The sequence below is a fragment of the Salinispira sp. genome, assembly GCF_059431795.1.
In genome coordinates, this window is the sequence record NZ_JBXWXS010000031.1 from 173,015 (window position 1) to 275,788 (window position 102,774).

Below are 102,774 nucleotides of genomic sequence, written 5' to 3' on the forward strand. Positions count from 1 at the left end.
ACAGCAGATTCTTGAATCTGCAATGAATCTCAGCTCAGGCGAATCATCTTCCATCCTTCTCAGAAATGAGAAGGATGGAAGTTTGCATTTTGAGGTGGCATTGGGGCCCAAAGGTTCAGAGGTAATGGATTTCACCCTGAAATCCGGTGAAGGTATTGCCGGTTGGGTAACCCAGAACAACCGGAGTCTGATCGTCAATGATGTGGATGAAGACCGCAGGTTTTACGCCCAGATTTCCCGACAGATCGGGTACAAAACCCGAAGCATTCTTGCCGTCCCCATGCGGGTATGGAATCATTGTATAGGCGTTATTGAGATAATTAACAAGACCAATGGAGGGCACTTCAGCGATGGGGACCGCCAATGGCTTGAGATATTTGCCAACCAGGCGGCGCTGGCTGTGATCAACTCACAGGCCAGGGTTAAGGACAGAATGCGCATTCAGGAGCTGGAAGGGCTTCGGGAAGGGGAGTCGGCACGGTATCAAACCCTTCTGTATCAATCTGACGCCATGAAAAATCTCATGGCGATGATTGACCGCATTGCCACAAGCGACGCATCAGTTCTTATACACGGCGAATCCGGGGTTGGAAAGGAATTGGCGGCGGAACAGATACATGCCCGAAGTCCCAGGTCCGAAGGGCCCCTGGTACGGATTAACTGCCCGTCCATACCCGAGCAGCTTCTTGAAAGCGAGCTATTCGGTCATGTGAAAGGCGCTTTTACCGATGCATTCCAAGACCGTCAGGGAAAAATTGAAGCTGCCCGGGGCGGTACGCTGTTTCTGGATGAAATAGCTGATATTTCTCCACAGGTTCAGGCAAAGCTGCTGAGGGTGCTTGAGTCGGGAAGCTATGAACCTCTGGGCTCAAATCAGGTTAAGAAAGCTGATATCCGGATTCTTGCCGCAAGCAACAAGGAATTGGAGAAAGAAGTACAGGAAGGACGATTCAGGGAGGATTTGTTTTACCGGCTGAATGTGATCCCCCTCTATATTCTACCCCTGAGAAGGCGAAAAGAAGATATTCCCATGCTTGCCGACCATTTTCTGGACAGGTTTAACAGGGAGTTGAACAAGTCCATACAGGGCTTCAGTGCCGAAGCCCATGAGCAGCTGATGAACTATGCATGGCCGGGAAATATCCGGGAACTTCATAATGCGGTTGAACGGGCAGCTGTGCTCTGCACGGATAGACAAATATCGCCTGAGCATCTGCATTTGGCGGGAGACAGCTTTACCGGTGAACTGTATTTGGGAAAGAGCTTGAAAGACTCGCTGAATTTATTTAAAAAGCATCTCATACGCTCAACGCTTCTGGAAAGCAATTGGAACCAGACGTTGGCGGCGCAACGACTTGAAATACAACGAACGTATCTCTCCCGGCTCATTAAGGAGCTGGGTATTGAAAGGAGCTGACTTACATGGCTGAATCAAAAAAACGCGCACAGGATATTCTGGCGGATTTCTTACGGAGTCACAGGGTTGCACTCACTATTCTCACTACACTGATTATCGTGGGCATTATTGCATTGGTTGTTGGAATTGAAGTTCATCGAAATACTCTGGACCGGGAAGCGGAGCGTCTGTTTGAACTTGAACAGATATTTACCGATTGGAGCGATGAACGGGAAGAGGACTCAAAGGATGCAGGTGAGGTGCTTACCCGAATTGCAGAGTTTGACTTTCGAAGTAATTCCTACGCCCATGTACGCAAACAGATGATCTTGGGTGACATTTATTCGGCAGTAGAGGATTATGAAGCCGCCGCTGAGCAGTATCTTGGGGCTTCCGATGCCCAGGGGTATCTGGCTGCAACGGCTCTTCTCAAGGCCGGCCTAATGCTTGAGAATTCCGGGAATACTGAACGGGCAAGAGAAGTTTTGAGCCGTCTTGTGGATGAGCATGACAGTCCGGAAGAACCCCGGGTACTGTTCACCCTGGGCAGACTCAGTGAACAGGCTGGAGAGCAAGCTCAAGCGCTGGTATATTATGATCGACTCATAGATGAGTACGCATCCAGCGGTTGGACAAACTTTGCTCACAACCGTATAATTGACATAAATATCGCGAATCAGACTGACAACTGAGCCGGCTGAACAGTATGTGCTGAATATGTGCCGGTTCGGCTGCAAGGGGGAACTCCATGGGCTCTGCCGGTACTTTTAAATCTAAATTTCTTGCCAGCAGGAACTTTGCCTTTTTTTTGGCATTTATTATTGTGTCCGTTTTTTTGCTATTATCACCAGATTTCTTTTTCTTTAGAAATCTTCAACTCCGTGTTCTGGACTTTCATTTCTCCATCCGCCATAACCGTGTTGCCCGCCAGGAACAGGCCGGAGTAACCATCCAGCAGGCCAATCTTAATATTCATCCCGATATTCTCATATTGGGAATCGATAACAGAAGCCTTGCAGATTTCGGTGCATGGCCGTTTCCTAGGTACAGACACGCCGATCTATTAAATACCTTCTCACGGATCAAAGACGACAGCAGCCGGGAAAACTCTGTTTTTCTCGATATTTTCTTTATCGAACCTTCCAGCGATGCGGTGGACGATGCACAACTTGAAGCAGGCATGGAAGAAAACGGCCGGGTTTTCCTTCAAACGGTACTTACTGGCAGTGAACCCCCTTCAAGTCTTTCCGAGGAATACCGTGAGCGACACCGCCTTCTATTTGAAGAGCATGGGGAAATAACGCAGGTGGAGGGAGATTGGGTTAACATGCCCTTGTTTCTGGGAATGGAACCGCCGCTGAAACCTTTGGGTGAGAATCTCCAGGGCTATGGTCATGCCAACTATATTGACGATGAAGATGACCGTTTCCGCCGGCAACCCATGATTGCACGAAACACCGAGCGCATTCGTACTGTCCGGCTTCAGGACTTTTTAGACAACCATCGTCAGATTCTCTCCCAGACAGAAGCCTGGGGCCATCCTTTTGCTCGAATAGGATGGTACGATAAGGATGGAACCCATTTCAGCCAGCAGCTGAATAATTCCGATGGCGACCTGATACTTTCCGAGGAGCAGTTGAATCAACTGGCCGAAAGAGTACGCTCACAGAGTCCGCCCAGAGAAATAGATCTGGATGACGACGGTGAGTCAGATGCCCAGGAATTTGATATCGGCATTTATATTGATCATTTTATCCCATCAATAACCCTCGCTCTTGCAGCAAACTATCTGAATATTCCTCTGGAGGATATCCGGGTGAATCTCGGGGAAGAGGTGATTCTTACCAATCCCAGGGTGTACAATCCGGATAATCGCAGCCTGGAACCATACTCTATACAGACTTCACTTGCAGAGTACGATGAAGAAACACAGGAAGAAACTGTTCCCGCCCGATTTCGGGAAATGGAGGAGATTCGTATTCCCATCGATACTGAAGCTCAAATGCTGGTGAACTTCATGGGGGAACGCTCAAGTTCGGAACCCGGCGGTCAGCAAACGTTTCCGGTGCGGCCATATTCCGCCTATGCCCGACGTGCCACAGGGCCTATTTATGATACCTGGCCGCGGACGCTGGCACTTGATAATAAAATTATTATGGCGGGAGCTTTCAGCTCCGGACTTGCAGATGATGAAAAAACCACCGGTGTAGGGCTTATGTATGGTATCGAGCTTCATGCGAATGCCTTGAACACCATCCTGATGGATAAGTTTATAACTCCGCTGAGTTTCTGGCCTCAATTGGCTCTTCTGTCCGCGTTGGTATTGCTGGTAGCCGTTCTAACAGGACGGGTAAACACATTTTTTGCCCTGGCACTCACGCTCATTCTCATTGTGGGGCTGTTTATCTTCGGTCAGTATATGTTCGAGTCAAACGAAATCCTGGTGCAGACAGTGCATCCGTCATTTGCCATGGTATTCAGCTTCCTTTCGGTGGTTATTTACCGGGGGCTCACCGAAGAACGGGAGAAACGAAGAGTACAGGGGATGTTCGGACAATATGTCAGCCCTGAAGTGGTGGATGAGATTATGAGCAGCGGTGAACCTCCCGAACTGGGGGGGGTGGATAAGGAACTGACGGTTTTCTTCTCCGATATTCGGGGCTTTACCACATTAAGTGAAAAAATGCAGCCCCAGGAGCTTGTCAATCATTTAAACATCTACCTGACGGCGATGACCGACACCATCATGGAATATAAAGGCACCCTGGATAAATACGTGGGCGATGAAATTATGGGGTTCTGGGGTGCACCTGTGGCCCAGAAAAACCATGCAATTCTTGCATGTCAATCTGCAGTCAAGCAGATGCAGAAACTGCGTGAACTGAACGAACAGTGGCCGCTTGACCGCCGCATAGATATCGGAATGGGTATTAACTCCGGAATCATGACAGTGGGTAATATGGGCAGCAGGGGGCGCATGAACTACACCCTCATGGGAGACAACGTGAACCTGGGCGCCCGCCTGGAAGGGATAAACAAGCAGTATTTCGGTCAGGAATGGACGGAAAACGGTCAAAAGTACACCGGCAGCGGAAGCAAGATAATTATTAGCGAATACACCTACGGTCTGGTAAAAGACAAAGTGATTGCCAGAGAATTGGATAATATTCGAGTTAAAGGTAAAAATAAGCCGGTTGTTATTTATGAGCTCATCGATATTTCAATCGGTCTTGAACCATTTATCGAGAAGGATGACCTAACCTGATGACCCGAAAGGCAACATCAGAAAACTCCAGGGTACCAGCGAGGCCAAAGAAACACATGAAGCTTTTCTCGGCAGCAATTGCCTTCATTCTCCTGATGAGCAGCTGTGGTATACCGCAGCTGCTTCAGCCTCCGGTGAAACCGGAACTTGATTTACTGAATAAGATTTTCAGTATCGATCTTCCCTCTGGGGATGCGGAACTGACCAACGGTTTGGTTATTTTATATCGTATTGGATCCTATGCCGATACCGGTGATTATGCCGTTTTCTATGAATCCCTTGAATCCAGGTTTACTAACGGGAATGCAGCTTATGAGCTTCTGCTGGATAACGGTTATCATGCAATGTCCTTCCAAGATGAAGTGAAGGCAAGAAACCCCATACCCACTATAGATTTCAATGACTTTCCCTCTATATTTTCCTCAGAGAGACTTGAAGCGGGCATACGCAGCAATATCGATTTGGACGAAGGCATTCTTTTGGAATTTCCTTTTACCACGGACTCAGATGATAACGTATTGCTCAGACTATCAGGAAGCGGTGATTTTGAAGAGCACATACTTCTTAGATCTGTTTCAGAAAATTCCGTAAGGGGGTTTTTTCCGGCGAATTCAACGCAGTACCGTGAAGGGGATGAGGATCTCAAACACCTTTCTTCAGGGGAAATCATTGACTATCAAAACTTGTATGTAAGTATAGCTGTATTTAGCTACCGTGCTACTTTTGGGGATCCGGTACAGTATTCAATTCCCGACATGAGTCTGGAGGATGAACTGATCCGATTGAGCAGCTGAGTCTGATGTGTCAATCCGGTTACCGAACCCATAAAGAATGCTTTCGGCATCGTATAAAAACAAAACATAAAATAACAATAATATATTCCGGTAAAATTAAACGGGGTATTATAGGGCGGCACCTGTATGCAAATATATTTTCTGTATGGATTAAGCATTTTACTTATATCTCTGTTGGTTACCATGTATGCGTTTTTTCGTTACAAACCCAGAGGGACGGTCAGAATTCTGTTCACATTTATGATCAGTTTGTTCGGTGCCGCCCTGGGACTGTTAATCCAGAGCCTCATTCGAATTGATCAGCGAAGCGTAAACTTTTTAATACAGTTCGTATCCTCAGGGATTTTCTCCGTGATCTTTGTACGCTTTTTTTATTACCTTCGTTCCAGACCCGATAACGACTGAAACAAACCACAAACGCAGCGTTAAGTCACATCAGTCCATGCGTTGGCTTGTTGGTTTGAATATAATACTTCGCATAATATATATTCGGTCTACTTTAACTGTGATACTATGACGCTATATAGCATCTATGCTGCGAAAACTATGTTCTTTCCCCCCTTCCGTTGAAACGGTGAATGCTTTACAATAAGCGTATCTTTTCTCGTGAGGTGTGTTGCAGGTGAAGAATCTTGTGCCAGAAGATGAAAAAAGTCTTGATACAGGGAGATCATTTTCCCACGTCTATAATATCATTCGCAGCCTTCGCGGACCCAATGGCTGCCCCTGGGATAAAGAGCAAACTGCGTTAACTTTACGGAATGCTCTGGTTGAAGAAGCCTATGAAAGCATAGAGGCGATTAATAATCAGGATAGAGAACATATGCGTGAAGAATTGGGCGACGTTCTTCTGGTTACCCTGCTTATATCCTATATTGAAGAACAATCGGGGGCATTCAGTGTACAGGATGTGATATCCGGTCTTTCTGAAAAGCTTATCCGCCGACATCCCCACGTGTTCGGTGAGGAAAATCTTCAATCCTCCGAGGAAGTGTTAATTCAATGGGATAAGATCAAAGCTCTGAATGAGGGTCGGGGTGTCCCCTCCTCTATTTTAGACTCTGTTCCAAAACATTTGCCCAATATGGACCGTTCGTTTAAGCTCCAAAAAAAAGCTGCAAAATATGGCTTTGACTGGCAGGATCACCGAGGTGTTCTGGAAAAAATCCGGGAAGAACTGGATGAAGTCGAAGATGTCCTCACCCGCCTGGAAGAGCATGATGAGAACAGCGACGCCGCTTCGCTCCAACAGGAGTTAGAATATGAATTAGGCGATGTACTGTTTGCGGTGATAAATCTTGCCCGGAAAACCGGAGTGCATCCTAATGAAGCGCTATCGCGCACAAACAGTAAATTTTATCGTCGGTTCAGCTATATTGAAGAAAAAATGTTAGAAGTCGGTCTGGAGATGAAACCGCAAAATCTCGATCAAATGGAGCGCTTCTGGATAGAAGCAAAACATCTGGAGCAGAGACAACAGACCGTATAGCAGGGTTACTCCGGGCCGGGCCTTATTAAAGCTGGGATGAATCAGTGTATTTGTGTAATTAATACGTGTAGCGGTGATGACTCACAGACATGAGCAGGCCCATTCCCAACAACGCAGTCCAAAGACTGGAGCCGCCATAGGATAAAAACAGCAGGGGAATTCCTGTTATGGGCATTAATCCGATTGCCATTCCCACATTTACAATAAAGTGAAAAAACAACATAGCGATCACGCCAACGGCAATAAATGCGCCGAATCTGTCTTTTGCCTGATGAGCAATAATCAATCCCCTCACTATAATGCCGCCGTACAGCCCTGAGATAAGTACGCCACCGAGAAACCCCCACTCCTCCGAAAGGATTGAGAAGATAAAATCGGTACTCTGCTGGGGAAGATACTGATAATGGCTTTGGGTTCCCTGAAGAAATCCCATCCCGGAAAATCCACCTGATCCAACGGCTGTGAGACTCTGGATGATATTCCAGCCCGCACCACGGGGATCCACATACGGATCCAGAAAAACAATCAGACGCATCATCTGATGATCTCTGAGAAACCATCTGGCGCCCGGTGCAAGAAAAAATGAAATAAGAAGGATTGCGAAGCTCAGGGCAATAAAAAAGAAATATTCTTTTTTCAGCATAAACAATCCAATGAGGGCAATAATTAAACTGAGCAGCAAACCTCCGCTGATGAGGCCAAAGTAGAGGGGCTCATTGAAAATGGCGAAAAATTCAATATTACCCTCGTAGATCATTTGTTCCCATTCGGGGAGCACGGTAAAGATCCCGGTAAACATTATGATTGCAAGAATGGATACAAGATACAGAGGTCGGGCCCCGGCAGCGTAAAGCATAAAAAGAGCAATCGGCATGTATACCATGGCCGTGCCGAAATCGGGCTGTAAGAGGACGAGAATCATTGGTGGGATAATAATCAAAAAGGCCACCCCAAACACCCTGAGACCCCCGATATCGCGCTCTCCCGCCCGATCCAGATAATATGCTAAAAGAAGAATAATCCCCAGCTTCATAAATTCAGACGGCTGTATTCCGAAAGGTCCGATACCTAACCAGCTTCTGGCACCGTTGACAATCGCACCCCGGAAGAGCGTGAAGCCCAAAAGGAAAAAGAAAAAACCATAAAATATTGGAGAGAAATCCCGAAACATATCGTATTTTATGAGGGATATGCCGATCATCATCGTTACTCCAATAACCGCCCATATTATTTGCCTCATATACTCGTTACTGGTCAATTGACCCTCCGAGTTAATCCCCGATGAGTATATAAAAAGTATACCCACAATAATCAATGACAGGGTTGCTGTGCTCAGTAAATAATCAATATTAATAGAAGAACGCCGATGTATCATCCGGTATTATCCTGTGTATTTTCTTCAGTGCTTTCTTCGCTGGATGACGGAGCGTCGTCCACTGCGGACTGTCCGGTACTCCCCGATTCTGAGTTTATATCCGCTAAGGGTGCGGTTTCCGTTGTCTGACGGGGGTTCAGAATTTGTTCCAGCTCGGGGATTCCCAAATACCACAGCGGTTGAAGATCCCGAACTGTGTCTTCAAAATTCATATTATTCATAATTCCATGAATAATGATGTTGGCTGCCTTGGGCCCCCACCAGTCCCATTCGTTAGCCGCATCTATCCAGACCACCACCACATACTGTTGTTCCGATTCCTCTGCATCTGCGGGAGCATAGGAAATAAACCAGGAATGCTTTTTTTCTTCAAAGCCTGTTTGTGCAGTACCGGTTTTGCCGGCGATTTGGGTTGAATCGCTGGTAATAACCCAACGGGCCGTACCGTCGGTTACAACCATTTCCATACCCTTCCGGACCTCCTGAAATACACCAGGATCTACCCCGATATCCCGAAGGATCCGCGGTTCAAACGTATCTATCAGCTCAAGGCTGGACTGATCCCTCACTTCCTTGAGAACATGAGGTTGATACACCAAACCGTCATTCACAATCGCCGCGGTAAGATTGGCCATTTGAAGGGGCGTCACCGTGAGATATCCCTGGCCGATGGATAAATTCACCGTATCACCGCCGACCCAGGGAGAATTGAAGTTCAGCTCTTTCCATTCCGGGGTGGGCAGAAGTCCTCTTACTTCATTAGGAAGATCTATTCCGCTGTAATCCCCGAGACCGAAGCGCAGAGAGTAATCAAGAATGCCTTCGACCTCCAGGTGATCCTTTCCAATTGTGTAATAGTATACGTTACACGATTCAGCCAAAGCTTCATACATATTCACGTATCCATGGCCATCCAGATCATGGCAATGGAATGTTCTATCACCCACAACTACATAGCCCGGGCAATATATTTCTTCCTGGGGATCAAACGCCTGTTCCTGAAGCATGGCCACACTCATTAGGGTTTTGAAGGTTGATGCCGGACTTCCTGCGGCCTGTATGGTACGGTTAATCAGGGGAGCCCGGGGATCTGAGTTCAACCGCTGAATATCAGAATCGGCTCCGGCGGAATAAAAAATATTGGGATCATAATCGGGATAGCTGTGCATGGCCAGTATTTCCCCGTTTGCAGGATTCATTACAACTGCTCCGCCGATCCGAGGTCCAATTGCGTCCTCAACTAGCCGTTGAATATGCCGATCCAGGGTGAGAACCAGGGAGTTCCCCAGCTCGGGGGGAACATCTTCAAGATCCTGAACCTGTCGTCCACGTGCATCGACCCGTCCGTATCGTATGCCCTCCTCTCCACGGAGAAGATCATCGTATTGTTTTTCCACGCCGGTTTTTCCGATTTCTCTGGCACCGGCATATCCCTGGTTGTACAGAATTTGTAATTCTTCAGACGTTATTTCTCCAGTAAATCCAAGCACATGAGCCATAAGATCACGCTGGGTATAATATCTGGTAGGCCTGGATTCCCAACTGATACCTGGGTACTGATCTATTCGCTCCGCAATTCCGGAAATCTGGTGGAAGCTGGCGCCGCTCCAGATTTCGTAGCGGGTGAAGTTATCATTTCTGCTGCTTGGGATTTTACTCCAGAGAAGTGTTTCGTCGGTATTCAATGCATTGGCAAGACGACCGATTAGTTCTTGCAATCCGTCACCGGGAACCTCTGACAGATCAAGGAGGATGGCAAAGGTATCGATATTTGTAACCAGAGGCTGATCAAAATTCCGGTCGTATACTTCACCTCTGCGGGTGGGAATAATTTGGCGGCGACGGGATACTTCGTCCGCCTGGGCTTTATAAATATAATTATCAACAATTTGGAGCGAGAAAAGCCTCACAATATAGAGACCGAATACTGCAAGCATGAGTGAAGAAATAATAATGAGCTTTTTTTGATCAATACCGCTATTTCGGGAGCCTGTTCTCAATCCTGATACCCTCCTCTAAGACGTCTGGGAAGAATTTTATCCAGAGCTTTCAGAAGTGCAAAGAAAATAGGCGTAAGCAGAAGTGTATACAGGAGGGAAATGAAAAAACGTTGAGTGAAGATTACCTGCTGAACTGATTGGAAACCGAAAATGCCGGCAAGTAGAAAACTGAGAAAAGCCTGGAGAAAAATAGATACTGCAAGCATCAACACGGGAGTGAATATTGCATCGATATATACCTTCCCCCTGCTCACGCCAGCAAGATACCCGATAAGCGTGAAGCTGAAACTGTAAAAACCAAGTGGTGCAGCTCCAAGAACATCGGCAGTAAGACCGACAAAAAGTCCGATCAGTACACCGTGAACACCATTGCGGCTGTTTCCATAATACACCAGGGCCACAAGACTGAGTTGTGGAAGGGCTCCCTGTATGGCTAGAACCTGAGCCGGGCCACTGTTCAGATAAAGGAACAGAAGAGGAATAATGTAGGGTATGAGAATCCAGAGCATCAGTCTGCCGCCTTTGGAGATGTTACGTGAATAATAAACACATGCTCAAGCCGGGAATACTGAATATACGGAACAATGTCGAGTTCAAGGGATGTGGAGTAGGATTTTGCATTGATTGATGCGATGGTGCCTACCCGGATATTTGCAGGATATACCGAATTGAGTCCGGAGGTGATTACCTCATCCCCAACACTGATCTGATTCCGGGATTCCCTGTCCACATATTCCATGAGCAGGCTGTCCTCCTCGCTCCCCAGTCCCCGCAAAAGCCCTTCATACCGGGTGCGGCTCAGCCTTGCAGACACATAGCTCTCAGGGTCAACAAGAGGTCTTACAAGAGAAGAATATCTGCTTGCTTCAATCACTTTTCCCACAAGCCCCTGTTTTCCGTTCTGGAAACCTACAACCGGCATACCCGCCTGGATCCCGTGTGCGCTTCCTTTGTTGACCAACAGGCTGGTAAAGGAAATTCCAGGATCTTTTCCGATTATTTCCGCAGGACTGTGAACGTATTCACTGCTTCTGGCGTACGAGAGAGCTGAGCGCAACTGCTCGTTTTCAGCTTCCAGCGCTTCCATACTCTGAAAAATCTGTCTACTTTTCTCCAGTTCAGAAAGCAGATTATTATATTCAGCACGTAAATCTCTCAGTTCAGATATAGAGTTCACTGTGCGGCTGATAATTTTTCCGCTCCCGGTGAAAATTCTTTCCACTGTGGAGGTAATACCCAGACCGATCCTTTGGGGAATTGAGGTAAACCGGGTACTCTGAAGACTCAGTGCTACAAGAGAGGTAATAAGTATTACAGCAAGAATTATACTTTCCCGATGTCTGGTACTGAGCTCTCGAAAATCCACGTTAACCTTCCAGCCTTACATGAGGATTAAGGATATGCTCACACATTGATAGAATTGTAATTACTCTTCTCTCTCTGGGATTGCTGCGTCACTTCAAAATACATTCCAGCACCGATTGCTACACAATTCAGCGGCTGCTCGGCCTTGAAAGCCGGAACGCCGGTTTCATTTGAAATGAGAGTATCCAGACCTTTGAGAAGACTTCCACCACCGGTCATCACGATTCCCCGTTCAACAATATCAGCAGCCAGCTCCGGAGGGGTTTCGCCGAGGGTTTTTTTAATCTCTTCAATTATCGCATTTATGGGTTCCTGAAGAGCTTCCCGCACTTCCACGGAGTCGATTTCCAGTCGCCGAGGCAAGCCGGTGATTGCGTCAGTACCCTTTATTTCCATTTTTTCTATAGATTTATCAGGTGTGGCATTCCCGATATTAACTTTCAATTCCTCTGCTGTACGCTCGCCGATAATCAGGTTATGGGTCTGTCGTACATATTTAATAATGCTTTCGTCGAATTCATCCCCTCCCAGGCGGATTGCGTTGGTGACCACCATTCCGTTGAGGGAAATTACCGAAATTTCGCTGGTTCCGCCGCCGATATCAACAACCATATGTCCCGCAGGCTCATGAATGGGTATATTGGCTCCAATGGCCGCTGCCAGGGATTCCTCGATCACCTCAACTTCTCGGGCGCCGGCTTTCAAAGCGGATTCCTCAACGGCTCGCTTTTCCACTTCAGTGATACAGCTTGGAACGCCGATAACCATTCGGGGTTTTACAAAAAGTCGTCTGGGTAACACCTTGGCAATAAAATAGCGAATCATTTTTTCGGTAGTCTCAAGATCGGCAATGACTCCGTCCCGGAGGGGTCTGATTGCGATTATATCACCGGGAGTCTTCCACAACATCCGCTTTGCTTCCTCTCCCACTGCCACTACTTTTTTGGTTCCCCGTTCCACAGCAACAACAGATGGTTCATTGGCTACAATTCCCTTTCCCCGGATATAGACAAGGGTATTGCATGTACCAAGATCAATTCCTATATCATTGCTGAAACCGTTAAAAATCCCCATATTTCCCTCCCGGAAAGTTCAATTATCTTGAGCAACTTTCAAAAGTGAATTTTGAAAGCTACAGGATAACGGGTCGAAATCATAATACTCTTATGAGAAAGGAATTATGATTTCTAAAGGTCTTGGCAATTTCGAAAATCGCTGATTTTTGAAATTGCCTCATCGTATCATAAAAATGGTTTTAAGAGAACGGATAATTCAGAAACACAGCCCTGGGTTCGAATTCGTTGATGTTTCATCGAACTCCATCAATCTAGGACTGAAGACGTTCCAGAGCAGGTCTGAATGTCCTGTCCTGGTTATAAGCCTCCCGCCACTGAGCCCGGGCCTTGACCATATCACCTGCCTGGAAATAGATCTCACCCAGATAAAAGTATGCTTGTGCAGATTGACTATTCCGTTCTACTATTTCTTCAAATATTTCCTGGGCCTTTTCAAATTCATTACTTCTGAAGAGCACCCTCCCTCTTCCCAGGGATGCTTCCTGACGTAAAAAGCTGTCCTCACTCCGGCGTAAAGCTTCCTCATAGTATGAGAGAGCTTCAGTGTTATTCCCCTGTTCTTCATGAGCCTCGGCAATGGTCAGAAACAAAACTGCACGGGGAGTTTTTTCGATTGCCCGTTGAATATAGGATATTCCGGCTTCAATATCACCATAATCAAGGTGTATAACACCCAGGTATTCCAGAATATCATCGGCAGTAAAGCCCGAGTCTTCAGCCATTGTAAGATATTTTTCAGAAAGATCGTAATAATACGGACCTTTATGAAAATATGCTTTTCCGAGAATATACCATATTGTCTGTTGAAAACCTGCAGGGGGATCATAAAGCAGTTTCCGCAGCGAATGAATTGAACTGTTGAGATGCCCTTCACGCTCATCCTGGTTTACCAGAGTCAGGGCATAATAGAAGTGAGCAATACCGTTATAAAGTAGATCTCGAGAATTCAACGGGGAATTTAAAAGTTCAGCACCGGTGAGCTCTGCAACCCGTTCATAGTTTTGGGCATCCCATTCGGTCTGAATCCGGTCATTTTCCGTATCAGGTAGCACTGCTTCCGAATTCCGTAATAAAAAAAACAGGATAACGGATGCCAGACCTGCCAACAATAGAACCGGAATAATGGCCCTCTGAAGTTTGATTTTTCGTGTCTGTGAAAAGCCTCGTGATCTGGGATGCATATATTTCTGGATTTTACGGATTGAGATATGTAATGTCAATGAAAAGATGCGGACCGGTAAGCCGGGTTCTGTTTACGAATGCCATCTGTCTTGAGCTCATACGAGCTTCCAGCAACCTACCCGCAGACTGCAAAGGATAACCCTGCAGTTAATCTGCTGCTTGGTCTTGCCCGGGGCAAGGTTTACCATGCCTTCAGCCTTACGGCGGAAGCGGTGAGCTCTTACCTCACCATTTCACCCTTACCCTCCGCCCGTTACCGGACCGGAAGGCGGTATCTTTCTGTTGCACTTTCTGTAGACGGACAAACCGTCTCCCGGTAATTAGCCGGTACCCCGTAACCGGGCCCGGACTTTCCTCCCGGTTTCTGAGTTTCCGGGCGGCATTCCGGTCCGCATTATAATCTATTTTTTGTGCGCGAAGAGTTATTCTTCATCAAGATCATCATTCAGATCTTCTTCTTCCTCTTCCACATCTTCCAGGCTCTGCTCTGCTATTCCATCACCTTCTATATGATCTTCTTCCACATCGTCGTCGTCGAAGTCATCGTCATCTTCCTCGATGTCTTCTTTGTCATCCTTGTCATCTTCATCTTCATCTTCATCTTCATCAATTTCGGCGTCGCTATCCTGATCTTCAAAATCATCACTAAAATCATCGTCGAACTCTTCACCGTCATCGAACAGCGCAGTATTATCATCGAAATCCAGAATATCTTCACCTTCCGGTGCCTCAGGCTGATGATAGAGAATCATAGAGCAATAAGGGCAGAACAGAACATCCTTTTCAGCCTTAACATCGTTTACAAACTGTGCGGGCAGAATCATGTTACAACCGGTACATACAGAACGCCGCAGGGGTACTATCCCCTTCCCGCCCTTGGATCGGATGATACGTTTGAATTTAAACACCATCTCCTCATCCATTCCCGGAGTAATCTCATCTTCCTGCTTGTTGAGAGTCTCAAGAAGCTTTTGTCTCTTTTCACTCTCGTCTTTAATCTTTTCCTGCTCCGAGGTGAGTTCTTTTTCCTGTTCCTGTATGAGGCTTTCTTCACGCTCTATACTCTGCTGAAGTTCTTCCAGGTATTTCTGTTCACGCTGAAGATCCTTGCGGAAATTCTGCTCCCGCTCTGAAGCTTCGCGAATTTCCTTTACAAGTGCTTCGTATTCCCGTTGGGTATTAATATTGACGATCTGCTCTTCATATTTTTCCCGTTCCCGTTCAGCATCGGTCATCTTGATCCGTAAATCCTGTACCTTGGCCCGGCCCGATTCAAGACGTTCATTTTTTTCCACGAACGATTTTTTCAGCCGGTTAACCAGCTCTGTTTTGGTATTAAGTGCCTTGGGAATATTCTTCAGTTCATTCTCTATGGAGTATTTCTCCGCCAGAACATCCTGAAGTTCCTGAAGTTTGTTCAATATTTCCTGAATCATGTGTAGCCTCTACCTCGTTAATTATACCGCAATTCCGGTTCTGATTTTTTCAAAAAGGTACCTGTATGAATACCCGTAATCTTCTGTTAATTATCCAAATAATCTTTAAGTCGTCTGCTTCTCTTGGGGTGCCGGAGACGTCTAAGCGCCTTCGCTTCTATTTGCCGGATTCGTTCCCTTGTGACGTTGAAATAGAGACCAACTTCTTCGAGGGTCAGACTGTAGCCATCCTCGAGTCCGAATCGCATTTTTAAAACTTCCTGCTCCCGCTCGGGAAGGGTCTCAAGGACATCTCCCAATTGTTCCTGAAGAAGAGTGAAGGCGGTTTGATGTGCAGGATTCTCTACATCTTTATCTTCTATAAAATCGCCAAGGAGGCTATCTTCTTCTTCACCGATGGGGGTTTCGAGAGAAATTGGTTCCCGGGCAACATTTTTTACAGACTTAACTCTGCTTACCGTCCAGCCGAGACGCTCTGCTATTTCCTCATCACTGGGCTCTCTGCCCAGTACCTGCATCAATTGTCTGGATTCACGGACGACTTTATTGATCTGCTCAATCATGTGTACAGGGACACGGATCGTTCTTGCCTGATCGGAAATGCTTCGGGTGATCGCCTGACGGATCCACCACGTAGCATAGGTTGAAAATTTGTATCCCTTTCTGTACTCAAATTTCTCCACAGCCTTAATCAGACCGATGTTTCCTTCCTGTACCAGATCGAAAAAATGCAGGCCCCGATTGGTGTACTTCTTTGCAATGCTTACCACGAGCCGCAGATTTGCCTTGATGAGTCTATCCTTGGCATTCTGCATCATAATTTTTCCGCGCTCGATTTCTCCCGCCATATCAAGAATCTGCTCTATGGGATTCTCGAACTCAAGTTCATAGCTGCGGATTTTCTTTTCTGTCATCTGAATTTCCCGGATCATCTCTTTGATTTCATCCGAGGAAAGGCCAAGCTCATCTTCGATGAGTTCACGGTCTTCAAGAATGGTTAGCTTACGCCCCAGGGAACGAAGCTCCCGGGAGTTTTTCACCCGCAAGCGCTTTTCATTCCTGGTTATTTCCTTTTGATAACTTTTAATTTTCTTGGCAGTCCCCACAAATTTTTCGGAAAACTGGAGAATTTCATCTTGATGAAGGTCTATATCCGAAAGTTTGCCCACAAGACTGTCCCGCTTCTGGGCAAGCTTGGGATGGGAAATTATATCTTCACCCTTGGAGATCAACTTCTTTTTCAGCTCAATGTATGACTTCAGATCCGCAACCACCAGTTTGAGAGGTTCGCGGTAAAACTGGCTGAGTCTTCGGCGTTCGGCAAGATACTCAGAAATCTCTTTCTTGCTCATGCTCATTTCCCGGGGATCCTTTTTACTGAATGCCCGGGCTGCGAGGTTGAAAAACTCGGGAATCATCATGCCCGAACCGCTGATCACACCTTTAATAATGTTCTCACCGTCCTCCATTTTCTTGGAGAGTTCAACTTCCTGTTCGGCAGTAAGAAGATTCTCTTTTCCGATCTCCCGAAGATACAGCCGTATGGGATCATCGATGGCGCTGTCTTTATCGTTATACACCACTTTCTTTTTAGGTTCTTCGGACTTTTCATCCTTATTGTCTGAGTCATTATCTTCGGAATCGCTATTTTTCCCGTTTTTTGTTGCGGTGGCAGAACTCTTGCTTGCATTCTTCCGAAAAATACTGGGCTGCCCCGGAGGATCTGCTTCGATATCCTCATTTTGAGCCTGAACTTCTTCTGACAACCGTATATTGTTTTGACTGAGGATCACCATGACGTCTTCAATTTTTTCTGAATTTACGAGTTCCTCTGGAAGGAGGTCATTCACCTCGTCATATGAGATGGTTTTCTTGTTTTTCGCATAATCAAGTAGTTTCTTAATTGCAGGATCATTCTGCAGTTCTGTCATGAATTGATTCCTTTAAAGTCTTAAGTTCCGTATCCAGAAACATTTTTTTTTCCAAGAGTTCCCGTTGCCCCTTGGAATCCCGGCTCTGTTCCTTGCGTTTGAGAAGTTGAACAACTTCCCGGCGCTCTTCCGACAGTAAATCACTCCTTACTCTGAGCAGGGCAGCTTCAATATAACTTGCAGGATCGTTTCCGAACTCGCCGCTTGATGCTTTCTTCATTATAAAATTCTTTATTTCTTCTTGTTCAATATCTTGAAGAATTTTTTCGAATTTGCAATCAGAATTTCGAAAATGCTCCTCCAGCAGAGCATATAATGATTGAGCTATTTCATTCCGTACATCCATTGCTCTGATATGCTTTCGAACCATCTGGAAGTGTTCGGGGTGTATTACCAGAGCAGTCATCAGGAGATTCTCAGGATTAACGGTCATGGCGATGCGTTTCTGACCTTGTTCGGGCCTACCCTCCGCCTCCGCCCGATGAATTTTCGGCCTCGGGCTGCGCTCGCCTTTCAAGTAGCGCTGAAATGAGCCGCGGATGGACTCAAGGGTTACGGACACACGGTCAGCAAGTATTTCTAAGCTGGCCTCCTGTTTAACCGGAGATTGTACACTGCGGATATATGGAAAAAGCTGTTCGAGAATCTGCTCTTTCCCCTCAGGAGTATGAATATCAGACTTCGAAACAGCTTTCGTTAATAAAAACTCGAGCGCAGTAGTTGAAGAGTCTACTAAATTTTTTAATTCTTGTGAACCGTTTTCCACCAATATATCCGCCGGATCCGCATCATTTTCAAACGAAAGGATATTACACTCAATACCCTCCGTTTCGAAGACTACAGCAGCCTTCTGGCTTGCTTTAAAACCGGCCTCATCTCCGTCAAAGACGCAGATTCCTTTCTGGCTGAACCGGTGGAGCAGCTTTGCCTGCTCTGAAGTAAATGCGGTCCCCAATGGGGCCACTGCATTGGTCAGCCCCGATTGATGGAACGCCAGGACATCAAGATATCCTTCACAGAGAATAAAACTTCCGTTCTGCTTAATTCCGTCTTTTGCCCGGTCCAAACCGTAGAGGTTCTGCTTCTTGTGATAGATCATGGTGTCCGGGCTGTTGATGTATTTAGGTCCGTCTCCATCCAGGAGCCTACCTCCAAATCCCACGGTATTCCCCTGGTGGCGCTGAATTGGAAACATGACTCGGTTGGCGAACAAACACCAACGGGGGTTCCGCTGGCTGAATAAACCGGTTTTTGCCAGAAATTCGGGGGAATAGCCCTTTTTCCTCAGAAATCCGTACAGCCAAAAGGGGTCGGGATGGGCGTAGCCAAGGGAAAACTGTTTGATCAGTTCTATATCGAAGCCCCTGTTCCTGATGTACTCCAAGGCGGAAGCACCCATTTCCGAGTCTGTAAGCAGGTAGCTGAAACTGTCCCGAATTTTGGAGTAGAGCTCCTCCATGGCCTTCCTGTCCCGGGACTCTCTGCTGATTTCCGCCCGATCCTGGTCGATCTCCACCCCAATACGCCGCCCCAGATACTCAACAGCTTCAGGAAATGTAAGGTTTTCCATCTCCATGATGAAGGTGAACACATTACCGCCTTTCTGGGTACTGAAACAGTAGAACATCTCCCTTGAGGGGGTGACGGTGAACGACGGAGTTTTTTCATTCTTGAATGGCGATAAGCCCCAGTAACGGTCTCCCTTCCGGGTGAGATTGACATATTCTCCCACAACTTCCACGATATCTGTTTTCCGGCGAATCTCTTCAATGGTCTCTTCAGGAATCATAGACGCTTTCGCCACCTAGTTTAATTTCACATAATAGAACTCGGAAGCAAGTTGATGATCTTCATAGGATTCGGAAAAAACATGCCGACCCGCAGTGGGGCTTTCCAGAACAAAAAACAGATAGTCTGTTTCCGCAGGAACAAATGCCGCAGAGAGTGACACCATGCCCACACTTGAAATGGGAGCCGGAGGAAGTCCAGCTCGGTAATAGGTATTGAACTCATTGGGACGTTCGAGATCCGTAAAATATATCCTGTTGGGATGCTCCAACCCTTCTATTTCCGTCATTACATAGACAACGGTGGCACAGGACTCAAGACGCATTCCCCGTTCCAGTCGGTTGTAAAATACAGAAGCCATGACCGGAGCCTCATCGTCTGCCAGATATTCCCGTTCAACTATGGATGCCAGGATAATCTTCTCATACAATTCCTGTTGGCTCAGGCTCTTATAATCCGGATATATTTCGGCCAGTTTATCATAAAACACCGAAACCATATGCTCAACTATTTTATCCGCAGGAAAATCCTCTGCAAAATTATACGTTTCCGGAAATAGAAACCCCTCTGCGGTCTCTCCGTAGATTCCCAGGCTCCGTACCAGCTGCCGGTCGGTTGCCGCATCTACAAACTCATCTGAATTACTGATCCCCGCGTCTTCAAGTATATCTGCCACCTGCCGAATGGTTTTACCTTCTGGTATTGTCACCTGGATAAGATGTTGCCGGCCGGAGCTTAAATAGTTGATTACTTCCACGGCATTTAATCCCGCCGGAATTACATATGAGCCCTTTTGAACACCCCGGTCTGAAGAAGTCAGCCGGCTGTACACTTGAAGAACCGCCGCTGAAGGGATCATTCCCCTGCCTTCCAAACGCATGGCGACGGAATTAAAACTTTCACCGGAATATACCGTGAAGTCCCGGGCTACATTATCGGGGACCTGAGTAATATATATGCTTCGATATGCAAAAAAACCCGATACAGCTCCTGCTATAATAACTGTAATCAGAAGTGCAGCGAGAATATGTGCGACTTTTTTCAATATTTTCACCTCTTTGGTGTGTAATCATGGATATGAAAAGCGGCAGCAGAATGGTTCTTCCGCCACCACTTTTTCCCATATCTAACATAATCATCGGATGAGGATGAATTCAACCCTTCTGTTTTTCCATCGGTTCTCTTCATCGGAAAACGGCACCAGAGGAATAGTTCCACCCTTTCCAACAACATCAACCCGATCCGGATCCATGCCCCTTTCTACCAGCTGATCCTTTACGGCTTGTGCCCGACCTGTGGAAAGGGGCTGTAGTTCCTCCACCTCTTCCCGTTCGGTTCCACTGATATTGTTTGCATGTCCCTCGATTACAATTCTGTACTGGGGATATTTTGAGAACACTTCAATCAGCCGATCAATGATAGCCTCATTTCTCTGTCCAACTGCTGTCGGCCCCCCGACAATAATTCTCGGACTGTTGGGCTCAAATGTAATATTGGATATGGCAACCTTGTAGTTATTTCCATCCTTAATTACAAGTATATCAATAGGAATGATACCTTCGCTCCTGCTCTGATTGCCCAGCCTGTCGATACTTTCAAACTCGTACCGGTAATCCTCTGCAGAAATAACCCGTTCACCATCATCGCTGAGACCATCCCAGAGAATGTCTTCTTCAGGAGCACCATCGGAAGAGAACTCTTTGAAGAGATTGCCTACACGATCGTAGATGCCCAGCCTCCAACCGGCAATTCCCGCAGGATCTTCTGAATCAAGATCAATGGTGAGCACATCTGCAATACCGTCACCGTCGGGGCTGAAGGGAATAGGATTCACCCGTACTGTCTGGTCGGGCCCGCTGTTATCTACCCTGAACAGAGAACTCTTGGCCTGAGGATTATCTCCCTTGGTGTACAGTACTGAGAACTGGGCGTACATCTGGCCCTCCACGATCTCGCCTGCCTCGTTCCGGCCGTCGAATCTGATCTCTTCTTGTTCATCCAGACTGTTGCCCCCGTAATCAACAATACGATTGCCGCCTTCCCCGTAAATGGTCAACGCCCATGTATCGATACCTTCGGTGATATTTGTATAGAGACCGATATCCAAATTGTCTTTAAACCCGTCCCCGTTGGGACTGATGCCGTTTTCGCTGAGTGTAAGAAACACTGAAGTATTCCTGCTGTCCAACTCGATTCCTTCAATACTCTTTTGGGCCACATTGCCTGCAGGATCTTCAACACGGATTTCATACCGGTACTCTCCGTTTGGAGCAAGGTTCCCAAACTCATCCAGTCCGTCCCAGGTAAGATCTTCAATATTTCCTTCCCAGAAATAACTGCGTACAACCTCCCCCGCGGAATCAAGGATTCTGGCTTCAAACAGCTCCTCGGGATTGGAACGCTGTCTGATGGTAATAGCATCCTTACTCTCATCACCATTGGGGCTGAAAATCAGATAATCGCTTTCGAGTGATATATCCGGGTACACGGTATCAAGCTCAAAGCTTCGGGTTTGTGCAGAGCCGATGCTGCGGTTTCTCAGTTCCACTTCAAGCCGTGCAATGTAAAGAGAATCTTCAACTGGTCTGCCCTGATCATCCCTTCCGTCCCAGCTTACGGTTTCAGGCACCTCACCATTTCCGGAGATACTGCGAACCGCTTCGCCGTCCACATTCTGAATAATGAACCGGTAGCTGTCCACCTGATCATTATTGCTGACCCGTGTGGTGAATTCCTGAATATCCTTGCTTCCGTCTCCGTTGGGAGAGAATGCATCGTATCCTGCATTGACCAGGACTTCTGCGTCAGAAGTATCCAGAGTAAAATTCCGGCTGGCCACCTCCACACTGTTTCCAGCTCTATCACGGGATTGGATGACATAACGGTAGTCCCCATCCGGTGCAAGGGCACCATCGCTGTCCCGGCCGTCCCAGGTGAGTTCAAAATCCGCCCTGCCCCGAAAGCTGTATTCTTTCACAGCAGAATTTTCTTCTGCAGCAATAATTCGGGCTTCCCAGAGCTGTTCTTCAGAGGATTCCTGAAAAATAGTGAGTACATCGCTGCGGTTGTCGTTGTTGGGTGAAAAGAGATCGGATTCAAGCTCTATGCTGATTTCCGGCGCAGTAACATCAAGGTTGAACCATGGACTCAAGGCCCTGGGGGTGTTACCGCTGAAATATTCGAGGATAAAACGGGCCCGATACCTACCTTCGGGAAGCACTTCACCATCTTGTCCCCGTCCATCAAACTCCACCCGGGCTGCGGGAGCACCCTGACCATCGAGGCTTGTAACCTGTTGTTCCCGATCATCGAGAATTTCGATAGACCAGTTCCGGATGCCCTCTCGGCTCTCAGGGATGGGCAGAAGTGTAAGGCTGTCTTTAACATCATCACCGTTGGGTGAGAAGTAGGAATCTGCAAGGTCTATCCGCACCGGTGAAACCACAGAATTGATGATAATGTTATTTACTTCCGCCCGGTTTTCGTTCCCTGCACGGTCCCGGCTCACCACATCATAGCTATATACTCCATCGGGCAGCCGGTTGCCTTCATCAGAAAAACCGTCCCAGGTAAGCTGTTCCAGAGCTGCTTCCTGGATGGTATTGGTCCATACAGGATTGCCTGCGGCATCAGATATGGTTTGCTGCCATAGCTGTTCACTGCTCCCCGTTTGGGGAATCTGAAGTACATCCTTGTTTCCATCGTTATTCGGTGAAAATATCTTTTCCTGTACGCTCAGTTCTGAGATTTCAATTTCGGGCTTCATGGTATCGATAATCACCTGTGAAGGCGACAGTTCGGTCCGGTTCCCAAGAACATCCACTGCGGTGATTGAAAATTGATAGCTTCCGTCATCAAGCACATCGCCGGTGTCATTCTTTCCGCTGATAAGAATGGAATCGGGAATGGTTGCAGTTCTGCTTCCCTGGAGCACTTCCTGCACCAGGCCGTACAATCCCTGCTCTGCAACCGGCTCGATTTCCCATGATTGGGTAAACAAGGTTTCCCCGCCGCTGCTGAGACTGATTTTCATCAGAGAAACACCGGATGGATCCACAACCTCAAGGGGCTGAGCCCAGTTATCCTGTCTTCCGTCATTGTTGGGAGACAAATAAATCTCATCCGGGATATCCAGTGTGATTTCCGGTCCATCCCTGTCCACCCGCTTAAGGGGCATGGCAGCGCCCACGGAAAAGGCAGTATGCCCCGGATATGGGGAATACAGTGATGTGGTAATATCCAGATCCGGATGAGCCCGGTTGAACATTGAGTAGCTCAACGAAATCCTCGGCAGAAGGCTGGAATTCTGATACTGATCGTTAATCTGCTGACCGATATCCATTCCCCAGGAGAGTGAGAGAGCCAAACGCTCCCGGAACTCCAGACTGGACTGGAGGTTAAACATAAAATCTCGCATCCCAGGAAATGCAAGAAGGACTCCGTTGCTCAAGGTGAAATTATCACTCAGTCGGATGCGGCCGTGTACGCCGCCTCTGAGGGTAAAAGGGCTCCGATAAAATGCACCGCCCGGGGTGGTCATTTCTTTGCCGAGATTGGTGAAAGCAGCATTCCATCTGAATGAATTAAAAGGCCCCAATGCCCCGAGATTCTGTGTAACACCAAGTTTTCCGCTCAGCGTCCAGTCAGTACCATCAGGTCCTTGACTCAGACCGGTCTCAAGACCGACACCTAAAAGGAAGCTGTCCCGAAAACTATTTGACCAGCCGGCATGGAGGCGGGCTGCAGTTCCAGTGTTTGCCAGGGTGGTTGCAAGACTCTGAAATTCAAGACCTCCGTTGATCTGACCACTGGCAATGGGAATATTGGACCATACAGACGCCCGATGACCGCTGTAGCCGTTGCCGCCCCCTTCGATCACTCCGGTGTAGCCCCCTTCAATAACCGGCACCCCCAGAGGATTAAAAACCGCCGGGTTCAGCAGCATGTACGAGGGCAGTTCCTGTGGAAAGCGTACGTTGGAGCCGGCCGTAAGGCCGGATGCGCCTTCCCAAATGGAAAAGTTGTATTCTGCGTTCTCCGACGGTATATCGCTTAGCTCGGCGTTTTGAGCCCATATACCGACAGCTGTGAATATCAGCAGTAGAGTGGCCAGTACGGTAATCCTGCAACTGCTCATTTTTGTGTTTCTCATAATTTTCCTCACAAACTGCATTTTTTCGGCAATATTGGAATTTATTCTTTCACTTCATCAAATTCATATCCCCTGTTATACAGAGTTTCAAGCATTTCAAACTGTTCAATGGAAAGATGGTTACAGAGTTTCCTGGAAATCCTTTCCCTCAGTCCCGATAGTTCAGAATTGCTGCCATTTTCCAATTCAAGGGTCAGATACAGCCCCACAATTTCCCGGGAGCTGAGCTGCAGGCTAATCATGGTATATCTATCTCCATTCCTTCCTTGGCCAGTTGAATATCCAAATCGGGATAGTTCTGTCGTTCTGCGTACCAGCGTGCGTTTCGCAGATTGTTGTACAGGCGTTTATCGCCGTATTGGGGTTCATGGTGAAATAATAGCAGGGTCTTCACTCCCCAGGCATTGGCAAAATCCACCCCTATACTGAAGCTGGAGTGTCCCCAGTTGAATTTCTCTATTGCTTCACCCAGGGTGTACATTGTATCCAGGATCAGGACATCAGGGTTGGCAAAAAACGTACCGTGGCGGGAATTTTTTGCAAAATCTCCTTCGCTCAACTCATAATCGGTGGCAATGATCACCGAGGCGTCTCCTTCGGTGACTCTGTAGGCATATGCATTTCCCGGATGATTGATATCGTGCCATTCCACTATTGCGCCATGTATTTCCATGCGCCTGTTTCCCCGATGATCGCTTCTCAACACCTGAAAATGCTGGTTTGGAGTCATTTTTTCTTCCATTGTCACAGGAAAAAACGGGTGTTGCATATGGTCCTTAAGATTATATTCCACATCCGGTTCTGGGCTGTAAAAATGGATGCTATTTGCTGGATTATAGGCCTGGGAGAAGAACGGGAGACCCTGAAGATGATCATAATGAAAGTGGGAAAAAAACAGATGAAAATCCTGGATTTCCGGTTCCTGGGTTCGCATCCTTTGGGAAAAAGGAATAATCCCGGTACCCGCATCGAATATGAGACAGGTTCCGTCGGATAATCTTACTTCAATACATGGAGTATTACCCCCGGGGGGATTCCACATCCAGTCCGGAAGCGAAGCGAGAAAGCGCTCACGGTTCTCGTTACTGGTAATATCCTCCGGCCGCACCCGTTGAACGATACTCTTCACCCGATCCCTGAATTGGTCAGGTGTTATTGGATGGGGGTGAGACCCCCGCGCGCCCCAAATCCGAATCTTCATATGTTGCTCAACCTCTTTCTGTAAGGGGAGAATTTCTTCTGGCCCGTAGCCATTCCTCGATCTCTTCTCTGCTGTGATGTGCCCCCGCATTGATTCCCGGGCATTCATTTTCAAGGCTGTCCCATTCCTGCTTCGATTCCATGTGGCGTTCCCAGAAAGGATATGCTCTACATTGCAGAGGACGTGCCTCGTATACGCTGCAGCCGCCGTCTTTCCAGAATATACAGTCAAAATTTTCCTGCTCTTTCAGACTGATGCGTTTTGCGACGGAAAAATTCACCACGGTACAATATCTTTGAATGAATTCCTTTCTGCGTAGAGAAAAATGCATTCTGAGCGAACGGATATCCTCCTCTGAAAGAAAAACATACCCTGAGTCATGGCGACAGCACCGGGAACATCTGGTACAGGTGAAATTCACTCCAGGCGAGTACCACGGTTCTTTCATTGCATCCTCCCCCATTGCTTCTAATGTATCCGGGATTGGGAAAAAATACAAACCGGGAATTTCTTCTCCGTGAGGCTGGCTGGGGTAAAGCGTTCCCCATGAGGCTGGCTGGGGTAAAGCGGGGGAAAGAACACAAAAAAGCCCACCACACAAATATATGTGTGATGGGCTTTATGGGGAGTGCAGGATTCGAACCTGCGAAGGCTGAGCCAACAGATTTACAGTCTGCCCCCTTTGACCGCTCGGGAAACTCCCCAAAGACAGAATGCTTTTTAGCATAGCTATTCAGTTTGTGCAATAGCATTTTTTCAGCACCTGTTAAAGCCGACTGTCGGATTCGAACCGACGACCCCGAGATTACAAGTCACGTGCTCTGGCCAGCTGAGCTAAGTCGGCATGAGCGCTCCAAAAGCGCTATGGGGAATGAAAATATCCGACTAAGAAATTTTTGTCAACCGTTTTCGGGACGGAAAATTATCGGCCGCAGGAGGATTTAGTGAAGGCTTGGAGTCTATCACTCAGATGCTTCAGTCAGATCCCTCTCTCAGACACTCAGATCCCTCGCTCAGAAGGGGGGAGATTCAAGAATATCTTTGATAGCAAGGCCGGGTAGGCTGAGTATCCGGATACCATCTTCCGAAACAGCGCAGGTGAGCTCGAACTGGGCTGTGGGTTGGCGATCCCGGGTCGAGTAACTGATGCCGTCATAATTCAGCTCAACATCTGCCTCACCCAGGGTAATAACAGGTTCAATATTCAGCACCATCCCTTTCTCCACCGGCCAGCCGAATCCGGGGCGGTTTGTGTAAGGAATTAATGGCGCTTCGTGAAGTTCCTGGCCGATGCTGTGACCGCAGAATGTGTTAACCACCTGTCCTCCAAGCCGTTCAGCACTGTTGATTACATGGCTGCCCAATGTACCTATGGGTATGCCGGGTTTCAGCGCAAGGCAGCCGGTCATACATGCCTGCCATGCTGCCCGAATGAGCCTTCTCTCAGTGACATTCAGCGGCGGAATCCCGAATGTCCATGCCATATCCCCATACCAGCCGTCATTGATTATCGCAATATCCACCGTAACAAGATCTCCGGGGCGAAACTTCCGGTCATCCGGAAGACCGTGGGCAGCCACCTCATTTACAGACACGGATATATCGGCCTGAAAATCCCGGTATCCGCGAAGCGCTGTTTTTGCGCCGGTATTATTGAGCTGGTTCAGGACAAAACTTTGCAATTGGAGTCCTGTTCGCCCGGGACCGATAATCGTATTAATATCCTGAAACACCCCATAGAGAATTTCTGCAGTTTTTGCCAGCTGCCGCACCTGAAATTCTGCTTTGGCAGGAGCTTTTCGTGATTTACCCATCAACACCCGACCCGTGAAACATATCCTTGCGAAGCACCTCCGCTCCATATAAATATACGGGTTTTGGAGAGTGTTCGCCAGAAGTATAGTAGGTAAGCAATACTCTGAGGGTCATGGGTAGACTTCCGGGATATCGCGGTTCAAGGCTGCAGAAAAGGGGGGCTCTTGCAATGCTGTCGCCTACCATGCCTTTTCGCGCGGCGGCGGCGGCATTGAGGAAGTCAATATCCTCAGTTTGGCTGAAGAAGATATGCACAATACTCCCGGAGTCAACACGGTTTTTTTTGAACAAGGTATCGAGCAGCTCACCCATGCGTCGGATCATGTGATCGCTATCAATGTCGGTGAGTGTAACAGCGCCCCGCACACTTACAATACGGGAACCATCTGATTCTTTTTTCATCATAGTAAACTCCGGGGAAGTGCTGAAATCGGGGAAGAACAACCATGTCCGGATTCTTCACCGAATATGAAGATCCTGAAGATGGTGTATCATCCCAGACCTGCGCTGAGATCCTGTATCAACAGAGATCCGGCAGAAAGCAGTATATTGATTACTAGTGCAAACAGAGCGGAAAACAGTCTATGAAGAGGCACCCGTTTCCGCCTGTATATCCAATACATAAGAAATACAAGATAATACAGAGAGACCACAAAGCCCACAATGCTCACTGTTTGAATCATACTGAGTATAAACAGCTGGGTTTCCTCCATGAAACTTTGGAAGTTTCCCAAAATATACATCATACTGGCAATTATCGCCGAGCTGAGCAGAAACACAGTCCCCCCTTCAAGGATGTGCAAAGTCCTCAGGAGGAAGTGATGGGTGATGCTGTTTTTAAATCGCTTTAGGTCCACTGATGTTTTCATTGCTTACTTATTAAAATATATGCTTTAATGGAAGTGAAGCGCAACCAGGGAAGTCGAATTCAATAATATTGCCTCAGGGGTGTATTCTTTTATGAAAGGTTTTGTTATATCGCTCATTATTCTGATCATTGCCGGTGCCGCGGTCTTTTTCCTCGGCTGGGTTCAATTCCACGTGGACGATGACGAATATGTGGTTTTATTCAGCAAGACCCAGGGCTGGGAGCAGGATACCGTGTATCCCGGTACGTTTGTGTGGCGATGGGAGGGAATTTTCCCCACCATGCTCAGCAGATATCATTTTCCCCGCAGGATTATTTCGCTGGAGGCCGAACATTCGGGTAGGCTCCCGGCCGCACAGCTTTACGGCGAACTTATGCCCAGGGAACCCTCCTTTGCATACAGCCTTGAAAGCAGCCTGAGCTTCGAACTCAAACCTGATATGCTTCCCCGGCTTGCAGAAGAGTCCGGTCTCAGACCCGAGGGTGTAGACGCTTACACCGCACAGCTTCAGTCAGCCATTGAAGGTAAATTTTCCCAGTACATTGCCCGCATTGTGCAAGAGTCAGCCCCGCCAGCAGATGCCGGGGAGAGCGACGAAAGCGTTCAATCCACCGATTCGGATCTGGGAGAGATTCTGCTGGAAAGCGGTGAGATCCAGAAAAAACTCTCAGAACAGATCAGAGAGGATATCCCTGAAATTAACCTTATACGTTTCCGAATCCATAGGCTTGAACTTCCGGACATGGAACTGTATGCCGCTGCCAGGGAACGCTACAGAAGCATTTCTTCCGCTGAAAATTCTGCCCGGGAACAGGCCGCAGGTGAAATTGCACGGATTCAGCTAATCAGCCAGGCGAGAAAAGAGAGCTTGGAAGAACTGGGGAATCTCTTGGATTCCCATCCAAGCCTGATGGATTATCTTTCTCTGGTGGCCAGTTCAGGCAATGACCCGTTGGGGCTCGCGCCCATGTTCCAGGAAGTTCTCGGTGAGGTTCCCGCAACCCCGGCAGCAGGAGTACAGTAGGATGGGAGGGTATTTTCTCAACTTCGATAAGCTGGATTATGTACGGGGGCCTAAATATGAAGGCTGCATCCTCTGCGGCCTCAGAGATGGAGAGGAATCTCTTGTGGATCTCACCGTGCATAGGGGAGATCATTTTCTTGTGAGCGTGAACCTCTATCCGTATAATCCGGGACACATCCTGATCTACCCCCGGCGTCACATAGTTGATATACGTGAGCTGAGCGCCGAAGAATACCGAGAACTGGAAAGAACTCAATCCGCATTTTTGAATCTTCTGGACGACCTTCAATCTCCTTCAGGATATAATATCGGGTACAACATGGGCACTGTAGCCGGGGGTTCAATCGACCATCTTCATCTTCATATTATTCCGCGATATGAGCGGGAGGTAGGCATAGCCGACCTGATTGCGGGTCGAAGAGTGCTGATCGAGTCTCCGTATGACACTTGTGAGCGGATTATCGAGCGTAAAGAACAGGGTGAATATGATCTATGAGAATTTAACCGTCTCGTACGATAGGTAATCCCCTCCCCTGTATCACCTGCACCCACTTCTTATCTGCAGTCGTTGTGGATTCTAACTAAATGTGAGCTTCATCTTCCAGCTGCCGCTCGTAGAATAGAATTTTCTGAATTGATGATACCTCACTCATCATAGTCTCAAGTCGTTTCCGCAAATGACCGCTGCCGGAGGAACTCAGTGACTGAAATCTGTCGTTCAGATTTTCAAGCTGGGCGTCGTGTATTTTATCCAGAAGCTGATCCAACGTGTGAAGCTGATCGGCTCCCTTATCCAGATACCCTCTTACCTCCTTGTCCTTCTGGGCAACCACCACACGATATGCTTTCAGTTGGGTCAAATCCTTTTCCGCAGCATAGCGGAGCCGGTAAAAGCTTTTTCCCTCATCGGAAAGTGGAGAAAAGCTGTAATCGAAGGTCCTGATAGATTCAAGGAGATCCTCGAGTGCTGCTATAGAGAGGATAAGACGAGATCCATAGTCCCGGAACCGCTCCGGGAGAATACGGGCCAGGACCCTCAACGCCTCTAAATGCACCCTTTCAAAACGATAAACCAAAAAGTGATACAAAGTTCCTATGCTGTCCACATATCTGAATACCGGAAGTTTTACATTTGATGATGATATTACAGAGCGCCGGTAGAATTCAAAATCCTGCATGTTTTTCGGGAATATCCGCTCCTTTTTCTTTCTGATAACCTCCCGACGCACGTTCGAAAACTGCTCATCAAGCTCGCTGAGTACTTTTAATCTGAGTGCAGAAAGATAAAAATCCTTAATATTCAAATTCGGCGCGTACGCTATGAACCGGTAGTATGGGTTTTTCCGGAAAAACCGAATAATATTTCCCAGCTGAGCCTTTTGCCAGAATTGTTCAACCGCACCGGCTATCTCTTTAAAGAGCTTCTTTTGTTCAAACCCTCCAGTGCTGCTGGAAAAATCTCCGGAATCCGGTGATGCAGCTGTTTTTACCCCATTCCCATACTCTGATCCGACTGAATCGGGAGGAGACATCTCGTTGTCAAATGGACTCTCCGGGGCATCCTCAACTACAGTGGGTTGAATTCCGGAACTGTCCTCCTCAACTGCGGAAAAATACATAAACACTTCTTCATGCATGCTGCTAACAGCCTGAGCTCTCCGCGCGGCATACAAGGCGTAGTACAGGTGCTCCAATTGTTCCAGCATTGGGTCAGCTTTCGCTGCATGAAATTCAATTCTGCCACCGGAAACCGCTGAATGAATATCAACCTGAAATGCGTTAAAAAAATGGGTAAAATCGAATAACACAAGCTCCTTATAATAGTACAGAGGGAATATTCCATCCTCAATTTCCCGGAATACTTCCGGAGGGATATTTTCAAGATAGATATCTATCCGTTTCAGCAACTCCCGCTTTAGAGATTCTTTGCTTTCAAACTTCTCAAAATAATCCTGCAGCTCCTGGAAGGTCATGAAACGGAAAATGCTGGACTTGGCATTGGGGACCCTTCGCTCTAGAATAAATTCAACCAGCCCCTGAAGCGTATCGGGGGCCTTCCAGAAACGTCGGAAGATATTGATCAGTGGAAGAATCTGGATATACAGGGCATACACCAGTTCAGCAAAAGCAGGCTCCAGCCATCTTCCCTCGAGCTGCACGAGATCATGGCCCTTGTTTTGCAAGCGCCTGAAAATATGTTCAATTTTCATCCCTACAAACAGTTCCTGTTCAGTCTTGGACGAGAAGAGCTTTTTAAAAAAGAGCACAATTCTCTGCCAAAGCCCCAGTTTACGGATATCCGCCAGAATGCGCGCAGCCTGGTCTTCATCGTCGGACTTACCGTGATATATGGAAGATTCGCTGTCGGAATTCAACTGTAGACTCTTCTGGATTCTCGACAGAAGAACTCTTCGTTCGCCCTCCGGCAGCGCCTGGGCTAATTCTCTAACTGTGTGTGCGGCCATGGTTTCTCCAGATTTGGGTACACTGATCAAGCAGCAGGTGGAGTTCAGGTTCCTTATTCCATTCTGCTTCCTGTGGCAGAGGACGGATGAAAAGGAAGCGTCCTTCACGCACAGATACCTGAATTGTAGAGAAAATCGTGGAATTACTCAAACTTATCTGTCCGGGTTTCCATTCGATTGAATTTAAATTCCACTGCAGACCGTCGCTGGTTATTCTCCACGGTCCACTTCCCACAGGGAGAATGGAGACGGTGGATCTCACAGGAAGATTCAGCTCCTGTTTACCTCGGAGGGGAAAAATTTCCGAATCTCCGGTAATCCAGTAATCGGGATAAAGTTCCCCGTCGAACAGTCGGATATTAGCCATGAGATGATCGATTCGCCCCGCACCGCCCCCTGCCAATACGGTAAATCCGCCGGGAGCCCAAAGGCTCTTAACCATTTTCAGAGCCAGTTCCGAATCACTGTAATCCTTATCTTCCTCAAATTCAGAAATGCTGATATCCGAGCCCTTCATCTGCTCAAGATGAGTCTCGGAAACCGAATCCATGTCACCCAGAAAGTAATCAGGCCGGATACCGGCGGCAAGAGCGGTATCTGCTCCACTATCCGCAGCCACACAGATATCACTGCGATTATTGAGAAAGCGTAATACTTCTTTCGGGGGTGAGGCACCTCCGGTAATAATCAGACTGATGCTCATACATAACCTCCGGATTCAACCCGCTGAACTATCTGTAAAATTACACACAATACCCCGAAGCATGAAGTCCGGAGCATTCACATGGCCGTATGTGGAGTATACGAAGGACTGTCGGGGGAGCACAAGAATGCACGGACCAATATTTTTTCCAATTCCCTCATAAAAATGCTTTAGTGTTTTTCCTATGTGCCGAACATCTAATCAGGAAATACCGACAAGGATGTCGGTTCCACGCTTCCTCTAAGGAAGTGATAAACAACAATCACGGAGGATTGTATGATTATCAATCACAACCTGAGCGCAATGTTCGCTCATCGTCAGAACAAGTTTAACAATATCGATATGGAAAAGAATATCGAGAAACTTTCTTCTGGTGAACGTATTAATCGGGCGGGCGACGATGCCTCCGGACTGGCTGTTTCTGAAAAGATGCGGGCGCAGATCCGCGGCTTGAACCAGGCTGACCGGAACGCAGCGGACGGCATTTCTCTTATCCAGACTACAGAAGGATATCTCCAAGAAACCGGTGATATTCTCCAGCGGGTACGTGAACTGGCAGTTCAGTCATCCAACGGTGTGTACAGTGCAGAGGACCGTATGCAAATCCAGGTTGAGGTAAGTCAGCTTGTTGACGAAATCAACCGGGTGGCGAGCCATGCTCAGTTCAACGGCATGAATCTCCTCACAGGACGTTTTGCACAGGAAACCGGCGTGAACGCGGTTACCGCAAGCATGTGGTTTCACATTGGAGCCAACATGGATCAGCGGGAGCGTGTGTACATCGGTACCATGACCGCACAGGGTCTGGGTCTCCAGAGCACAGCCGGCCTCCCCCACAGCGCAAGCTTCATTAGCATATCCAACCCCGATGCGGCAAACAGCGTAATCGGTATGGTGGACACGGCAATGAAGAAGGTTAACAAGCAACGCGCCGACCTGGGTGCCTACCAGAACCGTCTGGAAATGGCCCGCCAGGGTATTACCATAGGTGCTGAAAACCTGCAGGCTGCTGAAAGCCGCATCCGCGATACGGATATGGCAGAAGAGATGGTTCAGTTCGTTAAGAACCAGATTCTCACCCAGAGCTCACAGGCCATGCTTGCCCAGGCGAACCAGAAGAACCAGAGTGTTCTCCAGCTTCTTCAGTAATTTTTTACCGAAGGAAATCAGGAAAACCGGCTCCCATCTTTATGGGACCGGTTTTTTTTTGTATAGTCTGTTGGGTGAAAACCTACATACCAAAAAACCTTTACAGTATTGAACGCATATTCCGGGCAGCGGGTCACGAGTTATATCTGGTCGGAGGTGCGGTGCGGAATATCGTGCTGGGACGTCCACCCGAGGATTGGGATTTAGCCAGCGATGCACAGCCTCAAACGATTATGAAGCTTTTCCATCATGTCATACCCACAGGGATTCAGCATGGAACGGTAACCATTCGCTTCAAAGGGGAGAACTACGAGGTCACTACCTACCGAATTGACGGTAGCTACAGTGACTCCCGCAGACCCGACAGTGTGGAATATACTTCAAACATTTATGAGGATTTGAAGCGTAGAGATTTTACCATCAATGCCATGGCCTACAACCTTCGTACTCATCAGCTTCTTGACCCCCACGGCGGGAAGCAGGATCTTAAAAGCGGCATTATCAGAACGGTGGGAGACCCTCTTCTCAGGTTTTCAGAAGATGGGTTACGGATTATCCGGGGAATCCGATTTGCCTCTGCCCTCAATTTTTCAATTGAGGATGAAACGTTCATTGGAATGCGTTCCCGCCTGGACTTCATCAATCAGGTATCTGTTGAGCGGATCCGGGATGAATTTAATAAAATATTGTTTTCCCCCCGGCCCAGCAGGGGATTAGCCGTCGCCGAAGAGCTGGGCGTACTTGAATTGTTCCTCCCTGAACTTCACGGCTGTAGGAATTTTTCACAGGACAGCATGCCGGGTTCCCGGGATCTTTTTGATCATCTTCTCTGTTGTTGCGATTATGCACCTGTTCACAGTCTTGAAATCCGATTTGCTGCCCTGCTTCACGACATAGGAAAGCCCGGGACGCAGAGCGAAACACCCGGAGGGGAAATCTCGTATCCCGGTCATGAAAAACGCTCTGCGGAAATGGCCAGCATTATCTGCAATAGACTTAAATATCCCAGAGCTTTTGAAAAAAAGGTGCACCATCTCATCGTTCATCATATGTTTCAGGTTCGGGGAGAAGACTCAGATAAAAGCATCAGGCGCTTTATGAGCCGTGTGGGACGGGATAGCATCTTAGATCTCCTTGATCTCAAGACGGCAGATATTGCAGGCAAATCCGGTCCATTCCATGATCAGCGGCAGGACGGCAGCCCCCTCCAGCCCCCCGTGGTTTCCTGGCTGAATGAGATGCGAAAACGGGTGGGAACATTGCTGCAGGAACAGTCTGCCCTCTCCATTGCCGATTTGGATATAAACGGCAACATTCTTCATGAGAACGCAGGAATCCCTAAGTCCAGAGAAATGAAACAAGTGCTGGAGTATTTACTTGAAGCGGTACTGGATGATCCTTCAATGAACAATCGTGGACAATTACTGACTCTTGCTGCTAATTACTACATGGAAAGAATAATGCCTCTGAAAGAAGATAATTGATAATCAGAAAGCGGCGGAACTGCGTATGCGCTGCAGTACCGCCGGATCAACGCTCATATCCAGTCTGTTTATGTGTACTGATGTTGAGGAATCAGGTATCTGGATGAAAATGTCTGTAGGCAAGTTCTGCGGCCTTTTGTTCGGCCTCTTTTTTATTCCGACCCTTGCCGGGGCCGAAACTGTCCTCCAGAACCTGAACCTCCATCCAGAATACCTTTGCGTGGTCGGGGCCTGTCTTTTTGACCAGCTGATATCGTGGGTACACCTTGTGATGTTTCTGCAGATATTCCTGAAGCAGGGTTTTGTAATCTTTCCGGTGCCTGTTTTCCAGCACTTTATTTATTTCAGGTACAAAATACCTGAGAATAAATTTTTTGGCTGATTTAAAACCCGAATCGAGAAAAAGTGCGCCGATAACGGCTTCCAGAGCATCCGCAAGAATCGCTTTTTTTGAGCGCCCTCCGGAGTACTCCTCCCCTTTTCCAATGAGTATAAAATTATCGATCTTCAGGTAGCGCGCGATATCCGCCAGGCTGTCTTCTGAAACCACAAAGGATTTTATCTTTGCCAGCCGCCCCTCTTCCTCTTCAGGCAGCAGCTGATAAAGATATTCAGCTACGACAAGCCCGAGAACCGAATCCCCGAGGAATTCGAGCTTCTCGTTATTGGCAACATCGGACCGGCTTTCATTCGCATAGGAGCGGTGAGAAAAAGCAAGGTTCAGAAGATCTTGTCTTCTGAACCTTGTTCCAGCATGTCTTTCAAACAGCTGCAGCTCTTTTTTCCGTTCCGGCGAAATCAACGGAGCCCGTTGAGCCTCACCATCTTTGGGAAAGATCACTCTTAGCCATTCTGCTGTGACTGGATAAAATCAAGAGCGTCTTTTACGGTTTCGAATTCGTTTGCTTTTTCGTCAGGGATGGTAATTCCCATCTCTTCTTCGATGGCGTATACCAGCTCGTATGTATCGAGACTGTCAGCACCAAGATCCTGCCGAAAGGAAGATTCTGGTGTAATCTTGCTTTCTTCTACTTCCAGCTTATCCGCAATGAGTTTCTTCATCTTCTCGAACAGTTCGTCCATGGAACCCTCCATAATTTGTTGCTTTGATCATGCCGTCCCCGGTGAATCATATTTGATTTCCGGGGTTCAGCGCAATCATGTAACCGGATTCACGGTTTAGGAAAGTGTATCCGGTTCAATTACTTGTTTGCCTCGGTAAAAACCGCATTTAGGACATACACGATGAGGCATCTTTTTGGCGCCGCAGTTATCGCATTCAACGAGATTCGCAACCGTAAGCTTCCGGTTGATTGAATGATGTCTGCGTGTCCTGGCCTTTGATGCCCGTTTCTTGGGTACAGCCATAGTAACTCATCCTCACTTATTATTTAATTCATGAGAACTTACATGATGGTGTACCTTTTGTCAAGTTAACTTGAACGATGTTCAATTTACCCTGAATGACCGCATCATGTAAATACAAAAACACAAAATAATCGAATTAGATTCAGGAATTTTTACCCGAGAAGCGTTCGGTTACCTGCCCAATTATCGGTCCTGGAACCATTGAAGTAATGTCCCCTCCAAGCCGTACCAGTTCGCGGATTGCTGAGGAGCGGAGAACAAAATACTGGGGGTCGGTGGGCATAAAGAGGGTTTCAACCCGGGCGTTCAGTCCTTTATTCATCATGGACAATTCGAACTCATAATTAAAATCCGCCAGTGCCCGCACGCCCCTCAAGAGCACTTTGGCACCGATTTTATCGGCAAACTCCACAATAAGACGGTCCCAGAGATGCACATATACGTTATCAAAATCCTCGGTGAGGGTTTTGATCATTTGGAAGCGTTCCTCCGCGGTAAATGCATAATTTTTTTGAGGATTCACTGCGATTACCACGTGAATTTCATCGAATACTTCCATGGCCCGATGAATAATATTCAGATGTCCGTGGGTGGGCGGATCGAATGATCCGGGAAATAACGCTTTTTTCATACCCGCTAATCATAGGTTCAATGCCCGCTATGGTCAAGAAAATGTTTGCATAGTACTATTGAAGATAATGCAGAGTTTCCGTCTCCGGCTGCGGCCGCCACGAGCTTCCCACAGCGACTCCTCCCCGGTTCATCTTTTCCTTTTCTCCCGCTGCATGGTGTATGCTGCAGTCCTGTGCTTTTTCTGTTCTGCCTTTTCTCTCAACGCGCAGGTTGAGGATATTCAGTGGATACCCCTGGAAGTGCCCCAGCTTTCCCGGGAGGAGGTTATGTGGATCGATGCCGCCACCGACATTTCCCGGGATACCTCTCCGATGTACAATCAGGCTCTGGATTATCTGGCCAGGCAGGCTGCAGACGGCGTCATCAGCGCCGGTGACAGGGTGAGCATATCTTTAATACAACGGATCGCTCTGAGCCCCTACAGACGGGTCTCAGCGGGTTCCTCGCCCCGGGGAGCCGACGTTCCGCAGCGGATCAAAGCTATTGAAATTCTTGAATTTATCGGCGGAGAGTACAGCCTCAGTGCAGCGGATAATATTCTGGAATTGGAGGGGGATCCTGTGGTACTCCGGCAGCTTTTCCGGGTATATGAAGAAATTGCCCCTCCTTTTAACGAGTTACGAAGCGAATATTTCACCCGACATCTTCAAAACGCACTTTTGCGCCACCGAGACGGGGCCCTGATCGACAGTATTCTCGCCGCCGTGCGTTCCATGCATGAAAGGACATGGTCCATGAAGAGCGAGCAGTTGTTTGAACAGATACTTGGGGTAATGGAAAGAGGAACCAGCCGCCGACAAAAATACGCCGCACTATCGCTGGCTGAATTAATTGCCGGAATTGAGATTCAAAAACGATTTTAAGATGCCGTATAACGGCCTTTGCTGTTATTTGGACTGGGTCTCATTCTGCTGCGTACGGCTGTAGTACTCCTCGGTAAGATTTCCTGCAATTCGCTGCACCGCATACTGCAGATACCTTGGGTCCCGGATTTTCTCTTTGAGAACTTCCAGCCGTGAATCCCGGTCCTTAAAGACAATTCGATCTTCCATGATCTTCCTATTCCTTAAGGAGCAGTTGAAAAGAATTGGATTTTACCAGTGGAAATAATGACAAGCGCCAGATACACCCGAAGTTGAGTAAAGTCTGAGGATCTGCATTCCCTTGCATACCATTCAAGACTTCTGCGAATTCGCCGCAGCTGTTTGCGGCTCACGATTCCAGGCATCCAGTGGTCATCAAAACTCCATCGGGTTTTGACTTCAACCGCCCAGAGGCATCCTTGCCTCTCACATATAATATCGACCTCCCCCCACGGAGAGTTGATGTTTTGTTCAAGAATTTTCCAGCCACGCTTTCCGAGAAATCCCGCACACATACGCTCACCCAGAATACCTATTGCAGAACTCGAAGAATTTCGAAAACGATGATTGTTCATCGAATTCACTACTGGTAGAAAGAGAGCACTGCTTGAATGAATGGCGGACTATTTCAGCTTTTTTCCTGTACCGTCTTGGGGTCCACCGCCTTTGCAATGAATATTTTTGTGGACTCCGCCAGATCGATTATTTCTCCATCATCCTGGAAATGTGCGGTTCCTTCTTCATCAATCATGACTTTAATTCGGGGGCGAAGGGGAGCATCGGGCTTGTGTTTCACCACCCTTCCAATACAGGAATTATTGAGGAGTACTATTGATCCGATTGGATAAATTCCCAGGGTTCGGATAAAAATTTTCAGAATATCCGGGTCGAATCGACGTCCGTTATCACTGAGTATGGTGCGCATGGCGGTGTACCCGATCATTGCATTTCTGTGGGGCCGTTCGCTTACCATGGCCTCAAAGGCATCTGCAACGGAGATTATTCGTGCATGTAATGAAATTGCGTTTCCCTTTAAATTTTTCGGATACCCCTGCCCGTCCCAGCGCTCCTGGTGCTGCATGGCGGGAATTCCCACATCTTCAGAAAAACCAATTTCCTTGGTAATAATACGGTAGGAATGGACAGGATGGGTGCGGATCTGCTGAAGCTCGTCCTTACTCAATTTCCCTTTTTTATTTCTGATTTCCACAGGAATCCTCAGCATGCCACAGTCCCGCAGGAGGGCGCTGGCGGCCAATTGATGAATTTTATGGGAAACCAGATTCATCTCCTGCCCGATAAGGATGGATAAAATTGTGGCGTTCACCGCATTTTCCGCGGAATTGGATTCACCCTGCTTACCGTACAGGATGTACTGTATTACATCTTCCTTATGTTCCTGAAGAAGCTCCAAAATCTTATCTATAAGGTCTTTGATATCTATGCTGTCGGGTGGAGTTCTGTTTTCTATATCTGTCATGAACTCAGCATATTTCTGAGAATAGCGTGTGTAGAGTTTGGTTACCTCTTTCTGTGAAGGGGATGTGAAAGCCATCTGGATCATTCCGTGAAAGCCCTTGGGTTCATCTTCAGTGTCTTCACTGATTTGTTCGCCCTCTGTCTGGACTGCCGGGATTTTCCAGCGCTTCAGCCGCTGGATGTCCTTTTCCTTCAGGGGAACCTTGGCGGGAACAATGATATTATCAGCGTCCATATACAGCGGTTCGGTAAATTTCATTCCAGCTTCTAAACTATCTACGGAAATTTCCTTCATCAACGACCCTTTCTATCTATTTTTTGTACAAACCGGAATAATTCAGCCGTTATTTCATAGCAGCTCTCCGGTATTATCTGGCCCACATCCAGATGAATAAGCATCCCGGACACAGTACTGTCTTTTATTATCGGCACATCAGCCAATTCTGCTGAGGCCAGGATTTTATCCGCAAGATATCCGCTTCCCCGGGCGAGAATAAGGGGGGCGGGCAAATCCCTTCGATAGTAGAGAGCCACTGCCTGCCGTTTCCCGGTCCGCCCGGATGCTCTTCCGTAAAAGGGTCGTATATCTTGGTACATGTAACCAGTCCCCAAATCAAAATCAATCGGAACTTCGTCGGATAAAAATATTTTCCATTCCGCTGCTGAGAGAAAATCCATCAGAATCCATAAGCTCTGATAATTCCATCACCTCATTAAAAGTAAATCCTTTGAGAGTTTTTTTCAATTGATCTTTAATGAATGACACGTTTTTTGCGGGGTAAACGTGTTCAGATGCAACGAATCCCTCCGATTCTCCCGGAAATTGAAAATACATGGTGCCCCGTTCATTTTCATACCAGGCAAAAAACCATTCCCCCACCCGCACACTTACAGCCTCATCTTTATCGGCAGAATTATATCGCAGAAAGCCCCGCTGTTCAGGATTATCCCGATTGGCCAGAGGGATGATCATCCAGGCCGCATTTTTTGAAACACCGGATCTGCTTCCCGTTCCAACACCGGCAGAAGACGCATTGAATTGTTGAACCAAATTCCACAGTTCTTCATCCCGGCTCTCCTGATGCCTCTCTCCATCCTTTCCGGAATATTCACCTCCCTGGGAATTCTCCCGGGAATGATTCCCGGATCCATGTTCGCCGCCTGATTCAGATTTTTCACCTCCCGATCTTCCAGCATCGGGTTCGGTATGACGGATTTCCGGCAACACCCCCATTGCCCGAAGAAACATTTTTAGCTGATCATCGGAAAAACTCAGTCCCTTATCCTGCATGATGCTGACGAACCGGGCGGCTTCAAGCAATTTCGGAAATGCAATTCCCGGCAGTTGCCGAGGTTCCCTTGGCTCGCCGGAATTTGATATCTGGGGATACAACCACTGAAGCTGAAGGTAAAGCTGTCGGAAGGCTCCCGCCTGGAACGGCCGCTGTTGCTGCACCATTTGTCCCAGAATGATTCTGCTGAGCAGATTATCGGGTACGTCTGCTTTCTCCCGGTATTGCTGGATAAGATGGGGTACACCCGAAGCATCGGTGGATGTACGCTGGATCTGGAGAATTGTGTCAGGTCCGATCTGCCTGAACTGTCCCTGATACTGCTTTCCCGGAGTCAGGTCCAGGGCTGTACGGGCTGTTATGCCCTTACCGTCAAGGTTTAAACGAAAAAGGCCAGGGGATATCCTGGCCGTAACAGTAAAAACTGTTTGAGAAAACTGATTGTTCGGCGGTAGACCGCCTGCAGCGGCTGCCATTGGGGTGCCCCCCTATGCTTCCTTGGCTGCAGATTTTTTCTTGATAAGCTCCCGAACTTTGGCGGCTTTACCTCTGCGGCTGCGCAGATAATACAGCTTGGAACGGCGTACCCGTCCCCGTCGAGCCATTTCTATCTTCTCAATTCTCGGGGAATGAAGGGGAAAAACCCTCTCCACACCCACACCGTAGGACATTTTCCGTACAGTGAAGGTTTCCGATGCACCGGAATTATTCCGGGCAATTACTGTACCTTCATATACCTGCGTACGCTCAGTTTTTCCCTCAACAATCCGGTAATGTACTTTTACCGTATCGCCGATATGAAATTCCGCAACATCACGAATTTGTTCGCTCTCAATTGCTTTAATCAGATCCATGATCATCCTCCTGCTCTATTTCAGAAAGAAGCTTTTCATCTTCCTTTGATAATTTCCGGTTCCTCAAGAGATCCGGGCGGTTTCTCAGGGTCTTTTTTAAGCCCTGTATGCGCCGCCATATGCGGATCTTTTCATGATGTCCTGAAAGAAGAACCGGAGGGACAGATCTGCCCCTGAATTCCTCAGGACGGGTGTAGTGGGGATACTCAAGCACCCCGTCTTCATGACTTTCCTCAAGCAGCGATTCGCTGTTGATTACACCGTCAAGAAGCCGGTACACCGCATCAATGATTACCAGACTTCCCACCTCTCCGGAGGAAAGCACATAATCACCCACTGAAATTTCTTCGTCAACATATTCATCAATAATACGCTGATCCAACCCTTCATACCGTCCACAGATAAATATAAGTTCATCCATCTGTGCAAGTTCCAGAGCTTTTTCCTGGTTGAACTGAGTACCCGAAGGGCTTGGATACACAATTCGTCTTGAGGGGCTTCCACCCGACTCAAGGGCGGCGTCTAACGCTCCGGCAATGGGTTCGCATTTAAGAACCATCCCCGCTCCGCCTCCGTAGGGATAGGAATCCGCAGTATGATGTTTATCTTCCGCGTAATCCCGGAAATTGATCACCTTGTAATCAATCAACCCCCGCTCAACGGTCTTGGCCATTATTGAACTCTGGAAAAACCCTTCAATTATTTCAGGGAATAATGTCAGAATTTTCAGTTTCATTCAAGAATCCAATCCACAAGTAATTCAATCTGCTTCCGGTCAATGTCAACCGTTCCGATAAACTTGCTTTGAAAAGGAATTTGAACCACTTCTCCATTTTTCCGTTCACATTCAAACATGTGGCAGTTACCGTTATTCCAGACCGACTTAACTTCTGCAATTTCCTCAGCCTGATACAGGATTTTGCAGCCTGTCAGATCGGCATAATAGAACTCACCGTCTTTTTTCCTGGAAGCCCGGCTTCTTTCGGCCAGCACTTCAGCTCCCCGGAATTTCCCCGCCTGTTCCGGCGTGTGCACATCTTCAAATGCTATAATCAGATTGGGCAATGCGCCTCTTACCGACTGCACCTGGGTTTCGATCTCGCGATTGGCAATTTTCAACCACACCGTTGAGAGCGACTTAAAATGGGCATCTTCTCCGGAAAGGCTCTGCACCTTCACTTCTCCCCGCACACCGTGGGGTGCGAGAACACGGCCGATTACCAGTCGGGGATTCATCAGTCCAAAATTTCCAGAACAACCCGCTTACCGGTCTTGGATGCTGTGGCATTCAGGAGTGTCCGGACAGCTTTTGCAATCCGACCATTCTTCCCTATTACCTTACCGATATCATCCGCGGCAACTCGGAGTTCAAGAATCGTGGATTTTTCACCTTCGATTACATTTACTTCGACGTTCTCCGGTTCATCAACCAGGGACTTGGCTACATATTCTACAAAATCTCGTTCCATCAGCATCTCTCCTCCTTCAGGAAATTACGCGAGAGACTACTTCAGATGAAAGTTTTTCTTGTTCAACAACTTCCTGACAGTGGGGGAAGGACGCGCACCCTTATCCAGCCACTGACGGATTTTTTCTTCGTTGATTTCCAACTGCTTTTCTTCCATCTCGATGGGATGATAAAAACCCAGCTCTTCAATCGCCCGGCCATCCCGGGCTGTACGTGAGTCCATTACCACAATACGGTAATACGGACGTCTTTTGGAACCAAATCGCTTCAATCGAATTTTCACACTCACGGATATCCTCCTGATCTATCCTGTACCATTTCAACAGGTTAATTTCTATTTTTTACACAGCGTATAAAGCACGGGACTCCCCATGGATGCTGCCGCGAGAGGGAGGGTCCTCTACACACCCAATTGCTTCATCATTTGCTGCTGATATTTCTTGTTTTTTGCGGCCTTCTTCATCATCTGCCGCATCTTATCAAAGTCTTTTATTACTTTATTCACCTGATGCACCGAAGTGCCGCTTCCCCTGGCGATCCGTTTTCGGCGAGCGGGACCGATCATAAAATGATTCTGCCGTTCTTTGGGAGTCATGGATAGGATTATTGCCTCCTGATGGGCAATCATTTTTTCCTGCTGCTCATCCATCTCCATCTGCCCCTGCATGCCCGGCATCATATCCATGATCTTATCAAGTCCACCCATTTTCCGCATACGGGAAAATTGGTCAAGATAATCTTCCAGGGTGAAATTTTTGGAAGCCATCTTCTTTTGAAGATCCACGGCCTCCTGCTCATCTATGGTTTCCTGGGCTTTCTCTACCAGAGATACCACATCGCCCATTCCTAAAATCCGGCTTGCGATCCTCTCGGGAACAAAGATTTCCAGATCGTCGGCTTTTTCACCCACCCCGATAAATTTCACCGGCTTGCCGGTAATGGATTTCAGGGACAATGCCGCACCGCCACGGGTATCCGAATCGAATTTACTCAGAATGACACCGCTGAGTTCAACGGTTTCATCAAAACTTTTGGCAATATCAACCGCATGTTGTCCGGTCATTGCATCGGCCACCAAGAGTGTTTCATCGGGTTTTACCCCTTGAAATACCGATTTAATCTCTTTCATGAGATCGGCATCAACATGCATCCGGCCCGAGGTATCGATAATCACCGTATCGTACAGCTCTTTTTTTCCCCGCTTGAGACCATTTTTAGCTACTTTCACCGGATCCTTGGCACCCTTTTCAGAATGCACGTCCACTTCAATTTGGGATCCCAGGGTAACCAATTGGTCAACCGCAGCTGGACGCACCAGGTCTGCTGCAACGAGCAGAGGCCTGCGCCCCTGTTTTTTGAGTCGGGCTGCCAGCTTGGAAGCGGTAGTGGTTTTACCGCTTCCCTGAAGCCCCAGTAACAGAATTACCGATGTGGTGTCGGGACCTTTCAGCTTGAGTTCAGCAGCTTCATCGCCCAGCAGGTGTACGAGCCTCTCATGGACAATTTTCACAAATTGCTGCCCAGGGCTCACCGATCGGAGCACATGTTCGCCGGCAGCCTCTTTCAGGGTTGCATTTACAAAGCGGCGGACAACACGGAGATTTACGTCGGCTTCCAGCAGAGCGAGTTTTATCTGCTCCACCGCATCCTGAACGTTTTTCTCACTGATCTTGGTCTTTCCGCCCATCTGCCGAAACAGATCTGAAAATGTTGTTGACAATCTGTCAAACAATTTGCTCACCCCTGAACACCGCACATACCCAATCGTTCCCGAAGAAACGATTGAGAATACGCAGAAAAATTTAGTGTTACTTATACTTGTTGTAAAGCTCAATGTCAAGGAGCTGTAGAGACTGGAAACCGTCTATCAGAAAACCCGGATAAAACTCCGCTCAATGTATCTGATCCTCTCCCGGGCTTCATTTTCAAAGGGCGAGAAGGGAAATAGACTGATAATTTCACGGTACGAAGCCAGGGAGCGATGTATATTCCGTACCGTACCGGGACTCTCCAGCAACTGCGCCTGCCGGAATAGTACCCTGTCTATATAATCATACGCGGGAAATTGTCCGGATATCAGCTCGTAGATCTCAAGGGCTTTCTGCTCATTATTCTTCCGGATACTTTCCATGGCAAGCTGTTCGAGCTCGCCGGGGGACATATCATTCATATCAGCACCTAAGGTTCCCGGGATGTTATCGGAGCCAGAGGCTGACGCCCCTGGCGTTTTACCCGCATCACTCCGGGACAATTGCCCCAATTCATTCGGCATCAACGGATCCGCGGCAGCACTATCTACACGGGAAGCGGGCACAAGCCCATCATCGGCAGCATCAGAATTTTGACGATCGGAGACTGCTGCTTCAGAATCTTCAGGAGGAAGAAAACTGATTGCCATAGTCTTTCTATCTACCTTTCCACGGGTTAAATTCTGCCGTTGGAAACGAAGGGTTTGAGAGCCCTCGGCGCCAATGGTGAAGACAAAAACTTCCCGATCCTGCTCCCGTTTTTTAGATACAAAATCTGCATCACCGCTGCTTTCAGTGAACACCCACCCCCTTCCCTCCAGGGGTACGCGGGCAAGATTGCCATCTTCCAAATACACTTCAATATTCACCACCATTTCAGCAGGTCCCTGTTCAACAGCAGATTCCCGTTCAACAGCCTGGGATTCATTGAGCGAGGAAGATATTCTTGAAGATTGAAGTCCCGTCTCGGAACTAGTCTGATTACCCTCAGGATCCTTTGCTGATCGTACAGCAGCGGGGATTTGTTCCGGTGAAGTTGCCATTTCTGTTGTGTTTGTATCTGGCACTTGTGACGATGGATCCTGGGAAACAGATTCTTCGGAATCAGGAGTTCGAGCGGGCACAGGTTCGGAATCAGGAGTTCGAGCGGGCACAGGTTCGGAAACAGGTTCAGGTTCGGAAACAGGTTCAGATTCGGACAGCTGTCCAGGTTCGGACACAGGCTCTGCTTCAGGTATTGTTTCAACTGTTTGTTCTGTGACGGTTTTATTACCCTCAGGAAATTGTTCCTTTAATGTGGGCGCAGGGAGCTCAGGTGTAAGATCTGAAAAAGATGGTGTAATGACGGATACAGGACGAATAGAGCCTTCAACTGATCCTGTTTCATGAACTTCAGAGGCGATGTTAGGTAACTGCATCAGGGTATTCAATACCGCCGGATCCCCAACACGGTTACGGGTGTTCATCCTCGGGAATCCTGACTCCGGCATCTGTTGTGACTCCGCGGCTTCCGGTTCGGAAATATCCGCAGAGAACTGATCCATATTCACTTGCTGAGTGGTTGAGCATCCGGTAAAAAGTATTGTGAGACAAATGCCGGTACAAACGGCTGAGTTGCGTATAGTCATTGTCCCTCCCTTTTATATTTTCGGAGGGAGGAATGAAAAACTAAGGAGTTTCTTCCAGCAGATTGTCTATCAGTTTCCGGTTTTGCTTTCTGAGATTTTCACTGCCGATTTCCCGGGGATCATAGTAAAAACGGCTGAATTCTTCCATACCCCACTGAAGCTTCCGTTCCCGCAGCGGACTGTAGCTGCCGTACCAGATTTCTTCCACCACCGGAGGAAACATGAAGCCCTGGGGCGTAAGGCGAAACTCTTCAATGGTGCCCATTATTGGGCGATCTCTTTCCGGATCCGTGACTCTTTCATCTGCCTGTTCACCAGAAGGGCCGGATGCCAGTACTGCGATTATTGTAATAATCATAGCCAGAAGTGAAGCTGCACCTATAATAATGATAAGTTTTTTCCAGTCTTCCAGTCCGCGAACATCCATCTTTTCACCTATTATACGCTACGGCCCAACACATCAGCCCCCACCGGCAGCCGGAATAGGGTGCGAAAATCAGCGGTCAAGGTAGCTTCGTACCTTCTCATCTGTTTCTCCTGTTCCAAGCCGGATTGATACCGCCTTGGAAACCCCTGACTCTTCCATGGTAATTCCCAGAAGGGTACTTGCCCCTGCTACGGTCTTCTTATTATGGGTTATTACTATGAACTGGGAGGTATTGGCGAACTCCATCAACATATTAATGAAGCGTCCAACATTACTTTCATCAAGAGCCGCATCAATCTCATCCAAGAGACAGAATGGCGAAGGCTTCACCATATAGGTGGCGAACAGCATGGCGACGGCTGTGAGGCTGCGCTCCCCGCCGGAAAGGAGGGTAATGTTTTCCAGTTTTTTTCCAGGGGGCTGGGCGAAAATTTCAATTCCCGATTCCAGAACATTGTCGGGATCGGTGAGCTTGAGCTCCCCCCGGCCTCCGCCGAACAGTCGGCGGAACATGGAGTGGAAATTTTTCTTGATCTGTTCATAGGTTTCCAGAAAGAGCCGGGCCGATTCGTCACGGATCTGGGTGGTAACCTCCTGAAGATCATTCTTTGCAGTTTGAAGGTCCTCCAGCTGACCGTTGAGGAAATCAAAGCGCTCTTTCACCTCTGCAAACTCTTCAATAGCCATCAGGTTCACAGAACCCAGGGATTTTAAGCGATCCTTCACCGAAGCGATTTCTTCCCTGATATTCTTGGTATTAAACTGAATCTCATAAATGCTGTCTTCAAACTCACTCAGATCCCGGGAATACCGTTCACGGAAATTGGTATAGAGATTCTTCATTTCGGTGGTGATTTCCGTAAGTGCAATCTGAAGGGTCTCATGCCGTGCCTGAACCTTCCCCAGCTGGTCCATATGCTTTTGCAGCTCTTTTTCTTTTTTAGAAAGATCTTTATTGCGGCTCGAAATCCCTTTCTCAAGATTTTGTAAATCTTTTTGGAGGCTGCTTTCCTGCTTTAAAAGCTCTTCCTTTTCTTTATTCAGCTCGGTAATTCTTCCCTCAAGTCCCTTGAGACGGCCTTCATCCTCGGCAATCTTCTGGCGATTTTCCAGAATCCGGGCATCCAATTCGTTTATCTGCTGATCAATTCCGTCGCTCTCACTTTGAACAGCGTCCTTTTGCCCCTTCATCCGCTCCTTGTTCACCAACAATTCCTGGAGCGTACCCCGATATTCCCGGATTTTTTCCTGGAGCGACCGGTTCTCATCTGTAAGCTGGGTCATGAGGTTTCGGTTTTTTTCTATATTGTTCCTCAGTTCCAAAAGCTGTGAATCTATTTCACGCTTTCTGGTAATGATACCTTCAGGGGCCAGAAAATCTTCAATAAAACTGGGGGCGGCATTACTGTAGCGCTGAAAGCTTTCGGCAATACTTCCGTGAATTTCAGAAAGTTCCTCCAGTCCCCGGGTGACAATGCCTGCCACCGCTTCGCCCTGATCTGCCGGAGAGGCTACATCATGATAATTCTGACGCTGCCTTGAAATCAGTTTTTCAAGCTGATGAACCGATTCAAGAAGTGCTTCCCGAGCCTCTTTCTGCTCTTCGATATTCTCAGAAGCTTTTTTCAGCTGTTCATCCAGTTCATGTACAATGTCATCGGTGAGGTGCTGAAGATCCTGCTGGAGATTGGACATCTGTACGTCGAAGTCAAGATTCTCCAACTCAAGACGTTTTTCCTCTTTTTCGTTGGCACTCACCCGCTGTTCCGAAGTCTTAATGCTTTGGGTGAATTCCTCAATGTTTTCCCCGACTTCGGTGAGACGCTTGGTGTAATCATGAATCTGTTTCTGCTTTTCTTCACGATCTTTCTCCAAGCGGCCTTTCTTTTCTTTGATGGCATGTTCCTGGGCTTTATCCTGCTGAATTTTATCTTCCAGTTCCCTTACCCGTTCATGAATCATACTGAGCTGACTTGAAAGATTGGACTTTTCGATAGTTAATCCATAGAGACGCTTATTTGAATCGTTGAGCTCATTCTCCATGGAATTCACCTGGTCAAGGTTTTCTTCCAGGTGCTCGTTAATGGAATCGATGGTGGTTTTAATGCCGTGCCGCTCTTTGCCGACCTCTTCCAGATTCCGGGTCTTTTGATCTTTTTTTTCGAAGTAATCCCGCAATTTCAGCAGGTTCAGATCCCGTTCCAATTCAAAACGTTTTTCCCTGAGCGTATGATACTGCTCCGTTTTCACTGCCTGCTTTTCCAGGCTGTCATAGGAACGCTTCACCTCCGAAAGGATGCTCTCAACCTGGCGGATATTCTCATCGGTGCGGCGGAGTTTACGCTCAGCTTCCTGCCCCTTCACCTTATATTTGGTAATGCTTGCAGCTTCCTCGAAGATGTAGCGGCGTTCTTCCGGTTTGGTGGAGAGGATCTGGTCAATTTTTCCCTGCTCCATAATGGAATACGCAGACTTTCCAATTCCCGTATCCAGAAAAAGTTCTCTCAATTCTTTCAACTTCACCGGTGTGTTATTCAGATAATATTCACTCTCTCCGCTTCTGAAGAGTCTGCGTTTTACGCTGATTTCCGGGGCATCCAGCTGTACAAGGTCCTCATCGTTTTCCAGCGTAAGGGTGACTTCGGCAACATTCAGGGCCTTCCGGTCTTCCGTGCCGTTGAAAATAATATCTTCCATTTTTTCGGCCCGGAGACTTCGGGTGGCCTGTTCGCCAAGAACCCACTTTATGGCATCGACCACATTGCTCTTACCGCAGCCGTTGGGCCCCAGCAGAGCTGATATACCGTTGGTAAACTCAATTTCGGTCTTATCTGCAAAAGATTTGAAACCGAACATCTCTATTCGTTTTAGAAACACGTGTTAGCTCGCTTGTGAAGTGATATCTATACGCTGATTCCCCAAAATACTGGAAGCATCCACGTATATGTGACAGGTGCCGATATGTGACTCGGAGCATGAAAATATCACCCCCGCCCATCCATAGTCAAGTTTCCTTTCCATCGTCGGCGTTTCCTGATACCATAGTAGCATACCAGCCCCTCTTATTCGAGGGGAAATACCATAAAGCGGCGTACCACCGTGAAGGAGACTATATGGCAATAGCAGACGGAATCCAGACGGCCGATTGGAAGGCGGAGAAACATGCCCCGGTAATCGAATGCCCGGATACAGTGAAAAGCGGGGAGAAATTCAGCATCGCCGCCAGCGTGGGCAAAGAGATCCCCCATCCGAATACCACCGAACATTTTATATCTTGGATTCAGGTGTATTTCCGGCCCGAAGGGGAAAAGTTCACCATTCAGTTGGCAGACAGTCAGTTCACCGCACACGGCGCTTCCGCGAAAGGTGCCAATGAAGGCTCAGCTTTCACCGAGCCCGCAGTCACAGTGGATGTTAAACTCAAGACATCCGGCACCATTCAGGCGTTAAGTTATTGCAATATTCACGGCCTGTGGGAGTCGGAAAAAAAGATCAGCGTTTCATGAACGGAAGAAGCATGAATACCTCATTAATATGCGGTATTGATGAAGTTGGACGGGGCCCCCTCGCGGGCCCCGTTGTTGCATCTGCAGTAATTCTTAGCCCGGATCACGGTATTTCCGGACTCGCAGACTCCAAGAAACTCAGCGAGGCACGACGCACCGAGCTGGATCTGGAAATCCGGCGAAAGGCAGAATGTTACGGTACAGGCTGGGTGTGGCAGGATGAAATTGACAGGCTGAATATACATCATGCAACCCTCCTGGCAATGAACCGGGCCCTCGCTGAAATGCTGACCGGTTTGCTGGGCAGCAGCGGGGATCCTGTGAGAGATCAGCGATTCAGCATTAGGGTTGACGGTAAATTCCTGCCGGATTTCACCTCCCTGGAAGGGTACGCGCCTTCACTGCACGGGGATTGCCAGTCGGTCATAAAGGGAGACAGCAGCATTGAGCAGATAAGCGCTGCTTCAATTATCGCAAAGGTAGCCCGGGACAGCTGGATGATTAGTTATCATAAAGAGGAACCCGCCTATGGATTTTCCGGGCATAAAGGGTATCCAACAAAGGCTCACAAAGAAGCAATACGAAGATACGGACCGTCTAAAATTCAGCGTAAGAGCTTTAAATACTAAATCAGCCCGCTCTTTTTAGCTTTTGCCGTCGCGCTTCTTTTTTAATTTTAAAACTTTCTTTCTCTGGAGGTTGGTTGCTTTGGTGTCCGGGCTGCCGGGGCTCTTTTGTCTGCTGCCGGAGGGCTTGCCAGATTGATTTGAAGGGGTCTTGGTTTTATATTTTTTGGGAGCAGCGGCTTCAGCGAGGCTCTCCCGTTTTCTGGCGATGGCCACGGCTTTTTCCAGCTCTTCCATAAATCCTTTAATATCTTCTTCATACACCATTATCTGGTGCCGGTCGAAACTTTCCCCTTCATCCTTTTTATTGCTTTCAACAATATTAAGAAACAGGTCGCCTCTGCGGTTTTCTTTTACATTAAAAAAATAGGTTCTCCGCTCAGAATCTGAACGGGTGGTGTATATCTCGCCTCGTGATGCCATGATCGAATCATAGGATATTTTCCTGGATAACACAATCAGTAAGGAGGAAGAAATTTATTCACTAAATGTGTTGACAGTTCGGTGCCATCTATTATACATATACAGCCGTGCCAAGCGACCGTCGTATAACGGCTATTACCTCAGCCTTCCAAGCTGATGATGTCGGTTCGATTCCGATCGGTCGCTCTTGCAAGCCCTGCAGATTCTCTATCTGCAGGGCTTTTTTTATTTTCCCGGACACACATTCATCCACTATGATTTTTGGAATTTGTCCGTCTACTGGATTAAACTGAATACGGAGGTCACCATGAATCCCCTTTTGTTTTCCCCATTGAAACTGGGAGAGATCACCCTGAAGAATAGAATTATTATGGCTCCCATGTGCCAGTATTCGTCCATTCAGGGAATGGTGAGCTCCTGGCATTACAGTCATTATGTCAGCAGGGCCATCGGAGGAGCTGCAGCAGTAATACTCGAAGCAACTGCAGTTGAACCCCGGGGCCGCATTTCTCCCGAAGATTTGGGAATATGGTCAGATGATCAGGTTCACGGTCTGAGCGCACTGGCTCAACAGATTGAAGAAGCCGGCAGCATTCCTGGTATACAACTTGCCCATGCAGGCAGAAAAGCGGGAACCGCACGCCCCTTTGAAGGATATGGCCCTCTCTCCAATGAAACAGGGGGCTGGCCGATAATAGCACCGGATATCCGGGCTTACTCCCCCAATCATCGCAAACCCGCCGCAATGTCTGACGATGATATTCAGGAAGTTCAGACGGCTTTTATGCTTGCTGCCCGGCGGGCCGTCCGTGCAGGATACAAACTGATCGAAATACATGCAGCACACGGCTATCTTATCCACAACTTTCTCTCACCCCTGTCAAACTCCCGGACAGACGGCTACGGCGGAGACAGGGAGAAGCGGATGCGGTTTCTGCTGGAACTTGCACGGGAATTGAAATCCGAAATTAAGAACAAGGCAATCCTGTCGGTAAGAATTTCTGCAAGCGACTGGCTGGAGGGCGGTTGGTCTCTGGAAGACAGTGTCCACCTCTCCTCCCGCCTCAAAGAGGAAGGGGCGCATTTCATTCATGTTTCCAGCGGAGGTATTCTGCCCGGTTCGGCGCCACACACCATAACCCCCGGATACCAGGTTGAGATGGCTGCCGCAATCCGCAGGGAAGCGGAAATACCCTGCGCTGCGGTGGGACTTATAACCGAAGCCCCACAGGCAGAGAGAATATTGACCGAACAACAGGCGGATATTATCAGCCTGGGCCGTGCACTGCTCCGGCAGCCATACTGGCCCCAGCATGCTGCACAGATCCTGGGCACAGAAATCCCCTGCCCCGTACAATATGCCCGGGCCTGGAAGTAGCACTGGGATGAAAAATCGCGTACAATATGTTCACCCTCTCCGGGAAATGACTACATCTTGAGGAGAACCTATATGAAACGTTTCGTGTATATACTGACAGCCCTTCTGCTGGCTGCAGCGGGAACCGCGGGGGCTGATGAATTAGAATTCAGCCTTGACCATATCTATTTTTACAATGCGGATCGGGTTCCCTGGTATCCGAGTGTTCTGAAAGCTGCAGGGATCCACATCCCCTCAGGAGCGGAGCTGATATTCGACTACCGGGGGTTCAATCTGATTCAGGGTGAGAACACCCAGCTGTTACTCAAAGCCGGGTTGGGACTGGATGAACGCCAGTATTTTCTTCTTTCCGATGCAAGCATCGGCCTTATAGAGAGCCGTCTTCCGGGACACGGTGAAACACTGATATCCGGCGGCCTTATCGATCCGGACCTTTTGGGCGATGAGACATACACAAGTCTCAATGATTTTTCTTCTCAGGATGAAATCCAGGTTGAGCAGACATTCACCGGTGAATACGCCCAGCTTCGCAGCAACTGGGGAGTGGGGATTCAACAGCAGATGCCGGTTCGGGTGGATGGTGTAAGCCCCTTGAAACTGGGCCTGATCTACGACGGAAGATATGTCCGAAACTTCAGCGATGAGCAGATGCTTTCCGACGCAAACGATGTAATGGAAAAGAACCAGCTGATTTTTCTCTCCAATGAACCGGACAGACTTCAATATCTGATCAACCAAATAACACTGGAAGCCTCCTGGAATCTTCATGACAATCCAAATGAATCGGTTGATCACGGAATCAGGGAAGGATATTCAGCCGATATCTTTTTCTCCCTGGCCCCCGGGTTTCTCAATCCATCTATAGATCCGGGACACAGCTCCGAGGGGATCGATTTTTCACCGGTGGAGGGCATTACCGCCGGATATTACCATACCGGTCTGGATCTGATTATGGATGAACCTCTCTTTGATATAGCGCCTGAATTGGAAGATAACCGATTCTCGGCATATCTCGGCAGCCGTTTTTCCCTTCGTTGGTACGACAGGCTGGGAAAAAACGGACGGATACCCTTGGAGTTGAGAAGCGCCGACCCTCTGGAATTCAAAGGGGACGGATTCACCCGACGATTCCAGTCAGTGGCATCGGTCGGTTTCTACTCCCAGCTGCCGGAGTGGAAGTTTATCAAGACCTTTTGGAACAGCCGGATCCGTCATGAATTTCAGAATGAATTCTCCGAAAACCCCATGTTTTTGAATTTTATGGATGATAAAGCCAGCTGGGATGCCCAGACAGGGACATATGAAAACCAGGATGTAATCGCCGATATGCCCTATAAAATTTATCATGGAACCACGCTTCTGGAGACCGAGCTCTACCTTGAGTTTTTCAGCTTCGCCAAACTTGGGGCAAAATTCATTTGGGATTTTTCCGATACGGATACCCTTGGAGATGCCGGTGCGGTTATTGAGGCCACTCCCGAATTCACTCTGGAGATACTGTTTCCCTAAATGAATTTCGATATCAATATTGCATTCACCCTTACGGTATTCTTCACCGGTCTTTTAAGCGGCCTGCTCTTGGGAGCCATACTCTGGAAAAAAAGCTCCCAGGGAGAGAACAAAAAGGAACTGCGGGTCCTCAGAGATGAAAACGGCAGGCTGCGGGAGGAGAAAGCGGCCTTCATGAGCAAACTCCAGGCTGATACCGAACATTACGGCAGGGAATTGGAACAGCTCAGACAGAGCAGAGCAGAGCTGCTCAGAGAATTCAAAGAAGCCGCTGCCGGAGTACTCGAACAGCGGCAGAAACAGCTTCACGAAGAAAACACCCGCCAGCTGGGTGGAATTCTTAGGCCCCTTGAGCAGCAGTTGGGCCAGTTCCGCAGCCATTTACAGCAGATACGCAGTCAGGATGCCCAGGAACGGGGATTTCTCAGAAAAGAGCTGGAACAACTCATGGAGCTGAACCAGCAGATGAGCAGCGAAACCCGGGATCTCACAGAAGCTTTAAAAGGCAGCAACAAAACCCTGGGCAGCTGGGGCGAATTGGTTCTGAAACGGGTACTGGAAAGTTCAGGGTTGAAGGAAGGCCGGGAATTTTATCTACAGAAGGAATTCGTTGCCGCAGAGGGAAACCGCGTGCGGCCGGATGCAGTTGTACAGCTTCCCGGTGAACGCATGGTCATCATTGATGCCAAAGCGAGTCTGCTTTCCTACGAGCGAAGTTTGAATGCCCTTACCGAAGATGAACGGGAAGCTCACAGCCGCAAACATGTGGAAAGCATTCACCGCCACCTGAAATCCCTGGATGCCAAGGCGTATGAAAAAATTCCCGAAATTCACAGTCCGGACTTTATTCTGATGTTTGTTCCGGTTGAAGCGGCTTTGGCATCTGCTCTTCATAGCGATCCAGGCTTATTTCAGACAGCCTTACAGCGACGAATTGTTTTAGTCAGCCCGGGAAGTCTCTATCTTTCTCTCCGGATTATTGAGCAAATGTGGAAGGGAGACCGGCAGTATCGCAATGCACGAATTATAGCGGAAAAAGCGGGTGCACTTCACGATAAGTTCGAAGGGTTTCTCCGGGATCTGCAGAGCGTAGGAGCCAAGATTCAGGATGCGGGGAAAAGCTGGGAAGCCTCCATGAACAAGCTCTCAACGGGCAAAGGCAACCTCGTCAAACGGGCTGCTGAACTGAAGGAGCTGGGAGCTGAAAGCCGAAAAACACTTCCCGAATTTGATGATCATGAATGAATCCTCCACGAAATCCGATGATTTTTCATCTTTTCTCTATTATACTCATGGATATGAAAAAGATAGATCTGGAACATGAACGAATCCGTGAAGCTCTCAATGAATCCTCGTTGGGAACTCATCTCCAGGCTGATGAAATCGACTCCATCCTGGACTTTGCATCCACATATGAATTCAGTCCCGGAGAATCTGTAATAGAAGAACATGAGATAGACCAAAATTTATATCTGGTAATAGATGGAAATGTCTCAGTGGAAGTGGGAAGCGGTGAAAAACATGTCTATATAACAACCCTGGGTCCGGGGGAAATATTCGGTGAAGCCGGGCTTTTCAGCAACACTGAGCGAACCGCAAGCATTATTGCCCAGGACAGGGTGAGGCTTGTGCAGATTACCCGGCAGGGTTTTTTGAAAAGTATCAATAAAAAACCCAAGGCCGCAGTTAAATTTATGTTCATGATTATTTTCGGAATGCTTTCCAAACTGCGGGGAGTAAACGAAGAATTAGCCTATGAAAGAAAGGACGATGTGAACCAGGAGGATATCGATTCAATATTATCTGAAATAACCCCTGACAATACCTGATGCTATATTCATACCGACACAGCGATCCTAAGTACAAGGATATCATAGTAATTCACAGGTTTTTCTATTAGACTGATAGTATAATTGGCAAGACTGTCAAAGAAGCTTCAAGGAGGATAATTCTTGTCAGCAAAGACTGCATCCATGGACGATTTACTGGTATTCAATTCTGAAAATGAACATGAGCACACCTGGGGGCAGGGACTGCCGTGGAAAATACTGGTGGTGGACGACGACGATCAGGTTCATAAAGTCACATCACTGGCTCTTTCAGATATCAGAATACTGGATCGTCCGCTTCAATTTGTCCACGCCTACTCCGCAGCAGAAGCCAGAGAGATTCTGGAGAAAGAGGCGGATATTGCGGTTATTCTCCTTGATGTGGTTATGGAACATGACAATTCCGGTCTTGAGCTTGCAAAGATCATACGCACAGAATTGAAACTGGACGCCCCAAGAATCATACTCCGTACCGGTCAACCCGGATACGCTCCAGAGCTTGAGGTAATACAAAATTACGATATTAATGATTACCGCATGAAATCTGAACTCACCAGAACCCGCCTCATTACTGCATTAACAACCGCAGTACGAAGCTACCAACAGGTTCATAAAATTCAACGGGGTGAGATCGGTATGCGAACCATCATCGAAGCTACAAACCACATCTTCAATACCCGTGATCATGAATACTACTCCGCAGACATCATCAAATACACGGCGAAACTTTTAAATATTGAGTCTGTTCATGGTCTGGTGGTGATAGAGATGCGGTCTATAGGCAACGGCGGTAATTACCGGCACATGTATGTTTCAGGAGCTGAAGGCAAATACAGCGATAACCTGAATCAGTCAATTAACGACATTCCCCAGGTTTCCATTAAAGAAGAGGTTGAACGCTGTATAGACCAACAGGCTTCCCTATTTTCAGACAAATCTGTGGCGGTTTTTTTCGACAATGAGGGCAAGCGGGGCTGTCTCTATCTGGATACATCAGGCCCGATTGACCAGGTGGCAAAAAGTCTTATTGAAGTTTTTGCTGTAAGCATTGGTGTGGGGTTCAGCAATATCAATCTCATAACCCAGCTGAATCAATATGCATATTTTGATCAGCTGAGCCGGCTTCCCAACAGGACGAGATTTCTCCTTGAAGTGAATAAGCTCGGTTCCAAACATGCGAACTATATGCTGGGTGTGCTGGATATTGATAATTTTTCTGCTGTAAATAATGCCCTGGGGCATAAGAACGGAGACCTGCTTATTCAGGCTATTGCAGACCGCCTCGCCAACAGCCTTCCCGGGGACCTCCTGATCGCAAGGATTGGAGGAGATACCTTCGGACTTCTGGGGCCGGAGAATAAAATGGTTCCTGAAGATTTACTCAGACCTTTTGACAGACCCTTTGTAATCAAAAATACACCCTTCCCTATTGGCGCGACCCTTGGATTGGCACCGGTGGAATCTCTGCATGGCCAGAGTTTTGCAGTATTGAAAAATGCCGATATGGCCATGAAGATTGCAAAGCTCACCACAGGTGCTTCCTTCATGTACTATTCGGAAGATATGGCCCACGCAGCGGAACAACGGCTGGAAATTACAAAAGATCTGCACCCTGCATTGGCACGTGACGAATTTGTCGTGTACTATCAGCCTCAAGTGGATCTCAGCTCCAACAAGCTCACAGGCGTTGAGAGTCTGGTTCGCTGGGTTAAACCCGACGGTTCGATTATTTCTCCTGGTCAGTTCATCCCGGTGGCCGAATCAACCGGTGTAATTATCGATATTGGCAAACAGGTATTCAGAAAATCCTGCAGACAGGCGAAAACATGGCTGGAAAACGGTATTCTCGATTTCAAGATAGCCATTAATGTATCTGTACGGCAATTCAGCGACCCGGATTTCATCCCCAGTCTCAAGCAGATTCTACGGGAAGAAGAAATGGATGCTTCGCGGTTTGAGCTGGAAATAACCGAAAGCACCCTCATGAATGAGGTCGAATCCACCATTAAACTGCTTGAGGAGTTGAACGCCATTGGGTTTGCCCTCTCCATTGATGATTTCGGAACCGGATATTCCTCATTGAATTACCTGCTCAGGCTCCCGATTCAGCGGTTAAAAGTTGACCGGTCATTTGTAATGAACGTGGAACATGATGAAAAAGCCCGGACTATCAGCGGTTTGATTGTCAGCATGGCGAATAATCTGGGAATCCTGACAATTGCGGAGGGCATTGAAACCGAAGGTCAGCTGGAGTTTATCAGAAACCTTGGATGTAAGGATGCGCAGGGCTTCTACTACAGCAAACCGCTGAGTTGTACCGACTTCGAACAATGGTATGAAAAATTCAAAAAATAAGGAGAGAGGCATGAAGGTTGATACCCACAAAGTAGTTACCATATCCTACAAAATGAGCGATGAAGATGGAACTGTACTGGACAGCTCCGAGCAAAACGGAGATTTGCCCTATATTCACGGTACCGAATTTCTTGCCCCGGGAATAGAATCCAGTCTGAACGGTAAATCGGTGGGCGATGCGGTGGATGAACATATACCTGCAGAAAAAGCGTTCGGCAATTACAGCGATGATTTGGTATTCACCATCAATAAAAAAGATATAAATATCGAGGATGATGAATTACAAAAGGGTCTGGAGTTCGAAGCGGAAGTGCGGGGCGAAATCCGATACTGTGTTATTGAAGATGTTCAGAATGATCAGGTTATCATCAACGCTAATCACCCCCTGGCTGGAGTCGATATCCATTTTGAAGCAGAGGTGCTTGATATACGGGATGCAACGGAAGAAGAGATGGATCATGGCCATGTTCATGATGAGACCGGACATCATCACGATCATTAATCGATGAATGCCATCTTCAATAAGCGATAACTAATGTACAGAGAATTCAGCAGCAATCCCAAGGTTATTGAAAACTATACACTCCTCCAGCAAATTGGTGTTTTCCGCGAAATAGACAGTCATAAAAAACGAATCAGCGAACTGGAACAGCTGTTGAAACAGGCAACAGTTATTTTTTCGAAAACCAATCTGGAAAGTCTTCTCGATTATGTGATCGACTCTATTTCTGACAATTTCATTCCCGGTAAACTGATTTTCATCCTTCAGGATCGAAACGCCCGGCCCCAATTTTACGGGTATCAAAATCTCAGGCCTCATAAGTTCAAGATTGAACTTTCATCTTTAGAACCCTTTGAGGATTTCTTTGTGAAGTATCCTCGAACCATTCATTTTGAACTGTTTGAATTTCAGTTTCAATGTCCTGAGATAACCGACAAATTACGAAATTTTCAACCGGAAATTATTGTCCCCATCGTGGGTTTGAACGGTTTGTATGGAATCATCCTCATCAGTTCAAAGATTCTGGAAAATCATTACACGGAAGAAGAAATTCATTACATCGACCGATTAATGAACTTCACCTCAATCTCCATTCAGAATAACATTCATTATCTCAGCGCTGTTACCGATTCAAAAACCCATTTGTACAATCATATCTTCTTCATGAAACGCCTGAATGAGGAGATTGAAATAGCAGAAGACTACTCTCTGGGCTTGGGACTGATAGTCCTGGATATCGATCATTTTAAAAGATTCAACGACAATTACGGACATCTTGCAGGTGATATGGTAATACAGCGGATAGCATCCGCTCTCAACCACACGCTGAGACGCACAGACGTGGCCGCTCGTTTCGGAGGAGAGGAGTTCACCGTGCTCCTGCCCAACACCAATCGTCGGCAGACATGGAGGATTGCAGAGCGGCTGAGGATTGCAATTTCAAGTGAAACGGTGAACTACGACGGACATGAATTGTCTGTTACCGCAAGTCTCGGATGTTCATCGGTGCATGTTCTCAATGCGGTTGACGGGGAAGAACTGCTTCGACAGGCTGACGTTGCGCTGTATGAAAGCAAGTCCAGAGGACGAAACCGTACCACCGTATTCCGACCCGGACTCCTGGTTTCAGCCACTATAATCCGGGACGTACAGGAAGTTTGAAGCCGATACCGGCTCCAGGCTTCAGCCGTCCTCTTCTGTGAAAATTCCTTTAGAGCGGTCTTTTATAACCTCTCCTGCCTGAAAAACCCTTCCATTCATACAAATATATATCCCTTCGTTGAGCAGCTGGGCTGCGCTAAGGGCTGCGCCCAGATTGAACAGCGCATCAGAGCCGTTAACCGAATAGGGTACCATTGCCCCGGTGAACACCACGGTGCGGCTTACCCCTTCTTCCCGGAAACGCTTCTGAAGATATTCTGCGGTGACGGTCATTGTATCCGTCCCGTGGGTAATCACGATCCGATCCTGGGGACTTGCCAGACAGGATTTCGCAATTTCCTCCCTGTGCTCATCTGTCATGTCCAGGCTGTCGGTGAGTTCATTTATTTCCAATGATGTATTTACTGTGCAGCGTACGGTTTTTAGAATTCCCGGCAGATGGGAGTCTTTGAAACTCAACTCACCCTTAAGCGGATCGTATTCCTTATCGAAGGTTCCCCCGGTGATGATAATTCTGATTTCAAGTGGCTTCACGATTTCCCCTCCTGATATAGAGAATTAGCAGACTGAGAGCAACCAGGGCGGCTCCGGCATAAAATTCAACGCTCCCGGTCTCATGATATATGAAGAATCCCAGAATACCAGCAAAAACAACATTGGAATATCCATACACAGAAATTGTTGCTGCATGCCCTCCCCGGTATGCAAGGGTGAGAAGCGCCTGCCCTAACCCGGCGAACACTCCGATTCCCAGAAGGGCCCAGAGTTCACCCACCACCAAAGGGGGGCGAAAAATCACCAGAAACGGCACGGCGGAAATACAGCTGATCCCTGCAAAATAGATCATAATGGCTCGTGGATCCTCGGCATCGCCGAGCATCCGGATGACCGTATAAGCCAGGGCGGCGAAGGCGGCGGAACCGAGGGCGGCAAGGCTGGGAAGAAGTTGATAGGTCCCCGCCGGGTTAATAATGAAAACTGCTCCGGTAAATGCCAGAACCATGGAAATAATCTGCTTTACATTTAAAGTCTGTGACAGAAGAAAGAAACTGAACAGCGCCACAAAGAACGGATTCAGCCGATTGAGCAGCGATGCATTTGCCAAAGGCAGGTAGGTCAACCCGATGAAGAACCCCAGTACACCCAGGGTACCGGAAATGCCCCGGATGAGCAGTTTGGGGCGGTTCTGGGGCTGCCCCAACAGCAGATGCCAGCGTGATGGACGCATGGAGGCGAGTATGAGCATGCTGACAACCAGGTTTCGGAAAAACACCTTCCATATAACATGGGTGGTTTGGGCTTCACGGACAAACACGCCCATGACGGCAAAGCTCAGGCTTGCGGCGAGCATGAGAAAAATCTGCTTTTGCATATTTCCGGACTATACCCCGGTACCAGCATGATGGCAACACAGTTTAGGTTTGACATTTTTAAAATAGCTCTATAATATATTATTTATTCGTGACGGTAAGCTATTCTCTACATACAAATGGCGATATGGCCTGATCTCCTTCCTGCTCGGCGGGTTTTTTCCCATTACCGCGGTATTACTTACCAGATACTCAGATGTATCGGTCACCGGTTTAATTATTATAATTTCCACCGCACCCCTTATATTGCTGGTTCCTGGTATTCTCACCGGGGCTTCCCGTGACAGACTCCAACGATTGAGAAAAGAGCTTGAAACCCGGGTGCAGCAGCGGACTAAATCTGTCCGCGTTATGTTGGATATCAGCGGGCAGGCCGTATTCACCTTTGATCCGGGGTTCAAGGTCCTTCCCGATTACAGCAGTGTCTGCAGGGATTTCTTTGGCATGGAAATTGGGGGGCTTGATGTACGCCAACTGCTTTTTGACAGTGAATCCCAGAGGGAGGATTTCACCCAGGGTATGAACTTACTCTTCAGTCACAGGGCTCAGCCTGATGTTGTTTTTGATCTTCTCGAAGAGGAGATGGTCATTCAGGAGAAACTCAGCCGGGTGGTCTACCGATTTATCGAACCGGACAGGGTTCTCGTCGGACTCACTGATATTAGCGAGAGCAAGGAATTGAATATTCAGCTCCAAAAAGAGGAGCGGAATAAGGAGATGATTTTCACAGCAGTCAGTCATCAAAGTTACTTCAGAGATCTTCTCAGAGATGCTGAGGATATCTTTTTTCAGCTGGATTCCATTATTGCCACAGAAAGCCAGGATCCTCCGAGAATCCGGACCCTCCAAAACAGCCTGCATACGTTCCGGGGAAATTTATCCTTTTTCCATTTTGATAATACCCATCAACTGGTGGACGAGCTTGAGACATATATCGGGGATATGCTGAGCCTGGAAGAACCGGTGGAATTTCACGGATCGGGTCTCGCTCTGAAAAGAGTCTACTTTCAGGAACTGAGAAATATTGTAAACACCCTTGGGGAGGATTGGCTTCAAGGGGTGGATTCGGTGCAGGTTCCCCGAAGGCAATTTCAGCAATTGATTAACTATATCAGGGAATACTATCCTAGTGACTCACGGCTGCTTTCATCGCTTCAGACATTCTATAAGGTGCCTATGAAAACCCTTTTTTCCCAATACCCCCACATGAGCCGGGATATTTCATCCAAACTCGGAAAAAGAATCGAACCCCTGGAGATCCACGGTGGAGATTTCATGGTACTCCCGGATACATACCGGGATTTCAGCTCAAGCTGCATCCATCTGATTCGGAATATGATCGATCATGGGATTGAATCGGTCCTGGAACGGGAAGAGTTGGGGAAATCTCCGGAGGGCCGCATAGAACTGAAAATTTCCCGGCAGAATTCTTCGATTATCCTTCAGTTTTCCGATGACGGACGGGGAATAGAGTATGCAAAAGTTGCAAAAAAAGCGCATAACCGGGGACTAATAAGCAGTGGCGAAACACCGAATAAATCGGAACTGATTAAGGTTCTTTTCCGCAGCGGATTCAGCACCTCATCCAATACCATGGATGTTTCCGGGAAGGGTGTAGGGCTTGCCGCGGTGAAGCAGGAAGTAAAAAAACTGAATGGAAATATCAAAGTAAAGTCCCAACAGAACAAGGGCACGACATTCACCATTGAACTGCCCATAAAGGATGGAACGATATGAAGGCACAAATTGCCAACCCCTTCATTACCTCCGCAGTAAAAGTATTCAGGAAGGAAATCGGGATCGAGCTTACACGAAAAAGTTTGACCAAAAAAACCAGCCCCATGCCCAGCCTTCACATTTCTATCATAATTGGTGTAACTGGACCGGTACGGGGACAGGTGGTGTACTCCATGGATCAGAGTTTTGCCGAATCGGTAAGTAAGGCCATGCTCCCGGACAAGCTTCCGGCGGAAGTGCGAAAGATGACCCACAGCGCAGTAAGCGAACTGGCCAATATGATAACAGGTATGGCGTCCATAGATCTTGCCGGGGAAGACAAGTTGATCAGCATAACGCCACCCACCGTATTCACCGGACCGGCACTGAGAATAGATTTTCTGAACCTGCCCACAGTCAGTCTCAATTTCCTTTCCCAGTTCGGGACAATGGAAGTGAACATTGCATTGGCCGAAGCAGGATGATTATGGAGATCCTATGAAAACGGCACTAATTGTAGACGATGCCGCTGTCATGCGAATGCGGCTCAGGGACATCCTGGAACCAAAGTATCAGGTTATTGGAGAGGCAGAGAACGGCGAACAGGCTGTGGAGTTATATAAAAACAGCACCCCGGATTTTGTTACGCTGGATATCACCATGCCGAGAGTGGACGGCATACAGGTTTTGGAACAGCTGCTTTCCTTCGATCAGAAGGCGCGGATAATTATTGTCAGCGCTGTGGGTCAGAAAAAAATGGTTTTTAACGCCTTAGGCATTGGGGCGAAAGACTTTATTGTGAAACCCTTCGACCCGAACCGGGTAATGATCGCCGTTGACCGTCTTTTCAGCATGTAGATATTACTATTCACATACGGGAGCTGATCACCCATCGCCAACGTTTCGGGGGTCGGATTACTGAATGGAAAAACCTTTCAGAATTCTTCTGACGCTGTGAATATAAAAGTCCAGGGCGTATAACTGCTCACGGTCCGCATCGTGCAGAGAAGCATCCCCCAGAAGCGGATCCTGAATCCTGCGGGCTGAAGCCATGGCAAATTCCGACCAAATTCCACCGAATGTTTCCAGACTAGATAGGGAAGACAATATGCGGCTGAATACGGAAACCCCCAACCCTTTTTCCAGAAACGGAAAGTATGCCTCCACAAGTTCGCCCCCCGCATCAAGAATCTGAATCTGGAAATCGCTGTACATCTCCCACGTTCCCAAACCCGGGGCAATTCGACTGTGGAGCAGAACCATTATTCTTGGAAGAATAGGCGTATCATTCAGGGATTCAAACAATTCCCGGAGAAAAACTTCCACATCCATAGTCACGCCGGAGTTCATCCGGCTTTCCAGCGCTTCGCCGAATCCGTGGAACCAGTTTCTGATTAATTGGGTGAAGAGGGTAAAAAATATTTCTTCTTTTGTTGAGAAATAGAGGAATACGGTACCCTTCGCCATTCCGCTTCGCCGGGCCAGCTCGGATATCTTAACACCGTCGTAGCTGCTTTCCAGAATCATTTCCCGGGCGGAGTTGAGAATGGATTCAATCTTACGCTGTTTAGCTTCTTCGCTCTGGGGTTTCCTTCCCATGTAAATAAGTGTAACGCAGATCCCCGCTGCTTTGCCATAGCATGGGAATTATTCCTCGCCGGTAAGCTCAGGAAACCGGTATTCGATGAGACCGCTGTCTTTCACATCCATACAGACGTGTACGTTATCCACCATGGACGCCATACGGGAATCCACTTCTTTCATGGGAAGTCCCGAATCCACAACTATCCGGGCGGAGCTCAGAATGCCTCCGGATTTGGATGCCAGGCGGTACACGTAGACTTCGAACTCCTCATCGCTGGCGTTGGATTTCAGTTTTGCTTTGGAAGGAAGAATTCCCGCCAGAGGAGAACCTCGCCTCTGCTCCTGGAGATGGCGCTGGGAAATTATCCGCACAATTCGGAAGGTGAGGGAAATAACCAAAAACGGTACGAGAATTGCAAATGGGAAAAACATAATTCCAAACATGTCAGCTACCTCCCGCCGGGTTCTCCGTTTTCGCTTTCATTCTGCAGATACGGTAAGTGTACCGCTGCTTCCTGAATATATTCATATGATTCACGCCAAGCAATGTATTTCTTTCCATATTGCCGGCTTCGCGTTTGGTCTGGTTCATATACCTGCTCAATGGTAACCAGGCCATCTACCGCATCCGGAATTCCGGAAAATCTGCCCAGGGCTATATATCCAAGTACGGCACAACCGCTCAGTTCAGCATCTTTGATACTTGGCACAAGGATACGCACCCCGGTAATATCAGCCTTCATTTGGCACCATAAAGGATTCTTTGCTTGACCTCCACAACTGCGCATCTCATGCACCGTACAGTTATCTGCAGATAAATATTCAAGTGCGGAACGGATACTGAAGCCTATGGCGTGCACCACCGCTCTTCCCAGTTCCGCACTGCTGTGCTCGGGCTGAAGACCGGCGAAAATGCCCCCTTTGAAATCCCAACTGCTTCCCTGATGGACCGATGGAAAGAACCATGGAGCGGGAGCATCCAGTGACACACGGGATATGGCCTCCATCATTTCCCGGTAGGAGGTGGAACGCTGATGGGAAAAGGTGCGAAACCATTCAAACATTCTGCCCGTACTGGAAAGAATCCCTGCCACATTGTATTTTCCTTCAATAATATGAGGAAGGGTACGCAGATGGGGGTTTTCTACTTTTCGAGAGCTGCAGTAGTTAATTCCTTCTGAAGTACCAGCCCTGTCACAGACGAGCCCGTCCTCTATTACTCCTGTTCCTAAAAGACTCATAAAAAAGTCGGACCCACCGGAAATAACCGGAGTGCCTGTGGGAAGACCGGTAATGGCACTTCCAACTGCATCAACTTCTCCGCTTACTGTCCCGGGCTGAACAATGGGAGGAAACAGGTCAGGAGAGAAACCATAATTTCGAATACTGTCTGCGGTCCAGATAAAGGGCTGAAATTCGATATGGGGGCTGATGGTATGCTCCGATCCGCTGAGCACCCAGGAGATATATTCCGGACCGGACATGACCTTTTCAGTTTCCTCCATGAGTTCCGGGTGGGAAGAAGACACAAAATTCAGCTTAGGAAGATAAAAACTCAGCTCACCGTCCAGTGTTTGATCGGGAGATGTCATCCACAGGAGAACCGGCCAATTGCCCCTGCGCTGCCGTCGGTAGTCCTTGCCTAACAACACCATGGTGGGACCGTTGCCGCTGACCACAACCCCCTCAGGGTAATCAAGATTCAATTTCTCCCGATCCCGGGAAAATTCCGAGAATACCTGTTCCAGGGTAAACAGCCACTGGTTGCTGTGCCAATTCTGATAATCAGGGACCTGGGGGAACACCCTGGAGCTGCTCCAGAGCATCTTCCCACCGGGATCAATAAGGCCGGCTTTCAGAGATGATGTTCCGAAATCCAGGGCGAAAATACCTTCCATGTGAGCCTCCGCTGCTCTCCACTATATAATTTTTCACCCCTTTTCATAACCCGTATTTGGTTATATCTTAAGCTCCTGAGGATCTTTCAAACACAGTCACATGAAAGTCCCACCAACACGATAAGGAGCCCTGTATGATTTGGATGGCACGGTCTACTCAGAGAATTAATATATTATTTGGAATCATGGTTGCATGTATGCTGTGTATCCCCGGCATGGAAATCGAAGCCGCCGGCAGCGGGGAAACTGATGATGAGACATTCTCCATCGCCGTATTTATTCCCGGACAAATTCAGGGAAGTCCCACCTATGAGCTTTTAGCCAAAGGGGTGCGGGATGCTGCGGATATGGCCAACGATTCCGCAAGCGATCCTGAAGCAGTTACGGTTAAGATATTTGAAGCAGGATACAACCAGGCAGAATGGGGTGAAAAGCTTCGAAACCTGACCGCAACCGGATCCTACGATCTGATCGTTAGCTCCAACCCTTCAATTCCGGACCTGATTAACGATATTGAACCTCTTTTTCCTGAGCAGAAATACCTGGTTATGGATGCGGAGAACAGCGGTCAGAAAGACACCGCAGCCGTCATGCTGAACCAGTTTGAACAGGCCTATCTTTCCGGATATTTCGCCGGTCTGGTAACCGGTCATGAAGCTCTGGATGGTGCCAACCCGGAGGCAAAAGTAGGTCTGCTTGCGGGACAGGAGTACCCTGTCATGAATAATGAAATACAGCCGGGATTTATTCAGGGAGCCAGAGATGCAGCTTCTTCAGATTTGGAGGTGGATATCCGGGTTCTCGGGAACTGGTACGATGCGGAAAAAGCCAGAGAACTGGCAGACTCCATGATAAGGGGAGGTGCGGATGTGATCCTCACCATTGCAGGCAGCGGAAACCAAGGAGTTATTTCTGCCGCCGAAGCCGCAGGCAGCTATGTTCTCTGGTATGATTCTCCGGGATACGAATACGCACCGGGCACGGTTCTTGGCTCCAGCAAAGTAAACATCGATAAACTCACCAGTGAAATGGTGGGCCGGGCCATTCGGGGCGAACTGGAATACGGCGATACCCGCTACGTGGGTATTCGTGAAAACGCCGTGGACTACGCCCGGGATTATGACGAATACAGGAATTTCGTACCCGAAAATATCCGCCGTCAGATGGATGAACTGATCAGCGGTATAGCCGACGGCAGCATACAAATTCGGTAACGGGCCCCGGCATTGGAAGACCATGCGCCGTTAATCAAAATCAGAGATCTCAGTTTCTCCTATCTTCCCGGTGCGAAGCAGGTACTTTCAGGAATATATCTGGATCTCTACCCCGGTGAGCTCCACTTGCTCATCGGGGAAAACGGGGCGGGCAAGAGTACCCTGGCTTCATGCATAGCGGGTATGCAAAATCTGCGCAACGGGACAATTTCCGGTTCTCGTTCCGTACAGCTTCTGAATCAACATCTTATATCCATTCCCGATACCACTTTTCAGGAGTACCTCTGGCTGATTTACAGTCAAAAATCCGTCGGAGTTCCTTCCTGGAGCACTCCCGGGTCCCGCAGGCGGATTCTCAGTTCAATTCTGGAAACATCTCTGGGTGAATTTTTCAATCCGGAATCGCTGGATGAACAAGTGGCTCTCACAAGCAGCAACCTTCAGCATCTGTATGCGGCAACTCTTCTTCTGAACAGGAATGATACTGAAGTGGTGATACTGGATGAACCGACTGCGGTTTTATCTGAACGGGAAGCGGATATCCTCTATGAAAATATTTCTGAGAAAGTCGGCAACGGTCTGCATGTAACGGTAATCACCCATCGTTTGGAAGAAGCCCTTCCCTTCTCAAGCAGCTACACGGTCATCCGCAACGGCAGACTGGCCGCCCATTCCCGGGGATATTCTTCGCATACCCATTCTCCGGATGAACAGGATGCGATTCATCGCGCCATGTTCGCAGGCAGTACAGCGGATACCGGCGCTGAAAGCCCAGCTCCGATCCGTCGATCCGCCCCAAAAGTATCAAACTGCCAGGATGCCGTTGAAGAAGGGGAAAGTGTGTTCCGACTGCACAATATATATGCAGATTTTCCCGACCTATGTCCCCTTCAGGATATCTCCTTTTCCATTGAAGCCGGCGAAATTCTCTCGATTACCGGTATTAGAGATGAGGGGCTGGAGCAGCTGGAGCGTCTTCTTAGCGGCCGACACGGACGAGTGAGAGGGTCGGTAGGTCATCGGGGCAAGGCCCTCTCACTGAAAAACATGGATGAACTGCGAAAACGGGGCATCCGTTTTGTTCCCAGTCAGCGCAATCGTTTTGGTCTTGCCCGCAGTCTGCGTGGTTTCGAAAACATCGGTATCCACATGATCCGGGAACAGAGGGTACCCTGGAAGCAATTAAAAGGGGAGATACTGAACGTATTCGCTTCCTCCGACTTGGATCTTCTGCGCCCAAGTCAGGAATATTCCGGCGGAATGGTACAGAGAATGATTCTACACCGAGAGCTGTTTTCTCCCCTTTCCAGCCCCCCCACATTGTTGATCCTTGCTGATCCCAGCTGGGGACTGGATGCCCAGCACAGAAAAAAACTCTATGAAGATATCAGAAGCTGCGTAGGAACCAATGCCGCCGCCCTTGTAATCAGCAGCGAACTGGGCGAAGCCATAGAACTGGGCGACAGGGTTGCCATACTTCACGAAGGTCGGCTTAGATTCCCTTCGCCCAAAGATTACGGTAATCTCCAGCTCATGGAGCGCTATTTTTTGGGACAGACTCCAGATGAACATACACAGGGACAGCTTACATCGTACGCCGAAAGACGGCCAGCCACCCATGGACGGACAAGCCGAATACACAGCGGAGGCTGCATTGAAGACGAATAACGGGCGCTGGATTCTGGAAGCCGCAATTCCTTTGGGAATATCCACTCTGATTATTGTAATTCTCATTACCCTGGGTACGGATCAGCCTCTTCGGGCCATGAATGCGTTTTTCCTCGCACCCTTCAGCAACTCCTATTACGGAAGCTCGCTCTTATCCTTGTCTTCTCTGCTGCTGTTGAGCGGGCTGGGAGTAAGCATTGCGTTTTCATCAGGTTCTTTCAACCTGGGCGGCGAAGGTCAAAGCTATGCAGGAGGGCTTGCTGCCGCATTGATTTTGCTGTATGTGCCTCAAATCCCCGGTTTCACTCCCCTCATTCTTCTTTTAGCCCTCGCCTGTGCGGTATTGGTTGCTGTAATTCTGGGCTGGATTTCCGGTATTCTCAAGACCAGATTGAATATCGAGCCCCTCATTAGCAGTTTTCTCCTGTCTTCAGCAATTATACCTCTAATGGACGGCTTAATTATCGGTCCGCTGCGGGATCAACAGAGCAATCTGCTCAGCATGCCGGCTCTGGCGGATGCGTACCGCCTCCCCGCCCTGGAATCTCTGCCGCGGATCCATGCGGGCATACCCATCGCCATAGCAATATGGCTGGCGGTGGTATTCTGGTTTCGCCGAAGCAAGCTTGGTTTTGAATTCAAAGTAACCGGGGCAAACAGGGAATTCGCCGGTCACAGCGGGATCAATGTGAAGCGAATTGTCATTCTGGGAATGGTTCTCTCGGCTCTATTTCATGCCGTTGCAGGGTTTATTGCACTTACAGCGGTAAGTCATGCAGCCATTCTCGGATTCTCCAGCGGAATTGGGTGGAACGGTATTGCCGTGAGTCTAATCGCGGGAAATCGCAGGGAAATGCTGCCCCTGGGATCCTTGGTTTTCGCGTATTTAATTACCGCATCGAATGCGGCCATGGTATATACCAATTTCAGCTTCGAGCTCTCTGCCCTCATTCAGGCACTGGTGTTTCTTACAGTCACAGGCCACTTTGTGATTCGCCGGAAAACGGGCGGCTCGTTGTCCTTTACTTCCAGGGTCCCGGATAAATCTGGGCGCGAAAACGGAGCTGTGTCATGAGTATTATGCTCACCGCGTTATTCAGTACTGCGCCCCTTTTCATTGCCGCTCTGGGAGGACTACTCAGCGAATTATCTGGCAGACTAAATATCGGGCTGGAGGGAGCAATTCTTCTGGGAGCCTTTTTCTCCGCCCTGACCTATCTTATCTTCCCCGGTGCGGGAATATCCATTGCCAGTGCGCTATTGGCAGCTCTCATAGTGGGGGGAATATCAGGTCTGATTATTGCAGCTCTTCATGTCAAATTCTCGGCCAATGTATTTATTGCGGGGTTGGGAATAAATTTGCTTGCTATAGGCCTCATTCCCCTTCTCAGTCAAATCATTATAGGAAGTAAAGGTGTAGTCCCCTTGAACATTTCTCCTGAGATAAAAATGACTGTGGCGTGGATATCCGTTATTACCGCTCTCATTCTTGCCTTGGCTTTCGCCGCTTTCCTCCATTTTCATATCCGTGGAATTCGTTTGAGCAAAATACACCTTAACGATAAACTTGCCCTTGAAATGGGAACGGATGTGTCTGCCTACCGTTTCACGGCACTGATTTTATCTTCAGCTCTTGCCGGACTGGCAGGCGGTTTTATTGCTCTCTACCTTGGAAGTTATGTGCCGAACCTCAGCGCGGGAAAAGGCTGGATTGCCCTGGTGATCATATTTTTGGGAAACCGCAAAGTTATCCCCATGTTTTTTGCAGCGGTCTTTTTTGCGTTCACCCAAATATTCGCCAACGAAATTCAGCGCTTCCTTGATACCCCAGGGCTGCTTCTGGGGCTTCCGTTTATTATCACATTGCTGGCTCTAATCGGATACCGGCTCATGCGGCAACGCATCAATCCCGACGAATAAGCATGCCCGGTTTTCCCAGCAGGCCGGTGATTGCTCCGTAATGAACGGCCTGCAGCTCTTTGAGAAGCAGCTTCTCTTCAGAGATTCGCCGGTTTAAGGCATCCAGCCCCAGATTTCCGGGATATCCGGTGGATCTGCGGTTTTGAACCAGTGCATCAACATCATACTCAGATAATCCGTCCAGATTGGTACCCACCTGGCGGTAAGCGTCCCGGAAACTCATGCCCTGTTCAACAAGCTTAATTGCCTCATCGGTGGCAAAAATTTCCGGCGTGATGGCGGCCCTCAGCCGGTCTTCATTGACCTTCAGCTTACGAAAACTCAGAGTCATGATTTTCAAAGCGGGCAGTGCCGTCTGAAGTGAACGGAGAAACGGTTCTTTCGTATCCTGGAGATCCCGATTATACCCACCGGGAAGAGACACAATAATTTGATGAATCTGGTTGCTCCAGCCGTACATGCTTGCAGCACGGGAGCGCAGAAGCTCCAGGCCGTCAGGGTTTTTCTTTTGAGGCATAATGGATGATCCGGTACACAGTTCATCCGGCAAAGAAACGTAGCCGAACTCGGGAAGAGAAAAGAGAATCAGATCCTGGGCCGCCTTGCTCAGGGTCTGAACCACGGCGCTAAGAGCGTCGCACACCGCCCCTTCCAGTTTGCCCCGGGAGTTCTGCACTGCCTGAATATTATTTTGCACCCCTGGAAAACCCATGAGCGAAGCGCTGTACTCCCGGTCAATACTCAGCGGAACCCCGTAACCGGCGGCGGTGCCCAGGGGCGAACGGTCATATAAACGGTACGCCGTATTCAAAAGCTCATACGAATCCGCAAGCTCTTCGGCGTAGGCAGCCGCCCATAACCCCAGGGTGGAAGGCATCGCTATCTGCATGTGAGTGCGCCCGGGCATGGGAACCATTTCATGGTCGGCTGCAAAGCGCTGGATTTCTTCCATCAGCTCAAGTGCGGCTTCACGAATATTGAGAAGGTACTCCCGGCCGTACAGCCGGAGCATGGTCATTACCTGGTCGTTTCGCGACCTTCCCAGATGGATTCGCTTGCCCGCATCGCCTGTCTCTTCGATCAACAGCTGTTCAATGGCGCTGTGAGCATCCTCAAGCTCTCTGGGGATGGTGATCCCTTGGCCGTGAAAGCGTCGGTAAATGTCCTGCAGTGCTTTCTCCAGGGCTTCTGCGTCAGCGGAATTAAGATAGCCCTGTTTGGCAAGCATGCGGGCATGAGCCACGCTGCCGGCACAATCTGCAGCTACCAGTTGCCGATCCAGAATATAATCCTGCCCCACCGAGAACTCTTCCAGTACAGAATCAACCTCATAGCCCTTCTGCCAAATCTTCGCCATACACACCTCATAAAAAGAATCGAAAAGATATCAGGCACAAAGACTGCCGGAAGAGGAAACTTCTGTCAATTACGCCTTCAGTTGTAAATTCCGTTCCCGGAGAGTGGCTTTTTTGATAAGAGTTAGTCTCTTTGCACCCGAGCCCGCCGATAGGGGTCAGTCGTTATCAGTACTGAATTTTAGAGCGCTGATGCTCCCCTCACGGTCTTTCTCAACCCCCACTTCAATTTCGCTTCCCTCGGGAAATTCACCTGAAAGGAGATGTTTGGCAAGAGGATTCTGAACGTAATTCTGAACAGCTCGTTTCAGAGGCCGGGCACCGAATTGGGCGTCATAGCTCACGGAAATAATGAAATCCCGGGCATCAGGACTCAGTTCAATTGTCAAATGACGTTCCGCAAGCCGTTTTTCAAGCTTGGCGATCTCCAGATCAAGAATTCGGGTAAGATGATCCGGTTCAAGGCGGTGAAAGCTGATAATCTCATCCAGTCGGTTGAGAAACTCCGGACGGAACTGTATTTTCAATCTCTGATTCACCTGATCCATTACGTCATCAGGATTGTCCGCTTCCAGAATTATATCTGAAGCAAGATTGCTGGTCATGATGATGATGGTGTTGCGAAAGTTCACAACCCTGCCCTGACCATCAGTCAATCTGCCGTCATCGAAAACCTGCAGCAGAATGTTGAACACATCAGGATGGGCTTTCTCAATTTCATCAAGGAGGATCACCGAGTAGGGTCGCCGGCGGATTACCTCAGTGAGCTGACCACCCTGATCGTAGCCCACATATCCCGGGGGTGCACCGATGAGCCTGCTGACAGAGAATTTTTCCATGTACTCACTCATATCGATTCTGGTTAGGGCTTTCTCGTCATCGAAAAGAAATTCTGCAAGGGTCTTGGCCGTCTCGGTTTTTCCCACCCCGGTGGGGCCCATGAACATAAACACACCCATGGGACGGTTAATATCCGACAGTCCGCTTTTATTGCGCCTAATGGCATCGGAAACCGCCGAGATGGCATCCGACTGGCCGATAACTCTGCGCCCCAGGATCTGCTCCAGATTGAGCAGCTTTTCCATATCGCTTTTCATCATCTTACTGACGGGTATGCCGGTCCATGTGGAAACCACCTTTGCGATATCTTCTTCTCCCACCTCTTCGCGCAGGAGGGTTTGCTCATCATGCTGTTTCTCAATAATACCGCTTACTTCCTCAAGCTCCCGTTGGAGCTGGGGAATCCGGCCGTGTCGGATTTCCGCCGCTTTTTCCAGATTTCCTTCACGGGTATGGTATTTCTCTTCCCCGTGGAGTTTCTCAAGCTCTTCTTTAATTTCCCGCATGCGGCCTATTGTATTTTTTTCCTGGTTCCACCGGGCAGCAAGCCTGTCCCGTTTACTTTGAAGCTGCCCAAGCTCGTTACTGAGGTTCTCAAGCCGATCACGGCTCACATCGTCGTTTTCCTTGGACAGAGCCTGTTTTTCTATTGTGAGCTGGAGGATTCTACGCTCAAGCTGATCCAGTTCAGTGGGTTGACTTTCAATTTCCATTTTCAGACGGCTTGCGGCCTCGTCCACCAGATCTATGGCCTTGTCGGGGAGAAAGCGGCTGGTAATGTAACGGTCCGAAAGGGTTGCCGCAGCTACCAGCGCTTCATCCCGGATCCGAACTCCATGGTGCACTTCATAGCGCTCCCGAAGTCCCCTGAGAATTGAGATGGCATTTTCAACACTGGGTTCATTGGTGAACACCGTCTGGAATCGCCGTTCGAACGCCGCATCCTTCTCAATGTGCTTTCGGTATTCATCCAGGGTGGTTGCTCCCACTGTACGCAGTTCGCCCCGTGCCAGTGCCGGCTTCAGAAGGTTGGAGGCATCCATTGCGCCTTCGGCGGCGCCGGCACCCATGAGCGTATGAAGCTCATCTATGAATAGAATGATTTTTCCCTTGGATGATGCGATCTCTTCAATTACCGCTTTCAAACGTTCCTCGAACTCACCCCGGAACTTGGTTCCCGCCAGCAGGCTTCCAAGATCGAGGGCGAGCACCCGCTTTTCTCTAAGAGAATCCGGCACATCCCCGCTCACAATTCTTCGTGCAAGTCCTTCTACTATTGCAGTCTTTCCCACTCCCGGTTCGCCAATGAGTACCGGGTTGTTTTTGGTCCTTCTGCTGAGAACCTGCATTACCCGCCGGATTTCTTCATCCCGCCCGATAACCGGGTCCAACTTTTCCTCTCGGGCAAGGGTCGTGTAATCCCGGGTGTACTTCTCCAGGACTTTCATTTTCCCTTCCGGGTTTTCATCGCTCACCCGGCGGTTTCCCCGAAGCTCTAAAACGGCTTTTTCGATTTCTTCTTTTTTCAGCCCCAGCCGCTTAAGATATGTTCCAGTCTCTCCACCGGAATCAAGCATTGCCATGAGCATATGCTCTGTTGACACATACTCATCCTTCATCTGCCGGGCCAGCTCTTCAGCCACGGCCAGAACCTTGGCAGATGCCTGATCCATCTGAATTTGAGAGCCTTCGCCGTACACTTTGGGCATCTTATCGATACGAGCCTCGGCTTCCTGGATCACTGCATCCGGAGAAACATTCAGGTGACTGATTACAACGGGTACCATGCCCTCCTTCTGACTCGCCAGTGAATGGAGGATATGCCAGGGATTGAGAGTACTTTGGTTTTTTCTCAGCACAATGGATGAGGCTCCCTGAACGGCCTCCCGTGCTTTTTCTGTCATTCGATCGTAGTTCATGGGAATAAAACTACCCATCAATCAGGTCTTAGGCAAGAGACGGAACAGGAATATCTTTCCAGTACTGGACAGTTCAGCTTCCCCGTACTATTTTGAGGTCATGAGTGATTCACAGAAGCATTTAGAGAATAAAGTTGTCATACTGAACGGTTTTTCCAACGAGGAAATTGTAAAAATAATGGGTGAAGTTAAGAAACTCTTCGATAACCCGAAAGAGCTGATCTTCGCCAAAACAACTGAACGGTCGGTGCAGATGAAGCTGACCGACCTGATTGAAGATATCAGTGCCGATCATGCATATCTTCAGGAAAATCCGCCGAATATCAACCAAAAGCCCCAGTAACAACGGTCTGAATCCGCCAATCCATGCTCATCCAGCTGCAGTTATACGCTTGGGCTGAGTGTCACGCTTTTCCATTCTGCAGCCTGAGCATGAGGATCTCATAATCTCCCTGAACCGACAGCAAGGTGTAGCCTTCATTTTTTAGAAGCCGGGACATGGTCCGGTTTCCGTGATGATTGATCCAGAGAATCTCCTGATAGCTGCTTCGCAGATCCTCAATCAGCTGTTCATGAAAGGTATGAGCCAGCCCCAGATCCCGATACTTGGGTACAATGTAATCGGCAAAAAAGACGGGAGCCTGAGAGTACTCGGATTTTTGAACCTCGGTCAGCGCTTCATGCAGATCCCTTGCATCCTTGCAGTGGCGGCTCAGTTCCAGACCACCGTGCTTCAAGGCATATGCAAAACCCTGATTTCTCCCGCCGCGCCTTGCTGTATAGACAATCCCGTTTTCTCCGCTTGCCGCACGGAGCTGGCATTCGCTGAAATAGGGATAAAATTTCCGAATGTCCTTTTTCTTGACCTGAACGAATTCCATCAGCTGGTCAATCTGGGTTCCTTCAAGGGGCTCATACCGAAAGCTGCTGATATCTTTTCGATACATTTGAATCAGATACACGGAATTCACGATCATAATGAAACCGTTAGTAATCACAATGGGAATGGCGTTCAGCAGAAGACCATACACCACAAAAAAGGTACATCCAATAAGGTTGAGCACCCGCAACTTCACCAAGGATGCCATGAGAAGTGAAACGGCAACGAAGAAACTGGCCGCATACCCAAATAGTTCCACAGTCTGTGCTGTCATGTTCAAACCTCCTGTACCAATTCGCTGGTCTTTCAGTATACTATAAAAATGAAATGGAAAAAGGATCTTTATCAAATTCCCCCATACCATCCCGGGAAAAAAATATCCGGAAGTGTGAAGCTCTCCTCTAATGAAAATCCTCTGGGCCCCAGTCCCATGGCTCTGAAGGCAATGAGGGAAGTTCTCGATTCCGTTCACATTTACCCCCCGGTACTATCTCAGAAGCTGTGTGATACCGTGGCTCACTGGCGTGGCTGTCGGCCGGAAGAAATCATTTTCGGTAACGGAAGCGATGAAATATTCACCATGGTGGGAGCTTGCCTGCTTGGACCCGGCACCAATGCCGTGGGCAGTGAAAATACCTTCAGCCAATATGAATTCGCAACCAGACTATTCGGAGCAGAATTCCGGGCCGCCCCCACCCACAACTATCAGTATGACCTGACTGCCATGCTTTCTCTCGTGGATTCCTCAACATCTGTAGTTTTTCTCTGCAGTCCAAACAATCCCACAGGAATGATCATTCCTGAAAAGCAGCTAAAAAGTTTTCTGGAAGCCGTACCCGACGATGTTCTTGTGGTAGTGGACCAGGCATACCGGGAATATGCGGAAACAAATCAGTATCCTGAAACGTTGAATCTATTGAAAAAGCACCCAAATCTACTCATAACCGGCACCTTTTCTAAGATTTTCGGACTTGCAGCCCTGCGCATAGGCTACGGCATTGCCCGACCGGAGGTTGTTCAAATGCTTCTTCGGGTGAAAAGCCCTTTTAATACCAGCTCATTGGCCCAGGCAGCAGCTATGGCAGCGGTACAGGACAGGGAGTTTATCGAACGAAGCATTGAGTTCAACAGGGAATCCAGGGAGATCAGCAGCAGGCTTTTTTCGGATGCGGGCATTGGGTTTTTCCCCAGCGAGAGCAATTTTCTCTGTGTGCGCAGTCCTTCCCTGAATGCAGCCGCAGATGTGCAGCGACTTCAGGAGCGTGGCATTACGGTGCGGGATCTGAGCAGTTTTGGCATGCCGGAGTACATGCGCATTACATTCAGTGAACCGGCACGAATGAAACACATTGTGGAAATTCTGGAAGGCTGATGATGACCGGAATTATTCTGTTCCCGGCTGCCGCCTGCATTTTATTCGCCATGGTCTATTTCCGGGGTTTCTCACGCACCACAGGTATGCAGCTGCGGGTTATGAATATCATTCTGTATTTTTTTGCTGCCGTGGCAATAACCATTCTTGCATACTTTATACTCAGTGGAATTAAGGAAATTACCAGTTCCCGCTTTCATCCTCTCATCCGCACATTCCTTTCCCCTATGCTGGAAGAATTCTTGAAATTTTCCACCCTTGTATTACTGCTGAAGCTGGCCTACCCCGCAGGGGAAAAACTCCAGATATTTCGCCAGACTATACTTGCCGGCATCATACTGGGAATGGGATTCGGACTCATGGAAACCTATCTGTATATTATTCGACAGATGGAACAATTAAGCAGCATCATATTGCTTGGCAGCCTCCCCCTCCACATGGTAAGCGCAGGATTTTTGGGGCTTGCAGCTGCCGTCCCAGCATCCCGGATCAGAAGGTTGCTGTACATACTCATGATCACCACGGGCCACATTCTCTATAATCAGCTTCTTCTGCTTCCTGCCCCCCTTTCATATATCTCTCTGGTAATTCTCCTGCTGGGCAGTATTGTACTCCTGAATCTTATTACCTCGCCCCGAGACCCCTCATCTGATGATGAGTAATTTTTTTTGCACACTCTCTTGACACTTTTTTTACTGACCTATATATTACCGACACATTCGACGCAGGGTAGAGCAGTTGGCAGCTCGTCGGGCTCATAACCCGGAGGTCGCAGGTTCGAGTCCTGCCCCTGCTAATAATAGAAAAGACCAAGTCCGAAAGGATTTGGTCTTTTTTATTATATTTGCGGGATAGCGGGACTCGAAACGGAGCTCCGGCGCGACCGGATAGGGAGCGCAAATTGCCATGGATGGCGATTTAGGAGCGGAGGCGGGTCGGAGGGAGTCCACAGGATGTGGACGACTGGAGACCGAGTCCTGCCCCTGCTAAATGAAAAAAGGCTATCACCATCAGGTGGTAGCCTTTTTTTATTTATGCATTGATATAGGCAGGATTCGAAATGAGGAGCGGCCGAGCGAATAGCGAGGATAAGCGCCCAGGACGGGCGCGGCAGGCGACGAGGCGGGTCGGAGGGAGTCCACAGGATCTGGACGACTGGAGACCGAGTCCTGCCCCTGCTAATAATAGAAAAGACCAAGTCCGAAAGGATTTGGTCTTTTCTATTATATTTGCGGGATAGCGGGACTCGAAGCAAGCCGCCGGCGCGAATACATGGAGCGGCGAGGGCCATGGATGGTCCGACACGCGACGAGGCGGGTCGGAAGAAGCAGCCAGATGCCGAAGCCAAGATCCTTCACACCCCATACGCCGATAAATATAGAAAAATACCCAGATACAGCATCTTGTTCTCCTTTGAGGCCCGATGGCCTCAATTGATTGCATAGTCGTATCCCGACAAAAAAATCCGGGACTATTCGGTGGCTCCCAGGCCGCGAACGATCCGCTTTCGCAGCAGGAGGAAATACACCCCCGCCAGTACAAAGGCCAACAGAGATTTCCAGGCAACCGAAAACCAGTCGGCCTGCTGGATGAATATTTCCTCCAGTGCGTCGAAGGTCCAGTACACCGGCATCCACCAGAGGGTCCAATGCCAATTATCCGGCAGCAATGCCGCAGCAACCAGGGAGAAAATGAACAGCATGGCTCCCACCTTTCCGATTCCCATGGCCTCGATTTCGTTCTTTCCCATGCCGCCGATGAAGAGGCCGAACACCATGGCCGTTGAGAAAGAGAGGGTCACCACCATGAGCATCTGCAATACATTGATGCCGGCAAGCCCGAGCATGAATACCCCGATAACTGCATAAGCGATGATTACCAGGAACGGAAAGAGACTTCTTCCCACATAATAATCGCTGCTGGAAACCGGGCTGATGCGCAGCGCCAGGATGGTGCCCTGATCCTTATCCTCCACGATGGCCAAACCCATCATAAAAGCAGTCATGATGGTAATAAAGACGATAAACAGCGATCCTCCCATGCTTGCCACAGGTGAGATCTCAGTGCGCTCTGACAACTCAGGGGGAACTGCCTCGCTGAAGTTGACCATCCGTGGGAGTTCGGGATAGTTATCTTTTAAATACTGCTGACGGATGTAGCGGGCTGCCAGGGTGAACATTTCGTTGTCCTCGCCGGTCTTCTCCACCAGGGAGACATACTGCCCGGCTACCGGATCCCAGTACAGTCCCTCGATTTCGCCTATTGCTGCCATCCGGTCCTTCAGTTCATCTATGTTGGGATACAGCGATACGTCTCCAACTTCGTCCAAAGTAGCAATGAGTTCCCGGTCCACGGCATTGGGCCCGTCGTTGACCACGGCGAAATTTGCCGACGCACTGTCCACCGCCGGCAGGAAACTCCTGAGGATCAGCAGGATTATCATGGGGACAATAAGAAGGTAGGCACCCATGAAGTTTTTGAAACTCATCCTGATATCGAACAGGAAAATTCTCCATAACTGTTTCATCTCATGCCTCCTTTTGAATGCGGTACGTAAAAAGCAACCCGGTGAGGGGGACCAGTACCGCCGACAGCAGGGCCAGAATGCCCACGCTTCGCCAGAGAAGGTACGCATTATTATCGGGGAACATGGCCGCATCCAATCCGAACAGGCTGTGGAAGGTGGGAATCGCCTGCAGCCACCCTGGGGAAAATACAGGATTCAGCAGCGAAACTCCCGGAAGGGCGAAAATCAGCATCAGGACAAATACCCACCCGATGGCTTCCAGCGGTCCCTGATAGAACGTCGCCAGGGCGACCCCGATGGAGGACATTGCAATTACCGTAACCACCATCACCGCCAATGCTTCCAGATACCCCGAGAACCCCATGATGGGCAGGTAGAGAATGCTGAAGTTCAGAATGCTCACAGCGGTTATAACTATGTTCTTGCTCAGCAGGAATAGCCCAAGGCTGCTCGGTGAAAGCCGGTACGCCCGGAGGGTGGCGTCTATCCTTTCCTGACCGATGAGGGAGACCATGGCGAACAGGCCGATCAGCCCGATATTGAACACGATGACCGGAGCCAGCAGGCGCTGATTAAAGGGATGAACTTCATCCGCCCCGCGCTGGAACGCCTCGATACGCACCGATGAATACACGTCGGCGGGATACCTGCCCATGGGCGGGTGGAGAATGTTCATCAGGTCTTCCATATCCGCTTCGATAAATTGCACCAGAGAATCCTTGGTATAGGGCTGGGAGAGCATCTCCACATCATAGCGTTCCTGTCCATTTGCCCTGATGATAAGACCGACGGCGTTGCGGTCCTCTGTGATGCCCGCAATAAGATCGTCCCGATTGGATACAAAGTATTCCCCAAGGCTCTGTTCGTGATCGGGGGCGATTTCCGTGATGAAATCTTCGATGATTCCGGTGCGATCCCAGATGTATACATGACCCTCGGTACGGATGCTCTCTGGGATGAGGAACAGCAGGACCAACATAAAAATCACCGAAAATACGATTTCAAGGAGCAAAAATACGTCCTTGATGCCCAGGACGATATCCTTGCGTAGAAGATTGCCGAGCTTTTTCATGGCATCCTCCTATTCGAGTCCCCGGCCGGTGAATTTGATAAAAATATCCTCAAGGGACGGCTCCAGGGAATGGATGGTTTTCACGTCATGGGTGCCGATGAACTGCTGAAGCTCCGCCTTGCCCTTACCCTCCATACTGAACTCATGTTCTTTCATTGCACCGCCGTCCAGGTATTCCACCCTGGCCACCGGCTTTCCATGTTTCAGTTTCAGGTTCTTGGGGCTGTCCACCGCCACCAACGCGCCGTCCACGATAAAGGCAACCCGGTCGCAGAGTTCGTCGGCCACAAACATATTATGAGTGGTGAGGAAGATGGTCGTGCCCTCGGCCTGACGGCGACGAATTATCGATTTGATGCTATTGGCCGTTGTGGGATCCAGTCCCATAGTCGGTTCGTCCAGGAACCATATATCAGGATTATTAATCATCGAACGTGCGAAACCCAGGCGTTGCTTCATGCCCTTGGAATACTGACCTGCTTTCTTATCGGCGTCTTCGGCCAGTCCGACCATTTCCAGAACTTCCATGGGATCCATGGTCTCCCGGTCATAGAGCCGGGCATGGAATTTCAGATTGTCCAGGCCGCTGAGCTTCTTGTACACATTCGGGATTTCAAAGCCCATGCCGATGCGGTTAAAGAATTCCTTTCCCGGACTTCCGCTTCTCAGGTTCCCGTCGATGGAAATGCTTCCGGATTGCATAGTCAGCAGGCCGGCAAGAACCGCCTGGGTGGTGGATTTTCCGGCCCCGCTGGGGCCCAGGAAACCGAAAATTTCACCCTTCCCGATCTGAAAACTCACGTCATTCACGGCCTTCACGCGCCCTTTTTTGTAGGTGTACGACAGATTGGAAACATCGATCATCGACATAGCTTCCTCCTCGAACCGGTATACCCGTTGTACCATTGTACCATTACTTTAATACAATTATACATCCGATTACCTGCAAAAGCCATCTGTCAATTGAAAAATTTCAAAAAAGAATTTGTTTCCCTGAAATTTGAGCTGCAAATAGATTCCAATTGTTCGATGTGCGGGTATAGGTCAGCTGCCCGTTAAGAATCATTGTGGTTATGCCATGGAAAATATAGAGGCCGAGACAGGCTGCTCCCCTTCCCCGGGCTGTGGTAATAAACGGCTCAAATTTCATGTTGCATACCGGGTTGTTTGCCAGGACCAGCTCAACTTGATCGGAGATCATCTGTTCCGCCTTCTTCTCCTGCATATGAATATCGTTTCTGAGAACCTCAAGCTCCTTCAATCTGCTGAGAATTTGCCTGATTCTATCAAGGCTGTTTGTAAATATGGGGGGGGTCTCCGCCATCTCCTTAATTGCCGATTGAATAGCCGGATTGGATTGATCAGTTTCCTGCTCCAGAAATCGTGTAGCCGCAGAAAACACCTCCTGAACCACTATGGCGTTTCACAGCATGTTTCGCCCCTGGGAATTCCCCGCGTATCCGTAGGACGGCAGCGGTTTTACTCTGAAGTTATCCATACCCTGGAACGGCAGTACAGGTCCGCCGGATTACAACTCATCAAAACCCATACATCGCTCATTGAATATCTGCAAAAACCGGATGGGGCGGAGATTCCTTCCCTTCTCTGCATTCCTTCACCCAAGGGCAGCGAAGAACGGGACGACCTTACCCGAATACGCGCCGAGACTTCCCGGCTGGCACAACCTCCCGAGATTCTCATTCTCCCCCCGAATACCCTCATTGATCCGGACGAGCTGCCGTTTCATATCCGGGACATGCCCGGAACTTTCTCGGCATTCCGGAGACGAATCGAAAAACAGAGCTATGACGAATACCGATTTGCACAGGGATCAGTTCCTGACTTCCATATGGACGGACCGGCGGCAGATCGTCTGAAGTTTTTTTTGTTTGAAAGCGATGCAATTTCCCGTTATAAGGAGACCCGCAACGGACTGGGGCCGGGAAATTACTCCAGCCGTCTATCCAAATGGCTTGCCGTAAATGCGCTGCACGCCCATGATGTAGGACGAAGTATACGGGAATATGAGCAGCAGCGGGTGGCAAATGAATCCACCTACTGGCTCATTTTTGAATTATTATGGCGGGACTTTTACTACTACCTCTTCCTTTCTGTGGGAGATAAGATGTTTACTCCACGGGGATTTAAAATGATACAAAGCCCGGGTCTGCACAATACATGGAGAAGCGATAAAGATATCTGGCACAGGTTTCGCAGCTGGGTACGGGGAACCACCGGTCAGGATTTTATAGATGCAATCATGAGGGAACTCTATGCAACCGGTGAATCCAGCAACCGGGCACGGCAATGTGCGGCCAGCTACTTGATCCACGACCTGAACTGCCCCTGGTGGTGGGGAGCCTGGTGGTTCGAGTACCTGTTGTTGGATTATCATCCCCTTTCAAACTGGGGAAACTGGGCATACATCGCCGGAGTTGGGGCGGATTCCCGGCCTGTGCGCCATTTTACTATTCCCAAACAAGCCGCCGCATACGATCCGCAGGGCAGCTACCGTAAATGGGTTGCCGAACAGGGATGGAATGTACCCGAGGACGTTGTGCCCCGAACCGCGCCGGATTCGGCCATGGCTCAGGGGTAGCTTCAGGTGTATGCATGATCATGTATTTCCAGCGCCCCTCCCGTGTTCAGCCGCTTTTCAGCGGGTTATGTCTCCAGGTTTCTCCAGGAAGGATCATTTCACCAATCAGTTTTATATCCTCGGGGGTGACGATCTCCGGGTCCATTACCGTTCGAAACTCATAATCTCCATTCCCTGCGGCTTTCCACCTTCTCAACAAATTCATGGATTGTGAAACCGCAGTTTCTGAATCCCTGGAGGCTCCAACCAGGTAATAGTTATGCAATCCTGTTTTGATGTCCATGGCAACATATTTGACAGCCCGGTGCTGTAACACGGTTTCAAGGGCATGGGGCAGCACCCCCGAGGTGTCGATTTTTACCTGGAGACCGATATTGTGGAGTGTATCCAACAACACCATGAGGTCTTGGTGAACCAGCGGCTCCCCCCCCGAAACCACCACATAACGAATGCAATCCCCTCTCGCCCTCAGAAGATCAAAAACCTCTTCTGCAGGCAGGAATGAATCCGGGGGCATATATGAGATCAGTTCACGGTTGTGGCAATAAGGACAGCATAGAGGGCAGCCGGCGGTAAATATCACCGATGCTACCTTCCCCGGAAAATCGATCAAACTGGTTTTCTGGATTCCCAGACGCTCAAGCATTTCCAGGTACCGTTTGAGTCGGGCGAACCGTACCTGAATAATTCCGAAGGGCGTCCCGGATTGCAGGCAGCTGCCTGCGAATTGTCCCGGCGTCACTCCCCCGCCATAGCTGTACACCTTGAGAGTCTTTCAGAATGAGGGTTGGAACAGTTGAAATCCCCTCCTTCAATGCATGAGCGGTTCCCTCAGCAGATGCTGCATCCACGGCATTGTACTCGATACCTGCTTCCCTGAGCAGGGATTTCACCTCAGGGCAACGGCTGCAGCTTGGTGTTTGAAACAGAAAAAGCTTCAGCTCTTCTGATGATGTTCCGGCCACGGTATTCGAAAGTTCAGGAGATTTTTCTGAATACGTTCGTTGACTTTCGGAACTTTTCTGCTGGTCCGGGTCACGCCGTTCCCGGATGGTTGCGCCGATTGCAGCGGTTTCATACTCTCTTCGTTCCCTGAACTCCTGTTTTTTTCCGGCATTCCAGTTTTTCAGCGAACGGTAATATCCCACAATCCGGCTGTAAACCTCTGTTTCTCTCTGGCAGACCGGACATTCTGCCCTTTCACCATCCAGATACCCGTGTTCAGAGCACACAGAAAACGTGGGTGAGATGGTGAAATAGGGCAATGAGTAATTTTCAGCTATGGTCTTTATCAGCTGGGCACAGGACCGCCAATCCTGGATGCTTTCCCCCAGAAAGCCGTGAAAAACGGTCCCCCCGGTGTATCTGGTCTGAAGCTCATCCTGGGCATCCAGCGCATCGAAAATATCCCTGCTGCCGTCCACCGGAAGCTGGCTTGAGTTGGTGTAGTACGGGTTCTCTACGGTACCCCCGGTGCGGATTCCGGGATGGTTTTTCACATCATGGAGGGCCAAGCGGTAGGAAGCCCCTTCTGCTGGACTGGCCTCCAGATTATACAAATTTCCGGTGCGTTCCTGATATGCGGACAGGCGCAGACGCATATGGTCGAGAATTTCCACTGCGAATTCCCTGGCCCGGGGGTGGGTAAGGTCTTTTCCGTCGAAATTCAGCATTGCCTCATTCATTCCGCATATTCCGATGGTAGCGAAATGATTATCCAGACTCTGCAGGTACCTCCGGGTATACGGAAACAGTCCCTGATCCATGAGGCCGTTCACGACATCCCGTTTGGTTTCCAGACTTCGACACGCCAAATCCATAAGATAGTCAAGGCGGAAAAAAAACTCACGTCTTCCGGATGAAAGATGTGCTATTTGTGGCAGATTGATGGTGACAACTCCGATGGATCCGGTAAACTCATCACTACCGAACAGCCCCCCTCCCCGTTTCCGGAGTTCGCGTTTATCCAGCTGAAGCCGGCAGCACATGGAGCGCACATCCTCCGGATTCAGATCGGAGTTGATGAAATTCTGAAAGTACGGCGTACCGTATTTGCCGGTCATTTCAAATAATAGAGCGGCATTCTCTCCTTCCCACTGAAAATCACGGGTAATATTGTATGTGGGGATTGGATACTGAAAGCCCCGCCCCGAGGCATCTCCCTGAATCATCAATTCGATGAAGGCCTTGTTGATCATATCCATCTCCGGCTGGAGTTCACCGTAGCAAAATTCCATTTCGCGTTCCCCAACCACTGCCTTCAAGCCTGCCATATCTTTTGGTACGCTCCAGTCCATGGTGATGTTGGTAAACGGCGCCTGACTGCCCCATCTGCTGGGGGTGTTCACCCCGAAGATGAAACTCTGAAGTGTCTGCTTAACCTCCTGGTATCCTAACCCGTCAGCCCGGACAAATGCGGATAGATATGTATCAAAACTTGAAAATGCCTGAGCACCCGCCCACTCATTCTGCATAATCCCCAGAAAATTCACCATCTGCTGCACCAGGGTATTGAGATGCCTGGCAGGGGCGGATGAAATTTTTCCCTCCACCCCCCCAAGGCCCTCGCTGATCAGCTGACGAAGGGACCATCCAGCGCAATATCCGGCGAACATGGATAAATCGTGAATGTGCATGGCGGCCCTCTTATGGGCATCGGCTATCTCTTGACTATACACGTTGTTCAGCCAGTAATTGGCGGTGACTGCACCGGAATTGTGGAGAATCAGACCTCCCAGACTGTAATTTACATTGGCATTTTCCTGCACCCGCCAGTCCGACATGCCGAGGTACCCTTCCATGGTTTGTTTCACATCAAGTAGGTTATTCTGTTTCATTGTAAGCTCCTGTGGTTCTGATACGGACTAATCATCCCAATCCAGATTTCCTGCTATCTGATATTCGGTGACCCGTGTTTCGAAAAAATTCTTTTCCTTGGCCAGGTCTGTTGACTGGCTCATCCATGGAAAGGGATTTTCACGATGGTACATTTTTTTAAGGTGAATGCGTTCCAGCCTGCGGTCCGCTATGTGCTCAACATAGTCACAGAACTGTTGGGAATTGAATCCTAAAATACCATCGGGACATGCATCTCGTGCATAGATTTTTTCAAGTTCCACCGCTCTGCCAATGAGATCACGGATTTCCTCCTTGAAATCGGCAGTCCACACCTGGGGGTTTTCCGCAACGATGGTATTTATCAGATCTGCCCCGAACGCAAGATGCAGGCTCTCATCTCTCATGATGTATTCAAACTGCTCCCCGATCCCCACCATTTTTTTCAGACGCTTCATGGCAAGCATCATTGCAAATCCCGCATAAAAGAAGATTCCTTCCATTATTACGTAATACCCGATAAGGTCATGGATAAAGCGGCGGATATTCCCCTCACCCCGGGTGGAAAACCCCGGGTCAAGTAATCCTTCTGTGAGGGAAATGACAAAATGATCCTTTTGCCGAATGGAGGGGATGCGCTCATACATCCCGTACAGATCATGGGGATCAAGTCCCAGTGAGTCGCAGCAATAGATAAATGTATCGGTGTGCACGGCCTCTTCGTAAGCCTGCCTCAAGAGATACTGCCGGCATTCGGGATTTGTCACATGATGATACACGCTGAGGACAATATTATTGGCTGTGAGACTTTCTGCAGTGCTGAAAAATCCGAGATTCCACAGAATCAGCCGTCTTTCCCCGTCACTGAGACGGCCGGATTTCCACATCTCGATGTCGTCCTGCATGGGAATCTCTTCAGGAACCCAGTTGTTGGCAACTCCGTCTTTATAATGCTTTCTAGCCCAGTCATAGGTCATGGGCAGAATTTTATTGGGGTCTGTGGTGTTATTATTGATAATTGCCATGTTCTAACTCCTTCAGGTTGGAAAATTTCATTGGCAGGCCTCGCAGTCAGGATCCAGAAGGCTACAGATATCAGAACCCGGAGATGCCACCTCAGTCTCACGGCGCTTCTGAGTGTAGCCGTACGTACCGGCATCCAAGGTGGACTTCTCAATTCCGCTGACCCCGAGGGTGCGCAGGTAGTACGTCGTTTTCAGCCCCTTTCGCCATGCCAGCCGGTAAAGTGCGTCCAGCTTCTTACCGGAACTCCCGCGCATAAACACATTGTGACTCTGGCTCTGATCAATCCACTTGGATCTGCGGGCCGTGCATTCAAGCAGTACCCCCGGGTCAATTTCAAAGGCCTCAAGATATCTTCTGCGGATGTATAGGGGAATCCGGGTTATCTGCTGAATGGAACCTTCGTAATATTTCAGCAGCTCTCGCATCTCCTTGTCCCACAGTCCGAGGGATCGAAGTTCATTGAATAGATACCTATTGATAACGGTGAACTCGCCGGACATATTGCTCTTCACATACAGATTTTTATAAGCGGGTTCTATGCATGGATAGGTTCCGGCAATGTTGGATATGGTGGCCGTGGGCGCCACAGCCATCAGATTGGAATTCCTCATACCGTGCCGCCGAATGAGTTCTCTGGGTTCTGACCAGTCCAAACGTCCTCCTCTGGGCACATCCACCGGAACGCCTCTCTCCTTCTCCAGGATCTCAATACTGTCCTGAGGGAGAATTCCCCTGTCCCATTTACTGCCTGGAAAGCTTTCATAGCATCCCCGCTCCGCTGCCAGCAGCGCACTCGCCCGGATTGCATGCCAGGAGATTACCTCCATGGAACTGTCGGCAAATTCAATGGCAGCGGAATCATGGAACCCCAGATTCTGGATGAAAAGGGAATCCTGAAATCCCAGAACACCCAGCCCCACCGGACGATGTCGCAGGTTTGAAGCTGCTGCTTCATCTGTCGGGTAAAAATTAATATCGATCACATTATCCAGCATGCGTACCGCTGCGGTCACCGTTTCACCCACAGCAGCCGTATCCAGTCCGGTCTTTTCATCGGTATGGATTGCAAGATTAATACTTCCCAGATTGCACACTGCAGTTTCGTCGGGACCATTATTCAGGGTGATTTCTGTGCACAAGTTTGAGTTATGGATAACACCGTCATGGTCTTGGGGACTGCGGATATTTGAAGGGTCTTTGAAGGTGATCCAGGGGTGCCCGGTCTCGAAAAGTCGTGTGAGCATTTTACGCCACAATTTTTCGGCATCAATTTGCTTAAAAAGTCTGATCTCCCCCCTGGAAGCCGCTTTCTCATACTCTTCGTATTTTTTCCGGAATTCAGATCCGTACAGCTCATGCAGTTCAGGAGTTTCATCAGGGGAAAACAGGGTCCAATGCTGCGCATTTTCCACCCGCTTCATAAACAGATCCGGTATCCAATTTGCGGTATTCATATCCGGGGTTCGTCGCCGATCATCTCCGGTATTCCTCTTAAGATCAAGAAAATCCTCTATATCGTAATGCCAGGTCTCCAGATACGCGCAGCTTGCGCCTCGCCGCTTCCCGGATCGGTTAATGGCAACGGTTACATCATTCGCAATCCGTAAAAATGGGATTACTCCCTGGGACTGTACCCGGGTGCTTTTAATGAGTGCACCGGTGCCTCTCACTGGAGTCCAGTCGTTACCGATTCCTCCGGACCACTTGGATAATGCAGCATTATCTCCCATCACTTTGAAAATATGGCTAAGATCATCCTGAACCGTCGAGAGGTAGCAACTGGAAAGCTGGGGATGACTGAGACCCGAATGAAACAGGGTGGGTGTTGAAGGAATAAAACGAAGCGTAGATATGATATGATAAAACTCGACGGCCCTCCTTTCCGGCTCATCTTCACGTATCGAAAGCCCCATTGCCACACGCATCCAGAATGCCTGGATGCTTTCCAGTACATCATCGCCATCACGAAGCAGATACCGCTCATTCAGGGTCTCACATCCTATATAGCGGATGTTCCCATCCCGTTCAGGTTTCAACTCTTCCGATAAACGCCGAGCATCAAAATTTCCGAGACGGTGGTCAAGAATGCCGTTCTTCAGGCCTCGATGTAAATTCCATACGAAGCGTTCCCGGTATTCCCGTTCAAAGCCTGGTTTTCCGGCTTCCCGGGATAACAGTCTCCGGTAGTGAATTTGCCTCAACAGAAGAGCGGCCAGCTCATCGTAGTTGGGATCTACTTCTATGAGACTTGCGGCTGTCTGTACACAGAGTTTCAAAATCTCTTCCGGAGCGGTATCTTTTTGTGCACTTTTTTGCACCATTCGGGTCATACCCGTCAGATCCAGACGGGCAGATTCCTCGAGATTGAGTAAATCACGCTGACCGGAAAGGTATTCTTCCAGATCACTGAGCCGGGGACTCTGAACCGGGGCTGAATTTCCCCCGGCGTCAGTGGATTTTACTTCTCCTCCATCCCGGGATTTCAAATTTCCAGGTACAGAGGAGTTCTCAGTGCCCTCATCCGTGGGGGCATATATAGAATATTGAGTTTGCATTGTTTTGATCCTATTCATTTCATCTTGCGAATACGGACATGAACCTGCGCCGGTATGTGGCCGTTCTGGTGTTCAGAGATGATTGAAAATTGGATCTAGGGAAATGCAGTGAGTGCACAATTCATGAAGAACCTCCCGTTCGAGTAGTTCAGGCAGGTCTCCTGGCTTTGCATCATCCTACTTTCCGGCCTTCCCGGTTTCCCAGTGGCACACTTGGATTTCGTCAGCATTACAGTAGCGGGGGCTGCGCCGGATTTTCACCGGTCTTCCGCCGGACACAAAAACAGCGTCCGGCATTACCTGATAGAACAAGCTTTCCACAGTTCAGTTGATTATGCAAGTATATATAGTGTTTTTTTCTACGGTTTTCTAAATAAAACACTATATGGAGTGGTTGTCATTGATTTTTTTAGTAGACAGTTTCAAAGCGTAAGCCCACGTAAAACAGATGTGCGGTGAGAATAATGGGAGCACTATTCAAAAACATCGAGTAGTTTGGAGAAAACAGATTTTAGAGAAGAGGTAATTCAGTGCCTGCGGAGAAATTCAGGCCTTCACATCCACAAGATTTCCCACCATGGGGTCCTTGAACTCCATCATCTGTATTAACTGTTCAGCCTGAGCTTCGGCACTGTCCAGGGAGCTGTCGAGAATGTTCACCGCAGCTTCCTGACGTACCTGCTGGTTACTCATGGCCGTACTCATTTCCGGAATATTTGTTATTGCACTCATATATATAAATATATCTTCGGGAGCAACAATTGTCCAACTCCCGCAAATATTTTTCTCCGTATTATTTCCTTCAGCTCTTGCAGCTGATTATTCCTGACTCTCGCTGTCCGGCCGCTGATTTGAATCTGCGGCATTGAGGTTTAAGTCGCCCCGTTTTTCCAGATCGCTGATAATTTCAGCGTAGTATTCCTCGCTGATTTTATACTTTTTCAGGTAGATAATGTAGCCGGCCACAATGAGAATCAGCGGGAGAACCATCATGGCTACTTTCATCATGAGCAACCCCTGTGCACTCACATCAGAGGCGGTCTGGGCATCATTTATTCCGGAAATAATAATGGTGGCCCCTACCACCCCTGAGGCCGCTGCGCCTCCGATCTTGTTAATGAAGGGCTGGAGTGCAAAAGTGACACTTTCATTTCGCCGCCCGAGTTTCCGCTGACCGTACTCAATAGTATCTGAGAGAAACAAGAGCATCAGCAGCTGAATAAACGCCTGGCCTACAAAGAGGAGAATACCCGCCGCTCCGATATAGATCATATTCATGGGTGCGAAGAAGAATACCACGTAGCCCAGGAGCACCAGAACCGTTGCGATGCTGTAGAAGCGCCGTCGGGGTATGCGCTTACTAATCAGGGGAAAGATCAGCAGAGCGGTAATCTGGCTCACACCCAGCACCAGGGCAAAAATGGAGTACATGCTCTCATTGCCGTAGGCGTATTTGAAAAAATAGAGGCCGAAGCTGGTGGTGGTCACATAGCCGATCATAAACAGCGAGTAGGAGACGGCGGTAAACAGAAGCTGGTCGTTCTTGAAGATTGCTTCCAGCAGTCCTTTCAGGGTGGTGTGCTGATAATTTTGAAACATGGAGCGGGGTTCCCGCACCCCGAACACGGTAATACTCTGACCTGCGATCAGTATTCCCGCGATAATCAATGCGAACACAAAATACGCCTGTTTCATGCTGCCCAGGCTTTCTCCCAGGGCAGTGGTTACCGGAACAATTCCCACCACCACTGCGAACAACCCCAGGTTTGCGCATATTCGTGCGAAAGCCCCAAGCTTTTCCCGCTCATTCTGACTCACAGAGAGCGAGGGCAGCATGGACCAGTAGGAAATATCATTGGCCGTATAGGTAATTCCCCAGAAGAGGTAAATGACCGCAAAGGAGACCGTATACGCCGTTCCCCGGAATCCGAAGTCGGTAAACAGCAGCACGGTAAACAGCGCCGAACTGACCGCCCCGAAACTGATCCAGGGCTTGAATTTCCCCCAGCGTGTACGGGTGTTATCCACAATAATTCCCATTAACGGATCGTTCATGGCATCAAAAATGCGGGCTCCCACAATGATGGTGGTTATCCAGCCCAGGGCACTGTTGCTCAGTTGAAGAATATCCGACAAATAAAAAATCAGATACATGCTTACCAGGGAATAGACCATATCCCTGCCGATGGTGCCCAAACCGTAGGTGAACCTGTTCAGATTCGATTTCATACCCTGCTCTCCCCCATGATGCTCATGCGTCGGACCGATGCCGCATTTACGACTCTACCCTGATTTTCCCGATTTCGCCACAAAAAAGACGCCCGGCGTGGTACCGGACGTCTTTCGTATAATTGCCGCAGGCCGGCCGTTCATAACGAACCGGACCTGAGCAGGTGTGCATGTCTATGGTCTGAGTTCATACACTTGCGAATCTTGGGGGAGAACGTACAGATCACCCTGCTGACCGCTGTATTCCCGGTTCACACCGTCCCAGCTGCCGTTGCTGTTGGTGAAGCAGAACATGAAACTGGATGGGGCATTTTCCAGGGTTGCGGACCACCAGTGGCGGTCGTTATAAAACCCGTCGTAGCTCATGCTGATATTTTCACTCAGCCCGTCCCAGGGATGAATGATATATTCTGAGGCATATTCGTACTCGGCATAATGTATAGTCACGCTGCCCGTGCCGCCGTCACCGATTTTTTCAACGGTGATATCTTTGCCCGCATCATCGAAGCTGATTGCGTACTCGCCTGAACCTTCAGTGATCAGATAATCTTCCTGGGGATAGCTTTCGGTCCAGTCCCCGTAGCGGTCGATCTTGAAACGGGGGTTGTCGCCGCCGAACACCGCGCTGAATTCCCAAAGGCCTGTATCGGCGTTTTTCACCATATCGGAGGTGGCCCAGGAGTTGGGGGTTCCGCGGAAATACGCCTGGCTCCAGCCTGCGGGAGGCGGAGGGTTCTGATCCGCCACGGGCACCCAGATTGACCATCCGTTTCCTTCGCTGATATTTACCGGGAAGTTTCCATAGCCCGATGCGTCGGTTACAACAGTTCCGCTCACATTTCCTGTGTAATCGTAAAATTCAGTATTCGGCTGATGGGAGTTGATGGCAAAACTCTCCTGAATTCCCCAGTCCCGTCCGGAGAGGAGCATGACCAGTCCGGTTCCCGGTACAGAGTCCAGACCTTCCCTAACGTAGCTGTACACCGCTTCGGTGTTTGCGCTTTGCTCATGTCCTGTTCCGTAGGCGAAATAGCGGCGGGCTTCAATGAGGGTGTCCAGGGTCGGCGCCATGCCGAACTCTTCATAGTCCCGGGCAAACACGGTGGGTACGCCCTGCTCTTTCATGAGAATGTAGGCATAGGCCTGATTCTTATAGTTTACTACCTGGGGATTTCCGTAAGGATTTCCTTCCCGGCTGGTGTCGTGATTATCAACAAAGGTTACTGCCTGTGATCCTTTGTCGCTGTTCACCAAGCCGCCCCACCAGCGCATATCTTTATTTCCGCTGCTGAGACTCACAAAATCTTCCCTCAAGGCAAAGTCAAAGGCACTGAGATGACCGGTACCCACATGGTCCAGGTATCCGCCCACATCGCCTACCCAGGCTTCACCCACAAAAAACACATCCTTGTCGGTAACCGCCTGCACATAATTCACCCAGTCCCGGGTAAAATCGCTGTCCACGTGAGCAACCGCATCCATACGGAATCCGTCGAAGCCCACATCTTCAATAATCCACTCACCCCAGGCTTTCATTTCATCGGCAACTTCCGGCCGGTTGTGGTCCACGTCGTTGCCCATCAGGTAGGGCCAGTGATAGTTATTGCCCCAGTACTTGCCGGGGAACAGCTGTCCGTCTATGCCATTGAAGGCTGTCCAATCCCAGTCAAAGTCATGGTACAGGCTTCCCCAAGCCTCAGGGGTGTAGTATACGTCCCGTCCGTTCAGGTCGAAGTCGCTCCACACATCGCCGAATCCGTCGATGTACTGTTGCCGGTCTGCACCCATTCGGTGATTGAACACCACATCGAAATATGCGTCAATTCCCATACTATCCAAAGCCTGCAGGGCATCATCCAGTTCGCTCCTGGTGCCGTATCGTGTGGGGACGGTGCCTTTCTGGTCAAATTCGCCCAGGTCCCAGAAGTCGTACACGTCGTAGCCCACGCTGTAGGTTCCCGAGAACCCTTTTGCCGCAGGTGGCAGCCACATATCGGTAATCCCCGCTTCCGCCAAAGGTGCCGCCATATCCTCCAGCTGTGTCCAGAGTCCTGGGTAAGCATCCCAGTAAAATGCCTGGTAAATTGTGGGGTTCACCTCATAGACAGGAATCTCCGGAAGATCTCCGCCCTCCACGTTCCGGCTGAGAGGCTCAAGCTCAGAGGCGGGACTGTTTCCGCCCTCATTTAATACCACATTGCTGCATGAAACCAATGCTGCGGCCATTATGCCAAACAGCATTATTTTGAATACTACTGCGAATTTACGCCCTTGATGTTTCGGGTGCATTACTCCTCCTGAAAAAGCTGAAAAACCAAACATGCGGCCCACAAAAATTGGATAGCTGTTTCTATCTGCCTACACCGCTTACGTCCCCCCTGTACCCGGTGTATGAACCGAAAATGGAAACCTTTCCAGATCCGGCCCTAGCTCTGCGGTCCCCAAAACCGCAGTGGGGTTCTGATAATTTTACTACAGAAAACCATATCCGCAAGGAAAAATATCTCCAACTCCTTGAAGCACAAGGATTTGGATAGTACTATATTTTTGGAGGTAGCAATGAAACTTTGCATGGTTCAATTTCAACCCCATTGGCTGAATCCCGAAGAAAATTTTCCCGCCCTTGTCCGCATCTCCGATCGGCTTCCCGGGGACTGTGATCTCATCATTTTCCCGGAAATGTGCACCTCCGGCTTCGGAATGGACCCCGAGATTTTCACAGCTGAAGTTCAGAAACGGGCCGTGCAGACGTTCTCAAATGCGGCATCTGCCTGCGATTCAGCCCTTATTGCCGGTACGGTTGAATCAACAGGGGGTCATTTTTTTAATTCAGCCCTGTTCATGAACCCCCGGGGGAAGCGAATCGGAGATTATAAGAAAATTCATCCGTTCAGCTATGTGAACGAACAGGACCACTTTGCCGCTGGGACCGCAAGCGGTGAAATATTCACATATAAAGATTTGCGGATCAGTCCGGGAATCTGCTATGACCTCCGTTTTCCGGAAATGTTCCGGGTGAATGCCGTCCGGAGCAATCTCATAGTTATTATTGCCAACTGGCCCGTCTCCAGGATCAGCCATTGGAAGGCATTAATTACCGCCAGGGCTGTGGAGAACCAGTGCTTTGTTGCCGCTGTTAACCGCCTGGGCACAGACGGCAACGGCGTTGTCTACTCCGGAGAATCCATGATTGCAGCCCCTGACGGCAGAACCATCCCTTTAAACGGGAATCCCCGTGAAGATGAAGTGCTCACCGCAGAGATCGATCTGAATGAAGTTGAAACCATTCGTCAAAAATTCCGGTTTCTTCCGGATATGCGCCACAGCATAACGTTGAACTGACCGGAGTTTTCCCCAGCAGGGATTATCTGTCCCATAGTCAGATTTACATACTCAGATAACCGACCGAAATCAAGGAGACTTACATGAAATTCAGCAGGGAATATACGGTGCGGGGTTTTGAAATTGATGAGAACTACTGTCTCAAACCCTACCACATAGCCTCCTATTTTCAGGATACCATGGCTCAAAATTTTGCGGATCATATGTTGGCGGCCTATGATCTGCAGAAGCAGGGCCGCACCTGGGTGCTCAGCGATGTATGCATCGATTTTCAGCATCATATGCCCCGATGGCGCAGCACAGTCACCGTGGAAACCTGGGTAAGCAGCATCCGGGGATTCCGCCTGAGCATAGATTTCCGGGTATATGACGATCGGGACATTTCCATTGCCCAGGGAAGCAGCAGCTGGGTCATTGTACGAACTCCGGGAAATAAACCGGAGAAAATCGCAGCCTACGCCGCAAAACTTGGCGAACCCCACTCCCCCCTGTATCCGGGTTATAGATTTCATGAGCCCTCGCTGGAACACGCCCCATCTCCGCTGGCCTACGGTGACTGCGGTCTGAGGCATCCCTGGGAGGAAGGGCAAAAAGCCTGGAGCATCTGCCAGCCCATCCGCTCCTATGACATAGACTTCAACGGCCACGTAAGCAATATCCGCTATATCGCCGGAGGGGTGGAAGCCATTCCCTCTGAGCTTCGCTCCCGGTTTCAACCGGTCAGTTTCCGGATAAAATACCTGCGGGAGGCGGTCCTGGATCAGGTCCTGGTGTCCCAGGTTCGAACTGTACGTGAGGATTCAGATGGGATTGAGTTTCATCATATTCTCCAAGAGTGCGGCGGGGAGGCTGAATTTTCTCGCATGGTCTCCCTTTGGAAAGAGCGGGAAATACGCGAATAATCATTCACTTATTGGCGTTTTTTCTGGAAAGCCGGAGCTCTCAGGTGTATATTGTTCATAAGGTATAATCGAATTTAATAAATTATACATTTACTTGATATGTCTTATAGATTTATACTGTGCAGTAATACATAAGAAAGGAATCGTTTTTGCAAATACGGGAACTGGAAGGTACGCTTCAACTGCAGAATGATGGTCAGCTGACTGTTTTCCCTGTGGGTACGGGAAGTGCATTTACAAAGAAAAATTATCAGAACAATTATCTCTTAATTAAGGGCGATGGGCACATTATGATCGACTGCGGTACACGTGCGCCTGAAGCTCTGTATCAGCTGGGGCATGGGGTAACCGATATCAAAAATTTCCTCATCACCCACTCCCATGCTGACCACATTGGAGGGCTGGAAGAAGCCATCCTCTTGGGTCGGTATGTGAAAAAACAAAAACCCCATATTGTGATCACCCCCAAATATGAAAAGCTCCTTTGGAACGACAGTCTTAAAGGCGGCTCCGCATGGAACGAATCCAAGAAACACGGATTTCTGGGCTTTGAAGATTTTTTTGTTCCCCATCATCCGAAAAAATACCGGGGTCTGGACCGGGATGCTTGGGAAATCGATTATGCGGGTTTCAACCTCATTCTCTTTCGAACCATGCATTACCCGGACAGCGCGGAAAGCTGGAAAGACAGCGCGTACAGCACCGGATTAATTATCGACAGGAAAATTCTGTTCAGCGGCGATACCCGCTTTGACCGGAGCATGGTGGAAACCATCACGTCCCGATTTCCAATAGAACATATCTTCCACGATGTTCAGTTCTTCCCCGGCGGCGTGCACGCCCCCTTCGAAGATCTGAAAACCCTGGATCCGGAAATTAAGGCAAAAACTCTGCTCATGCACTATCCGGACAACTATAACGATTACCGGGAAACCATCCGGGAAGCGGGTTTTCACAGTTTCGTGGAAGCACACAAGTATTACGACTTTTAGGCTTCCGGATTATCCGGCAGAGAGAATACGGGAATCCCGGTGTCCACAATACGCATGTTCAAAGGAAAATCCCGGGGGTCGAGCATCTCCACCTCGCCGTCAAACTGTATAGGCACGGCACCGGGATACTCAACCCTCAAGTCATTACAGCTGTACAGGGTGACAAAATCCAGTTCGCCGTGGCGTGACTCATAGAGGGCTTTTTTCATTCTGATATTTTTTCCCAGTCCCCCCAGCCGGATTGCGCAGAGATTTTCTTCTGATGGAAGAATATTCAACCCGTGACCGTAGGTGCGGCCACCGCTCACCCCCATTGCAAGGAGCCCCAGGGGAAACCTGTGGCTGATCTGCTTCCCCTCCCCATCCTGACCTTTCACCACCACATCTCTGATACGGTAAATTCTCGGATAAAAGGGTACGGAAATATCTGTTACAAATTTATAGAAATTCCCCGGAAGGCGGTCTTTAAGATGATTCGTCAGCCGTACAATGTGTGCGTCTATGCCGATACTGGCAATATTATATGCATAGCGGAGTTTCCTGGAAGCGTAGCGAATTTCCAGCGCCCTTGAACGATGGCTGCCCCCTTCCTCCAGGAGCAGCCGCCAGGCGTCCTGGGGGGTTTTGGCATCCGCGGCATCGTTGCCCGAGCCTAAGGGAAACCGGAACAAACACACGGAAGAGGATTCAAGATCCTCATATCCTTGAAGGGCGTCCATAATTTCACGATGGGTTCCGTCTCCGCCGATGCTTACAATCATGACCTTCAAATCCGAGTGGCGTGCGGACTCGGCAATTGTGGCTGCGGTGTGCCCCGCCTGTCCGGGATATGCGCTGAGATGAAGATACAGCTCCACCTCCTCATCCCGGCACTGTTCGCTCCGGTCCTGTACCGCTTCCATGCTGCTTTCAATAAGCGTTCGGATCCCTTCCGGAAGGGATCCGGAGAAGGTTTGCCTCAAACCGGCCAGATTGAAGCCACCGGCTCCGGGGTTAATTAGCAGGTGGAATTCCCATTCAGCATGGGACAGCAGGCTGGAATGCCGCAGCACTCTGCGGAAACTCTCCTCCACATGAAAAAAATTATACCGTCGGTCACCCATATCTCGGCTCCTTGTGTGATCCAATCACTGATTTTGCTGTGAGGCACGAATAATACGGGGAAGCTCATACACATCTTCCACCCCGTCCACAAGCACGGCCCCCATCTTCCGCTCCAGGGCGGGCTGAATATCAACATGGTAGCGGTCCCCCACTGCAAGAGCATTGCAGGGATCGCTCGAACCTAGGGCAAGATCGTAGTGGGGGGATTCGGGCTTTGACCTCCCTGCGGTATCCAGCCCCACAATGCGGGAGAAGTGACGCTCCACGCCCAGGGCGTGAAGGGTGCGCCGGGCAATATCCACCGGATTATTGGTTACCGCGGCAAATACCACTGCGCCCCCCAATGACTCCCGGCTCCCGCTCTCAGGATCTCCGGGTTGCCAAAGATGATTCTCAATTGAACGCCGGCCGCAGATTGACGACAGGCTGCTCAGGGTTTCATTCAGCCGGGCATCTGGCTGAAGATAATCTTCCGGGCGAATATATTCCGAACGCCAGCGGATGCTCAGGGAAATATCCGCACCGAAATGGGTGAACGCCGTACCCAGGGAGGGTTTATTCCCTTCTGTCCCTCCGGCCTGCTCTATTCTCCAAGCCTCTATTTGTTCTCTCAGTTGTTCTCGCAGGCCGTCATCATTCTGCCTCAGATGCCGGGACAGAGCATCATAGAGCACATCGTACTGATGGGCGGCATAGCCGGGGTGGGTGTAGAGGGTGCTGTCAATATCAAAACAGATTACATCAATGGTCTGGGGAATGCTAAATATCTTCATTGGACTCCGAAAATTGTGTACATTGCTGGTATGAACCGGATTTTTCATTATTATGCAGTAAAATTCCTGGCTTTGCGAGGGGGAATTGACGAGGATAATGCGGAGATTATTGCATTTTCCAGTCAGCTGGTGGACCGCTCCCTCATCCCCGTCCAGGTTGATACCGGCGCTTCAGCGCCCTACGTCATTCAGCCCACCCACCACTTCGGATTCTGGGATAAATCCCAGGAAGATGAAGTGTGGATACCCTTCCATTTTTTTCCTTCGGGGAACGCTCCACTGGCATCGGACCGGCTTAAGGGGAAGCGGCCTGAAACAGCTGAACTGGTTATACCCAATTCCCCGCCGGCGAAGGAACTTCTCATACAAGCGCTGAAAACCCGCAACCCCTACCGGGTGGGAATCGCTCTTCACACATATGCCGACAGCTGGGCCCACCAGAATTTTCTCGGGCGGAACAGCGGCATCAACCGGATAGAGAACTTTAATCCCATTCCTCCAGCAGGGCATGCCCAGATTGGCCGGAACCCGGATATCTGGAACCTGAGCTGGCTGGATCCCCGTCTGAAACCCGAACTGCAGATTGCCGACAATTCCCGGAGATTCATGGCTGCGGCGGAAAAGATATATAAATACCTTGCCACCTACAGCAGACGGAATTTCCACGATTGGGAGCTTGTAAAGATGGAACTGGAGGAAATCCTTTCTTCCGGAAATACCGAGACCGAAGCGACGGTGGCCAATACCTTCCCAAGACCCAACGGAGTGGCAGGGGATCACCGGCTGGAGGTTGAGTTCAGGCTGAAGCTGGGGGTAGATGAGCTAGATGATGCACTGTGGTTTAACGAAGCCCTGGAGGACCTGCCCACCACACGGCTTCTGAAGCGGGGAAATACAGACCGGCTCACCGCCGCAGAACACGAAATTCGAAAGCTGCTTCAGTTTCGCAACATGCCACCAAGAAAACCCAGAGGTACTTTTGAAGAGAGCCATATGTACCGCTGGTCTGAAGCGGCGAAGGCCCAGCTTGAGGATGGGAAGAGAATTCTGAAAAACCTATAGGGAGGCCTTTGGAGCGACGGCTGGATAACTGCGAAACGAAAGTGGAACAGTAGCTGGGTGATTGTGTGACGCCCGCGGGTCAGTGCTTCCGTTTTTCTAGTTTCTGGTCTTCAGGCATTTAGTCTTCCAGAATTTGGTCTTCCAACATCTGGGTGTAGCGCCGGCTTTCCACGGCAGTTTCGGGTATTCCCAGGCTGCTGAATATGTTCTGTATTTCCTCTCTGCTTTGCTCCACCTGCTCAGCCGGAGCATTACCGGGAACCACCCGCTCAATTTCCAGGAACCAGCCCAAACCCCGGACAAGAGAAAGCTCCAGCAGGTATTCCCCATATTGGTATGCTGTGCCTTTTTTCTGTTTAGTGATTTTCAGCCGGTAGCCGGAGTTCTCCAGGAGAAAGGTAAAGTTTTCCGGGTCAGAAACCGTGAATTCCCGTTCGCTGTTGGTCTCAAGACCTTCATGGAGTTTTTTGTCCTTCATGGTGACGATGGCCGACGTGCCGTCCATCCGTAGCCGTACATCCCGGTTTCCAGCCTGTGGAATGGTCTGAGCGAAGTAGCTGTCTGATTTTTCATACGTTCTGAGTAGGGATGCGCCCATATCCAGTATGACATTGCGGGTTTGCTCAGGATTATCGACCCACGCTTTCATTTCAATTTCCGTGTTCATGCATCCCCTCCGTATGTATCCTGCTGCTAATCGAATACCACCGTTTTATTCCCGTACGGCAGGATTCGATGTTCCAGATGGAGCTTCACCGCCCGGGTGAGCACCAGCTTTTCAAGATCCCTTCCCCGGGCGACAAGATTCTTCACAGAATCCCGGTGGCTTATCCGTGCAACATCCTGAGCGATAATGGGTCCTTCATCAAGATCTGCGGTAACATAATGACTGGTAGCACCAATAATCTTCACACCTCTCCGATATGCCTGATGATATGGTTTGGCGCCGATGAATGCGGGCAAAAACGAATGGTGAATGTTAATAATTCGGTTCGGATAATGGGATACAAACTCATCGCTGAGAATCTGCATGTAGCGGGCAAGGACAATCACATCAATCTGTTCCTTCTCAAGAATCTCAAGCTGCTGCTTCTCAACCTCTGCTTTATTGGATTTGCTCACCTTCATATGATAAAACGGAATATCAAAAATATCGGCAATCCCCTGCATTTTTTCATGGTTGCCGATGACGCAGCGGATATCCGCGTGGGTCTCCCCTTCCCTGTTGCGGAGAATGAGATCATAAAGGCAATGATCATACTGGCTTACAAAAATCGCCATTCGGTGCTGCCGGGAACTGAACTCAATTCTCCAGTCCATGGAATATTTCTCGGCAATAGGATCAAATGCCGAAGCAATCTTCTCCGCCGCAATGGTGAAATCTGCAAGATCCCATTCCACCCTCATGAAAAACGTGCGGGTATCCGGGTCCGAATGCTGCTGGGAGTCCAGAATATTTCCATTGTATGTGGTAATAAAATAGCTCACCTCGGCAACAATCCCCCGGGTATCCGGACAGGATAAAAGAAGAATTGCCCTCTGGGTATCTGTATCGGCCATACGCTGCTGCTCCTATATGCGTCCCGTTTCATTATGCATCACGCTTCATCCTTACACGATCCGTTCATAAGGTATTACAAACGTCCGTTGAATCTGACGAGGAAATCTCCAGGATACAACGTCACGGGAATGCCCAGTATTGAATAAAAATCCGCGGAATGTCAATATTTATTCAGCCGCGGTATTCCCCCCGGGCAAACCGCGACCAAACATGCGGCTCCCTCCCAGCTCCTGAGAAAAAAATATTTCGGTGTCACTTTTTTGAACGGGGTTTGTTGAATTCACTATAATGCGCAGTATATTACGAACAAGTCCCCCACAGGGGACGGGAGGTAATCCATGAAACACACGAAACCAATCATAGTCGCCGCACTGGCGGTCATCACCCTGCTCAGCTTTGCAGCATGTGATGTTGTACTGGGAAGCCTGGTCAGCGGCCGGGTTGTGAATGT

Annotated in this window: 97 protein-coding genes, 4 tRNA genes, 1 other RNA gene and 1 riboswitch (1 of these 103 running past the window's edge); of the genes, 38 read left to right on the forward strand and 64 right to left on the reverse strand. The window is 48.9% G+C overall.

Translation table 11 applies throughout. From position 1 onward, the window contains the following. The 6 genes from AC52PS_RS10630 to mazG all read left to right on the forward strand — a co-directional run. Window positions 1-1,417: the 3' portion of a sigma-54-dependent Fis family transcriptional regulator gene (locus AC52PS_RS10630; protein ID WP_495563045.1), read on the forward strand. 95 nt of this gene lie to the left of the window's left edge; the window shows 1,417 of its 1,512 coding nt (coding positions 96-1,512); the start codon falls outside the window, past its left edge; the stop codon is at window positions 1,415-1,417. Window positions 1,418-1,422: 5 nt separating this feature from the next. Continuing rightward, complete coding sequence (locus AC52PS_RS10635; RefSeq protein WP_495563046.1) at window positions 1,423-2,088, forward strand: tetratricopeptide repeat protein; 666 nt, start codon at window positions 1,423-1,425, stop codon at window positions 2,086-2,088. Between the two features lie 56 nt (window positions 2,089-2,144). Continuing rightward, window positions 2,145-4,661, forward strand: coding sequence for a CHASE2 domain-containing protein (locus AC52PS_RS10640; RefSeq protein WP_495563047.1), 2,517 nt, complete (start codon window positions 2,145-2,147; stop codon window positions 4,659-4,661). A gap of 56 nt (window positions 4,662-4,717) precedes the next feature. Further along, complete coding sequence (locus tag AC52PS_RS10645) at window positions 4,718-5,455, forward strand: hypothetical protein (protein ID WP_495563048.1); 738 nt, start codon at window positions 4,718-4,720, stop codon at window positions 5,453-5,455. Window positions 5,456-5,581: 126 nt separating this feature from the next. Further along, entirely contained in the window at window positions 5,582-5,860 is a 279-nt protein-coding gene (locus AC52PS_RS10650) for a hypothetical protein (protein WP_495563049.1), read from the forward strand. Window positions 5,861-6,077: 217 nt separating this feature from the next. Then, window positions 6,078-6,944 (forward strand): nucleoside triphosphate pyrophosphohydrolase, encoded by an 867-nt coding sequence (mazG, locus tag AC52PS_RS10655; protein ID WP_495563050.1) that lies wholly within the window; start codon window positions 6,078-6,080, stop codon window positions 6,942-6,944. Window positions 6,945-7,002: 58 nt separating this feature from the next. Here the strand turns inward: mazG and rodA are convergent, their stop codons facing one another. From rodA to AC52PS_RS10755, 20 genes are all read right to left on the reverse strand, one after another. Continuing rightward, a complete protein-coding gene (rodA, locus tag AC52PS_RS10660) occupies window positions 7,003-8,319 on the reverse strand; it encodes a rod shape-determining protein RodA (protein ID WP_495563051.1) in 1,317 nt (438 codons plus the stop codon). Beyond that, the gene (gene mrdA / locus AC52PS_RS10665) at window positions 8,316-10,319 is read right to left on the reverse strand and encodes a penicillin-binding protein 2 (protein WP_495563052.1); all 2,004 of its coding nucleotides are present in this window, start codon (window positions 10,317-10,319) and stop codon (window positions 8,316-8,318) included. Before mrdA ends, rodA begins: the two co-directional genes overlap by 4 nt. After that, window positions 10,316-10,828, reverse strand: coding sequence for a rod shape-determining protein MreD (mreD, locus tag AC52PS_RS10670; RefSeq protein ID WP_495563053.1), 513 nt, complete (start codon window positions 10,826-10,828; stop codon window positions 10,316-10,318). Before mreD ends, mrdA begins: the two co-directional genes overlap by 4 nt. Continuing rightward, a complete protein-coding gene (gene mreC / locus AC52PS_RS10675; protein WP_495563054.1) occupies window positions 10,828-11,685 on the reverse strand; it encodes a rod shape-determining protein MreC in 858 nt (285 codons plus the stop codon). Before mreC ends, mreD begins: the two co-directional genes overlap by 1 nt. 38 nt (window positions 11,686-11,723) lie before the next feature. Then, entirely contained in the window at window positions 11,724-12,758 is a 1,035-nt protein-coding gene (locus AC52PS_RS10680) for a rod shape-determining protein (protein ID WP_495563055.1), read from the reverse strand. Between the two features lie 253 nt (window positions 12,759-13,011). After that, window positions 13,012-13,941 carry a tetratricopeptide repeat protein gene (locus tag AC52PS_RS10685; RefSeq protein ID WP_495563056.1) on the reverse strand — a complete coding sequence of 310 codons (930 nt, stop codon included), beginning with the start codon at window positions 13,939-13,941 and terminating at the stop codon, window positions 13,012-13,014. Between the two features lie 41 nt (window positions 13,942-13,982). Further along, an RNA gene (rnpB, locus tag AC52PS_RS10690) (RNase P RNA component class A) lies at window positions 13,983-14,338 on the reverse strand. Between the two features lie 26 nt (window positions 14,339-14,364). Continuing rightward, window positions 14,365-15,378 carry a zinc ribbon domain-containing protein gene (locus tag AC52PS_RS10695; RefSeq protein WP_495563057.1) on the reverse strand — a complete coding sequence of 338 codons (1,014 nt, stop codon included), beginning with the start codon at window positions 15,376-15,378 and terminating at the stop codon, window positions 14,365-14,367. 86 nt (window positions 15,379-15,464) lie between these two features. Next, complete coding sequence (gene rpoD / locus AC52PS_RS10700) at window positions 15,465-17,309, reverse strand: RNA polymerase sigma factor RpoD (protein WP_495563058.1); 1,845 nt, start codon at window positions 17,307-17,309, stop codon at window positions 15,465-15,467. After that, the gene (dnaG, locus tag AC52PS_RS10705) at window positions 17,290-19,098 is read right to left on the reverse strand and encodes a DNA primase (RefSeq protein ID WP_495563059.1); all 1,809 of its coding nucleotides are present in this window, start codon (window positions 19,096-19,098) and stop codon (window positions 17,290-17,292) included. The genes rpoD and dnaG overlap by 20 nt, the downstream gene beginning before the upstream one ends. Before the next feature lie 15 nt (window positions 19,099-19,113). Continuing rightward, on the reverse strand, window positions 19,114-20,142 hold the full coding sequence (gene mltG, locus AC52PS_RS10710) for an endolytic transglycosylase MltG (protein WP_495563060.1): 1,029 nt from the start codon (window positions 20,140-20,142) through the stop codon (window positions 19,114-19,116). 90 nt (window positions 20,143-20,232) lie between these two features. Beyond that, on the reverse strand, window positions 20,233-24,249 hold the full coding sequence (locus AC52PS_RS10715) for a T9SS type B sorting domain-containing protein (protein WP_495563061.1): 4,017 nt from the start codon (window positions 24,247-24,249) through the stop codon (window positions 20,233-20,235). 41 nt (window positions 24,250-24,290) lie between these two features. Beyond that, window positions 24,291-24,491 (reverse strand): hypothetical protein, encoded by a 201-nt coding sequence (locus AC52PS_RS10720; protein WP_495563062.1) that lies wholly within the window; start codon window positions 24,489-24,491, stop codon window positions 24,291-24,293. Continuing rightward, window positions 24,488-25,450: an MBL fold metallo-hydrolase gene (locus tag AC52PS_RS10725; RefSeq protein ID WP_495563063.1), complete on the reverse strand. Its 963-nt coding sequence runs from the start codon at window positions 25,448-25,450 to the stop codon at window positions 24,488-24,490. The genes AC52PS_RS10720 and AC52PS_RS10725 overlap by 4 nt, the downstream gene beginning before the upstream one ends. A gap of 7 nt (window positions 25,451-25,457) precedes the next feature. Beyond that, window positions 25,458-25,913 carry a YkgJ family cysteine cluster protein gene (locus AC52PS_RS10730; RefSeq protein ID WP_495563064.1) on the reverse strand — a complete coding sequence of 152 codons (456 nt, stop codon included), beginning with the start codon at window positions 25,911-25,913 and terminating at the stop codon, window positions 25,458-25,460. A gap of 159 nt (window positions 25,914-26,072) precedes the next feature. Continuing rightward, window positions 26,073-26,154 (reverse strand) — tRNA-Tyr (locus AC52PS_RS10735). Between the two features lie 66 nt (window positions 26,155-26,220). Next, window positions 26,221-26,294: transfer RNA gene (locus AC52PS_RS10740), tRNA-Thr, on the reverse strand. A gap of 169 nt (window positions 26,295-26,463) precedes the next feature. Next, on the reverse strand, window positions 26,464-27,264 hold the full coding sequence (map, locus tag AC52PS_RS10745) for a type I methionyl aminopeptidase (RefSeq protein WP_495563065.1): 801 nt from the start codon (window positions 27,262-27,264) through the stop codon (window positions 26,464-26,466). After that, complete coding sequence (locus tag AC52PS_RS10750) at window positions 27,257-27,670, reverse strand: chorismate mutase (protein WP_495563066.1); 414 nt, start codon at window positions 27,668-27,670, stop codon at window positions 27,257-27,259. The genes map and AC52PS_RS10750 overlap by 8 nt, the downstream gene beginning before the upstream one ends. Before the next feature lie 86 nt (window positions 27,671-27,756). Next, window positions 27,757-28,134 (reverse strand): hypothetical protein, encoded by a 378-nt coding sequence (locus AC52PS_RS10755; protein WP_495563067.1) that lies wholly within the window; start codon window positions 28,132-28,134, stop codon window positions 27,757-27,759. A gap of 91 nt (window positions 28,135-28,225) precedes the next feature. Here AC52PS_RS10755 and AC52PS_RS10760 point away from each other — a divergent pair, with 91 nt between their 5' ends. Continuing rightward, window positions 28,226-29,158, forward strand: a complete 933-nt coding sequence (locus AC52PS_RS10760) for a hypothetical protein (RefSeq protein WP_495563068.1) — start codon at window positions 28,226-28,228, stop codon at window positions 29,156-29,158. Between the two features lies 1 nt (window position 29,159). Further along, window positions 29,160-29,654, forward strand: coding sequence for an HIT family protein (locus AC52PS_RS10765; protein WP_495563069.1), 495 nt, complete (start codon window positions 29,160-29,162; stop codon window positions 29,652-29,654). Window positions 29,655-29,739: 85 nt separating this feature from the next. Here AC52PS_RS10765 and AC52PS_RS10770 read toward each other — a convergent pair whose 3' ends face one another. Together AC52PS_RS10770 and AC52PS_RS10775 are read right to left on the reverse strand one after the other, a co-directional pair. After that, on the reverse strand, window positions 29,740-31,623 hold the full coding sequence (locus tag AC52PS_RS10770) for a DUF5312 family protein (protein ID WP_495563070.1): 1,884 nt from the start codon (window positions 31,621-31,623) through the stop codon (window positions 29,740-29,742). Further along, the gene (locus tag AC52PS_RS10775) at window positions 31,604-32,326 is read right to left on the reverse strand and encodes a thiamine diphosphokinase (protein WP_495563071.1); all 723 of its coding nucleotides are present in this window, start codon (window positions 32,324-32,326) and stop codon (window positions 31,604-31,606) included. Before AC52PS_RS10775 ends, AC52PS_RS10770 begins: the two co-directional genes overlap by 20 nt. A 276-nt stretch (window positions 32,327-32,602) precedes the next feature. Here AC52PS_RS10775 and AC52PS_RS10780 point away from each other — a divergent pair, with 276 nt between their 5' ends. Continuing rightward, on the forward strand, window positions 32,603-33,475 hold the full coding sequence (locus AC52PS_RS10780) for a flagellin N-terminal helical domain-containing protein (protein ID WP_495563072.1): 873 nt from the start codon (window positions 32,603-32,605) through the stop codon (window positions 33,473-33,475). Window positions 33,476-33,549: 74 nt separating this feature from the next. Further along, window positions 33,550-34,959, forward strand: a complete 1,410-nt coding sequence (locus AC52PS_RS10785) for a CCA tRNA nucleotidyltransferase (RefSeq protein WP_495563073.1) — start codon at window positions 33,550-33,552, stop codon at window positions 34,957-34,959. A gap of 91 nt (window positions 34,960-35,050) precedes the next feature. On the opposite strand, the gene rnc is transcribed toward AC52PS_RS10785, so the two are convergent. The 4 genes from rnc to coaD form a co-directional block, all read right to left on the reverse strand. Continuing rightward, window positions 35,051-35,800 (reverse strand): ribonuclease III, encoded by a 750-nt coding sequence (rnc, locus tag AC52PS_RS10790; RefSeq protein ID WP_495563074.1) that lies wholly within the window; start codon window positions 35,798-35,800, stop codon window positions 35,051-35,053. A 2-nt stretch (window positions 35,801-35,802) separates the two neighbouring features. Next, the gene (gene acpP / locus AC52PS_RS10795; protein WP_024268050.1) at window positions 35,803-36,042 is read right to left on the reverse strand and encodes an acyl carrier protein; all 240 of its coding nucleotides are present in this window, start codon (window positions 36,040-36,042) and stop codon (window positions 35,803-35,805) included. Window positions 36,043-36,138: 96 nt separating this feature from the next. Next, window positions 36,139-36,327 carry a 50S ribosomal protein L32 gene (rpmF, locus tag AC52PS_RS10800; protein ID WP_081719535.1) on the reverse strand — a complete coding sequence of 63 codons (189 nt, stop codon included), beginning with the start codon at window positions 36,325-36,327 and terminating at the stop codon, window positions 36,139-36,141. Window positions 36,328-36,469: 142 nt separating this feature from the next. Then, on the reverse strand, window positions 36,470-36,958 hold the full coding sequence (gene coaD / locus AC52PS_RS10805) for a pantetheine-phosphate adenylyltransferase (protein WP_495563075.1): 489 nt from the start codon (window positions 36,956-36,958) through the stop codon (window positions 36,470-36,472). A gap of 67 nt (window positions 36,959-37,025) precedes the next feature. On the opposite strand from coaD, the gene AC52PS_RS10810 reads away from it, so the two are divergent. Further along, the gene (locus AC52PS_RS10810) at window positions 37,026-37,823 is read left to right on the forward strand and encodes a hypothetical protein (protein ID WP_495563076.1); all 798 of its coding nucleotides are present in this window, start codon (window positions 37,026-37,028) and stop codon (window positions 37,821-37,823) included. Window positions 37,824-37,847: 24 nt separating this feature from the next. Here AC52PS_RS10810 and AC52PS_RS10815 read toward each other — a convergent pair whose 3' ends face one another. From AC52PS_RS10815 to AC52PS_RS10870, 12 genes are all read right to left on the reverse strand, one after another. After that, window positions 37,848-38,012, reverse strand: coding sequence for a hypothetical protein (locus AC52PS_RS10815; RefSeq protein ID WP_495563077.1), 165 nt, complete (start codon window positions 38,010-38,012; stop codon window positions 37,848-37,850). Between the two features lie 14 nt (window positions 38,013-38,026). Next, window positions 38,027-38,398: a YraN family protein gene (locus tag AC52PS_RS10820; protein ID WP_495563078.1), complete on the reverse strand. Its 372-nt coding sequence runs from the start codon at window positions 38,396-38,398 to the stop codon at window positions 38,027-38,029. A gap of 53 nt (window positions 38,399-38,451) precedes the next feature. Beyond that, on the reverse strand, window positions 38,452-39,561 hold the full coding sequence (locus tag AC52PS_RS10825; protein ID WP_495563079.1) for an HD-GYP domain-containing protein: 1,110 nt from the start codon (window positions 39,559-39,561) through the stop codon (window positions 38,452-38,454). A 35-nt stretch (window positions 39,562-39,596) separates the two neighbouring features. After that, complete coding sequence (locus AC52PS_RS10830; RefSeq protein ID WP_495563080.1) at window positions 39,597-39,899, reverse strand: EscU/YscU/HrcU family type III secretion system export apparatus switch protein; 303 nt, start codon at window positions 39,897-39,899, stop codon at window positions 39,597-39,599. Window positions 39,900-39,921: 22 nt separating this feature from the next. Continuing rightward, the gene (locus AC52PS_RS10835; RefSeq protein ID WP_495563081.1) at window positions 39,922-41,070 is read right to left on the reverse strand and encodes a hypothetical protein; all 1,149 of its coding nucleotides are present in this window, start codon (window positions 41,068-41,070) and stop codon (window positions 39,922-39,924) included. A 12-nt stretch (window positions 41,071-41,082) separates the two neighbouring features. Beyond that, window positions 41,083-41,448: a 50S ribosomal protein L19 gene (rplS, locus tag AC52PS_RS10840; protein ID WP_495563082.1), complete on the reverse strand. Its 366-nt coding sequence runs from the start codon at window positions 41,446-41,448 to the stop codon at window positions 41,083-41,085. Continuing rightward, on the reverse strand, window positions 41,435-42,184 hold the full coding sequence (gene trmD / locus AC52PS_RS10845; protein WP_495563083.1) for a tRNA (guanosine(37)-N1)-methyltransferase TrmD: 750 nt from the start codon (window positions 42,182-42,184) through the stop codon (window positions 41,435-41,437). Before trmD ends, rplS begins: the two co-directional genes overlap by 14 nt. After that, window positions 42,181-42,684, reverse strand: a complete 504-nt coding sequence (gene rimM, locus AC52PS_RS10850) for a ribosome maturation factor RimM (protein ID WP_495563084.1) — start codon at window positions 42,682-42,684, stop codon at window positions 42,181-42,183. Before rimM ends, trmD begins: the two co-directional genes overlap by 4 nt. Then, entirely contained in the window at window positions 42,684-42,917 is a 234-nt protein-coding gene (locus AC52PS_RS10855; protein ID WP_495563139.1) for a KH domain-containing protein, read from the reverse strand. Before AC52PS_RS10855 ends, rimM begins: the two co-directional genes overlap by 1 nt. A gap of 36 nt (window positions 42,918-42,953) precedes the next feature. Then, window positions 42,954-43,205 carry a 30S ribosomal protein S16 gene (rpsP, locus tag AC52PS_RS10860; RefSeq protein ID WP_495563085.1) on the reverse strand — a complete coding sequence of 84 codons (252 nt, stop codon included), beginning with the start codon at window positions 43,203-43,205 and terminating at the stop codon, window positions 42,954-42,956. A gap of 111 nt (window positions 43,206-43,316) precedes the next feature. Further along, window positions 43,317-44,648, reverse strand: coding sequence for a signal recognition particle protein (ffh, locus tag AC52PS_RS10865; protein WP_495563140.1), 1,332 nt, complete (start codon window positions 44,646-44,648; stop codon window positions 43,317-43,319). 135 nt (window positions 44,649-44,783) lie between these two features. Then, window positions 44,784-45,707, reverse strand: a complete 924-nt coding sequence (locus AC52PS_RS10870) for a tetratricopeptide repeat protein (RefSeq protein ID WP_495563086.1) — start codon at window positions 45,705-45,707, stop codon at window positions 44,784-44,786. A gap of 32 nt (window positions 45,708-45,739) precedes the next feature. Between AC52PS_RS10870 and AC52PS_RS10875 the strand changes: the two genes are divergently transcribed. Next, window positions 45,740-45,925 (forward strand): hypothetical protein, encoded by a 186-nt coding sequence (locus tag AC52PS_RS10875; RefSeq protein WP_495563087.1) that lies wholly within the window; start codon window positions 45,740-45,742, stop codon window positions 45,923-45,925. A gap of 407 nt (window positions 45,926-46,332) precedes the next feature. Here AC52PS_RS10875 and AC52PS_RS10880 read toward each other — a convergent pair whose 3' ends face one another. Beyond that, window positions 46,333-46,719, reverse strand: a complete 387-nt coding sequence (locus AC52PS_RS10880; protein WP_495563088.1) for a hypothetical protein — start codon at window positions 46,717-46,719, stop codon at window positions 46,333-46,335. Between the two features lie 69 nt (window positions 46,720-46,788). Continuing rightward, window positions 46,789-49,596 carry a chromosome segregation SMC family protein gene (locus AC52PS_RS10885; protein WP_495563089.1) on the reverse strand — a complete coding sequence of 936 codons (2,808 nt, stop codon included), beginning with the start codon at window positions 49,594-49,596 and terminating at the stop codon, window positions 46,789-46,791. Between the two features lie 236 nt (window positions 49,597-49,832). On the opposite strand from AC52PS_RS10885, the gene AC52PS_RS10890 reads away from it, so the two are divergent. Then, a complete protein-coding gene (locus tag AC52PS_RS10890; RefSeq protein WP_495563090.1) occupies window positions 49,833-50,225 on the forward strand; it encodes a class II SORL domain-containing protein in 393 nt (130 codons plus the stop codon). 11 nt (window positions 50,226-50,236) lie between these two features. Further along, window positions 50,237-50,854 (forward strand): ribonuclease HII, encoded by a 618-nt coding sequence (gene rnhB, locus AC52PS_RS10895; protein WP_495563091.1) that lies wholly within the window; start codon window positions 50,237-50,239, stop codon window positions 50,852-50,854. 15 nt (window positions 50,855-50,869) lie between these two features. On the opposite strand, the gene AC52PS_RS10900 is transcribed toward rnhB, so the two are convergent. Next, complete coding sequence (locus tag AC52PS_RS10900; RefSeq protein WP_495563092.1) at window positions 50,870-51,274, reverse strand: DUF3276 family protein; 405 nt, start codon at window positions 51,272-51,274, stop codon at window positions 50,870-50,872. A gap of 114 nt (window positions 51,275-51,388) precedes the next feature. Between AC52PS_RS10900 and AC52PS_RS10905 the strand changes: the two genes are divergently transcribed. The 8 genes from AC52PS_RS10905 to AC52PS_RS10940 all read left to right on the forward strand — a co-directional run bounded on the left by AC52PS_RS10905 (window position 51,389) and on the right by AC52PS_RS10940 (window position 60,008). After that, window positions 51,389-51,460 (forward strand) — tRNA-Gly (locus tag AC52PS_RS10905). Between the two features lie 121 nt (window positions 51,461-51,581). After that, a complete protein-coding gene (locus AC52PS_RS10910) occupies window positions 51,582-52,652 on the forward strand; it encodes an NADH:flavin oxidoreductase/NADH oxidase (RefSeq protein WP_495563093.1) in 1,071 nt (356 codons plus the stop codon). A 72-nt stretch (window positions 52,653-52,724) separates the two neighbouring features. Further along, window positions 52,725-54,161: a hypothetical protein gene (locus tag AC52PS_RS10915; RefSeq protein WP_495563094.1), complete on the forward strand. Its 1,437-nt coding sequence runs from the start codon at window positions 52,725-52,727 to the stop codon at window positions 54,159-54,161. Beyond that, window positions 54,162-55,406, forward strand: a complete 1,245-nt coding sequence (locus AC52PS_RS10920) for a DNA recombination protein RmuC (RefSeq protein ID WP_495563095.1) — start codon at window positions 54,162-54,164, stop codon at window positions 55,404-55,406. Window positions 55,407-55,459: 53 nt separating this feature from the next. Next, the gene (locus AC52PS_RS10925; RefSeq protein WP_495563096.1) at window positions 55,460-55,990 is read left to right on the forward strand and encodes a cyclic nucleotide-binding domain-containing protein; all 531 of its coding nucleotides are present in this window, start codon (window positions 55,460-55,462) and stop codon (window positions 55,988-55,990) included. A 123-nt stretch (window positions 55,991-56,113) separates the two neighbouring features. Further along, a complete protein-coding gene (locus tag AC52PS_RS10930; RefSeq protein WP_495563097.1) occupies window positions 56,114-58,345 on the forward strand; it encodes a bifunctional diguanylate cyclase/phosphodiesterase in 2,232 nt (743 codons plus the stop codon). A gap of 10 nt (window positions 58,346-58,355) precedes the next feature. Beyond that, complete coding sequence (locus AC52PS_RS10935; RefSeq protein WP_495563098.1) at window positions 58,356-58,847, forward strand: FKBP-type peptidyl-prolyl cis-trans isomerase; 492 nt, start codon at window positions 58,356-58,358, stop codon at window positions 58,845-58,847. Between the two features lie 33 nt (window positions 58,848-58,880). Beyond that, the gene (locus tag AC52PS_RS10940; RefSeq protein ID WP_495563099.1) at window positions 58,881-60,008 is read left to right on the forward strand and encodes a GGDEF domain-containing protein; all 1,128 of its coding nucleotides are present in this window, start codon (window positions 58,881-58,883) and stop codon (window positions 60,006-60,008) included. Window positions 60,009-60,029: 21 nt separating this feature from the next. On the opposite strand, the gene AC52PS_RS10945 is transcribed toward AC52PS_RS10940, so the two are convergent. Both AC52PS_RS10945 and AC52PS_RS10950 read right to left on the reverse strand, forming a co-directional pair. Next, window positions 60,030-60,542 carry an asparaginase domain-containing protein gene (locus tag AC52PS_RS10945; protein ID WP_495563100.1) on the reverse strand — a complete coding sequence of 171 codons (513 nt, stop codon included), beginning with the start codon at window positions 60,540-60,542 and terminating at the stop codon, window positions 60,030-60,032. Then, a complete protein-coding gene (locus AC52PS_RS10950) occupies window positions 60,529-61,380 on the reverse strand; it encodes a DMT family transporter (RefSeq protein ID WP_495563101.1) in 852 nt (283 codons plus the stop codon). The genes AC52PS_RS10945 and AC52PS_RS10950 overlap by 14 nt, the downstream gene beginning before the upstream one ends. A gap of 295 nt (window positions 61,381-61,675) precedes the next feature. Here AC52PS_RS10950 and AC52PS_RS10955 point away from each other — a divergent pair, with 295 nt between their 5' ends. From AC52PS_RS10955 to AC52PS_RS10965, 3 genes are read left to right on the forward strand one after another with little or no spacing between them, the layout of a single operon-like run. Beyond that, on the forward strand, window positions 61,676-63,115 hold the full coding sequence (locus AC52PS_RS10955; RefSeq protein WP_495563102.1) for an ATP-binding protein: 1,440 nt from the start codon (window positions 61,676-61,678) through the stop codon (window positions 63,113-63,115). Then, entirely contained in the window at window positions 63,112-63,579 is a 468-nt protein-coding gene (locus AC52PS_RS10960) for a chemotaxis protein CheX (RefSeq protein ID WP_495563103.1), read from the forward strand. Before AC52PS_RS10955 ends, AC52PS_RS10960 begins: the two co-directional genes overlap by 4 nt. Before the next feature lie 13 nt (window positions 63,580-63,592). After that, window positions 63,593-63,952 carry a response regulator gene (locus tag AC52PS_RS10965; protein WP_495563104.1) on the forward strand — a complete coding sequence of 120 codons (360 nt, stop codon included), beginning with the start codon at window positions 63,593-63,595 and terminating at the stop codon, window positions 63,950-63,952. 57 nt (window positions 63,953-64,009) lie between these two features. Here the strand turns inward: AC52PS_RS10965 and AC52PS_RS10970 are convergent, their stop codons facing one another. The 3 genes from AC52PS_RS10970 to AC52PS_RS10980 are packed head-to-tail and all read right to left on the reverse strand — an operon-like array spanning window position 64,010 to window position 66,576. Further along, window positions 64,010-64,693: a TetR/AcrR family transcriptional regulator gene (locus AC52PS_RS10970; protein ID WP_495563105.1), complete on the reverse strand. Its 684-nt coding sequence runs from the start codon at window positions 64,691-64,693 to the stop codon at window positions 64,010-64,012. Between the two features lie 48 nt (window positions 64,694-64,741). Beyond that, a complete protein-coding gene (locus AC52PS_RS10975) occupies window positions 64,742-65,122 on the reverse strand; it encodes a hypothetical protein (protein WP_495563106.1) in 381 nt (126 codons plus the stop codon). A gap of 5 nt (window positions 65,123-65,127) precedes the next feature. Further along, the gene (locus AC52PS_RS10980; protein WP_495563107.1) at window positions 65,128-66,576 is read right to left on the reverse strand and encodes a xylulokinase; all 1,449 of its coding nucleotides are present in this window, start codon (window positions 66,574-66,576) and stop codon (window positions 65,128-65,130) included. Between the two features lie 185 nt (window positions 66,577-66,761). On the opposite strand from AC52PS_RS10980, the gene AC52PS_RS10985 reads away from it, so the two are divergent. The 4 genes from AC52PS_RS10985 to AC52PS_RS11000 are packed head-to-tail and all read left to right on the forward strand — an operon-like array spanning window position 66,762 to window position 71,378. Beyond that, window positions 66,762-67,790: a BMP family ABC transporter substrate-binding protein gene (locus AC52PS_RS10985; RefSeq protein ID WP_495563108.1), complete on the forward strand. Its 1,029-nt coding sequence runs from the start codon at window positions 66,762-66,764 to the stop codon at window positions 67,788-67,790. 12 nt (window positions 67,791-67,802) lie between these two features. Then, on the forward strand, window positions 67,803-69,458 hold the full coding sequence (locus tag AC52PS_RS10990; RefSeq protein ID WP_495563109.1) for an ATP-binding cassette domain-containing protein: 1,656 nt from the start codon (window positions 67,803-67,805) through the stop codon (window positions 69,456-69,458). Next, entirely contained in the window at window positions 69,445-70,533 is a 1,089-nt protein-coding gene (locus tag AC52PS_RS10995) for an ABC transporter permease (protein WP_495563110.1), read from the forward strand. The genes AC52PS_RS10990 and AC52PS_RS10995 overlap by 14 nt, the downstream gene beginning before the upstream one ends. Further along, window positions 70,530-71,378 (forward strand): ABC transporter permease subunit, encoded by an 849-nt coding sequence (locus AC52PS_RS11000; RefSeq protein WP_495563111.1) that lies wholly within the window; start codon window positions 70,530-70,532, stop codon window positions 71,376-71,378. Before AC52PS_RS10995 ends, AC52PS_RS11000 begins: the two co-directional genes overlap by 4 nt. Here the strand turns inward: AC52PS_RS11000 and argH are convergent. Next, entirely contained in the window at window positions 71,362-72,735 is a 1,374-nt protein-coding gene (gene argH, locus AC52PS_RS11005; RefSeq protein WP_495563112.1) for an argininosuccinate lyase, read from the reverse strand. The two genes, AC52PS_RS11000 and argH, sit on opposite strands and share 17 nt — an antisense overlap. Window positions 72,736-72,891: 156 nt before the next feature. Beyond that, window positions 72,892-75,492, reverse strand: coding sequence for an ATP-dependent chaperone ClpB (gene clpB, locus AC52PS_RS11010; protein ID WP_495563113.1), 2,601 nt, complete (start codon window positions 75,490-75,492; stop codon window positions 72,892-72,894). Between the two features lie 100 nt (window positions 75,493-75,592). Here clpB and AC52PS_RS11015 point away from each other — a divergent pair, with 100 nt between their 5' ends. Then, window positions 75,593-75,835 carry a DUF3783 domain-containing protein gene (locus AC52PS_RS11015; protein ID WP_495563114.1) on the forward strand — a complete coding sequence of 81 codons (243 nt, stop codon included), beginning with the start codon at window positions 75,593-75,595 and terminating at the stop codon, window positions 75,833-75,835. A 61-nt stretch (window positions 75,836-75,896) separates the two neighbouring features. Here AC52PS_RS11015 and AC52PS_RS11020 read toward each other — a convergent pair whose 3' ends face one another. Beyond that, window positions 75,897-76,646, reverse strand: coding sequence for a hypothetical protein (locus AC52PS_RS11020; protein ID WP_495563115.1), 750 nt, complete (start codon window positions 76,644-76,646; stop codon window positions 75,897-75,899). A gap of 48 nt (window positions 76,647-76,694) precedes the next feature. Between AC52PS_RS11020 and hisC the strand changes: the two genes are divergently transcribed. The 3 genes from hisC to AC52PS_RS11035 all read left to right on the forward strand — a co-directional run bounded on the left by hisC (window position 76,695) and on the right by AC52PS_RS11035 (window position 78,540). Further along, window positions 76,695-77,744, forward strand: coding sequence for a histidinol-phosphate transaminase (hisC, locus tag AC52PS_RS11025; RefSeq protein WP_495563116.1), 1,050 nt, complete (start codon window positions 76,695-76,697; stop codon window positions 77,742-77,744). Beyond that, window positions 77,744-78,406 (forward strand): PrsW family glutamic-type intramembrane protease, encoded by a 663-nt coding sequence (locus AC52PS_RS11030; protein ID WP_495563117.1) that lies wholly within the window; start codon window positions 77,744-77,746, stop codon window positions 78,404-78,406. Before hisC ends, AC52PS_RS11030 begins: the two co-directional genes overlap by 1 nt. Before the next feature lie 61 nt (window positions 78,407-78,467). Further along, window positions 78,468-78,540 (forward strand) — tRNA-Met (locus AC52PS_RS11035). Window positions 78,541-79,215: 675 nt separating this feature from the next. On the opposite strand, the gene AC52PS_RS11040 is transcribed toward AC52PS_RS11035, so the two are convergent. From AC52PS_RS11040 to AC52PS_RS11055, 4 genes are all read right to left on the reverse strand, one after another. Beyond that, window positions 79,216-80,271: an ABC transporter permease gene (locus tag AC52PS_RS11040; RefSeq protein WP_495563118.1), complete on the reverse strand. Its 1,056-nt coding sequence runs from the start codon at window positions 80,269-80,271 to the stop codon at window positions 79,216-79,218. A 1-nt stretch (window position 80,272) separates the two neighbouring features. After that, window positions 80,273-81,343 (reverse strand): ABC transporter permease, encoded by a 1,071-nt coding sequence (locus AC52PS_RS11045; RefSeq protein WP_495563119.1) that lies wholly within the window; start codon window positions 81,341-81,343, stop codon window positions 80,273-80,275. Between the two features lie 9 nt (window positions 81,344-81,352). Next, the gene (locus tag AC52PS_RS11050) at window positions 81,353-82,213 is read right to left on the reverse strand and encodes an ABC transporter ATP-binding protein (protein ID WP_495563120.1); all 861 of its coding nucleotides are present in this window, start codon (window positions 82,211-82,213) and stop codon (window positions 81,353-81,355) included. 103 nt (window positions 82,214-82,316) lie between these two features. Continuing rightward, window positions 82,317-82,667, reverse strand: a complete 351-nt coding sequence (locus tag AC52PS_RS11055) for a hypothetical protein (protein ID WP_495563121.1) — start codon at window positions 82,665-82,667, stop codon at window positions 82,317-82,319. 15 nt (window positions 82,668-82,682) lie between these two features. On the opposite strand from AC52PS_RS11055, the gene AC52PS_RS11060 reads away from it, so the two are divergent. Next, on the forward strand, window positions 82,683-83,942 hold the full coding sequence (locus tag AC52PS_RS11060) for an FAD-binding domain-containing protein (RefSeq protein WP_495563122.1): 1,260 nt from the start codon (window positions 82,683-82,685) through the stop codon (window positions 83,940-83,942). Between the two features lie 46 nt (window positions 83,943-83,988). On the opposite strand, the gene AC52PS_RS11065 is transcribed toward AC52PS_RS11060, so the two are convergent. From AC52PS_RS11065 to AC52PS_RS11095, 7 genes are all read right to left on the reverse strand, one after another. Further along, window positions 83,989-84,588, reverse strand: a complete 600-nt coding sequence (locus tag AC52PS_RS11065) for an anaerobic ribonucleoside-triphosphate reductase activating protein (protein ID WP_495563123.1) — start codon at window positions 84,586-84,588, stop codon at window positions 83,989-83,991. Further along, a complete protein-coding gene (locus AC52PS_RS11070) occupies window positions 84,581-86,779 on the reverse strand; it encodes a ribonucleoside triphosphate reductase (protein ID WP_495563124.1) in 2,199 nt (732 codons plus the stop codon). The genes AC52PS_RS11065 and AC52PS_RS11070 overlap by 8 nt, the downstream gene beginning before the upstream one ends. A 27-nt stretch (window positions 86,780-86,806) precedes the next feature. Further along, window positions 86,807-87,802: a ribonucleotide-diphosphate reductase subunit beta gene (locus tag AC52PS_RS11075; RefSeq protein WP_495563125.1), complete on the reverse strand. Its 996-nt coding sequence runs from the start codon at window positions 87,800-87,802 to the stop codon at window positions 86,807-86,809. A 27-nt stretch (window positions 87,803-87,829) separates the two neighbouring features. Continuing rightward, on the reverse strand, window positions 87,830-90,358 hold the full coding sequence (locus tag AC52PS_RS11080; protein WP_495563126.1) for a ribonucleoside-diphosphate reductase subunit alpha: 2,529 nt from the start codon (window positions 90,356-90,358) through the stop codon (window positions 87,830-87,832). Window positions 90,359-90,492: 134 nt separating this feature from the next. Next, window positions 90,493-90,677: riboswitch (cobalamin riboswitch) on the reverse strand. Window positions 90,678-90,904: 227 nt separating this feature from the next. Continuing rightward, the gene (locus AC52PS_RS11085; RefSeq protein ID WP_495563127.1) at window positions 90,905-91,090 is read right to left on the reverse strand and encodes a YjfB family protein; all 186 of its coding nucleotides are present in this window, start codon (window positions 91,088-91,090) and stop codon (window positions 90,905-90,907) included. Between the two features lie 87 nt (window positions 91,091-91,177). After that, on the reverse strand, window positions 91,178-92,587 hold the full coding sequence (locus AC52PS_RS11090; protein ID WP_495563128.1) for a glycoside-pentoside-hexuronide (GPH):cation symporter: 1,410 nt from the start codon (window positions 92,585-92,587) through the stop codon (window positions 91,178-91,180). Between the two features lie 174 nt (window positions 92,588-92,761). Further along, on the reverse strand, window positions 92,762-94,876 hold the full coding sequence (locus AC52PS_RS11095) for an alpha-amylase domain-containing protein (RefSeq protein WP_495563129.1): 2,115 nt from the start codon (window positions 94,874-94,876) through the stop codon (window positions 92,762-92,764). 270 nt (window positions 94,877-95,146) lie between these two features. On the opposite strand from AC52PS_RS11095, the gene AC52PS_RS11100 reads away from it, so the two are divergent. From AC52PS_RS11100 to AC52PS_RS11110, 3 genes are all read left to right on the forward strand, one after another. Continuing rightward, window positions 95,147-95,929: a nitrilase-related carbon-nitrogen hydrolase gene (locus AC52PS_RS11100; protein WP_495563130.1), complete on the forward strand. Its 783-nt coding sequence runs from the start codon at window positions 95,147-95,149 to the stop codon at window positions 95,927-95,929. 83 nt (window positions 95,930-96,012) lie between these two features. Further along, entirely contained in the window at window positions 96,013-96,831 is an 819-nt protein-coding gene (locus AC52PS_RS11105) for an acyl-[acyl-carrier-protein] thioesterase (RefSeq protein WP_495563131.1), read from the forward strand. 149 nt (window positions 96,832-96,980) lie between these two features. Next, a complete protein-coding gene (locus tag AC52PS_RS11110) occupies window positions 96,981-97,823 on the forward strand; it encodes an MBL fold metallo-hydrolase (RefSeq protein ID WP_495563132.1) in 843 nt (280 codons plus the stop codon). Here AC52PS_RS11110 and AC52PS_RS11115 read toward each other — a convergent pair. Together AC52PS_RS11115 and AC52PS_RS11120 are read right to left on the reverse strand one after the other, a co-directional pair. Then, window positions 97,820-98,926, reverse strand: coding sequence for a diacylglycerol/lipid kinase family protein (locus AC52PS_RS11115; protein WP_495563133.1), 1,107 nt, complete (start codon window positions 98,924-98,926; stop codon window positions 97,820-97,822). The genes AC52PS_RS11110 and AC52PS_RS11115 overlap by 4 nt on opposite strands. Before the next feature lie 24 nt (window positions 98,927-98,950). Then, a complete protein-coding gene (locus AC52PS_RS11120; protein ID WP_495563134.1) occupies window positions 98,951-99,700 on the reverse strand; it encodes an HAD family hydrolase in 750 nt (249 codons plus the stop codon). Between the two features lie 30 nt (window positions 99,701-99,730). Between AC52PS_RS11120 and AC52PS_RS11125 the strand changes: the two genes are divergently transcribed. Further along, complete coding sequence (locus tag AC52PS_RS11125; protein WP_495563135.1) at window positions 99,731-100,762, forward strand: DUF6765 family protein; 1,032 nt, start codon at window positions 99,731-99,733, stop codon at window positions 100,760-100,762. A 118-nt stretch (window positions 100,763-100,880) separates the two neighbouring features. Here the strand turns inward: AC52PS_RS11125 and cyaB are convergent, their stop codons facing one another. Both cyaB and purU read right to left on the reverse strand, forming a co-directional pair. Next, complete coding sequence (gene cyaB, locus AC52PS_RS11130) at window positions 100,881-101,429, reverse strand: class IV adenylate cyclase (RefSeq protein WP_495563136.1); 549 nt, start codon at window positions 101,427-101,429, stop codon at window positions 100,881-100,883. A 26-nt stretch (window positions 101,430-101,455) separates the two neighbouring features. After that, window positions 101,456-102,322 carry a formyltetrahydrofolate deformylase gene (purU, locus tag AC52PS_RS11135; protein WP_495563137.1) on the reverse strand — a complete coding sequence of 289 codons (867 nt, stop codon included), beginning with the start codon at window positions 102,320-102,322 and terminating at the stop codon, window positions 101,456-101,458. Between the last annotated feature and the right edge of the window lie 452 nt (window positions 102,323-102,774).

Excerpts from the sequence above, each read along its gene's own strand:
- AC52PS_RS10635 (WP_495563046.1), top strand. The coding sequence starts at position 1,423 with ATGGCTGAATCAAAAAAACGCGCACAGGATATTCTGGCGGATTTCTTA.
- AC52PS_RS10640 (WP_495563047.1), top strand. The coding sequence starts at position 2,145 with ATGGGCTCTGCCGGTACTTTTAAATCTAAATTTCTTGCCAGCAGGAAC.
- AC52PS_RS10645 (WP_495563048.1), top strand. The coding sequence starts at position 4,718 with ATGAAGCTTTTCTCGGCAGCAATTGCCTTCATTCTCCTGATGAGCAGC.
- AC52PS_RS10650 (WP_495563049.1), top strand. The coding sequence starts at position 5,582 with ATGCAAATATATTTTCTGTATGGATTAAGCATTTTACTTATATCTCTG.
- rodA (WP_495563051.1), bottom strand. The coding sequence starts at position 8,319 with ATGATACATCGGCGTTCTTCTATTAATATTGATTATTTACTGAGCACA.
- mreD (WP_495563053.1), bottom strand. The coding sequence starts at position 10,828 with ATGCTCTGGATTCTCATACCCTACATTATTCCTCTTCTGTTCCTTTAT.
- AC52PS_RS10680 (WP_495563055.1), bottom strand. The coding sequence starts at position 12,758 with ATGGGGATTTTTAACGGTTTCAGCAATGATATAGGAATTGATCTTGGT.
- AC52PS_RS10685 (WP_495563056.1), bottom strand. The coding sequence starts at position 13,941 with ATGCATCCCAGATCACGAGGCTTTTCACAGACACGAAAAATCAAACTT.
- AC52PS_RS10695 (WP_495563057.1), bottom strand. The coding sequence starts at position 15,378 with ATGATTCAGGAAATATTGAACAAACTTCAGGAACTTCAGGATGTTCTG.
- rpoD (WP_495563058.1), bottom strand. The coding sequence starts at position 17,309 with ATGACAGAACTGCAGAATGATCCTGCAATTAAGAAACTACTTGATTAT.
- dnaG (WP_495563059.1), bottom strand. The coding sequence starts at position 19,098 with ATGATTCCTGAAGAGACCATTGAAGAGATTCGCCGGAAAACAGATATC.
- AC52PS_RS10715 (WP_495563061.1), bottom strand. The coding sequence starts at position 24,249 with ATGAGAAACACAAAAATGAGCAGTTGCAGGATTACCGTACTGGCCACT.
- AC52PS_RS10720 (WP_495563062.1), bottom strand. The coding sequence starts at position 24,491 with ATGATTAGCCTGCAGCTCAGCTCCCGGGAAATTGTGGGGCTGTATCTG.
- AC52PS_RS10725 (WP_495563063.1), bottom strand. The coding sequence starts at position 25,450 with ATGAAGATTCGGATTTGGGGCGCGCGGGGGTCTCACCCCCATCCAATA.
- AC52PS_RS10730 (WP_495563064.1), bottom strand. The coding sequence starts at position 25,913 with ATGGGGGAGGATGCAATGAAAGAACCGTGGTACTCGCCTGGAGTGAAT.
- map (WP_495563065.1), bottom strand. The coding sequence starts at position 27,264 with ATGGGTAAATCACGAAAAGCTCCTGCCAAAGCAGAATTTCAGGTGCGG.
- AC52PS_RS10750 (WP_495563066.1), bottom strand. The coding sequence starts at position 27,670 with ATGATGAAAAAAGAATCAGATGGTTCCCGTATTGTAAGTGTGCGGGGC.
- AC52PS_RS10755 (WP_495563067.1), bottom strand. The coding sequence starts at position 28,134 with ATGAAAACATCAGTGGACCTAAAGCGATTTAAAAACAGCATCACCCAT.
- AC52PS_RS10760 (WP_495563068.1), top strand. The coding sequence starts at position 28,226 with ATGAAAGGTTTTGTTATATCGCTCATTATTCTGATCATTGCCGGTGCC.
- AC52PS_RS10765 (WP_495563069.1), top strand. The coding sequence starts at position 29,160 with ATGGGAGGGTATTTTCTCAACTTCGATAAGCTGGATTATGTACGGGGG.
- AC52PS_RS10770 (WP_495563070.1), bottom strand. The coding sequence starts at position 31,623 with ATGGCCGCACACACAGTTAGAGAATTAGCCCAGGCGCTGCCGGAGGGC.
- AC52PS_RS10775 (WP_495563071.1), bottom strand. The coding sequence starts at position 32,326 with ATGAGCATCAGTCTGATTATTACCGGAGGTGCCTCACCCCCGAAAGAA.
- AC52PS_RS10780 (WP_495563072.1), top strand. The coding sequence starts at position 32,603 with ATGATTATCAATCACAACCTGAGCGCAATGTTCGCTCATCGTCAGAAC.
- acpP (WP_024268050.1), bottom strand. The coding sequence starts at position 36,042 with ATGGACGAACTGTTCGAGAAGATGAAGAAACTCATTGCGGATAAGCTG.
- rpmF (WP_081719535.1), bottom strand. The coding sequence starts at position 36,327 with ATGGCTGTACCCAAGAAACGGGCATCAAAGGCCAGGACACGCAGACAT.
- coaD (WP_495563075.1), bottom strand. The coding sequence starts at position 36,958 with ATGAAAAAAGCGTTATTTCCCGGATCATTCGATCCGCCCACCCACGGA.
- AC52PS_RS10810 (WP_495563076.1), top strand. The coding sequence starts at position 37,026 with ATGCAGAGTTTCCGTCTCCGGCTGCGGCCGCCACGAGCTTCCCACAGC.
- AC52PS_RS10815 (WP_495563077.1), bottom strand. The coding sequence starts at position 38,012 with ATGGAAGATCGAATTGTCTTTAAGGACCGGGATTCACGGCTGGAAGTT.
- AC52PS_RS10820 (WP_495563078.1), bottom strand. The coding sequence starts at position 38,398 with ATGAACAATCATCGTTTTCGAAATTCTTCGAGTTCTGCAATAGGTATT.
- AC52PS_RS10825 (WP_495563079.1), bottom strand. The coding sequence starts at position 39,561 with ATGAAATTTACCGAACCGCTGTATATGGACGCTGATAATATCATTGTT.
- AC52PS_RS10830 (WP_495563080.1), bottom strand. The coding sequence starts at position 39,899 with ATGTACCAAGATATACGACCCTTTTACGGAAGAGCATCCGGGCGGACC.
- AC52PS_RS10835 (WP_495563081.1), bottom strand. The coding sequence starts at position 41,070 with ATGGCAGCCGCTGCAGGCGGTCTACCGCCGAACAATCAGTTTTCTCAA.
- rplS (WP_495563082.1), bottom strand. The coding sequence starts at position 41,448 with ATGGATCTGATTAAAGCAATTGAGAGCGAACAAATTCGTGATGTTGCG.
- trmD (WP_495563083.1), bottom strand. The coding sequence starts at position 42,184 with ATGAAACTGAAAATTCTGACATTATTCCCTGAAATAATTGAAGGGTTT.
- rimM (WP_495563084.1), bottom strand. The coding sequence starts at position 42,684 with ATGAATCCCCGACTGGTAATCGGCCGTGTTCTCGCACCCCACGGTGTG.
- AC52PS_RS10855 (WP_495563139.1), bottom strand. The coding sequence starts at position 42,917 with ATGGAACGAGATTTTGTAGAATATGTAGCCAAGTCCCTGGTTGATGAA.
- AC52PS_RS10870 (WP_495563086.1), bottom strand. The coding sequence starts at position 45,707 with ATGGCAACTTCACCGGAACAAATCCCCGCTGCTGTACGATCAGCAAAG.
- AC52PS_RS10875 (WP_495563087.1), top strand. The coding sequence starts at position 45,740 with ATGGATCCTGGGAAACAGATTCTTCGGAATCAGGAGTTCGAGCGGGCA.
- AC52PS_RS10880 (WP_495563088.1), bottom strand. The coding sequence starts at position 46,719 with ATGGATGTTCGCGGACTGGAAGACTGGAAAAAACTTATCATTATTATA.
- AC52PS_RS10890 (WP_495563090.1), top strand. The coding sequence starts at position 49,833 with ATGGCAATAGCAGACGGAATCCAGACGGCCGATTGGAAGGCGGAGAAA.
- rnhB (WP_495563091.1), top strand. The coding sequence starts at position 50,237 with ATGAATACCTCATTAATATGCGGTATTGATGAAGTTGGACGGGGCCCC.
- AC52PS_RS10900 (WP_495563092.1), bottom strand. The coding sequence starts at position 51,274 with ATGGCATCACGAGGCGAGATATACACCACCCGTTCAGATTCTGAGCGG.
- AC52PS_RS10910 (WP_495563093.1), top strand. The coding sequence starts at position 51,582 with ATGAATCCCCTTTTGTTTTCCCCATTGAAACTGGGAGAGATCACCCTG.
- AC52PS_RS10915 (WP_495563094.1), top strand. The coding sequence starts at position 52,725 with ATGAAACGTTTCGTGTATATACTGACAGCCCTTCTGCTGGCTGCAGCG.
- AC52PS_RS10920 (WP_495563095.1), top strand. The coding sequence starts at position 54,162 with ATGAATTTCGATATCAATATTGCATTCACCCTTACGGTATTCTTCACC.
- AC52PS_RS10925 (WP_495563096.1), top strand. The coding sequence starts at position 55,460 with ATGAAAAAGATAGATCTGGAACATGAACGAATCCGTGAAGCTCTCAAT.
- AC52PS_RS10935 (WP_495563098.1), top strand. The coding sequence starts at position 58,356 with ATGAAGGTTGATACCCACAAAGTAGTTACCATATCCTACAAAATGAGC.
- AC52PS_RS10940 (WP_495563099.1), top strand. The coding sequence starts at position 58,881 with ATGTACAGAGAATTCAGCAGCAATCCCAAGGTTATTGAAAACTATACA.
- AC52PS_RS10950 (WP_495563101.1), bottom strand. The coding sequence starts at position 61,380 with ATGCAAAAGCAGATTTTTCTCATGCTCGCCGCAAGCCTGAGCTTTGCC.
- AC52PS_RS10960 (WP_495563103.1), top strand. The coding sequence starts at position 63,112 with ATGAAGGCACAAATTGCCAACCCCTTCATTACCTCCGCAGTAAAAGTA.
- AC52PS_RS10965 (WP_495563104.1), top strand. The coding sequence starts at position 63,593 with ATGAAAACGGCACTAATTGTAGACGATGCCGCTGTCATGCGAATGCGG.
- AC52PS_RS10970 (WP_495563105.1), bottom strand. The coding sequence starts at position 64,693 with ATGGGAAGGAAACCCCAGAGCGAAGAAGCTAAACAGCGTAAGATTGAA.
- AC52PS_RS10975 (WP_495563106.1), bottom strand. The coding sequence starts at position 65,122 with ATGTTTGGAATTATGTTTTTCCCATTTGCAATTCTCGTACCGTTTTTG.
- AC52PS_RS10980 (WP_495563107.1), bottom strand. The coding sequence starts at position 66,576 with ATGGAAGGTATTTTCGCCCTGGATTTCGGAACATCATCTCTGAAAGCC.
- AC52PS_RS10985 (WP_495563108.1), top strand. The coding sequence starts at position 66,762 with ATGGTTGCATGTATGCTGTGTATCCCCGGCATGGAAATCGAAGCCGCC.
- AC52PS_RS11000 (WP_495563111.1), top strand. The coding sequence starts at position 70,530 with ATGAGTATTATGCTCACCGCGTTATTCAGTACTGCGCCCCTTTTCATT.
- argH (WP_495563112.1), bottom strand. The coding sequence starts at position 72,735 with ATGGCGAAGATTTGGCAGAAGGGCTATGAGGTTGATTCTGTACTGGAA.
- clpB (WP_495563113.1), bottom strand. The coding sequence starts at position 75,492 with ATGAACTACGATCGAATGACAGAAAAAGCACGGGAGGCCGTTCAGGGA.
- AC52PS_RS11015 (WP_495563114.1), top strand. The coding sequence starts at position 75,593 with ATGAGTGATTCACAGAAGCATTTAGAGAATAAAGTTGTCATACTGAAC.
- AC52PS_RS11020 (WP_495563115.1), bottom strand. The coding sequence starts at position 76,646 with ATGACAGCACAGACTGTGGAACTATTTGGGTATGCGGCCAGTTTCTTC.
- hisC (WP_495563116.1), top strand. The coding sequence starts at position 76,695 with ATGAAATGGAAAAAGGATCTTTATCAAATTCCCCCATACCATCCCGGG.
- AC52PS_RS11030 (WP_495563117.1), top strand. The coding sequence starts at position 77,744 with ATGATGACCGGAATTATTCTGTTCCCGGCTGCCGCCTGCATTTTATTC.
- AC52PS_RS11040 (WP_495563118.1), bottom strand. The coding sequence starts at position 80,271 with ATGAAACAGTTATGGAGAATTTTCCTGTTCGATATCAGGATGAGTTTC.
- AC52PS_RS11045 (WP_495563119.1), bottom strand. The coding sequence starts at position 81,343 with ATGAAAAAGCTCGGCAATCTTCTACGCAAGGATATCGTCCTGGGCATC.
- AC52PS_RS11050 (WP_495563120.1), bottom strand. The coding sequence starts at position 82,213 with ATGTCGATGATCGATGTTTCCAATCTGTCGTACACCTACAAAAAAGGG.
- AC52PS_RS11055 (WP_495563121.1), bottom strand. The coding sequence starts at position 82,667 with ATGGCGGAGACCCCCCCCATATTTACAAACAGCCTTGATAGAATCAGG.
- AC52PS_RS11065 (WP_495563123.1), bottom strand. The coding sequence starts at position 84,588 with ATGCTTGAGCGTCTGGGAATCCAGAAAACCAGTTTGATCGATTTTCCG.
- AC52PS_RS11070 (WP_495563124.1), bottom strand. The coding sequence starts at position 86,779 with ATGAAACAGAATAACCTACTTGATGTGAAACAAACCATGGAAGGGTAC.
- AC52PS_RS11075 (WP_495563125.1), bottom strand. The coding sequence starts at position 87,802 with ATGGCAATTATCAATAATAACACCACAGACCCCAATAAAATTCTGCCC.
- AC52PS_RS11080 (WP_495563126.1), bottom strand. The coding sequence starts at position 90,358 with ATGCAAACTCAATATTCTATATATGCCCCCACGGATGAGGGCACTGAG.
- AC52PS_RS11085 (WP_495563127.1), bottom strand. The coding sequence starts at position 91,090 with ATGAGTGCAATAACAAATATTCCGGAAATGAGTACGGCCATGAGTAAC.
- AC52PS_RS11090 (WP_495563128.1), bottom strand. The coding sequence starts at position 92,587 with ATGAAATCGAATCTGAACAGGTTCACCTACGGTTTGGGCACCATCGGC.
- AC52PS_RS11095 (WP_495563129.1), bottom strand. The coding sequence starts at position 94,876 with ATGCACCCGAAACATCAAGGGCGTAAATTCGCAGTAGTATTCAAAATA.
- AC52PS_RS11100 (WP_495563130.1), top strand. The coding sequence starts at position 95,147 with ATGAAACTTTGCATGGTTCAATTTCAACCCCATTGGCTGAATCCCGAA.
- AC52PS_RS11105 (WP_495563131.1), top strand. The coding sequence starts at position 96,013 with ATGAAATTCAGCAGGGAATATACGGTGCGGGGTTTTGAAATTGATGAG.
- AC52PS_RS11115 (WP_495563133.1), bottom strand. The coding sequence starts at position 98,926 with ATGGGTGACCGACGGTATAATTTTTTTCATGTGGAGGAGAGTTTCCGC.
- AC52PS_RS11120 (WP_495563134.1), bottom strand. The coding sequence starts at position 99,700 with ATGAAGATATTTAGCATTCCCCAGACCATTGATGTAATCTGTTTTGAT.
- AC52PS_RS11125 (WP_495563135.1), top strand. The coding sequence starts at position 99,731 with ATGAACCGGATTTTTCATTATTATGCAGTAAAATTCCTGGCTTTGCGA.
- cyaB (WP_495563136.1), bottom strand. The coding sequence starts at position 101,429 with ATGAACACGGAAATTGAAATGAAAGCGTGGGTCGATAATCCTGAGCAA.
- purU (WP_495563137.1), bottom strand. The coding sequence starts at position 102,322 with ATGGCCGATACAGATACCCAGAGGGCAATTCTTCTTTTATCCTGTCCG.